The organism is Capnocytophaga sputigena, from assembly GCF_900446695.1.
Classification (GTDB): domain Bacteria; phylum Bacteroidota; class Bacteroidia; order Flavobacteriales; family Flavobacteriaceae; genus Capnocytophaga; species Capnocytophaga sputigena.
In genome coordinates this window covers 692,058-807,400 of record NZ_UAVP01000003.1, presented here as the reverse complement: position 1 = coordinate 807,400, position 115,343 = coordinate 692,058, and the positions used below count along the sequence as shown (strand labels likewise).

Sequence of the window (115,343 nt, the reverse complement as noted above, 5' to 3'; positions counted from 1 at the left end):
GGGCAAGGCGTTGTTTGAGTTTGGTTTTGTGAGTTACTTTCATTGTTTTGATGGAGTAACTTTGGGGGTTGGTACGCCAATCGGCATTTTTGCCATCGGTGTAGAGGGTAGCGGTATAGGTTTTTCCTTTGGGTAGAAAACTGAAATTGACGAGAGCTTCACGGGCGTTTTCATCGGTGATAGCACCTACAAACCACTCGTTTTTACCTTTGGCTTTGCGGGCAATAGTGATGTAATCGCCGGGTTCGGCTTCTAAAATATAAGTATTATCCCAGTCGGCTGCTATATCTTTGATAAATTGGAAAGCATCGAGATGTTTTTCGTAGTTCTCAGGCAAGTCGGCTGCCATTTGCAACGGACTATACATTGTTACGTAGAGCGCCAACTGCTTCACGAGGGTAGTGCTGAGTTTGGCTTTGTTGTTGCCATATTGGCTCAAATCGCCTTCAAAAATACCAGGGGTATAATCCATAGCACCACCCATCAAGCGAGTGAAGGGGAGGATAGTAGTATGTTCGGGGTGATTGCCGTTGAACGATTCAAATTCGGTACCGCGTGCACTCTCTTGGGCTACCCAGTTAGGGTAAGTACGGCTCATACCGGTAGGTCGCACTGCCTCGTGTGAATTGACCATTATGTGGTACTTAGCAGCGGTTTCGGCTACATAGTTATAGTGGTTTACCATCCACTGTCCGTCGTGGTATTCGCTGCGCGGAATGATAGGTCCTACATAACCTGTTTTTACTGCATCATAACCATTGTCGTTCATAAAGCGGAAAGCCTCGTGCAAGTGGCATTCGTAATCCACTACAGAGGAGGTCGTTTCGTGGTGCATAATCAGTTTTACACCTTTGCTAGCAGCGTATTGATGTAATGCTTGTACATCAAAATCGGGGTAGGCTTTGGTAAAGCTGTATATGCGCTCTTTGTCGTAAGCATAGTTATCTTCCCAGCCTTCGTTCCAGCCTTCCACAAGAACGGCATCAAAACCGTGTTGAGCGGCAAAATTGATGTATTTCTTCACGTGCTCGGTATTAGCACCGTGGTGTCCGTTAGGTTTTAGTTTTGTATAATCGGTAACGCCAATGGTAATATCGCGGTCATCGGAGTAAGCCCACGTACTGCCGCCTCCTATGAAATACTCCCACCAAACGCCTATGTATTTAGTAGGGTGAATCCAAGAGGTGTCGGTGATTTTACAGGGTTCGTTGAGGTTCAGAATAAGGTTAGAAGCCAAAATATCACGAGCGTCATCGCTTACTACTATTGTGCGCCACGGTGTTACGCTACCCGTTTGAACATAGCCTTTTACCCCATTCTTATCGGGGACTAAATGAGCTGATAACTGATTTTTGGCAGCATTAACATTGAGCATCATTGAAGGATAATTCACCAAAGCCGCCTCGTGCAGATTGATGTATAATCCATCATTTGATTTGAGCATCAAAGGCGTTTGTACGGCTACATTGGGAGTAGGAGCTTTGGCAGCCAAAGGCTCTTCGCGCACTTTATCTATAAGTTTTGGAATTTCTGAAATGGCAGAAGTGGTTATAGGGAACTCGTTGGTGTCATAATCAGCGGGAATCCAGAAGGCTTTGTGGTTATCTGAAAGTTGGAAAGTAGTAAGTTCTTCTTGAATTCTAAAGTGACGGAAATTGTCTTGCACAGGGAACTCATAGCGAAAGCCTAACCCGTCATCAAATAGCCGAAAGCGTAAGTACAATTGTCGACCGTTGTTTTTCTGAGTGAGACGGATGAACATTTCTTTGTGATGGTCGCGTATTTCTTTGTTTTCTCCCAAAACGGGTTGCCATACAGTATTAGCTTCAGCAAATTGAACCTCTGTGATTTCGAAATTGCTATTGAAATCCTCCTTTTGGTTGATTACAAACCCCAAAGCACTCTCGCTGATGACTGTTTTGCCTTTGAAAGTTAAGGCATAAGTAGGACTCCCTTTTTCAGTGAGCTGAAATGAGAGTTTGAGGTTTCCGTTAGGAGATAAAAGGGTTTGCGCAGAAAGAAGAGGTGCACAAAACAACATACATACAATAGTGATAATAAACTTTTTCATTGGTTAAATATTTTGTTATTATTATTTCCTACTTGAAAGAAATTCTTGTAAGATAATAGTAGCACTAATTTCATCTATCAGTGCTTTGTTTTGGCGTTGTTTCTTTTTCAGTCCACTATCAATCATCGTTTGGAAAGCGAGTTTAGAGGTAAAGCGCTCGTCTTGTCGATGGATAGGGATTGAGGGAAATTCTTTTTGCAATTGTGTTATAAACTGCTGAATGTGAGTTTCTACGCTAGAGTCCTCGTTGTTGAGCCGTTTAGGTTGCCCAATCACGAAGCCTTCTACAGCTTCCTCGGTAGTGTATTGTTTTAGGAAAGCGAGTAGGGTAGGGGTTTCTACTGTGCAAAGCCCCGAAGCGATGATTTGCAGGGGGTCGGTTACAGCAATACCAGTGCGTTTGGTTCCGTAGTCTATAGCTAAAATGCGCATAATTAATCTTTTAAAAATTCTTGAAAATTTTTCCAAGTATCAGCTGAAAGTACTGGTTTATACTCTCTTTTTTCTTTTTGGATATTCTGTAACAGATATTCTTTTCTGTCTTCAGGGAAAGGGTGAGTGCTTACCCATTTGAAAGCTGAAGGCAGGTCTTTATCTTTATCATCGTGAATTACCCCTATAAACTCAGCAAAAGGTTTAGGGTCTATTTGAGCATTTTGTATGTAAGTAAGCCCTACAAGGTCGGCTTCTTTTTCTAAATTTCTACTAAAAGCAGTAGATGAGACCATTCTGCCTATTTCGGAAACCATTGAAAAATCACCTCCTGAAATGATGGTAAATAGGGTGCCTAATCCTATTTCTCTCACTAGAGATTGCATTACGTGATCTTTTTGGATGTGAGCTAGTTCGTGTCCTATTACCCCAGCAAGTGCTTCGGGGGTAGAAGTTTTTTTGGCAAGCCCAGTGTAAATCATCAGTTGGTGGTTAGGCAAAGCAAAGGCGTTCACCTCTTCACTTTCTAATAAATAGACTTTCAGTTCTTTGCGGTTGATGTTATTAGCTTCACATATTTTGGTTACTATAGTATCTATAGTAGCTACAGCAAGATCATCATTTACCACTGAGTATCTACTGGTAAAATCGTCATACATTAGTTCGCCTAGTTCTACTTCTATTTTATTTACATATTCATTGCGCAATAGTGGATTGATATTGAAAAATCCTATCCAATTCACTTGTTGTAACAAAAACCAACTGCCCAAGAATACACTTAGCAAAATACAACCTCTTATAATTACTTTTTCCATTATTTTTTTACGATTAAATCTACAATATCTCCATAAAACCACCAAAAGAGGTGTTTGCCTTTGCGCACTTCTACAGCAGAATAGAAAGTGCCTATAATCTCCATCACATTGAAAGAGAAAGCTATGATAATCCAAGCAATATAGGCATTAGAAATTATATTGCTGCCTAACAATATAGATATTGTCCACCAAAAAGAGGTAGTGTTTACAAAGAATAAGAAGAGCTGTGACACCAAAGATTGGTAGCAGTGCCAACGCACAAAATAAGAGCCTTTGCGATGGGCTATTAAGAAGAAAAGAGTAGCTAGCAAGTTGATGATAGGTAGAGGCATTCCTGCCATAATAGCTACTATTGACATTATATAGCTATTAGCAGCGCGTTCTTTGTCACCTTCGCTAATACGCTCGTTTAAGGGTTTAATTACTATCATAAGCCTTTATAAATGTTCCAAATCCAATTCAGTAGGATAAAAATGAAGAAAGGGATATACACTTGTGGACGTTTGAAAACGCGTTCGAATGTGATGAAAGAGCGATATAAGGTAGGCTTCTTTAGAAACAAATCGCAAAGTAACCACAAGGGTATACTCACTAATGCTATAGCAGCTAATACTCCAAGCGGATTGGTGAGTAAAGCCTCAAACCAGTGCCCTTCAAAAAAAGAGACTACCGACCGCGTTGTACCACACGACGGACAAGGGTAACCCGTAACATTCTTTATTACACAAACAGCAACCCCTATGTCGTGCCTATGAGAAAGAAAGTGGCTAAGTAGCCAACCCCAACTGGCAAGACATAGGAGTGTGATAAATGTATAGAACTTTTTAGTCGTCAATTAGTAACTAAGTGCTGAAGCTAATAATTCGGCATTTTTATCTCTTGTAGCATCCATAATTAGGAACCAATCTACAATGCTCCAAATTCCAAATCCACCACAAGTAATCAATTTACCAACACCCATTCCTACATCACCGATGTAGAAACGGTCGATACCTAATCCACCTCCTAAGAGAGAGATAATAAGAGAAGTAGTAGGGTCTTTAAACTGTATCGTTTGTAGCATCACCCATTTAGATTCGTCCAAAGAAAGAAGCTTTTCACGAATTTGAGGAACGATTTCAGGTCTAAAAAATTTACCGTTGGTCACGATAAACATATCCACTTTTTGTGCATCCATAGTATGTGAAATTATTAGATTAAAATTACGGTGCAATATTACACTATTTTTTTGATATTGCCTAATATTTTAATAAAAAAAATATACTCATCTAATCTCTTCCTCTAAAAATTATGTTCTAATTTTCACGAATCGAATGGCAATAATAGTTTCTAAGGCTATAAAATAGAAAGTAGGTAATATGATGAAAAGCAGTTCGTATAGAGGTTGAGGAATTATACGTTTCTCTAAAGGCAAACAGAAAATGATAATAGCAATAAGGCGTAGTAAAAAACCTGCCACAAAGGCAAAGGCAGTGTAAAAGGGGCGTTTTAGGTGAACAGCAAGAATAATCACAAATGTTAATGCTGAAACCCCACAATGGAAGAGAAGCAATTTATCCAATGAGTAAAACAAATTAACACCTTGTGTTCCTACATAATAGTTGTAACAACCGTACAAAATGCCAGTTCCTATTGCCCATCCAACCAAATACCAAAAACTACAAATGGCTATGCGCATAGCCATTTGTAGTTTTGTTTTTGAGGAGTTACTCTGTTTATTTATTGACTTTTTCGAGGGGTTGAGGTTTGTTGTCATTTACAAAAGATTTAGCCCCTTTCATAGTACAAGTTACGTTGAACACAGCGCCTGGTTCGATAGCGAGTTTATCGACGTGTACTTCACCTTCCACCACAGCGGTTGATTTTAAGCTAAGTACACTACTCACTTTTAGAGTGCCTGTTACTTTACCTTCTATATCGGCGTTTTCGCAAATCACAGTGCCTTTAATTACACCAGTTCTGCCTATTACTAATTTGCCAGAAGTTTCGAAAGTACCTTCTACTTCTCCATCAATTCTAAAATCAGATTTAGAGTGGATTTCTCCTTTAAATTTTGTTTCCGCTACGATGCGGTTGCTGCTTCCTAATGTGTTGTCTGCTGCCATAATGTTTCTATTATCTCTTTCTTTGTTGTTAAATATAGCCATTGTATTTCGTTTTACAAATACAGAGACAAAAGTATAATATTTTTTTTAAAACTACAAATTTTTAATATCGTTTTATTTTATTATATTCTGTAAAATGCTATTTTATAGAGTATTATAAGGTAAAAAACTTTGGTAAAGTTTATCCTAAAACCTAACACCTAATATCTAAAACCTATTTCACTCCGTGCATCAGTTTTTTCACAAACGGATTGATAAAGATGATAATCACCCCTGCAATAGCAGGTAGAATGGTGAAAATGAGAAAGAAAGTAGATAGGCTATATTGTTCGGTGATATTTTTTATTTGTCCTCCTGCCACAGCTGCCGATTTATGACCAATAGCTACAGCAAGGTACCATACCCCAAACATAAAAGCAATCATTCTACTCGGTACTAGTTTCGATACGTATGAAAGTCCCACAGGCGATAAACACAGCTCACCCATAGTGTGGAACATATAGGCAAATATAAGCCATAACATACTTACTTTTACATCGTTAGTAATTCCGTGTGAGCCTAAAGTGAGCAACCCAAAACCTATAGAGAGCATCAATAAACCGATACCGTATTTCACAGCAGCAGGTGGGTTGTATTTGCTTGACCACCAGCGAGAAAACAAACTTGCTAAAGAGATGATAAAGAAGGCATTCAATATAGAAAACCACGATACAGTTGCTTCTACCCAATTGTCGCGCTCTTCTTTTACTTGGGCTACTATCAACCCATTGTCCATATTGAGTTCAGCCCCGCGTTGTTTAGCCCATTGTTCTTTTTCGGCATCTACATAGCCAAACGAAGTGTTTTTATTATTTTTGCTCAATAGTTTGATTTCTTGTCCTACTTTCAAGTGTATATCAGTAAGACCTATGATAGTGGTTTGTTCTACAATTTTCAAATTGGGGTGAGCTTCACGATTTTCTTCAGTGATAGGGAGGTAAGTTTTCTTGCCTTCTTTATCTACACGCTCATAAGCCTTGTAAGCGACACTATAAGCAGTTGTTTTGAAATCGCGGTTAAGCATCCACAAAGCAATGCCCCATACCAAGCTAAAGCACACTAATAGTACTATTACTGCGGGGAATATTTTTTTGTAAGTTTTTTTGATTAAGAGGAACAATACACCACTGATGAGCAATAGCGGAATCAAAGTGAGCAACGCATTGAAAATGTTGTAGAGCATAGCCGAATCACCTTGTAATTCACGCTGTATATGGTCGCGAGCAAAAATCACTAATGATGAGGCGCCTTGTTCAAAAGACGACCAAAAAATCATTACAAAGAAAGCAAAAATCACAACAGTGAGCATACGGTCACGCACTATAGTACTATAGCGCATAACCCTACTGCCTATTACATATAGGAAAGTTGCTAAACCTATAATCACCATTACATATTGCCCTTTAAGCTGCCCCATAGAAGCCCACGCAAAGAGGTCGATACTCCATACTTTTGAAAGCGGGTCATTAAGTGCATAACCTATGCCTATAACTGCTGAAATAGCAATCAATAATTTATCAACAATGGTGAAAGGGTTGGGTTTTTCTTCATCTGTTTTTTCTCTGCTATCTGTCGCTTCTTGATTAGCTTCTTCTGTTTTCTGTTTTCTTTTCCCAATATCTCCAAACAAAGGTTGAGAAAGCCAAAACTGTATGGTTCCCAAGAGCATAAACACCCCTGCCAAGCCAAAGCCCCAGCTCCAGCCTATGCGCTCAGCTAAATAACCGCAGAGCATCATTCCAAAGAAAGAACCAGAGTTCACTCCCATATAGAAAATGGTATAAGCAGCATCTTTCTTTTCGGGTAAATACTTGTACATTTCGGATACGAACGACACCATATTAGGTTTGAAAAATCCGGTACCTATCACCAAAAGTCCAAGCCCAAAATAGAGAGAGAATTCAGTTTCAAAAGCCATCGATACGTGCCCTAAGGTAATAATCACAGCCCCTATGATCACCGCCCAGCGGTAACCGGTAATTTTATCGGCAATCACCCCTCCGAGTATGGGGGTGAGATAGACGAGCATAGCGTAAGTACCAAAGAGAGCGGTGGCATTTTCGGTACTCCACGCCCAACCAGGGTTGTAACCTATGAGCGTCATCGTAAGAAAATTGATGAGTAGTACCCGCATTCCGTAGAATGAAAAGCGTTCCCACATTTCTGTAAAGAAGAGCACGAACAGCCCCGCTGGGTGTCCTAATACTTGAGTGTCGAAAATTGTCTTTTTTGTCATAAAATTTGTTGCCTATTAACTGAAGATATCCCACTTGATGCCTAACCTGATAATAAAATCTCTATACGGCTGGCGTGGTGCTGAATAGTAGTTATAAGGATTTCCCATTTTTAGCCAATTGCTCACGGGCACCTGCCATTGTTCTAAAGAGAAGAAGATGCGCATTGTGCGTACTTTAGCATTGAAGAAAAAGTCGAACATTGGGAACCCACCTGTTTTTTCAGCTGTTTGTACCGCAAATTCTCCTAATAACGGATTGTATTGGTTAGCGTAGTATTTCGTAAAATAATTGAATCCAATACCCGTTTGTAAGTACATCGCCTTGTTGAACAAATGTGAAGCAAAGTAAAAACTGTTGCGAGTTACAAAAGTAGGCACATTCAATATGTTACTATCTTGCACCACTTGCTGGTAGAGCATTGTATTATCCAATCCCCATTTGCCAAATTTGAACTCTTTTTGTACTCTTAGCTGCAAATATTGTATGTTGCCACTATACTGCTCGGGGCGTACTTGCCCTAAGGTTTCTACTTGAAAATAAGTGTAATCGTTGAGATTGGTGAGACTTAGTGAAGCATTCCCCCATTGAGTTTTCAAATTGCCATAGAGCGTTTGGGTATTCTGTTTTTTAAACGATGAATAGTTATCCCAATTAAACTGTTTATAGTCGCTTTGGTAGAGTAAATAGTTGAAATTAGGCATAGCCGAATGCAATTCAGCTCCTGCGGTAATGCTATTCTTGTCGTTAAAAGCATAAGCGAGTTTACCGCTGAGTTTGGTGCCTGTCATTTTGCCTATAAACGTTTGTTCTCCTTCAGCTTCTATGCTAAAACCGCCTACTTTTTTGTGCCATTGAATACCTAAACTAAGGTCGGTATCCTTGATTTGGTGACGTTGTAAAACACCAGATACAAAATAAGCATTTTGGAAGTAATAGTTATAGAAATAAGCATTCCCAAAGAGGAAAGTTCTGCCCAAATACGGCAATTCAAGTTCAGCCCCTGCGCGGTTGGTCATTCGTTGCAAGCGTGCTTTGTCGTGTAAGTTTTTGGGTACGTATGCTTCTCCAAAATAATTACTACTTTGAGTTTCGTCATAAGTATAGAACTCAGTTTCGTAATTAAACAAATGGCGGAAGCGTATTTGCTTGTAGGAAGCTAAGGAATCTCGATTGCGCAAAAAAGCATAGTCGTGTTGCAAAAAATAGCGTTTGCTCTCGCGAGTATTCTCGGCATAGAGCAATTGCACATCTATAGTTGCACGGTTTTTAAACTGCTGTTCGCCGCCTTCAAATTGCTCGGGCGTTACAATGCCTCCATTCTCCTGACTGGTGATATCGTGAGAGGCAAAGTGCGCAAAGGCAGTGTATTTTTTATTAGGTGATACGTACGAAAAACCAGCTCTAAAATTGCCGTTGCTCACTAATATACGTTGGTATTTACCTAAGGAACGCAAGCCTTTGTAAGCGATGAAGAAATTGAAATTTGGCTGTAAGTTTATGGAAAATAGGGTGTTTAGAAACTGCCCTTGCTCCATACCGCTTTTGTAAGTAAACTCGGTAAGGGGGGTAGGCAAATGGTAGTAAGTAATTTCCTCGGGGGTGAGGTAGAGTTGTTTTTTAGCTTCAGCCCCCATTGAAGGCACATAGTCCTGACGACGGAAATCGTAAGCCATTGTGTTATAGGGCTGTCCCATATTAGAGAAAGGCATTTTGCCAAACATATCCTTGCCCCACTCATTGTTCAGGTAATACTTTTGCATAGAAAGGGTAGTATCCACTGAAGTTGTATCGCGGGTATAGGTAATAATTTTGTAGTCGAGAGCGGTGAAAGTGATGCTGTCTTTTTTCTTTTTAGGGCGCAGTGATTTGAAGGTTACGCCCCCCTCTTTGCCATTAGGAACTCCCTCCTCTTCTTGAGCAAAAGAGAGTAAAGGAAATAGTGCCCCAATGAAGAAATATATTAAGTGTTTCAAGGTCATTCTTTTCTATTTGGGGGCAAAGATACAAAAAACAATTAATAATTGATAATTAACGATTAACAATTGATGATTTTTCACTTTTCATTTTTCACTTTCCACTAATCCCATCGCCTCCTCAAATAAGGGTTTGTAAAAATCGGGTAGAGGTTCGTGGTATTTGTTTTCGTATACGTGCTGTAATACCTCATAAGGCTGTAAGTCGTTGAGGGTAAGTTCACTTTGTAGAACTGTTTGTTTAGCTTTGTTTTGTTGTTGGTAGCGCACATCAATACGCGCTAAACGCACGTGCTTGTTAGCAATAGTTTTTAGAATGCTGTTCTTCAGTTCGGGAGCGGGCTCTTTGAGCAGTACTTTCACTTCTAAATAAGGCGCTATACTCTTACTTGTTACTTCGGGTAAAGCAGCGAGAAGATGTAACACCTCCTCAGGAGGAAGTGCCCGCTCAGGCACACTGAGCAAAGGGGTGTGGATAGGTAAAGGAATAGATTTGATGCCCTGTACTTGTCCGTTTTCTATGGAGAAACTTACTACTTGATGAATATAGTGTTTTTCGGAAAATGAAAGGGGTATAGGACTCCCTGCATAACGTATATGGGCATTGCCTAAGAATTGAGCTTTGTGGATATGCCCTAAAGCGACGTATTTCAGTGCTTTTGGGAAACTTGAAGGCTGTACGCTCTCCATTCCCCCAATGATAGGACGCTCGGCAGTGTCATCTTCACTGAGTTCAGCCCCTAAGGCGTGCAAATGCCCCATAGCAATCAGTGGTTTACCGTTAGCAATAGCCAAAGCTCTTTCGGTAATTTCTTGGTAGAAAGAGGCAATTCCCTTGCTGTAATCCGAAAAATCATCAGTTTTAGGTGTGTCGCCTAAACGCAGAAAAGGTACAGCGAGACAATAGGCAGCAATCTCGCCTTTGCTGTAAAGAGGAAGGATAAGGGCATCGTAGTCAATTTCGCGAATTTCGTTTCGCCTAATATGACCTATTAATTGTACTTGAGTATTTTCTAAGAGAGGTAAGGGCATTTCAAGCCGCACGGGAGAATCGTGGTTACCTGCAATAGTGATGATTTGTAAGTAGGGGAAACGTTCAGTAGCTTGGTGTAAAAAGTGATAGAATTGTTTAGTAGCAGCTACCGAGGGATTAGCAATATCGAATACATCACCACTGATAAGAAGCACCTCAGTGTTTTCAGTTTCCAGAATTTGCAAGAGAGTGTCCAAGAAGTGTTGATGCTCTTCATAGCGATCGTATTGGTAAAATGTTTGTCCTAAATGCCAATCGGCAGTATGTAGAAAATTCATTGTTTTCTCTTAGAATCTATATTTTTTGGCAAAGATACTACATAATTAGCTAATTAGCAAATTGGCTAATTTGCCAATTCAAAAAAAAGTATTACATTTGTCGCCTGAAAACAGTGACTGATGAGCTATCAGTAATTGTTAGTTGAACATTACCAGCAATATGGAAAAAAATTATAAAATGGTAGCCAAAACTTTCTTCGGTTTTGAAGATATATTGGCTGACGAACTTCGCAATTTAGGCGCTATGCACGTAACTAAAGGTGTGCGCAGCGTGCAATTTGAAGGCGATAAAGGCTTTATGTACAAAGCAAACCTCTGTTTGCGCACCGCCCTAAAAATCCTCAAACCTATCCACTCTTTCTACATCCGTAACGAAAAAGAGTATTACCAAAAACTCTACGACTTCAATTGGCAGGAAATCTTGGATCTCAACCAAACTTTTGCTGTAACAGCAACCCTGCAAACCGAGATATTCAACCATACACAATATGTCGCTCTCAAAGCTAAAGACGCTATAGCCGATGCTTTTCGCAACGCTACAGGGCGTCGCCCCAGTGTGGATGTGCTCCACCCCGATGTGGCTATTCACATTCATATTCAGCGCAATGAGGTGATTGTATCACTCGATAGCTCAGGGGCTTCTCTCCATCAACGCGGTTATCGTACAGCTACCAATATGGCACCTATCAACGAGGTATTAGCGGCGGGCATACTGCTGATGAGCGGTTGGAAAGGACAAAGTGATTTTCTCGACCCTATGTGTGGCAGTGGTACTTTTCTTATAGAGGCTGCAATGATTGCTTGTAATATTCCAGCCAATGTACACCGCAAAGAGTTCGCTTTTGAACGTTGGAAAGATTTCGATGAGAACCTCTTCAATCTTATTTTTGGTAGTTGTATCAAGAAAATACGTGAGTTTCACTATCAAATTGTAGGCTATGACAAGGCGCCTTCGGCAGTAGCCAAAGCAAAAGATAACCTTGCAAATGCCGACCTTGGTGACTATATACAAGTATTCCAAAAAGACTTTTTTACAACTGAAAAAGAAGATAAACAAAAACCCTTGCATATAGTGTTCAATCCGCCTTACAACGAGCGTTTGCAAGCTGATACTGAAGAGTTGTACTCGTCTATAGGCAACACTCTCAAACGCAATTACCCCAATACCGAGGCGTGGTTTATCACCGCCAATTTAGAGGGAATGAAATATGTAGGCTTGCGACCCACCCGCAAAATTAAACTTTTCAATGGTAAATTAGAAAGCCGATTGTTACAGTACAAAATGTATGAAGGAAGCAAGAAAACAATGAACAAAGAATAATTGATAAATAACAAAAAAGCTGTCTCAAAAGACAGCTTTTTGTTATATCACTATTTTCTAATTCCTAACTCCTAAAGAATATAATCTGTATTGATGAAGTTAGACGCACCAGTACGCAATAAATTCTCTACTATCTTGTCGTTGTAGTCGTTGTTTTGGAACGATACAAAAGTACGGATAGAGAATGAGCGCAAGGCATCGTGTACGCTTAATGTACCCACAGCCGAATCTTTTCTACCAGTGAATGGAAATACATCTGGACCTCGCTGACATAAACTGTTCAAATTCACGCGGCAGAGCATATTCACCAGCATATCAATTAGTGGGGAAAGCTCGTGAGGGTCTTCTCCAAACAAACTGATTTGCTGTCCGTATTTAGAATCCGAAATCTCATCAATAATTTCGTTGATGTTTGAAAAAGGTTTTACAGGTACCAAGGGTCCAAACTGCTCCTCATTGTAAACTCTCATCTCCTTAGAAACAGGGTAGAGTACCGCTGGGAAGATAAAGTTATCTGTGCGTTCACCGCCTTTTTTGTTTTGGATGGTAGCCCCTTTAGCAAGCGCATCATCTATAAGTTCTTGCAAGAAAGCAGGTTTTTCTACCTCGGGTAGGGGAGTGAGGGCTACTTTCTCATCCCACGGATTACCAAATTTGAGAGCATCTACTTTTTCGGCAAAACGCTTCAAAAACTCATCTTTTATTTTGGCGTGTACATAGAGAATTTTCAGAGCTGTACAACGCTGTCCGTTAAACGATAAGGCTCCTTTCACACATTCGTCTACTGCCAAATCTAAGTTAGCATCAGGAAGGATAACTCCTGGGTTTTTAGCTTCCAAACCAAAAACAAGGCGCAAACGATTTTTCTTAGGGTGCTGGTCTTGTAGTGCAATAGCCGTTTTGCTGTTGCCTATGAGCGCCAAAACATCCACTTTGCCACTTTGCATAATAGGTGGTGCAACGGTGCGACCGCGCCCATAGAGAATGTTAATCACCCCGCGAGGGAAAGAATTTTGGAAGGCTTCCAATAGAGGCGTAAAGAGTAATACCCCGTGTTTAGCGGGTTTGAAAATAACGGTATTACCCATAATAAGTGCGGGAATGATAAGCGCAAAAGTCTCATTTAGAGGGTAGTTGTAAGGACCTAAACAAAGTACAACTCCTAAAGGACCACGACGAATAAGAGCGTACACCCCATCGCGTCGTACGAATTTAGACGATTCATTGTCAAGTTCCTTATAAGCATTGATAGTGTCATAGATATACTCTACCGTACGGTCAAATTCTTTGCGAGAGTCGTCTAGATTTTTACCAATTTCCCACATCATCAGTTTTACCACCTCATCGCGTTGTTTTTCCATTTGTTTTACAAATTTTAGCATAGCGCTGATGCGGTCTTTCACTTTCATTGTAGGCCATAAACCTTTGCCCTTGTTATAAGCCTCAGTAGCCGAATGTAGGGCTTCTAAAGCATCGTTTTCACCCAGTGAAGGCACACTGCCTAAGAGGGTGTGTTCATACTTTTCAGTAGAAGAAATAGTGGAGTAGATATTTGTAAATTCACCTTTCCACTCACGGAGTTCGCCATCGATGAGGTAAGTCTCTTGGCGAAATGGTTTTACTTGAAATTGTTCAGGTATGATCATAATTTTCTATTTTTCTGTTATCTATTATTTGTTATCTGTTCTAAACTCTTCCTTTAAGGGCGTTGAACACCCACGCAATAGCAAAGAACCCAATGCCTACAGCTCCAAAGCCAAAGCCTGCAACTTCATTGTATTTAAAGGCTCCTAAGGCAATAAGCCCTAAACCTACTATAATCATTATAAGGGTTGCCCACCCCAAAACTGTATTCTTATTCATAGTATAATATTCTATATAATGTTGGTTACAAAAGGCAAAGGTACAGATTAATTAGTAAATCAACAAAAAAATATTCAAACAACATACGGCGTTTGTATTTAAAACAATAACCTATATATCTTGAGAATAAAGGTTGTAATAGTAAGAAATATTAGATATTTTTTGAGGGAAACTTGTTTTTATGCCTTGCCCCCTCTCCTTGGGAGAGGGGAACGGGGTGAGGATTTTAAATGCGAATGCCGTGAGAAGTAAATCTCCAAATTTGCTAATTGACAAATTATTCTTACCTTTGCGGCAAAATAATAGTTTTCCTTATCAATAAAGGATTTAATAATGAAACGCTTAGTAATATTAGGTGGTGGTGAGAGTGGTGTAGGTACCGCAATTTTGGGTAAACAAAAAGGTTGGGAGGTATTCCTTTCCGATAGAAATTCCCTCAAACCTCACTACCGTGAAACCCTCAACAAAGAGGGTATAGAATGGGAAGAAGGCTTCCATACCGAAGAGAAAATCCTCTCTGCCGATGTGATTATGAAAAGTCCTGGTATTCCCGATAAAGCTCCTATCGTGAAAAAAGCTCGCGAGAAAGGTATTCGCATTATCTCGGAAATAGAATTTGCCAGTGAATATACACATAGTCTTATTGTAGGTATCACAGGTAGTAATGGCAAGACCACCACTACTTTGCTCACCCATCAAATATTTAAAGATGCAGGCTTGCAAGTAGGTTTGGGCGGCAATATAGGCTATAGCTTCGCCGAATTAGTAGCTACCGAAAATCCACCCTATTATGTGCTTGAAATTAGTAGCTTTCAGTTGGATGGCATTGAGCATTTTGCCCCTCATATTGCGGTGTTGCTCAATATAACCCCCGATCATTTGGATAGATACGACTATAAGTTTGAAAACTATATAGCCTCTAAATTCCGCATCGCGATGAATCAAACTGAAAACGATTACCTCATCTACGATGCCGATGACCCAGTCATTGAAGAGTGGTTGCAAAATCACATCCTAAAAGTTAAACTCATACCATTTTCCATAGAAAAAGAACTCCCTTACGGAGCTTTCTTAAAAGATAACAAAATACACATTATGTTAGAAAATCAAACTGCTGAAACTACTGAAATTGATGTAGAAGAAATCAGCTTGCGTGGTAAGCACAATATCAAAAATACAATGGCTGCAAGTGTAGCAGCCCGCTTGGTAAATATTCGCAACAACTCTTTGCGCGACAGCCTTAAAGGCTTCAAAGGAGTAGACCACCGCCTTGAAGAGGTAAAAGTAGTAGAGGGCGTTACTTATGTGAACGACTCTAAAGCAACCAATGTAAACTCAGTGTATTTTGCACTCGATACGATCAAAACTCCTATCGTGTGGATTGTAGGTGGTCAAGATAAAGGCAACGACTATAATGCCTTGCTCCCCTACGTACACGAAAAAGTAAAAGCTATCGTGTGCTTGGGCGTTGATAACGAACCTATCTTGCGCTCTTTTAGCAATAGCGGAAAAGAAATGATAGAAACTCAATCTATGGATGAAGCTGTAAGAATTGCCAAAAAGTTTGCTACCGAAGGTGATACTGTATTGCTCTCACCTGCTTGTGCAAGTTTCGATTTATTCAAAAGTTACGAAGATCGTGGCGACCAATTTAAAGCAGCGGTAGCTCGCTTGTAATCTCTATTTTAGTGATGCAAGAATGGTTATCTAAACACATCAAAGGAGACAAAGGGTTATGGGCACTCATACTTATATTTAGCCTTGCCACTCTTGTAGCCGTCTATAGCACTAGTACCAATTTGGTATATGTGGTAGGAAAAGGAACTCCTACTGGCTATCTATTTAAGCAGCTGGTTTTCGTAGTAGTAGGTTTTTTTGTTCTTTATGGAATGCATAAAATTTCTTACACTCGATTCCGTTTGGCAGCTAAACTGCTAATTCCTGTCGCTGTACTATTTCTTTTGATGGCTCTTTTTACGGGGACGACCATTGAGGGAGCCAATGCTAGCCGCTGGTTGAACTTTGGCTTCTTTTCTTTCCAGCCTTCTGCCTTTGCTTTAGTAGTGTTAATGGCTTATGTAGCTTCTTATTTAACCAAAACTTACGGCAAAAAACTCACCTTCAAAGAAACTATCTTACCCTTGTGGCTTCCAGTAGGAACAATTACAGCTTTGGTAATGATATCCAACCTCTCTACTGCCGTACTGATACTCACCTCAGTACTTATCCTCATTTTTTTAGGACGATTCCCTTTTAAACATATTCTCTCAGCTATGCTCATTGCAATAGCTTTTTTAGGACTATTCTTTTTGGTGGTAAAAGCCTTCCCCGATGCTTTTCCTAATAGGGTAGATACGTGGATGAGTCGTATTGAATCCTTTACAGCAAGTGAAGATGAAAAAGAAGGTTACCAAATTGAGCGTTCTAAAATGGCAATAGCCAAAGGTATAGGCTTAGGTCAAGGTCCTGGCAAAAGCACAATGAAAAACTTCCTTCCTCAAAGCTCTTCCGACTTTATCTTTGCTATCATCACCGAAGAATGGGGAACTGTAGGAGCCATATTCATAATGTTACTCTACATACTATTGCTCGTTCGCATTGTAGCAATTTCGCTCAAAGCACCCACCCTATATGGTCAATTATTAGCGTTAGGTTTAGGTATCCCCATACTTCTGCAAGCAGTTATCAATATGGGAGTAGCAGTAGAACTCTTCCCTGTTACGGGGCAGAACCTCCCACTTATCAGTAGTGGGGGAACCTCATTTTTAGTAACTTGTATAGCTTTAGGAGGAATTCTTTCCGTAAGTGTACAAAAGCGCAAAGACGGCAAAATGGAAAAAGACAAAACTGAAGCCGATATAGAAGAAGAACTCGCTGAAAGTGCTCTACGCCAAATGAAGAAAAACACTAATGTTGAATAAACATTCTCACTTTTTAACTTTTCACTTAACTAAAAAATGCCTAAAAAAGGAGTATTACTCGTAAATTTAGGATCTCCCGACTCCTTCTCTATTAAGGACATCAAGCGATACCTAAAACAATTTTTGATGGACAAGTACGTCATTGATTTACCTTACCTATTGCGTTACGCTTTGGTACACGGCATCATCCTCAATACACGTCCGCCCAAAACAAGCAAAGCTTATCAAAAAATATGGTGGGACGAAGGCTCTCCTCTCATTGTAATCACCAAGCGACTCACTGAAAAAATACAACAGCAAGTCTCTATCCCCGTTGTAATGGCTATGCGCTATGGTAATCCTAGTATAGCCAATGGGTTACAACAGTTGCACGACCAAGGAGTAGATGAGGTGCTTTTGATGCCTCTCTATCCCCAATATGCAATGGCAACTACTCAAACTATTGAGGTACTTGCTCACCAATTGGTAAAAAAGCAGTTTCCAAAAATGAAACTTATAGAGTTTCCAGCTTTCTTTCACCGCCCCGAGTATATTGAGGCATTAGCCGAAGTAACTCGCAAGCACTTAGAACACAATCCTTGCGACCATCTACTGTTCTCTTATCACGGAGTACCCAAACGCCATTTGTACAAAACTACCCCTACGCCTGCCCACAAAAAAATATTGGAAGGTACCACTTGTTGTGACCCTTATAGTGAGGAAGGAAAATATTGTTACCGAAGTCATTGCTTTGAAACCACTCGTTTGTTAGCTGAAAAATTGGGCTTGCAAAAAGGAACTTATTCACAATCATTCCAATCGCGTTTAGGTATTGATAAGTGGATTACCCCCTTTACATCCGATAAAATAGCCCAATTAGCCCAACAAGGAGTAAAGAAATTAGCAGTTATTACTCCAGCTTTTGTTGCCGATTGTGTAGAAACACTCGAAGAAATAGAAATGGTGGGCGGACAAACCTTCCGTGAAAACGGCGGTGAAGAATTCAAAATGATTCCCTGCCTCAACGATTCTAATTTGTGGGTACAAGCCCTTAGTAAATGGATTAATGAATACTTAACACCTAATACCTAACATCTAATGAATATTATTATTGCCATTGACGGCTATTCGTCAACCGGAAAAAGTACTACTGCCAAAGCTGTAGCCAAAGCATTAGGCTACGTTTATATTGATACTGGTGCGATGTACCGCGCCGTTACTTATTTAGCTTTAGAAAAAGGCTATGTTTCTACCTCAGGTATCGAAGTAAAATCCCTGATGAAAGATTTAAGAAAATCAGAAATAAAGTTCGTCTACAACCCCGAATTAGGATTTTCTGAAATCTATTTGAACGGTAAAAATATTGAAACTGATATCCGTGGTATAGAGATAGCCAATTGGGTGAGTGAAGTTGCCAAACAACCTGAAGTGCGCACTTATTTAGTAGACCTCCAACGCAAAATGGGGAAAGACAAAGGTATTGTAATGGACGGGCGTGATATTGGTACTACTGTATTCCCTGAGGCTGAACTTAAAATATTTATGACTGCCAGCGAACAAGTACGTGCCCAGCGCCGTTATAAAGAGTTACAAGCCAAAGGTGATAACGCATCATTTGATGAAGTCCTCGCCAACATCCAGCACCGCGACCATATCGATACCACTCGCAAAGAATCTCCCCTCAAAAAAGCCGATGATGCTATTGTTATTGATAATACCAATCTTACCATAGAGGAACAAGTACAAAAAATCTTAGCAATGGTTAAAAGTTAATATTGCGTCACACACTTTCGTAATTTCGTAATTTGTCATTCGTAATTAATTTACTACCTTTGCCCCAAAAATAAAGAAAAACTATGTGTGAAAATCAACATACTTGCGGCTGTAACAATGCCCAAACACGCCATAACTGGACAAAAGAAGAAATCGTCGCTATTTACAACAAACCCCTAATGGAGTTGCTCTACGAAGCTGCTACCGTACACCGTAAATACCACGACCCCAACTCAGTACAAGTCTCTACCCTCCTTTCTATCAAAACAGGAGGCTGCTCCGAAGACTGTGCTTATTGTCCGCAATCAGCGCGTTATGAAACCGAAGTAAAAATAGAAAACACCGATATGATGAGTGTTACTCACGTAAAAGCCCAAGCGCTCCGCGCTAAATCAGCAGGAGCTTCGCGTGTGTGTATGGGGGCAGCGTGGCGTAATGTGAAAGATGGTCCTGAGTTTGAACAAGTACTCGAAATGGTACGCACTATCAACAAACTCGATATGGAAGTGTGTTGTACCCTTGGTATGATTACCGAAAATCAAGCCAAACGCTTGGCAGAAGCGGGCTTGTATGCTTACAATCACAACCTCGATACTTCAGAAGAATACTACAAAGAAATTATCTCTACTCGTAGTTATGACGACCGCCTCAAAACGATTGACAATGTGCGCAAAACCAATATCACTGTGTGCAGTGGAGGTATCATTGGTATGGGTGAATCACTCGAAGACCGCGCGGGTATGCTTGTAGCGCTTTCTACGCTCAATCCACAACCCGAGTCAGTGCCTATCAATGCCTTAGTGCCCGTAGAAGGAACGCCTTTAGAAGATTGTGAGCCCGTAGATATCTTCGAGATGGTGCGTATGGTAGCTACCGCACGTATCGTGATGCCTCAATCGCAAGTGCGTCTTTCCGCAGGTCGTACCCAAATGAGTCAAGAAGGGCAAGCCTTGTGTTTCTTTGCGGGAGCTAACTCTATTTTCGCAGGCGATAAACTCCTCACCACTCCTAACCCCGATATCAATGAAGATATGCAAATGCTCGGTGTATTAGGAATGCGCATCCAAAAACCATTCGAAACACACCCACAACCCCATACTGTAGAAGCAGCCGACTCTCAATATCACTCCTTAGGTGAAAATCCTAAATGGACGCGCCCTAACCACAAAATAGAGCGCAATGAAGAAAAGAGAAAAATGGTTAAAATAGCACACTAATAAATTTGCTAATTTTCTAATTCTATGAACCCTGAAATTCTCAAAGAAATCATCACAACCCCAATGCCTTATGGCAAGTACAAGGGGACTATGATAGCCGATTTGCCTTCCTATTACCTCGAGTGGTTCAGCACCCAAGGATTTCCCAAAGGGAAGTTAGGAATGCTATTAGCAACTACTTTTGAGATTAAAACCAATGGGTTACAAGAGATAATAGATAATCTTAAGACGCTAACTGCTAATAATTAAAGCACATAGTACATACAACTCTATGATACCACCTATGTGAGGGAGCTTTTCAAAAACAAAGTAACAAATAAAAACAATTATATATGAAAAATTTTGGTTCATTCTTATTACTCTTAGGAGTATTAGCAATTGTGCTAGATTTCTTTAACTATGTACCTAAACTCCTTTTCTGGATTTATGAATGGGGAGATGGTGTAGCTTGGGGTATCAAAATAGCTTTAATTGTAGTAGGAGGAATTTTGTGGTTCCTTGGTCGTAATGCTGAAGCAGAAGGAACTACTGAAAATTAAATCTCTAAAACCTAAAACGAATGTTAGTTAAGAAAATTAACGGAAAGCAACCTACCTTCGGGGAAGGTTGCTTTTTTGCCGAAAATGCAACCCTCACAGGCGATGTGCAGTTAGGCGACCGTTGTACTGTGTGGTATAACGCCGTCATTCGCGGTGATGTGAACAGCATTCGCATAGGCGATGACACCAATATCCAAGACGGTGTAGTGATTCACGCTACTTATCAAACACATTCTACTACCATTGGCAATCGCGTTTCTATAGGGCATAACGCTATTGTGCACGGTTGTACGATAGAAGACGAGGTGCTTATAGGAATGGGAAGTATTGTAATGGACGGATGTGTGGTGGAAAGTGGTAGTATCATAGCTGCTGGAGCAGTAGTACCTCCTAATACCCATATAGAAAAGGGAAGCCTTTATGCAGGGGTACCCGCTAAGAAAATCAAAGAAGTAACCGAAGAACAACGTGCTCTTATTGAGCGTACTGCGGCTAATTATCCCAAATACGCCAGCTGGATAGAAAATTAATTTATGGATAGGTAAATTTGCTAATTAGCAAATTATTTGTACTTTTGCCATTATTTTAAAAAACTAAGAATATCGATGAAAAAAATTATTGTAGCTGCAATGCTTGTGTTTTTCTCAGTAAAAACATTTGCGCAAGATCGTCAACATCAAGTAAATTTAAACATCTTGAACGCTATTTGGTTAGCTTCAGTTGAAGTAGGTTATGAGCATTTTATTGCTGAAAATCAATCTATTGAAGGAGAATTGTTCTTCAACGACCGTTTTTCTGTAATTCCTAAAGGCGGTGGGAAGTATAATGCTACTAGTGTAAAACTAGGTTATAACTATTATTTTGAAGAAGATGGAGGCACAGGTCTCTATGTAAACCCTTTTGTAAAACAACGTTTTGGTAATTATAAATATCCAGATACTAAAACTAACCCAACAAGGTTAGATAGTTTTATCTTAGGAATAGGAGCAGGTTATCAATGGAATCTTGACAATACTTTCGTTATAGCCCCTTATGCTAATATCGCTCGCAACTTCGGTAAAGGTGTAAATGAAGATAAAAGGTTCTGGGCTATCGAACCTAATTTTGGCATCAAAATAGGATATAGATTCTAATCAACAATTGCTAATGAACAATTGGTAATAATAAAAAAACAGGTAATAAACTCTATTGCCTGTTTTTTTATACGTCTATCAACTGAAACCTAATCCCTGTTACCTGACCCCTGAAACCTGGAAACAATGTTTTTCTTCTTCAAAAGTGTAATACACCTTCAAATGGTAACTTTCCGCAATCGATTTTACAATAGCCAAGCCTAAACCTGTAGAAGTAGCATCTTGTTGCCCCTTGTGGAATCGTTGGAAAATCTTAGAAGGGTCTAAACGTATGGCATCTTTGGCAGTATTTTTTACTTGAAAACGATTCTCTTCTATCAATATTTCTATGTTGCCACCTTTTTCAGTATATTTTATAGCATTGCGCAATAAGTTTGAAACGAGTATTCTTGCCAAATCGGGGTTCATCTCTACTTGGAAATCGCTTATTTCTTCAGTGTTCACTTCCAATGCTTTAAAGGCTATCAAATCGCTCAAATCGTCTATAATATCTGTTGTGAGAGCTTGAAAAGATACATCTTTAGCTTGCTTGTATTGCTGATTTTCTATACGGGTGAGCATTAGTAACGACTTGTTTAGGTGGGTCATTCTCATCAATGATTGTTTCACCTCACTCAGTTGTACCAATTGCTTTTCATTCAGCGAAGGGTCATTGGCGAGTAGTTCTAATTTGTTAAGAGTGATAGCCAAGGGGGTTTGGAGTTCGTGCGAAGCATTTTCTATAAATACTTTTTGTTCCTCGAATACCTTTTCATTGCGTTGCCACATCTGTTGGATATTATCGTGTAATATGTTAAATTCTATAACCTCGGTAGCAATGGGTTGTAGTTCTGTTTTATTGCCTACTTCATACCGCCTAATAGCGGAAAGTATCCCCTTAAAAGGCTTCCATATTTTATTGATTACTAATAGGTTGATAAGATACATAGAGAGTACTAACACAACATAAAGTACTCCTAAGGCAATAGCCAAATTAAATAGTAGGTCATCTTTCTCCACAGTTGAAGTGCGAATCTCAAGTGTATAAGGGTTCATATCACGATCGTAAAACCCTGTTTTCAGCACCCTATAAGGTTCTTCTTCATCGTCAAAAGGCATATAGAAAAAGGCATTGCTAAGGATGTTGCGGTCAGAAAAATCTTCTTGTGAAGGGTATACCCTAAAATCCTCTATGCCAAACTCATTTGTTTGCAGCAGTTCGGGGTGACGGAGGATATTTTGGATAATAAGCGTTTTTTTATCCTTAAGTCCATCGTCTATATTGTCGTACACCTCGTCCAAAATATAAGCGTAGAATACAACTGCCCACACTGCTAGAATCAGTAGGAAAGCGAGTGTAAGGTAGCGCAGAGTGTAGTTTTTTAATGATATTTTCATCCTTAAACTAATTTATAACCAATGCCATAAACCGCCTGTAAGTCTATTTCAGCTTCAGCAGTTTTGAGCTTTTTTCGAAGGTTTTTAATTTGCGAATAGATAAAATCAAGGCTATCCACTTGGTCTATATAGTCACCCCACACTGCTTCAGCAAGAGTCATTTTCTCCACTAACTTATCAGGGCGAATCATAAAGTAGTATAACAAGTCGTATTCCTTGCGATTGAGACTAAGAGTTTCCTCACCCACTTTGACAGTACGTGTTTCTGGAAAAAGGCGTACGTTTTTAAGAGTAATTACCTCTTCACCTTGTTGGTTTTTCCTCCGTATAATCGATTTTACCCTTGCCAAGAGTTCTGCGAGGTGAAAAGGTTTCGCAAGATAGTCGTCAGCTCCTTTTTCAAGACCTAACACCTTGTCTTCCACCGAGTCTTTAGCCGATATAATCAATACCGAGTGATTTTTTTTCATTGCTTTGAGCTCGTCTAAGAGTTGCATACCACTGCCATTGGGCAACATAATGTCCAACAGAATGCAATCGTAGTCGTAATCAGCGAGTTTAGAAAGGCCAGAGGTATAATCTTTAGCTGTTTCAACCAAAAAATGTTCTTGTTCAAGGAACTGTCGCAGGGTGAGGCGCAATTCTTTTTCGTCTTCTATTATTAATATTTTCATACGGGGGCAAAGATAAAGATAATTACTTAATTTAGCAATTTGTCATTTAGTAATTTTGAGGTGCTATTATTTATATTTGTATATCCAACTCAATAATTATTAAAATATTTTAAAAAACATCGAAAGTTTGTTTTTCTTTCAGCTAACTTTATAAGAGTTCTGTCTCTTAAATTTAACAATAAATTAACTAAAACTCTATTTTTATGAGAATAATATCTTAAATAGAAACTTTTTATGATTTTAATTTGATAAAAAATATAAAAGTGTTTTAGAATTCATTTTTTTTACAGTTAAAAAATGCAAATTTAGAAAGTGAATAAAATAAAAATATAGCCTATTTTATTTCGTTTGATTATCAAACTACTACGATTTTTAAAAAGAAAATACATAAGAAACGAAAAAAAATATTGTTCAAAAAATTTGCATTATGTTAAGGTATTCTTAACTTTGCCCCAAAATTAATTTATTTCAATAAAGTAATGAAAGTAAAAATATCAATGCTGTTATTCGTTTTTGCATTGTTTAGCGGTGCGCTAATGGCACAAACGAAAGTAACTGGTACAGTTACTGGCGGTGATGGAATGCCACTGCCTAGTGTGAGTGTTGTCATTAAAGGTACAACACGTGGAGTTTCGACTGACTTCGATGGGAAGTACGAAATTCAAGCAAATGCAAATGAGACCCTTGAATTTATCTCATTGGGGTATGCTACTCAGCAAAAAAAAGTAACTCAGGCTAAAGGGCATCTCACCCTTAATATAGTAATGCAAGAAGAAGCATTACAACTCGGTGGGGTAGTGGTAACCGCTTTGGGTATCAAACGCCAAGAAAAAGCCTTGAGTTACAACGTACAACAAGTGAAGTCTGAAGAACTGACTAAGGTGAAAGACGTAAACGTGGTGAACAGTCTTAATGGTAAAGTAGCTGGGGTGAACATTCAGCGCAGCTCTTCTGGGGTAGGTGGTTCTACTAAAGTAGTAATGCGTGGTCTTAAATCTTTGGATGGTAACAATGGTGTACTCTATGTGATTGATGGGGTGCCTTTGTTCAACAAACAAAGTGATGGAGGCGGAAGTAACTTCGGTAAACCAGGAGGTGGTGAAGGTATCGCCGATATCAACCCTGATGACATCGAAAGTATTAACGTACTTACTGGTCCTTCTGCAGCGGCTCTCTATGGTAGTGAAGCTGCCAATGGGGTAATCCTTATCAATACTAAAAAAGGTAAAGAAGGTAAAACCGAAGTGAATGTTTCTAGTAGTGTTGAAATCCTTACTCCTATCCAATTACCAGAGTTCCAAAATACCTATGGTAGCAATGGTGATAAGAGCTGGGGTGCTAAATTAGCAACTCCTTCTAATGTAGATCCTAAAAAATTCTTCAATGTAGGACACAACATTATGAACTCTGTAACCTTCTCTACTGGTAATGCTCAAAATCAAACTTTTGTGTCTGCAGCACAAACTAATGCCGAAGGTCTCATCCCTAACAACGCTTACTATCGTTACAACGTTGGGGTACGCAACACTGCTAACTTTGCAAAAGATAAATTGCATTTAGATGTAAGTGGTAACTTTATTCGTCAAGGTAGCCGTAATATGATTGCAGGGGGTGGTTACTTCAACCCATTAGTAGGTTTGTATTTGATGCCTCGTGGTATTGATTACCGCGATGTAAAAGCTTACGAGCGTTATAACCCAAGTACTCAAATTTATGAACGCTACCAACCTTTCTCTGAAAGAGCGGATAGCTACTTCTCTGAAAACCCTTATTGGGTAGCCAATCGCGAACTTTTCTTGAATAACAAGAAACGTTATATGATGTCAGCTTCATTAAAATATGATATCCTTGATTGGATGAATGTTACTGGTCGTGTACGTTTGGATAACGATTATGGTACTTCCGAAGAAAAATTGTATGCAAGTACTACTAACTTCTTAGTAGGTTGGAAAACCGAATTAGGTTCTTACAACAAAGGTCGTTATGCAATCAACGAAACTAAAGATGAGCAAACTTATGCCGATATTATGCTTAACATCAACAAGAATCTTGGTCAGAAATTCTCTTTGACTGCCAACGTAGGTTCTAGTTATAACGATCGTTTGAGCAATAACCTTTCAGCTGGTGGTTATCTTAAAGAAATTGCTAACTTGTTCTCAATAGCTAACTTCGACGGACAAGTAGGAGCTTCTGGTCAAGGATACTCTCGTGCTAAAAACGTAGCAGTTTTCGCTAGTGCCGAGTTAGGCTATAGAGGTATGTTATACCTCTCAGCTACAGGTCGTAACGACTGGTCTTCACAACTCGTAAACTCTGCTGAACCTTCATTCTTCTATCCTTCAGTAGGTCTTTCTGGTGTGATTTCCGAAATGGTGAAATTACCTTCTTTCATCAACTATTTGAAAGTACGTGGTTCTTATACTGAGGTAGGTTCTCCTATCAGTAAAACAGGTATTACACCTGGTACTATTACTCACCAACTTACCTCTACTGGTTTGGTAACTAACAAGGTATATCCTTACCCTGACTTCAAAGCGGAACGTACTGCTTCTTGGGAAGCTGGTTTGAATACTAAATTGTTTGATAATAGCTTGTCAGTAGATTTGACTTTGTACAAATCAAATACTTACAACCAATTCTTTGAACAACAATTGTCATCTTCTTCTATCTATACTTCTTTCTATTTGCAAGCTGGTGACGTAGAAAACCGCGGTATTGAGTTGGCAGTAAACTATAACAAAGAGTTTTTAAACAAACAATTAGCTTGGAACACTACCCTCACTTACTCTCGTAACGTAAACGAAATTAAAAAATTAGTACGTGGATATCGCAATCCATTCACTGGAGATTTATTTGATATTACCGAAGTAAGAAAAGGTGGTACTGTGTTACGTGAAGGTGGAAGCCTTTCTGATATCATAGTAAAAGGAGTGCTTTCACGTGATGTAAATGGTAACTTGATAGAAAATGCTTCTGGTTTCCAATACGATGAAACTCAAGAAATCAAATTAGGACGCTCTACCCCAGATTTCCAAATGGGATGGCGCAATACCCTTTCTTATAAAAATATCGACTTGAGCTTCCTTATCAATGGTAGCTTTGGAGGTATTGTACTTTCAGGTACTCAACCTTACTTAGATGCTTATGGTGTATCTAAAGCTTCAGCTGATGCTCGTGATGCAGGTGGTGTATTAGTAAATGGAAAACTCTACAACCCTGAAAAATACTATAACACTATTAAAAACCTTGATGGTTACTACTCTTACGATGCTACTAACGTACGTTTGCAAGAAGTTTCTCTTACTTACTCTTTAGATGGTTCTCACTTCTGGGATAAAGTAAAACGCGTAACTATTGGGGTAATTGGTACCAATCTTTGGATGATTTACAACAAAGCTCCTTTCGACCCCCAACTTACTTTTGGGGTAGGTACTTATGCAGCTAAAGAACTCTTTATGACTCCAAGTGCTGCTAGTTATGGAGCAAGTTTAAAAATTCAATTCTAATTCTAAACAAATACAGTAATGAAAATATTTAATAAACATATAGCAATTGTAGCTCTATCAGCTTTCAGTTTTACCGCTTGTATCAAAGATTTTCAAGAGGTGAATACCAATAAGCTACAACCTACTGATGCCGATATCAATCGTGGTGGGTACTCTTCAGGAGGCTACTTCAACGAATTGGTACAACGCCCTATCCCTACAGGAGTAGGCGTAGGACCTGCTAACGACTATCAAGTAGTACAAAATATGAGTACTGATAACTGGGTAGGTTATTTTTCACCAGGACGTAATAGCTGGGACAATGGTTTTAACCAAACTAGTTACTACATTTCTAACGGACGTGCTAATGGTACTTTCTCTACTTTGATTACAAGAGTAATGAACCCTTACTTCCAAATCAAAGGACAAATGCACAATGTAGAAACTGTGAATGGTAAATTAGTATATCAACCTAAAGATCTTACTAGTAATGCCATTTACCAATTGGCTCAAATCGTGAAAATAATGGGAATGCACCGCGCTACCGACCTTTTTGGTCCTATCCCTTATAGCGATATGGAACCTGGTAAAGTAAAAGCTAAATACGACAGCCAAGAACAAGTTTACAGATCTTTCTTAAAAGAATTGGAAGAAGCTGTTGCTGTACTCAACCAGTATGGTGCTAACAACAAAGTATTGCAAGATTTTGACCCTGTTTACTCAGGTGATACTTCTAAATGGATACGTTTGGCTAACTCTTTGATGTTGCGTTTAGCAATGCGTGTGCGTTACGTTGATGCCGCCCTATCTCAAGAATATGTAGGCAAAGCTATTGCTGGTGGTCTTATTGAAAATGATGACCAAGCAGGTAAGTTAGTAACCTCTAGCAAATACATATTCCACCATTCTTTGGTAACAATGTTAGGCTATGGTGAGCTTAAAATGGGGGCTACTATCTATTCTTACCTAAAAGGATATAACGACCCTCGTATGGAAAAATATTTTACCAAAAGTACTCCTAATGGTCAACCTTTAGATTTTTATGCAGTGCGCTCTGGTCTTAATAATACAACCCAAGCAGCCGATTACAAAGATTATTCAGTTCCTACTGTAGTGCAAACAACTCCTACTTACTGGTTGCGTGCCTCAGAAGTACAATTCCTTTTAGCTGAAGCTGCTTTGATGAATTGGTATACTGGTGATACTGCCGAAAACTTGTACAAAAAAGGTATCGAAATGTCATTTACTGAGAACGGTTTAACAACTGCACAAGCTCAAGCATATTACAACGCTTCAGGTACTCCTACTAAATATGTAGACCCAAGAGATTCTAACTACAATGTTGATGCAAAAAGTACTATCAATAAAAAATGGAGTGCTGTTACAAGTGTTGAAGATCACTTAGAGCAAATCATTACTCAAAAGTATTTAGCTAACTATCCTAACGGATTTGAATCTTGGAGCGAATGGAAACGTACTGGTTATCCTCGTATGTTTACAGCTGCTTACAACTTGAGCAACGTAGGAGCTCAAAATATTGATGTTACTGGTAAAGATTTTGGCGTACGTCGTTTCCCTTTCCCTCAAAGCGAATTTGAGTTGAATGCCGAAAACGTAACAGCAGCTAAAAGTCTTTTAGGAGGTCCCGATAACGCCGCTACTAATGTATGGTGGGACAAAAAATCTAAATAATTTTAAAGGTAAAATACTATGAAAAAATTTGTATACACATTATTAGCTCTTACTATTGGCTTTACAAGCTGTAGTAAGTGGACAGAAACAGAGTCAAAAGCAGAAGACTTTGAAAAAGCTGCGCTAGAGGACTTAAAGAACAAAAGAGATGCTGCCAAATGGCTTGCCGAGGCTGAACGTACTGAAGAGAACAAAAAAGCTTTGGAAGCCTATTGGGCTCAACTCCGTGAGTACAAACAAAAAGCGTGGCTCAATACGGGGGCAGCTGGAGGTCAAGTACCTATGGTATATTTTTGGTATGATGGCCCTACTTGGCAACCTATAAAAGGCATTGCACGTGGTTGGTTACAATCAGTTCCTGACTCAGTAGTAGCAATTTCTATCTGGGGAGGTACCAATATGCGTCCTGAAACCCTAACTCCTAACCATAAAAAAGATATCGAGATTTTCCACAAAAAAGGAAGTGCTATCTTGATGTGTTGGCAAACTCCAGGGGTAGGTTTAGGATTACCTGCTACTAAAGATGGAGTAAGTGGTTATAAAAATTTCCATAACAAATATCCTTATCCCCAATCTTATAGCGAATGGCCTGCAATTTATGCACGTGAGTTAGCGCGCTATATCATTGCAATGGATTTTGATGGCTATGATGTAGACTGGGAAACTTGTGGGGATCACGGAGCTGTAACTGAAGAAGGAACTCCTTTGATGATTGCTGATAATAACTACGAAAATATTGCTAATTTTGTTAAAGAAATGGCTAAATATTTTGGACCAGTAGGTGCTGAACATGCTGTAAAAACGCAAGCTGAACGCGAAGCTAATTTAAAAGCTTTGTTCGATGCTTCTACAGCTGGTTTCCACGCTAAAGAAAAAGAGTATATTGATGAGTTCAAACCTTATCTACCAGCTAATTATCTTACCAAACGTTACTATTTCTGTGCCGATGTGCCTTGTGATGTCCCTTCTATCTTTGGCTCAAATTCTCAAACACCTATCGCTAGTGGTAATGCTTTTGCTATTTATTTTGATAAACACTTCATGCAAGATTATTCTGTAGATGGTGTAAATCTTTCTGGTTCTATGCCACCAATGTTAGGAGGCCCTTACTACAACTCTACCTCTGCGAACTATCAAGCTGGTAATTTCCGTGTGATGATCAATAAAGGTAAAGCTGTAAAAGAAGGTAAAGTATGGGGATTAGGTGCTTATCACGGACAAAGTGACTTTGCTGTAACCAATGAAAGTGATGCTCACTTCAAAAAATATCTCCAAGATAACAATATCAAGCGTAAGTATTTACACTATGCTTGGACTCGTGAAGCCATTCGTGTGGCAAACCCACGCCCTGATTACTCAGGATATAAAGAAATGGAACCTACAATTATTCTCCCTTAATATTTTATTGCAATGAAAAATACAATCATAAAATTAGCGAGTGTAGCTCTATTCTTAGGGCTCACCGCTTGTCAAGAAAAATTAGACAGCGACAATAATAATAGTCTTGGAAGTATTCCAGCTGTGTATATGCACAATAGCAATGCTAGTGTGAGTTTCGCTAAATCTACTGAAGCAGGTAGTACTAACTTTGAAGTGCGTATGTCTAACCTAAGAGATCGCAATGAAACCATTACTATTGCTGCAAGTGATTTCTTTGCCGAATACAACGAAAAGAATGGCACTAACTACAAAATGTTGCCCGCTTCAGAATACGAGTTGTATGAAGAAGGTAATACTGCCAATAAATCTACTAATGGCACTTTAAATATCACTTTAAAACCAGGGCAAGCCTCTGTGCAAGTAGGAGTGAGAGTACGTCCTTTAAATGAAGATACCTATCCAATGGGAATTAAATATGCTATCCCTTTGCGTATTGTTTCAGCTTCATTGCCAATCCTTTCTAATAAGGATGTAGTAGTAGCTCTTAGTCGTCCGTTTAAAACTTCAGTAGCTTTAATAAAACAAGGCTATGCTTTAGGAGTAAAAGTAGCTGATAATGTTCAAGAAAGTGACGAATTTACTGTACAAGGAATGTTCTTATATGAAAAATTCCAAGCTTATAATGGTATTAACGTAAATATGTCTCTCTTCCAAGGTGAAATGTTGCCTTATACTCGTATAGATGCTGGTAAAATACAAGTGAAAAACGGTGGAGGTGATAGCCCCGACGACTGGGCAGAAACTGCTGATATTGCTAAAGATAAATGGTGTCAAATTACTTTTACTTATAAGGATTCTTTCCTTAAATTGTATATCAATGGTAAATTGATAAAAACTTATCAACGCCCTAGCTTAAAAGTTTCTCCAGGTATGCGCATCAATATCGAAAATACTCAAACTTCTTACTCTGCTAATCGCTATTTCCGTGAATTTAGAGTATGGAACAGAGTACTTACCGATGCTGAAATAGTAGATGGTTTATATCTCCCTGTTGACCCAACTAGCAAAGGTTTAGTAGTCTACTTGCCTATCAATAAAAAAGATGGCTTTAAAGATATGAGTAACTATGACAATACTGTAATCTATCGCAAAGGAACCTCTAGTTCCAATTCAGGAATACAAGATGGTCCTTCTTATGTGAAAGATATTGATGAAGCAACCTTTACCCCTACTGTACAATGGAAAGATAATGTGAAATTTCCTGCTGTAGGTTTAGAAACAGAAGAATAGTAATAACAATGAGGTTGTCCAAAAAGTATTAAAAGTTGCTTTTGCTTCATAAATTTTTTGGACATCCTCTAAAAAAAGCAAGTACAATGAAAAAAATAATATTTAATAGTTTAACAGTTGCTTTCTCCTTGGCTATCTTAGTGTCTTGTAAAAAAGATGAGATTTCTATTGAGAAAAATGAAAGTACGACTTGGGAAATCGACAAGAAAATAGTAGATGATGATATCCGTACTCGTATAGGATATGATCCAAGATTTGACTACGTTACTCCTACTGCTTCAGAAGTGGTAGCCCCTATGCTTACTTTAGAAGGCTTTACACTTACCGACAAAAACACCCGTACATTAGAAGTGAAACTAACAAAAGCTTCTGATAAAGATGTAACCGTTTCGTTGATGTATGATGCCTCATTGTTTAATAAAATAGCAGGTAACTACTCAGGATATGAGCTGGGAGATGCTTCGTTAGCAGAGATAGCAACTACTCAAAAAACAATAGCTGCTGGTACAACCACCACTACTTTTGAAATAAAGGTAACAAACCAGTCTAGTTTTAACAAAAAAGTAATTTTACCATTTGTTATAAATGTAAGCAATAATGAATTAGTAAAAACACTAAATGGGAAAGATTACTTCGTAGTTAGAATTTATCCTAAAGGTGTTACTTTTGAAGTTGCTAATAGTGAAATTCTTAAGGAAGCTATTGTGAAAGATGATGGTAAAACATATATGACTGACAAAGAGGTTGGGGTAATAGTTACTCCTTCAGATGTAATTTCCTCTGCTATTTCATTAGGATTAGTCAGAGATAATGGTCTTGTAACTGACACTACTAATCAAACCTTAGCACCAAGTAATATAGTAGCGACTATCAATAAAGTTGATTTTAGAAACATAGCTAAAGGGACTATTTCATTTACTTTACAGAATATAGAAGCCTTAACAACTAAGGGAAGATATGTACTACCTTTGAAATTAATGGCTTATGATGCTTCAGGAACTGCACATCAAGTGCTTGACACACCTATTTTAGTAACTATTGATGTAAGTAGTGATGGTATTCCTCTTGATAATGATATCAATAGAATACGCAATTATGATGGTGCCTATATAAGCTCTACTAAGTATAATTTCCATACAAATTATCAATCAAGTCATATTCGAAAAATGCATGATGGTGATCTAGGAGGTAATCCTTGGTGGATAGATACTCATATACAAGATGAAGATAATAGACCTTATGTACAAGTGATATTTACAGAGAAAACAGTTATCAAAGGTATTAAAATATATCAAAGAACACCAAATAAGAGAATTGAAGAAATGCAGATTTTTGCATCTCCTAGTGACACAGAACCTTATGTACTACAAGGAATTTATACAGAATCATCTAGCAGCCCAAGTGTATTAATTCTTCAGTTTGATAAACCTATTAAAACAGATGAACTATATATAGGGTACTTTAAAAATTCTAAAAACCAATATATAGACATTCACGAAATGCAATTCTTCTAATAGAAAAACATTTTACAAATGTAAAATATAAAAAAGAAGGTATTATCTTCTTTATCGTAGGACTATTATGCCCCTATGGTAAAGAAGATATTACTTTTTAGAATAAAATCAAACTATTTTCAAAATTCCCTCTTACCTATTACTTCCCCTCTCCCTGTTATAAAGTGTTAAATTTTTGTATACAAAAAGTTAAAATATAAAATATAAACAACTTCTTGTAGCTTTGTGTAATAAGGTTTTTATATAGGCTATTTGTTTATAAATGATACAGTTGTATAATTGTTATTGCACTCTCTAAATATACTTATCTGCTTGTAAACACAATATTTGTTTTAACATTTACCAAAATTAGATTTTGCAGTTTCATTGGAAATGTGTACTTTTGTGCATTAAAGTACCATTGTGTACTATCGTTTCAAAATAGCATTTATAGCATTATGAAAAAGTTTTTTCTAACAATTTTCTTACTACTTATGGCAATGGGTGGGCTCAGCGCTCAAGCATTGAACTTAAACAACTTCACCACAAATGTTACCAATGGGCAATGTAGCTCAGATGGTAAGATAGCCGTTTCACTATTAAATAATATGGCTCCTTCAGGAAGAAAGGTGCAGGTGAAGCTTGATGTGCCTGGAGATCCCGTAGGTCGTACCCAGCCCCTTGAAGTTGGGGTAACAGGTAAAAACTCTTACACTTTCGATTTCCTAAAAGCGGGTACCTATACCGTTACTGTCATAGATGTGAACACCAATAAAAACGCATCTAAGGTAGTAATTGTAGCTTCCGATTACGTATCTCCTGAATTTGTAACAGGAAGTTTGATTGCCGAATCTCCTAGTTGTACAGGGATAGATTATGATGGTAAAATATCTTTTAAAATACCAGCAGGTTCTAAAGGACCTTTTGTGGTAAAACTCTCTAAAGGAGGCACCCTTATATATAATCAAACCCATACCAAAGCTAATATAAATCAAATATTAGCTATTGCTATACAAGGTACTGCTACACAGCAAATTAAATCAGGAAAATATATCCTTACCGTTGAAGACCAAGCTGGTGGTGTAGCCAATTGTGGAGAAACTGTAAGAAGAGAAATAGAAGTCCTTTCTTCTAATAAAGGTAATCCTGCTTGTATGGAGTTTGAACTCAATGGCGAAACAAGTACTTTGTATTTGGATCCTAAAACCTGTAAATTCAATATGTCTTTTGCTCTTAAACGTAAAGACAATGTGGATATATGGGGCTTAGAATCTCAAATCAAAGCAAACCATAATGCTGCTATATTAAAGGTGTATAATGCAGCAGGAGTGCTAAAAAACACCTATAATATCTCTAGCACCTATCAAAATGCTTCAAGAATTAATATATCTTACTCCTACTCCTTTATTACCAATAATATAGTAGCTCTTGAAACTAATGATGTTGTAGAGCTTACTATCAATGTAGGAAAAACTCCTATTGTTAAAAAATTCAAACTTGATGAAAACCTTGTAAATGTAATTAAAAACAGAACTACTATCAACGATGTAGCTCCTGGTGATGGTCATTTTACCTATTTAGATAGAAGTGGTTCGAGAGTTATCGAAGCAATAGATCGCTCCGATTTAGCTGTAGACCCTGCTGTTCCTTGTCCTCCAAGTGGAACAAAACGCTATATGTTGGTAAGAACTTATTTCAGAAAATTAAGGCTTCCTAACCCCGATAACCCTACTGATAAAACTTATATAGGATATTACAACTGGCAAAGTTTCCCTGATTCTGATTGGTTACCTAACCCAACAGCTCCAGGGGCTAAGGGTTATTACTATGAAGTCTATAAATTTACTGGTTCGGGTAATCCAAGCCTTAACAGTACTTATCAAGGAGGTCAAATAAGCGATCCTAGCAAATGGCAATTGCTCACCCCAGGTGTTGATTTTAATTGGATAAACAATAGTGGTACTATCTATGCCGATTTAACTGCTAAAGGCGATGGTTGGTATAAAGTTAAATATAAAACAGTAGGTTCGGGCATACAACAATGTTTTGAGCCTGAACGTGTTGCTGAAATAAAAACAACTCCTACTAAAATAGCAGAACGTTTTGATGGTATGGAAATCAATAGAGGTGCTTATAAAGGTACTGTTTCTATCCGAAAATGGTTAGCTGCTTATCACTATAACTACCCTATCACTGTAAAAATAGATTATATGGATGATGGTAAATCAGGTACCACCCGTACTTTTGATTTCCAAACAAGTCTACCTTTTGAGGCTACTAAAACAGTTACATATACTTTCCCAATGATCAAAACGGTAGATAATCCTGATACTTCTAACGGAACCAAACGTTTTGAATTTGGTGATATCCCTCCTGGTAACTATAATATTACCGTTACTGATAACTGTGGTAATACAGCTTCTAAACAATACAACCTCGATACTCCAATGCAATATAGCAAAGAGAGTGTAAAAGTAACTCAAGGTTGTCAAGGAACAGCTCAGTTGTCTTATGAAGTAGACTCTAATCCTATTGCTACAGTTTCGAAACTTCTTTTTACCTTACGAAAAAAAGATCCTGTTACAGGGCAATACCAATGGTTAGGAACTGCCTATCAAACCCGAAATCGTAACCACACTTTCAATAACTTGGTAAGTGGAGAATATGAATTATCGGTATCAGGATTTTATCATGCGCGTATTAAAGAAACCTATGACTATGGAAAACCTAATCAAAGAGATTACCTAGCCGACCCTACTTCTTTACTAAATGGATATAGCGAAGTGCCATCACCAGATGCTGTGCGCCCTTCTGATCCCGCAGGTAATGGAACTATAGGTTATCACGTAAGCCGCTCATACTATACTATCAAACCTAATGGAGAACTACAACGCGATGTAGTAGGTACTTCTTGCGATGCTTCTTCTGGTTCAGGTATCATAGCGGTACATATCAAAAATCCAGACTATATCCGCTACCCTCTTACCTTTATACTCGAAAAAGGTGGTACTGTAGTTAGTCAAACTACTTTCCAAGAAGACTCTAAAGCTACTGGGGTAACTTTTAAAAACCTTACTGATGGTCAATATGTAGTTAGAACTATTCACGCTTGTCAAAGTAATATGTTTGATACAGCAGTCGTGAATACTAATAGTTACACACACCCTGGAATTAGAGCCGTAGCACGTACTACAAACCCTTGTAATGGTGATATCGTGGATCTTACTTTCGGAGGTTCTACTCAGCTCTTTGACATTGAGTGGTTCCGCATAGAAGCCGATGGCACCGAAACCTCATTAGGCTTTACCCAAACCATCAGCGATACGGTAAACCGCGATACTAAATATGTAGTGCGATATAAATTGCAAGACGCTAACTTGTGTGTAAACCGCACAGGAGAGTCTTCAGTTACAGTACAATTTACTAAGGATACTATACCTCCTGTAATCACTGGTTGCCCTACTTCTACTATTGTAGTAGATGCCCTTTCTGCTCAGTGCTATGGGGTGCCTACTTGGGGCGTGGTAACTGCTACCGATAATTGCCGTATTGGCACTTGGAGTCAGTCACACCAAAGTGGTGAGCGTTTCCCAGTAGGAACTCACACAGTTACTTATGTGTTTAAAGATACATCAGGTAATACCGCTACTTGTACTTTTAATGTAATAGTGAGATCACGTGCCGTGAAAATGGCTGTGAAAACTGATTATGTAGATGATGCAAGTCCAGCGAACGTTATCAACCGTGATTTAGGTCTTACCGAATCTTTGAACTATCGCATACGTTATAAAAATGAAGGTACTGCCAATGTAACTTCTGCTACATTGCAAGTTACATTGCCTAATCACCCTAATGTTACAGTAGGTACTCCTATACTCTCAAAATCTGGACCTACTATCTTTAAAGCTACGGTAATAGCCACTACCTCTAATACAATTACATTCAATATCCCAGCTGCCTCTGTTACCCCTGGTGGTGATGAGAGAACTATACTCATTCCTCTTACCCTCAATGGCGATTGCGCCGAAGTGGGTAAACCTTGTATGAACTTGCTCACATCTACCTATTCATTCACTTATGTAAGTGGTTTAACAGGCTGTACAATTCCTGAGCAAACTAGCACAGGTTCTAAAACAATTGCTATCTCTACGCAAAACTGTATCCGTAACGAGTTAGTTTGTAGCGATGGTGCAGGAGGTATCAATACCTTCCGTATACAAGCAACACCTGGATTTGTTGAGTACAAATGGTATATGAACAATGTGTTACAACCTAACCCGCTCAACCTCTCCTATAAAGATGCTACCCAAACAGCTACCTATAAAGTAGAGAAAATAGCAGTGTGTGGTGGTGTAACCTATACAACTACCGAGGTAATACAATTGCAATCTCCTCAAGATATGTCCGACCCTATCAAACCTCAATCTAATGGTGGTGATTTGTGTTTGGACAACAATATCTGGGTAAGCCACTTTATCTTGTGTAACCAGCCGTCACGCAATATAGTGGTGAACTTTAGAGACAGCAATTTTGTATGGCAAAAACTTAAATCTGGTTTTAACCCAAGTAGCTTGAACTGTCCTAATGTCGATGATTCAGCTTGGGAAGATATACATTCCAATAGAACCTTTGTAGCCAATGCTGCAGGTCATTTCCGTTTGCGTGTAACCAACCCTAATGGTTGTAGTGCTAACTTCTATTTTGATGTATTCACTAATTCACTCAGCGGACAAATATTAGATTCAGGTCCAGTAACTAACTTTGTACAAGGTTTCATCAAAGTACAAATGGCTACTGCTGGAATTACATATAAATATGTGTTGAAAGATGAGTACGGCAACGTGGTAAACCAAAACGGCCAGCCATTTGTCAATACCACTCAGTCTGAATACGCAGTTCCAATTGCAGCACCTGGTGATTATACAGTAGAAGTAACTTCTCCTGCTTTGCCAGATTCTTGTAAATTGATATTGAAACAAAAAATCGAAAAGAAAATCACCGTTACTGCCAAAGCAACACCTAAGGCTTGGAAAGGTTGTAACCTCCGTACTATACGTTTCGAAGCATCAGGAGGTAAAACACCTTATAAGTTTGCTATTTGGAGTATAGACGGTGTAGTTCAAAATGGTTATACCGATTATAATAGTGTACCTGCTTCTGCTTTCGTAGCTACTATCCCTGTAGGTTCAAGTTTCGTAGAAGCCGATGTACATATCGATCAACCTGGTAAATATGTGTTCATCGCTCGTGACGATGTAGGAGCACACGCTCTTACCCCTGAAGTAGATATTTATCCTGAAAACTTCTTGGGTTATACCATCAAAACACGTGATATCCTTTGTGGTTTTGCCGATAATACAGGTCAGATTTCAGTAACCTATAATACAGTACAGAACGTAAGAACATCTCTTTATAAATACGATGGCTTCGGCGGAAAAACATTTATAACCGAAAATGGTACAGGTTTCTTCTCCGATCTTACTGCAGGTAGATACGAAATCGAAATTAAAATAATAATGGGTTCTGTAGCAAGTGCTGTTTGTACATATAGAAATCCTAATGTCGTAATCAAAAGTATAGAAAGCACTTTGCGCGCTTATGCAGGGGTGTTAGAAGATATCTCTTGTGATACTGCTACACCTTCACAATACAAAGTGCGTATCAACAACGTGAGTGGTGGTACTGGTAAAGGCTATGAATATAGTGCCAACAATGTAACCTATAGCACTAACCCTGTGTTAATGGTAGGTTCTACAGCTAGTGTGGTATATGTACGCGATAGCAATAAATGTACACTCGAAATTCCTATCTCTATCCGTCCGATAGTACCTCCTACAGTTACCGCTACTACAGTGAGCTACGATTGCGAAGGTAAAGGTACATTTACAGTAACTGCCAACCCTTCAGGTAACTACCAATATAGAATTATAAAAGACGATGGTACGCTTAGCGAAACTCGTACCTCTAATGTCTTTACACTCAACCCAGGAATATATAGCATCGAAGCAATCTATACACCTGCTTCAGCTACAGGTACAACACCTAATATCTTGTTCAAAGAAGACTTTGGTAAAGGTGCTGATACTTGTGATTCCGAGTCGATATTTATCACTTGTGCCGCTGGTGCTACTACCTTGGGTGACAACCAATATATGATCACTCGCCAAGTGCCTACCGGTGGAACCAACTGGGTAACAACCCCTCCTTCCGATGCTTCTGGCGTTACCGATGGTCGCTATTTAGCTATCAATGGGGTAAGCCCTGATAACAACGAGGGGGTTGTATATCGCCGTACTATTAATGATATAGTACCAGGCAGTGACTTAAAAGTATCTGTGAAGTTGTTCAACTTGTTGCCGCCTTCTTTTGTAGGTGGTGCTAACCCTAACTTGATGATACGCCTCTATAACCCTGCAAATCCATCTCAAGGAATACAAAAATCCTTAGGTGAATTGCAACGTACAGCTTCTTGGGTACAAAAAGAAGTAACTTTTGATGGCGCTGACATCAACTTTAGTAGTATCCGATTTGAAATTAGAAATACCACAGCTGCATCTATTATAGGTAGCGATTTAGCGGTAGACGATATCGTAATTTCACAACCTACAAAACTATGTACAATTCGTACCGAAGGTATTTCAGTGAAAGTAGAAGGTAATAGAGCCTTCAAAGTTCGTGGCGTTGCCACCGATGAAAAATGTGGAAAAGATGATGGTTCAATCCGTTTAACAGTCGATAACCCTGCTGGTACTTCAGTACAATACCACGTGGCTGGGGCTACTGTTTGGACACCATTAACTCTTACCCCAATCACAGCTACTCAAGGTGTAGCTACCATCACAGGATTGAGCGCTGTAAACAATGGCACTCTCTATGTACGTCGTACTTCCGATCCTTCTTGTGAAACAAGTATCAACTATACGATTAAGAAACCTGTGCCGCTCACCGTTACAGCTACTGTTACAGCTCCTGTAACTTGCTTGAATACTTATGCTTCTGTACGCTTTACAGGTACAGGAGGTGCGAGACCTTACAACAAATTTAGCTTCTCACCTCTCACTGGTAGCACACCTGCGGCTAATAAAATAGCAAATAATAATGAAGTCGACTTTGATCTTACCAAAGGTACTTACATTATCCAAGTGGAGGATGCTAACGGCTGTACCGCTACAGCTACACTCGAAGTCCCTGATGCAAAACCTCTACAAGTGGAAGTGCTTGATTTAGAACCTTGCTTCCCTGGCGCTAACGGCGGACGCTTACAACTGAAAGCAACTAGCGGTAATGGCGAATATAAGTTTAGTAAAGATGGCGGCGCAACTTTCGAAAATGCGGCACCTAATAGCAATTCTTATATATTCGAGAACCTCTCTGCAGGTACTTACAACTTTGTAATTAAAGATGGTGCTGATTGTCAAACAAGCACTACTTATACAATCGATAACCCATTGCGCATACAAGTAGCTCCTGTCAATCCATTAACTTGTGTGGCAAATAGCGAAGCTGAGTTCAAAATTACTTATACTGGCGGTAAAGCAGGTACACGTGAGTTCTTGTGGAGCCATACACCTACTACCGGATTTACTACTGCAGTAGGTACTGGTATGACCTTGAGCCAGTCTAGTAATGTGTTTACGTTCAAAACTAAAGTAGAAGGTGACTATTACTTTAAAGTGCGTTACCAAATGCCAAATGGTGATTATTGCGAGGTAGTTTCTACCAAACAAGAAGTGAAAGTAGTATTGCCTTCATTTGCCGTAACTCCTACTGTAGAAGATGTGAGCTGTGCAGGTGCTAATACTGGTAAAATACGCATCAACCCTACAAGTATAACAGGTGGTGTACCTCCTTATACCTTGTTAGTAGACGATGGTCTTACTACTCAACCTCATCCAGTAGCCGATATCACTGGCTTACACCCTGGTACTTATACCATTACAATACAAGATAATATCTCTTGTAAATCAGTGCCAGTAGGCTTTACAGTTTCTGAAGTAACTGCAATGGTAGCAAGTGTTACTCATACACCTATAACTTGTGCTTCTACAGGTACTCAATTAGCAACTGCCGAAGCGGTAGTTACCTTAGGCGGTACAGCTCCGTACAAGTTTACTTTAGTGAAAAACGGTGCTGATGTACAATCAAGTACTAATATACAACGAAACACAATTGTACCTTACAACAATTTGGATATCGGTAATTACCAAATAGTAATAGAAGATGCCAAAGGATGTAAATATACTCACAACTTCGTAGTTAATTCTAAAGCCAATGGTTTAGATGTACGTGGAACAAGCGTTATAGGTTGTGCAGGAAATACCGGTGAAGTAGCTGTTTCTGTATACGATAACACCGGTGGAGTAATTAGAGAAGGTCAATACATAAGTGTATATCACCAAGGTATGCAAATCCCTTATGGAGCAGCCGGAGGACAAGTAACAATGCCTGATGGTCACATTTGGTATCGCGGTGGAGCAGTAGTCTCTACCACCCTTTCTGATGGTACTGTAGTACAAGCCTCTACTTATACTTATACGGCTTCTGCACCAGGGGTAGTACCAGGGGTTACTTATACCTTTATAGTGTACGATTCTAATACAAATTGTACCTTTACTAAAGAAGCTAATATCCACGTTCCTACTCAATCTACATTGAGTGTAACCGTTAACGGAGTAGCTTCTACTACTTGCGCCGATGCAAATGATGGTAAAGTATTTGTAAACTTGAAACACTGGCACGCAAGTACTACCAATATAACTTATAATATATATACTTATCCACCTACGCACCCAGGTCTTACTAGTCCTGCGGCAGGAGTAACAACAGGCTCTATACCTGTAACTGGATTTACCCCTGCAGTTGGTAGAGATGTAACTATAGAAGGTGTGCCTGCAGGTCGTTACTTTGTACTCTTTACCGATGCTAGTGGTTGTTCAATGGGTAGCAAAGAGTTTACTATAGGTAAATCTACCTCATTGCTCACTGTTACTGCTACAGTAACCAAATTAGCAAACTGCAAACAGCCTGCTACAATAGGTTTGGGTAGAATAGCGGTAGAAGCTGCAGGAGGAACTGCTCCTTATCAGTACTACTACCACGATTTGGCTACTCCAGCTCCTACAGGTACTGCCTTAGACAATGCACTTGCAAACTCTGTTGATGGTGCTGCTAAGAATGTAGGATCAGGTAACTGGCAAATATTTGTAAGAGATGCCAATGGTTGTACACGAAATACAACATTGGTAGTAGGAATGGATCCTCAACCATCTATTGCTAAAGTGAATGTACACGATTCTTGTAACGACAATGCCGATTATCCTATAAGTGTAGTATTCAATACCATAGGAGTAGGTCAAAATCAATATAAGATTGATGGTATTACTAACTGGCAAAATATCACAGTAGCTACCGAAACTACATTGCCTATACGTTTAGCACCTAACACCTCATCTTACACTATTTCGTTCCGTGATGCTAATGGTTGCGAAACTAGTACTACTTTCAAAGTAAATGAGATGATTAAGTACAAGGCTTCTCATACACCTATGTACTGTGGAGGTTCTGCTACCACTACTATCAATATAACTAATATTACAGGTGGTTCAGGAACTTACAAATTAGGATTGTATAGAATTGTAGATAAAGGTACACCTGATGAGCGTGCTGTAACTGTTGTATCTCCTAAGGATATAACTGGTAACTCTGACGCAATCACCACAGGTTATGGTATTGGAAATTATCGCATCCACGTATATGATAAAGTTACTTTTGGCACTTCAGCTGAATGTGCTAAAGTAATGGACTTCAACGTGGTATCTCCGCAAATACCACAATTCGAAGTACTTTCAGTTTCAACACCTACTTGTGCTGGTGGAACAGCAACGATACGTTTGAAAGCAACTCCTGTAGATGTAGCTCCTTACACTTTCAATATAGTTGAAAAAACTTCGGGTACTACTCCAGCAGGTGTAACAATCACGCCTAATGTGAACTATGTTACTATTACTGGAGTACCTTCAAGAGGTGTTACTTTAGGAGGATTCGACTACTATATCTCGGCTCAGTCTGCTTATAGTTGTACAACTACTATCACCGTGAACGTTACTTCACCTGATAGAATAGATATTGTAGCCGATAGCTTTACTAAAGAAAATTACGAATGTGTAATAAACAGCAGTGGATTCCCTACAGGTGAAACTACTTTCCCTAAACTCCATTTAGATATGTCAGGAGTTATAGGAGGAACTAATAGCTATACTCGTGTAGAGTTTAAAGAATCTCCTTCAGGCAATGTAGTGAACCAACAACCAATAGTAGCTGGTGTAGCTAAGTATACTTACGAGTTGCCTAACTACCTCACCACTACTACCAGCTATTATGCTGAAGTATATGATACTAATGGATGTTCAGCTACAACCACTGTACAAACAATTTCGGCTACACTTATAATGAGTAGCTTGACAGCAGTTCAAACACAACCAAAAACTTGTGCTGTGGACGAATCGTTCAGTGTAACAGTAAGTACAACTACTGTCTACAACAATGAACCAATAGAGTACAGTATCTCTAAAGTAGGTTGGCCAGGAACTATTGCAGCACCAGTAATGCGTAATTCACTTACTTGGACTGCTACAATCAGTGAACCAGGTAACTACATCATCAGAGCTAGAAATACTGATACCAATTGTGAAGTAACGGCTAACTATAGCGTGTTAGAACCTAACACTCTATTGCTCGAAGCTAAAGATCCTAAACGCATCACTTGTAAAGGTGGTACAGGTGAAATCACCTTAGAGCTTACCGATACTCGTCTTTCCGATGGTGATCAAGTAGCAAATGGTTTCAACTATGTGATAACACCATTACCTATAGGAACACCTATCACAGGAACATCACCATCAGGTACTTTTGTTCACACAGGATTACCTGCAGGTCACTATAAAGTGGAAGCTACTTCACCGCTCACAAGTTGTAGTGCTATAGCTACCTTCGAACTTGTAGAAGCTGGCGATCCTATTACCGTATTCGCTAAAGAAACACGTAGTGTAACTTGCGATAACAACCGTGGTGAGATACTTGTTACCGTATCAGGTGGTTGGGCTCCTTATACAGTGAATATACAAGGTGGTGCTATCACTCGTCAAAAAACCATTGCGTTAGATGGCGATAGCGTATTGTTCGACAAATTGAGTGCTACTGGTACTCCAGGTGGATCACTTACTTACAACATCACCATCACCGATGCTTGGGGTTGTAACGTAGCTTCTGGTACTACTAGTGTAACCTTGTTAGACCCCGATCCTATTGCAGCAACTATCAGTGTTACACAACACCTCACTTGCTACAACAGTACCGATGGTATCATCACTGTATCGGGTACAATAACAGGTGGTTCAGGAAGTTATTACTTCACCTTGATAAATAATGGTACAGGTGAGATATACGGACCTCAAAGTGATAATCCTAAGTTCGACAACCTCCCTGATGGTGTCTATACTTATGAAATTATGGATACTTGGGGCTGTAACCTTAGAACAACAACTTTAGAGATTATCAAACCTAAACCAGTAACAATTTCTGTAGTTACAAGCACTACCGAATTGCAAGTGTGCTATGGAGGTCACGATGCCTCATTCGAGTTCACTGTACAAGGTGGACGTCCTCCATACGATGTGAAGATATATCCTAAGAATTCTGGCACACCTCACCACGTACAAACAGGTGTAGTTTCTAACACCGTACGTACTACAGGTCTTTACGCAGGTGAGTGGAGAGTAGAAATACAAGATGGTAGTGCTAATGGAGGTTGTACAATGTCACCTACTTACATATTCAACGTCGATACAGCTCCTGATTTAAATGTAGATCTCGAGGTAATCAATAGCTGTAAAGACAACAAACCTTATACTGAGTTAGAAGTACGCTTTAAAGATGAAGTAGACGTAAATAAGATTACGTATAGACTCAACGGAATAGGCGCTTATAAGAGCTTAGGAAAAGGTGTGGGTAACCAAACGAATGTATTCCGCATTGCACCACCAGATTTGAATACTAATATTCAAACTCAAACTATAGAACTTGTGTATGCTAACAAACATTCTATTACCCAAACCACAAGAACTTGTGTAAGTACACCTACTACTTTTGAAGTAAATAAAGTAGAAAAACTTAAACTTACAAGAACTCCTACTACAGTAGTGAATACCTTGCAAGTAGAAGGTAAAGACGGTGTTAAACCATATCGTTATGTATTCAACGGTGAAGATTACGATACTAAAAATGTATACGAACTCAAAATCACCGATCCTGATTACATAGACCCAATAAGCGGAAAAACTAAGAAGAAAGTAGATGTACAAGTAATCGATGCTTCTGGATGTACAGCCTCTGCAACATTCTATGAAGAATACTTCGATGTAATGATACCTAACTTCTTTACACCTAACGGTGATGGAGTGTACGACACTTGGGCTCCTATGCACGTTGAGAAGTATCCGTTCATCCGTTCTACAATCTTCGACCGCTTTGGTCGTCGCCTCAAAGTCTTGAGAGCTGGAGAGGCTTGGGATGGTAAGTATGAAGGTAGAGATATGCCTACTGGAGACTACTGGTACATCGTAGAACTCACCGATGAGTTTGATACCCGTATATTCAATGGTAACTTCACCCTCTATCGTTAATGATAAATTGAACAAATCATAACAAAACAAAAAAAGCTGCCCGAAAAAGGCAGCTTTTTTGTTTATCTCTTATCTCTTACCTCTTACCTATAAAAAAAGGCTACCTAATCTCTAGGCAGCCTTTTTGAATTTAATAATAAAAAAGAAAACTTAAAAATAAAAATTATGAAAAAAACTTTTTGTTTTATGCTTTAACTTTTTATACACAATTGTATTTTGGTTTATATGGCTATGAAAAAGTCACTCTTTCTTTCATTTCTTTATCTTGACGGCACAAAGATACATCAAAAATATGAACTACCAAACTTTTTCTTAAAAAATATTTAAAAATATTTAAAAGGATTATTAAAAATAATGATTTTTAACTGCTAAAAACGCATTAAAATCTTAATTATATTGATTTTTATACAATAAAATACCTTTTCAATTGCAAAGTATCTAAATATAATGTTAAAATATTGCTGAAAATTAAATAGTGTTAAAATTTGACTTTCATAGTTTTTCCCTTTTTATTTGTTGGCACTTTCTATACAAATCTAATAAAAAGATTTTAAACACTTTTATTATTCAAAATACTTTTGTATCTTTGCACCCTAAATTTAAATCACTATGAGTATATCAACAAACAAAACCATTGGCGAAATTGTTGCCGATGACTTCCGCACAGCGGCTATATTTAAAAAACACGGTATCGACTTTTGCTGCAAAGGCGGTCGCTCTATAGACGAGGCTTGCGACAAAAAAAACGTAGATAAACAAGCTCTCATCAACGAATTAGAAGCTCTCCCTAAAGGCAATAGCAACGAAGTAGATGTACGTGATTGGCCTCTCGACCTTTTGGCTAACTATATTGTACGTATTCACCACCAATATGTGCGCGACAAATCTCCTATGCTCTTGCAATTTTTAGATAAATTATGTCGTGTACACGGCGATCGTCATCCCGAGCTTTTTGAAATCAATCGTATTTTCAATGAGAGTGCGCAAGACCTCGCATCCCACTTTGTAAAAGAAGAAAATGTACTTTTCCCTTTTATCGAAAATCTTGTGAAAAAACAACAATCAGGTGAGGCTCTTGGCGAAATACCTTTTGGTACAGTAGAAAATCCAGTAGCTATGATGATGCACGAACACAGTGTAGAAGGTGAGCGTTTTGAAGAGATTGTAAAACTTACTAACAACTATACACCTCCTGCCGATGCTTGCAACACTTACAAAGTAACTTACCAAATGCTCCAAGAGTTTGAAGCCGATTTAAATCGCCATATCCACCTCGAAAACAATATCCTTTTCCCTAAAGCCATCGCTTTAGAAAAACAACTAAGAGGCTAATAACAAAAAAAGCTGTTCAGCAACCGCTGAACAGCTTTTTTCTTATCTCTTACCTCTTATCTAAATCTAATATTTACCCCTACTAACTGATAGCCGTCCCAAGTATTGGAAGTGCTAAATTCCCAATGATATTTTTTAGGGTTGAGAGCATTTACTTCTTCTGTTTTTACTTTAGTAATACGTCTGTTAGCAATCGTTTTACCAGTGATATACCCCACGAATAGGGCGATAGGGTAATCGGAAGCCCAGTGTACTTTACTTTGCATCATCTCGTAACACATCAAACCTAAAGCAGTGTAACCTACGGGCTTTATCCATTTGTAATCGGGATAGTTTTCGGCAATCACCGTAAGTGCGGACATTGCTGTAGTGAGGTGTCCTGAAGGCATTGCATCGTAGTGAGGCGTATCCTCTTGATAGGCTTTAAAGCTGGGAGCAAACGTCCAATGGCTGTGCCAACGCCCATCGTTAGCCGTAATAAACGGACTCTCGCGCCCTGTGAGTCGTTTGATAGGTTGCACAAATGCCCCTGATACGATAATACTTTCTAATATCTGCATAGCAGTACTTTTGGCGCGATAATCACCTGTGATGAGTCCATAGGTAGCCATCCCCCCACTGATGATGATAAAAGTAGTACCATTCCCTATGAAGTATAAAGCAGAATTTACATCGGCAGGGACGATTTTTAAAAAACCTAATTTCTTATAAGTATGCGCTTCATTTAGTCCTAAATTCTCACCCAAACTTCTACTTTCTCTAATCAGCCAAGGGTCGGCAGGAATAAGTGCCGCAGTAGCACCAATAGCCGCCAATCCGTAAGGGTAATTTGGTTTAGACACCATCTCCACCGCCGATTTTCCTATATTACGCGGTATCTTGTTGAAGATATCTACAAAGCGCGGTTTTTTGTACTCATAAGTGAGGTGCTTATTGATTTTGTAGCTTCTGTTAAATGAACAATAATTAGTATTAACCATTTCCAGACCTCCTTTTTCCAAATTATCAAATAAACTATCCAATACACTTTCAGGAATAGAATCAGTTTCCTGCGAAAGGGCAGGGGAGAGGGGGAAAATAATAAGGAAGAGTAATAAAAGGTATTTCATTGTATCAAATCATTCAAAAAACTATCAGTGTTTTCGTTGTTGTAGAAGGCTTTGATTTCTTCAGCGTTTTCTTTGAGCAACTGACGGATGAAAGCATCGTAGGTAGTTTTGCGGTCTTCTAAAAAACCGTTGAAATAACGTTCGCTTACTTCCAAACCATTGGCTTTTTCAATCTTTAAGAGTCGTTCGTACAAAGGGGCTATATGCTCGCTGATGAGTGCTTTAGGCAATGCTTTGCGGTGTGATACAAAGGCAGTAATCTCATCGTGTTCATCACGTACGATTTGAAAATTGGTGATTACCCAATAATAACGTCCACTTTTAGAAAGATTCTTGATGATAGCGTGGAAGTTGTTACGCCCTTTAAGGTTGTCCCACAGTATTTTGAATACTACTTTGGGCATATCGGGGTGGCGGATAAGGCTATGAGGCTGGTCATACAACTCAGCCTCGGTATAGCCTGATACTTCCTGAAATGCCTTATTGGTTTCCATTATATGCCCGTGCTTGTTAGTGCGACTCATCAGGGTAGTGGTTTTATCCCACAACACTTCTTCGTCTATAGGCACAGGACGGTTAATTGTTGGATTTTCAGTCATTTTCTTACCTCTTATCTCTTACTTCTTATCTAATTTGTGCAGCCAATTGCGCATATCCACTTCTTTAGCAATGGTAGCGCGCAATTCGGGGATGGCAATGCGCACTTGCTCCATAGTGTCGCGGTGGCGCAAAGTAACGGTGTTGTCTTCCAAAGTTTGGTGATCAACAGTCACACAGAAAGGTGTACCTACGGCATCTTGGCGGCGATAACGGCGACCTACGGCATCTTTTTCGTCGTAAGCTACATTGAAATCGTATTTTAACTCGTTCACTATTTGCTCGGCAACTTCTGGAAGTCCGTCTTTTTTGAGCAATGGCAATACGGCTACTTTGGTAGGCGCCAACACAAAAGGCAAACGCAAAACGGTGCGGGTATCTCCTCCTTCTAAGGCTTCTTCTTGCAATGAGTTAGAGAATACCGCAAGGAACATACGGTCAAGCCCGATAGAGGTTTCGAGTACATAAGGAGTATAGCTCACTTTTTCTTCAGGGTCAAAGTATTGCATTTTTTTACCTGAATATTTCTCGTGGTTACCAAGGTCAAAATTAGTACGAGAGTGGATACCTTCTAATTCTTTGAAACCAAATGGAAAACGGAACTCAATGTCGCAAGCTGCATCGGCATAGTGAGCGAGCTTTTCGTGTGGGTGGTAACGATAGTTTTCTTCACCCATACCGAGCGATAAGTGCCATTTGAGGCGGGTTTCTTTCCAATACTCATACCATTGTTGTTGGGTACCTGGTTTGATGAAGAATTGCATTTCCATTTGTTCGAACTCGCGCATACGGAAGATAAATTGGCGCGCCACAATCTCGTTGCGGAAGGCTTTACCTGTTTGGGCAATCCCGAAAGGAATTTTCATACGCCCAGATTTTTGTACGTTGAGGAAGTTTACAAAAATACCCTGAGCGGTTTCTGGGCGCAAGTATAAATCCATAGAGGCATCGGCAGAGGCGCCTATTTTGGTGCCGAACATTAGGTTGAACTGTTTTACATCTGTCCAGTTGCGTGAACCTGTTTCCGGGTCGGCAATTTCGAGTTCTTCGATAAGGGCTTTTACATCGGCGAGGTCTTCTTTCTCAAGCGATTTGCCCAAGCGGTGTAATATTTCTTCACCGCGTTGTTTGTATTCTAACACACGAGGATTGGTAGTTACAAACTGCTCGCGGTCAAAAGCATCGCCAAAACGTTTTTGAGCTTTAGCAATTTCTTTTTCAATTTTATCGTCGAGTTTGGCTACGTAATCTTCTACGAGCACATCGGCGCGGTAGCGTTTTTTAGAGTCTTTGTTATCAATCAGTGGGTCGTTGAAAGCATCCACGTGTCCAGAAGCCTTCCACGTAGTAGGGTGCATAAAAATAGCAGCATCGATACCCACAATGTTCTCATTCATCTGCACCATTGCGCGCCACCAATATTCGCGGATATTCTTTTTGAGTTCAACGCCATTCTGACCGTAATCGTACACGGCACCAAGTCCGTCGTAGATTTCACTGGATGGAAAAATAAAGCCATATTCTTTGGCGTGAGCAATAACTTTTTTGAATTGATCGTCTGTATTTGCCATATATTCAATTGATTTTCAGTTATAAAAATAGATTGAGTTTCGTTTGAGATTGAAAATAATTGGACAAAGGTACTATTATTTTTTGGAAAAAGGAGTATCTTTGCCGAAAAAGTTGTTGTAATTGTGTTTTTTAGCTAACGAATCACGAACCTCTAACCCCTAAAACTAAAACTATGATACTATCAGATTTATTGTCGGTTTTTACTCCTCATTACTGCAGGGCTTGTGGCAAAATGCTGAAAGAGGAAGAACGCTTTTTGTGCCGAGATTGCAGCAGAGATTTAGAGGAAACTCATTTTCATTTGCGAGCAGATAATCAGGTAATGCAACTGCTCTCGCTACAAAATGATATTACAGCCGCAATGACATTATTTTACTTTCAAAAAGGTAGTGTGGCACAACATTTGATACATCATCTCAAGTACAGAGGTGAAGAACAAATAGGCGAGTGGCTTGGCAATTGGCTGGGTAATAGGCTCTCTCAATCGCCTCTCTATCAGTTAGTAGAAGTGGTAATTCCCGTGCCCTTGCACCGTGATAAACTAAAGAAAAGAGGTTACAACCAAGTGGCTTTATTAGCTAAAACAGTTGCTAAGGTATTAGGAGTGAGCTATGTAGATGATGTGTTGCTAAAGGTTACTGCTAATACTACTCAAACCAGAAAAATATCGTGGCGGCGTTTGGAGGAAAGCGAACATATATTTGTGTTGCAGCAGCCTGAAAAACTGAAAAACAAACATATACTACTCATAGACGACCTTATCACTACAGGGGCTACACTCTCCCATTGTTGCGAACAGTTATCCACTATCGAAGGAGTGAAAATCGCTGTAGCAGGAATAGGTTTTACCATACGCTCTTAACATTGAAAAAAAATTAATAACTAAATAAATATATTGTATGAAGAACACTTTTAAAATGATGCTTGTAGCATTCGCTATGTTCGCGTTCAGTGCTAACGCAGGGGCTATGACCCTTAATCTCAATAAAGTAGCTAAATCTCTTATCGTAGACCAAGATGGTAACGGTGGTGTGAAAGTGAAAAAATCTTGCGATAAAGACGGCGAGAAAAAAGAATGTAGCAAAGACGGTAAGAAAAAATCTTGCTGCAAAAAAGACGGTAACGAAGCCGACAAAAAAGAGTGTAGCAAAGATGGTAAAAAGAAATCTTGCTGCAAAAAAGACGGCGAGCACAAAGCCGAAAATGCAGAAGCTAAATAGTTTCTCATTATATAAATTTTAAAATTACTGGAAAACCTTAGCAGTTGCGCTGAGGTTTTTTGTTATTGATTCCAATGAAAACATTTATATACAGCATTTTAATCTTTATTGGGGCGCTTTCAATAGCCGCCTGTGCTACCGATATTTTACCCAAACCTAAAGGCGGACTTCGTTTGGATTATCCGCAAGCAGCTTATAGCTCTGTAACCGATTTGCCTTACTGCCCGTTTACTTTTGAGGCAAACACCCTTTCGTCTATAGAACATAAAGCCAACTCTTGTGATGTGAATATCAATTATCCAGCGATGAAGGCAACTATCTACCTCACTTATAAAAATGTAGATGGCAATATACGCAAACTCCTCACCGATGCACAGAACTTCACTTATAAGCACACTGTAAAAGCCGATAATATTGCAGCCACCACTTTTGTGAACGATACGACCAAAGTATATGGTATGTTCTATCAAGTGTATGGCAATGCGGCTTCACAATCACAGTTTTACGCTACCGATAGTTTGAAACACTTTATCTCGGGGTCTATTTATTTTAATGTAGAACCTAATTACGACTCGGTACAACCAGCGAGTGATTATTTGCAGAGAGATATGCGCCGCATAATGGAAACCCTTCGTTGGAAATAAAAATAGGGGAGAACTGTTGGCAATTTAGAAATATTGCTTTACTTTTGCCCCACAAAACACTAAATGAATTATGAGTTTACAAACTAAAGTAATGGAAGCGCTCAAAGAAGCGATGAAAGCCAAAGATACGGTAGCTTTAGAATCGCTAAGAGCCATCAAATCGGCTATATTGTTAGCCAGAACCGAAGCAGGAGCCTCTGAAGAATTATCGGAAGCCGACGAGCTCAAACTATTGCAAAAATTAGTAAAACAGCGCAAAGATAGCGCCGCGCTCTACACCCAGCAAGGTCGCAATGATTTAGCTGAACCTGAATTGGCACAAATGGCAGTGATAGAGAAATTCTTGCCAGCCCAGCTCAGTGAAGCCGAAGTAGAAGAAGCGTTGAAAGGCATTATTGCCCAAGTAGGTGCTACAAGCCCTAAGGATATGGGCAAGGTAATGGGCGCAGCTACTAAGCAATTAGCAGGCAAAGCCGACGGCAAATTGATTTCGGATATTGTGAAGAAATTATTGTCATAGTAGTATATATTTTAATAAGAAGGGCCGCATAGTTCAATGGATAGAATGTCAGATTCCGGTTCTGAAGATAGAGGTTCGAGTCCCCTTGTGGTCACAAATTATTTTACAAACGGCATTACCATTAAATAAAAATTGAGGTATTGCCCCAATAATATAAAGATAGCTGTTCCAAAAAGGAGCAGCTTTTTTTGTTTGGCTTTGGAGGAAAGCAAAATGAGAAAAGGTAGCACAAAACTGAGAATGAACATTACAACAATTGCCTCTCCATAGCCTTTGCTAAGAAGGGTTTGGTAATAAATAGTTTCTTCAGGGATATTAGCGTACCATATCAGCATATATTGTGAGAACCACAAATACGCCCAAAAAATAGAGAATCCAAACAGGTATTTGCCTAAATCGTGATAGTGCTCTGGCTTGCTAAAGAGGGTAACAAGCGCAATGCCTGAGAGCAGAAAACTGCTGAGCAATTGCCACGCAAAGAGGGTGCTGTGCCATTCGGGAGTGAGACTCAAAAACCAATCCCACGCCATTGGAGTTTCAGTAAGAAAGAAAATGACTAAGAATAGTACGTGAGGCGTTAAACTCTTAAACTTTTTTAAAGTATAGCGATACCCCACCCATACTGCCATATAACCTACAGCACGCAACAGAAAATAAGGATCGCGATGCACTATATACAACACTCCTAACAAAACTAATAACACTAACCACAAAGGTGTTGTGATACGCTTCATTATAGGGTACAAACTCATAGCCCACTCAGCGTGCGTGACTTTGTTGATGGCATAGAATACCAATACCCCTACTAATGTAAGCGCAATAAACAATAGAATTGAATATGTTAAAAACAATATGCTCATACTTCTTACCTCTTATCTCTTAGCTGTTCTACGTACATTGTTACTTGCCAGCGCTCTTTCTCACTGAGTTGGGTAGCAAAAGCGGGCATTGCATTGCGTCCGTAGTAAATTACGTGATAGATACTCCCCTCCGTAAAATCCCGATTTTTATAATTAGGCACTCCAAAAAACTTTTCCCTTTGCACTAAAATTCCTTTACCATCGCCTTTCTCACCGTGGCAGAGCGCGCAATAGATGCCGTAGAGTGCTTTACCATCAGTTAGGTTTTGAGTTTGTTGTAGGGTATCAGTAGCTAAAGGGTTGTGCAATTGAACTTTGGCTTGCTCATAACCTTCAATAGTATTGGGGTAGCTATAGGGCAACTCACCTCTTTTCACAGTGTGTTCAGGAGGAGAGAGCGGAGCAACTTCATAAGTTTTATAAGCAGGACTCTCATACATATCGGGCATAAACTCAATGTTGCGCTGTTGCTTGTTCCTACAACCAACTGCTAATAACATCAGTAATACATACATCAGGGACTTTGACAAAGTCTTAAACTTTGTCAAAGTGTAGCGACAAAATATATATATTATATGAATATCAACATATCCCATTATTTGTTAATTATTATTTCTTAATTGTTAATTGTTATCTCTTACCTGAATTACGAATTTATCATCACTACTTTTCTTTATAGGATTTTCAGCTTTTTTGAATGGATATAACCTACTTCTGATAAAGAAACTAATCACCAATAGATGCGCTGCAAAATATACAACCAACTCGAATATTACCGGTACAAAAGCAGGAAGGTTTTGCCAGAAAGTGGCATTAGGCTTTCCGCCAATATCCATTGGCCAGTCTTTTATCATTGTGATATAGGTGAGCCAACAACCGAAAAACAAGCCTATAAGTCCATATAGAAAAGTAGCTTTGCCTAAGCGAGTGCGCTTGAGCCCCAAGGCTTCGGCTAAACCGTGTACATAAAAAGGCGTATATACTTCTTGAATTTCCCTACCATCTGATTTTAATTCTTTTATTTTATCTAAAAGTTCTTCAGGAGAGTTAAGAGTTAAGAGATAAGAGTTAAGAGACTCCTGCCCACTAACATCTGTCCCCTGACATCTGTCCCCTGACACCTGACACCTGCCTCCTTTCACCTCAGCTTGTGCAATCATCGGGAAGCTCCTTGCATATAATAAAAACAACAAAAAGAAGAACCCTAAAGTGCCTACAAATATCCCTATATCCACCCACGTAGGACTGAACATCGTCCACGACGACGGCAGATAACCGCGATGCAGTGAGGTAACGATAATTACAAAACGCTCGAACCACATCCCCACACATACTGCCAAAGCAACGCATACTGAAAAGGTAATACTACGGCGTAACTTTTTGAGCCATAGCAATTGAGGGAGGACAATATTGCAAATAATCATCGTCCAGAATGCCCACGCATAGGCACCTGTAGCGCGATTGTGGAATACGTATTGTTCAAACTCCGAGTGAGAACGCATAGCCATAAAAAACTCGGTGAGGTAAGCAACCGCTACAATACTACCAGCCACTAACATTACAGTGTTCATCAGCTCGATGTGTTTGAGGGTGATATAGGCTTCTAAATTACATACTTTGCGCAAAATAATCAGTAGCAAACTCACCATTGCAAACCCCGAAAAGATAGCGCCTGCTACAAAGTAGGGCGGGAAGATAGTAGTGTGCCAACCAGAGACCACCGAAGTAGCAAAATCAAAAGAGACGATAGTATGCACCGAAATGACTAATGGAGTGGCAATACCAGCTAATAAAAGCATTGTTTCTTCCATACGTTGCCAATCTTTGGCGCGCCCGCTCCAACCGAAACTTAGCAAGCTGTAAATCTTCTTCTGAAAAGGCTTGAGAGCACGATCGCGCAACATCGCAAAATCAGGGAGTAAGCCCACCCACCAAAACACTAAGGATACTGAAAAGTAGGTAGCAATAGCAAACACATCCCATAGCAAAGGCGAGTTGAAATTGTCCCACAACGAGCCGTATTGGTTGGGAATAGGCAAGTTGAAATGTAGCAACCACGGTCTGCATAAATGCAGGATAGGGAAGATACTCGCTTGCAACACAGCGAAAATAGTCATTGCTTCAGCCGAGCGATTGATAGCCACCCGCCACTGTTGGCGAAAGAGCAACAATACTGCCGAGATGAGTGTTCCCGCGTGCCCGATACCTATCCACCACACAAAGTTGGTGATGTCCCACGCCCAGCCTACGCTTTTGTTGAGCCCCCACGCGCCTATGCCGTCGCGCAAGGTTACCCATATTGCCCACACCCCCCAGAGGGTCGCAAGGAGGGTAATGCCAAAGGCAATCCACCACGCGCGAGAAGCACGACCTTCGATGGGGCGCGCTATATCTTCACTGATGGTATGATAGGATTTATCGTTGAGTATCTGCATAAATAAGATTTTTTACAGCGTCCTTGCCGTCAGGGGTTACAAACACACAAGTGAATTGCCATTTCACCAATCGCACTTCGGGGGTAGAGAAAGCTCCTACAGGTAGCTTGAGTAACACTTTATTCCATCCCTTGTTGAGGGTAACTTGCAAAGGAGGACGCACTTGGAAATTTTCGTTAGTAAGAGGTATTTCGTTAGAGAGTTCTCTGTGAGTTGATTCCCATATAGGAGGAGAGAGTTCTGTATCGTTTAACCAAATTTTACTCTCCTTATAATCCCATTTACCTTGCGGCGGAGGTAGATCTTTTTCCGACCGACTGTAATCTTGAAAACTTATCCATAAACCAACTGGTTGTTCTTCAGGTGAATATACATAAGTATACGCATAAGCAGTGTGGTTAGGTTGAGGTTTTTTATAAAAAGCAGGTACAAGATCGCCCCAAGTATGTCGCAAATAAATACCAGCCCCTATAGCTTTATGGGTGTGATAAGTTTTTCCTTCATAAGAGTAGCTTTCTTTTAAAGCTTTCTCAGGCGGAAAGGATTGAGCAAGATTGCCATTGTTAGGAAATGCATCGGTAATGCGCCAGACTACGTTGGTTTGGGGTACGTAGGCAAAGGGTTCATCACCAAAATAATGGGCTTTATGCCAGCACATACGCCTCTCAAAATCAGCAAACTGCCGGAATATAGGGTCGTTGGTATCTGTGGGGAGCATAGTGCCTTTGCCATCGAAATATTCACTGCCTCCTCCTTTCCAAGAGCGCTCGGCTAAGGCGAGCATTGCAGGATAGAAATTGTTTTGTATGAGAATATCTCTCTCTCCTTTGATATAGCGGTCGTTCCATAACCCTATAATAGCTCCCGCGTGGTCGTCGTCACCTTGGGCTACATTTAAAATTCTGCTGTTGTAGAGGGCAACCAAATCGGCAAAAGCATCGAAATGATTGATATAGTGAAATTTGCTATCAATAGCAGGAATGCCTTTTTGTGCTTTACCTCGATAGCTCCACAGTTGGGTCATATCTATTTCACCTGCTTTATATTGCCACCCAGGATTCCACGAAATCACCTTTTTGCCTTTATTACGCAAGTAAGACACCATTTCGGGTACAAACTGCGGATTGCTAAAAACTACTTCATCAGTGCCTATGTGAATATAAGGAACATCAAAATTTTCGACTACCTCATCCAATAGTTCTTTGAGAATTGCCATTCCTTTTTCCGATTGCATAGCTACCCCAAAAGCCTTTTCAAAAGCACGACTGTGTCCAGGCATATCAATTTCAGGGATGAGCAATACGTTGTGTTTTTTGCAGAAAGTGACTAACTCTTTGGCTTCTTGTAGGGTATAATATTGGGCAGGCATACGCTCATAGCTAGAAGGAGCATTGAGTTCAGGATAGCGCAAACTCTGCAAACGCCACCCTTGGTTTTCGGTGAGATGCCAATGAAATACATTGATTTTGTACTGCGAAAGTAGTGCTATTTCTCTTTTCAACTCCTCCAAACTCATAAAGGTACGTCCTACATCTTGCATAAAACCGCGCACTCTAAAAGCAGGATAATCGATGATTTTGCATCCTTCGTAATAGGCTTTATTGCCTTTGGTAACCAAAAGTTGCTTTAATGTTTGTTTCGCCCAATACACACCTTTCCCACTGATAGCCCTGATGAGAATGCAATTTTTAGTAACTTCTAACATATACCCTTCTTCTTTATTGACGGGAATTTCGGGCAAATCGGCTACCATTTCTACAATAATAATCGGACGTGTTTCTGCCGAGGCTACCTTGTAGCGTTGTCCATTAGCGATAACTTGTTGCGGTGCAGGCAATAAGTGGTCTATCCCTGCGTAGAGCACACAAGGAGAAACACACCAAAGGTATATGAAAAATATATAAAACTTCATAACTCCTAATTCCTAACTTTCACTTGATACACCACATTAGGGTCGGTGTTGAGCTCTGCTAAAAGCTGATACATACGCTCACTGGCACTGAGTTGGGCGATTTTGCTTCCTTCTTCGTTAGCATCGCCAAATACCATAGCCCCTGTATTACAAGCAGCTGCACAAGCTACTACATTGTTGAACTCTCCTGGGGCAACGGCACGACCTTCTCTTTTGGCTTTCAGTATTACCGCTTGGGTGTTCTGGATACAGAGGGAACACTTTTCCATTACTCCTCGCGAACGTACCGTTACATCGGGGTTGAGCACCATACGCCCTATTTCGTTGTTCATATTGTAGTTGAACTGCTTGTTTTCACTATACTGAAACCAGTTGAACCTACGCACTTTATAGGGGCAGTTATTAGCACAGTAGCGCGTGCCTACACAGCGGTTGTAAGCCATTTGGTTTTGTCCTTGCTGTCCGTGAGCGGTAGCGATTACAGGGCAAACAGTCTCACAAGGGGCATTATTACAATGCTGACACATCACGGGCTGAAAACCTACGCACCTTTGTTCGTTTTCTCTTGATTCATAACGGTCGATGCGCAACCAGTGCATATCGCGAGAGCGGCGCACTTCTTCTTTGCCTACTACGGGCACATTGTTTTCGGCGTGGCAGGCGATCACACAAGCTGCACAACCAGTACACGCATTTAAGTCGATAGAGAGTTTAAAATGATGTGGGGTAGTAGGGTCTTTCTTTGTTTTAGGGTGTTTGGGATTCCACACTTCAGCGGATTCGCTTAAAAAAGTCTCTAAAGAAATCTCTTTGAGGATATTTTTCCGTCCTACCAATTCATTTTGCAGTTGCAAGCAGGCAAATTGGTGAGTGCCTTCTGCTTTTTCTATCTGTACGCCTTGGGTTTTACAATGGTCTTTATAAAGCACAAAGGCATTGACCCCCACTTGCATTTCGGTTTGTATGCCTGCCTTGCGTCCATAACCTAAGGCAAGCCCTACACTGCCTTGTGCTTGCGCAGGGGTGATGAGTACGGGAGCGATGATACTTTTGCCGTTAGCACTGATTTTCGCCTGATACCCGTCCAAAGCACCATCAGCAGTATGCCAATTCTCAATACTTAGACGTTGGGCATCGCTGGGGTGCATCGTGAGGAAGTTATCCCACGTAGTGCGGTGGATAGGGTCGGGAAGCTCTTGTAGCCAAGGATTGTTAGCTTGCTGTCCGTCTCCCAAAGCGGTGCTGGTATAGAGGCTGAGTTCAAAAGGTGTTTCTACTAATTCTCTGGGAAGTACTGTGCCTATTAGCCTTAAAGTTTCCTCACGTGTGAGGGTCATAGGCGGTTTCCTCAGTGAAGGGATTTTTTCTTCTTTCGGCAACTCAAAAGATTTTATATCTTCTTTTACAAAAGTGCCATCGTGCAGGGCTTGTTTCCAAGAAAATCCTTTTAAGATATGGGTTTCCCAATGAGCTTTGATAAAATCGTAATAGCTCTCCTTGTGTCCTATCCATTGCAAAAAACAGTCTTGCCATTGTTTGGTGTTGAAAAGCGGACGTATACAAGGTTGCATCAGTCCGTAGTGCCCGTATTTAAATTCTACATCGCCCCACGACTCTAAATAATGCGGTTGAGGCGCCCAAAGGGTTGTTTGCTGGGCAGTTTCATCAGCGCGCATCGCAAAGGATACCGAAAAAGGTACTTTCTTCAAGCCTGAGACAAACACTTCGGCGTTAGGCAAACTGTATAAAGGGTTGAGATTGTTGATAAAGAGAACGCCTACCTTACCTTCGTTCATATCGGTGAGTAGCTGTTGTAGAGCTTTAACATTACCTTTACGGGTAAGCACGGGAGTTTGAGGCGAGAAAGCTTCACTTTGGAGATGTTCATTGATAGCAAAAGCGATTAATTGAGCTTCAACGCTATCAATACCTGTTACTACTAAGGCTTTGCTACCCGCTTTTTTGAGTTCGGAAGCTATTTTCTTTATTTTGTCCTCAATAGTAACTTTATTCTCCTCTTTTTCTATAATAGAGTTTGGGAAATGAAATTGTTCATTCTCCTCAAAACCTTTTAGGTATTGGAAACAGTAAGCCAATGCTTTTTTCACTTGGTCAGGAGTGAGGGCAATGCGCTCATCGGCATTAGCGCCTGTAAGGCTGAGGTTGGCTTCCAACTGAATATGGCGCGACATTCCGTTTGCTTTGCTAGGAATACGCCCTTGCGCATAGCCAGCTTCATAGCCCCCTCCATTCCAATCGCCTAAGAAATCGGCATCAAAGGAAACAATGAGCTTTGCCTTGCTGAAATCGTAATCGGGCATTGCACGCAATCCATAGCGCCATTCAAAAGCGGTGAGAATAGCATCTTCTGATATGGTATCGTATTCAACGAGCTTAAAGGTGGGGTATTTTTCTTTTAATAGTTCTACTAAGGCATAACTTGACGGACTTGCGAGTGTTTGACTGAGCATCACAATTTGCTTGCCTTCAGCTTTTGCTTTCTCTAAAGCTGTAATGGCTTTAGTATCCAGCTGTTGCCACAATTCCCCTCCTTGAGAGAGGGCAGGGGATGGGTTTCTATGCTCGTCATACAAACTCAATACCGATGCCAATATCCTTGCATTCACTGCCCCTCCTGCTTTGGCTTCGGGGTTGCGCAATACAGCAATGGGTCGCCCTTCGCGAGTTTTCACCAGTACGCTGGCAAAGTCAAAACCATCGGCTATGCAAGTAGCGTAATAATTGGCTTCACCTGCTACAATACTTTCGGGCTGTATTACATACGGAATTGTTTTATGTACCGCCCCTTCGCAACCTGCCAAGGCTGCCACCGCTGTAGAAAAACCTAAGAATTTTAGGAAATCTCGCCGTGATGTTGATATATTATGTATATTCTCATTCGTCATTCGTAACTCGTCATTCGTCATTATTAGTAGTGGCATTTTGCACATTCTAAGCCTCCCATTTCGGCAACGGTTAGTTTGGCTACATTTAGCTTTTTAGCCAAAGCCTTGTGCACTTCTTCATAGTGCTGATAATAAGGGTTATTAGCATTCACAGGCATTTGGCGGTGGCACTCTATACACCACCCCATCGTAAGAGGCGCGTGCTGGTGTACCACCTCCATTTGTTGTACTTCGCCGTGACATTTCTGACATTCCAACCCACCCACTGTTACGTGCTGACTGTGATTGAAATAAGTAAAGTCGGGGAGTTTGTGAATGCGCACCCACTGCACAGGTTTAGCAGTGGCCGTATAACGAAATTTCTGTTCGTCCCAGCCTACTGCTTCGTATAATTTCTTGATTTCTTTGGTGTAAAAATCTTTAGTATAACCATTGGCAGTGTCCTCTTCACCCTCATACTCCGAGATAGTAAGGTGGCAGCCCATACACACATTGAGTGAGGGCACGCCTGCTACTGCCGAAGTCCGCGCTCCCGAATGGCAATATTTACAATCGATTTGGTTATCACCTGCGTGAATTTTGTGAGAGAAGTGAATAGGTTGTATAGGTTCATAGCCCTCGTCTACCCCTATCTGCATCAGAAAGGCGTAAAGAGCGTAGGTAATGCCTAAAAAGGTAATGATAAGGGTTGATATAATGATAATTTTTTTCAATTAACAATTTATAATTAACAAATGTTGTTGTGTTACAAACTTTCGTCCGTCATTCGTAACTCGTCATTCGTAACTCGTAACTCGTCATTAATTCTCTTCACTTGTTCTTTGGCACTTTCCAAATCAACGTTTTCAATCACCGCATTTGAAAAAGCAATGCGCTGTTCATCAGTCCACTGTTGTGCCATACGAGCCCGCACTTGGGCTTCAGTGCAATGGTCGCGTGCCATTACACGGGCAATGCGCACCTCCTCAGGGGCTGTAACTGTGATGATATAATCACAATCTTTGTAGCTTCCACTTTCAAAGAGAATAGCAGCTTCTTTCAGTACATAAGGCGACGTTTGTTTCTTAGCCCATTGTTTAAAATATTTTGCAAGGGCAGGATGTACAATGTTGTTGAGTATCGCCAATTTCTCAGAATTGTTAAACACAATCTGGGCGATATAAGCGCGGTTATATTCTCCATTGTGGTAAGCCTCCTCACCAAAAGCAGCGATAATGCGTTCCTTTACCTGCGCATCGGTAGCGATGAGCGCTTTAGCTTGTTCATCTGAATTGAATACTGCAATACCTAAGGCAGCAAATGCTTTGGCTATCGTGCTCTTGCCACTGCCAATACCTCCTGTAAGTCCTACTACCATCATTCTTTGCGTATGAGAAAATCAACGGTAGCTTCGTTCATTAGCGCCACCTTTATACGCCGTTTGTTAGTGCTAATTTGCAATGGGATATGCCCTGCGTTAGCCTCGCACATATCGGCGGTTACTTCTATATCGTTAGGAGTGAGTGTTTTAAGTAGGTTTAATTCCCCCGTACAGAGCACACTCACCTCATCAGGGAAAATTTTCACCTGACTGTTTTTCGGTACCCTCATCACTTTCACCGGTACGCGCAACTCTTGCTCACTCACCTTATCTACAAAGGCTTGCATCGCTATTTTATGAGTGTTGAAATGTACCAAAGGCGTGCTTTTGAGCGTGTAAGTCTCACTAAAATTATCCTTTATAGGGCGTTTGCTATGATAGTGAAAAACAACTTGAGAGAGCGTGTCTATCACTTTTTGGCTACCCGATGCCACTACCGAATCGGGGGAGAGTTTTAGATCTGTGAGTTGGTATTCTTTAGGGTATTCCACGTTTAGATGTACCACTACGGGGATTTTTTTAGTGTGTTTAGGCGCTAAATACAGTTGCAGCGTATCGGAGACTACCGAGCGTATTTTGAAGTTTGCGAGATAAGTATTGCTCAGCTTGTCTTTACTGTTTTTGGAGAGTGTATAGAAGTGTTCACTCACCTCTTGCAGGTCAGTAAAATCAACGGTGAGGGTAGGGTTTTGTCGGTAGGATTTCAAAAGAGAAAAGCCATTGCCTTCAACTACAATTCTCACGAAATTAGGGGCAGAAGGCAGAAATACCTCGTTGGCAGGGGGATTGATAACTGTCACAGGGATAGATACTTCCCTAAGTAAATTTTTAGAAAGTTTTACTAACGACCAGATAAAAACCGATAGGATGAGGCATATTATAAAAGTGAGGTTGCGGCGGTTCATAGCAACAATAAATTACGAGTAACCAAATAATGAGGGCAAAGATATGAAATGATTGGCAAATGAGCAAATTTAGCAATTTGCAGATTGCCAAATTATTTTTTACTTTTGTGCTTTCATTTTTCACTTGTTTGCTATGAAAACACTCCGAAATATCCTTATTGCCTTGGGCGTTACTTTCACGGCTTATGTTCTTATAGAAGGCAACAACCCTACTTTCTCACTCCCTGATTGGGATTTAGATTCTTTTTTTACTGCTGATGATAGTGATAATAGTGCTCTTTACAATCAAGAAATGGAAGATGAAGATGTATATATAAGCAAAGAAAATGAAGATCTCGCAATTATCAACTTTTATAATTTTTGCAATACTTTAACTGCAGCTTGCTATAATGAGGCAGCTGCTCCTGATAAGTTGCGAGAAATTAACAATGCTTTAGAGGCAGTGAAAAATGGCAAAACACCCCCTGAACTTTCTAATAAAAATTCTCTTCTGAAAAATCTCAAAAAAGACAATCTTTCACAAGGAGTGCCTAATATATTAGGTTTTGAAAAGCACGATGTAGAGAACGCATATAAAGCACTAAAAGCCAATGTAATTACTATAATGGAAGCGCGCGAGAGTATTATAGCTGACTTCAATAAACCTCTGCAGGGTAGCTTTGTTGAACAAAAAATAGGCAACTTCGAAAGGCGTGCTAACCACCTTCTTACGATGCAATCACAGCTAAATGCACTCCTGCAAAATCACATCACCGCTGCTAGTGACCATTTGATGGAAGACAATAGACAAGCTACTACTTTCTACAACTATCAAGAAATGCTTAAAACTTTTGAAAACCTACTCAATCTGTTGGAAAGAGCCGAAGCTGGTGAAACCGTAGATGTACAAGAAGCTAAAAAACTCTACAACAGTTTTATAGAACAACATACAGCCCTAAAAAGTAAACCTCTGGGGCGTGAACATTTCATCAATACTGATGTCTTTTTGGTATTAGAACTTGAAAAACCAATTTTTCCCTCTTTGAGTAAACTCATTTATCAACTCACTAACTCTCAAAAAATAGACTCAACTATATTTTGGGAAGTGCGACACCAAGCACAACCTCTCCTAAATCCTTATGCCCTATTCAATACCCGTAACGCCTCGTACTACGAATATGATTTGTAACACATTCATTTGTAACTATTCACTTTTAAATTTTAACTATTGAAAAAAGCAATCATTATAGGTTTAGGGCTTATTGGGGGCTCCTTTGCCTTGGAATTGAAAAAACGCTTGGGGTATACCATTGCAGGTATCGACCTCAACCCCGCTCATATACAAAAAGCCTTAGATTTAGGTATTATCGATGAAAGCACCGATTACAACCACCTCACCGATGCCGACCTCGTGCTCATAGCTGTACCCGTGAATCACATTCACAAAGTATTGCTACAAGTGCTCGACAAAATAGGTGAACAAACCCTTGTAATGGATGCAGGTTCCGTGAAATCGCATATTTGTGAAGCAGTAGCCACTCACCCTCATCGTCAAAATTTTGTTGCGGCACACCCTATGGCAGGTACAGAGCATTCAGGACCTGAGGCAGCGCTCTACGACCTTTTCGACGGCAAGGTAATGGCACTCTGTGAAGTAGAAAAAAGCGATTGGCGATTGTTAGACCGTGCTTTGAGCATCGTAAAAGCCTTGAATATGCGCGTGAAAATGATGCAACCTGCCGATCACGACCTCCATACCGCCTACGTGTCGCACCTTTCGCACGTGAGCTCCTTTATGCTGGGGAAGACCGTTTTAGAAATTGAAAAGGACGAAGCTCATATATTTGATTTGGCGAGTACCGGTTTTGCCTCTACCGTGCGTTTGGCAAAGAGCGATGCCCAAATGTGGTGTCCTATATTTTTAGAAAACAAAGACAACATACTCAAAGCCCTGAATGAGTACATCAAAAACTTAGAAGCCTTTAAAATTCTCATAGAAACTGAACAAGCCGAGGCACTTACCCAAAGCATACACGAAGCCAATTACATTAGAAAAATATTGAAATAAACTGATATCCAATGAAAACACTGATTCCTAAAACAACTGTATGGTATATTTTTATTGCTCTTATAGCACCTAAATTACTGTTGATTTTGTATTATGCTTTATACTATAAAAGCTTATTTTTTTTAGAGGTATGGGAAGAAAATAGTATTTTTTTATTGAAAAGCTTTGTGATAAGCTATAGTGTAGGGCAATTTGTACCCTTTGAAAAACTTCCCAAAGGTGGAACTATTGCTATAGCATTATTGTGTTTACTCATATTGCCAATTATAAACATTTATAATTTTTGGCGTATTTATGATGAGTTTAATATTCAAAATCATTTAGATTACTTAGGTCTGAATATAATTATAGGAATATTATTAGGAGTGATGCTACACAGAATTGCTAAAAAAGAAAAGGCAATCCCTCCGATGAATCAAATTAACCCAAGAATAAGGGCAATTCTTTACATAGCTTCCTCTTTTTGGATAGGAGCTATTATATTAATGATTATAATGGGAGTTTATTATTCAGGGTCATTGGATTCATTTTCTGTGGTTGTTTCAATAGCAGGTATATATACCGTTTTGGGAGTAATTTTAGCACTATTCATTCCTTTTACGCATTACACTAAAAATACAAATTTTAAAATAGGCTGGCTTATTACAATCATTGTTTGGGTACTTCCGCCTTTAGTTCTAATTTATATAATTAGCCCTCCCTATATTAATGAAACAATAATATTAGTTACTTATACTTGTATCTCCTTTTTCCCAGCTCTGATAAGCGGTTTTTACTTAGCCAAGAAGCTCCAAAAATTAGGAAAAACACCCTAAAAACCTCTTACCTCTTACCTGTTACTTCTTACCTAAAACAAAATATTCCCAGACTATCGATTTCACTTGGTAATAATTGGTAATGAGCTTTGAAGGTCTTTTCTTTTTAAAGAAGAAAAATCGTTTATAAAAATGAAAATGCGCTCTTATTACTTCCCACGTAAAACGCGGCTTGCCTTGTAAAAGAAAACGCACTCCTGCAATGCCATCTAATACCATACGTAAGAAGATTGTGGTATAAAGTCCTTTAGCGGGTAGGTTTTTCAGCAACATAAACAAACTATTGCGGAAGTTGAGGTAGGTTTTTTTAGGGTTGGCAGCGGTGAGAGTTGCCCCTCCTACGTGATAGACAGTACTTTCGGAGCAATACACCACTTGTTTGCCGAGGTGGTGCACTCGCCAGCACAAATCTATTTCCTCTTGGTGGGCAAAGAAATCTTCGTCAAAACCTCCTAACTGGTGGAATACCTCTGCACGTATAAAAAAGCACGCCCCCGATGCCCAAAAAATGGGTACGGGGAAAGACTCGTTATACTGACCTTTGTCCTCTTCTATGGTCTCAAATACCCTCCCTCTGCAATACGGGAAACCATATCGGTCTATAAAACCACCTGCCGCGCCGGCATATTCAAAATGCGTACAGCGTTTTTCATCTTTAATTTTAGGCTGTACCACTGCAATGTGTTCCTCTTCAAAAGTGTGCAGGATAGGGGAGAGCCAACCTTCAGTTACTAACACATCCGAGTTCAGCAGGCAATACACATCAGCGTTAATATGTTGTAAAGCGCGATTGTATCCTCCCGCATAACCGCTGTTGGTGGGGTTTTCTACAATATGCATTTCAGGAAAGTGGGTGCGCACGAAATCAAGAGAATCATCGGTAGAGGCATTGTCTACGATGTAGAGTTGCGCTTCGGGCGAGTAGCGCACTACCGAGGGGAGGAATTGTTCTAACAGCTTTTTGCCGTTCCAATTGAGTATTACGATGGCAAGAGTCATTGTGAGAGGTCGTTGTAATGAGGGAGTTCTTTTAAAAAATGATACTGACTGTGCTGGTAGTCCATTTGGCAATAGTAATGAGTAATGCCATTGGTAACCATTAGATATTGAGCGTTTAAGCTAAGGTTATAGCGCGCAATTTGGTCGAAAGTATGTTGGGTAATAGGCACATTCGGAGCTTTGCATTCCACCGCTAAGAGCACCGTTCCTATTTTAGCATATACTACCACATCGTAACGCTTGGTGAGCCCATTGATAGAGAGCTTTTTCTCCACATTGATAAGCGATTTAGGGTAACCTTTCTCCTCAATGAGAAAATGCACCACGTGTTGGCGTACCCATTCTTCAGGCTGTAACACCACGTATTTCCGACGAATCACATCAAATATCCACAGTTTTTCATCGGCTACTTTAGTGCGAAAGGGGTAGTTTTTGAAATTTAATAGTTCCATACTGCAAAAGTAGAATATTTTTTGTATTTTTGCACTATGAATGAAGTAAAAACTATTGTAGGCAACATAAAAAAAGGCATTATCGCTCCTATCTATTTTCTGATGGGCGAAGAACCTTATTTCATAGATATAGTATCCGATTACATTGAAGATCACGTGCTGCAAGAAGACCAAAAGGGTTTCGACCAAATTGTGCTCTACGGTCAAGATGTAACAGTGCCTGCGATTATCGATTATGCGCGCCGTTTCCCAATGATGAGCGACCGCCAAGTGATTATCGTTAAAGAAGCCCAAAACCTCAGAGCTACTATCGACCAATTAGTGCCTTATGTAGAGAACCCTACCCCTACAACGGTTTTGGTATTCTGTTATAAATACGAGAAGTTAGACGCACGCAAGAAACTGCTGAAAACCTTACAAAAGAACAAAGATTGCGTATTACTTGAAAGCAAAAAACTTTATGAAAACCAAGTAGTCGCTTGGTTACCCGATGTATTGAAGAAAAAACACCTCAGCATTCAGCCTAAAGCCATACAAATGTTAGTAGATTTCTTAGGTACCGACCTGAGTAGGATACAAAATGAGGTGAATAAATTAGCCCTTATCGTTCCTGAAAATACTGAAGTAACCCCCGAAATTATAGAGAAAAATATAGGTATTAGCAAGGAGTTTAACAACTTTGAACTCAAGAGTGCTATTGCTGCAAACGATGCCTATAAGATAGCGCGTATCCTCAAACACTTCGCTGATAATCCTAAGGATAATCCCTTGGTAATGACGCTTACCGTGCTTTATGGTTATTTTCAACAACTTTTGGCTTTCCACGGTCTTACCGACCAAACTGATAAGAACGTAATGGCAACCTTAAAAGTGCCTGTTTTTGCTATCAAAGACCTGCGTTCAGGGGCACAACACTACCCAATGAAGCGCGTGAGTGCTATCATTGCTACGCTGCGCCAAATCGACCTAAAAAGCAAAGGCTTAGGAGCCACCAATAACCTCTCCGAAGCCGACCTTCGCAAAGAACTGATTATAATGTTACAAGCGTAATTTGAAAATCTTTTTGTAGCTTAAAAAATAATATCATACCTTTGTAAAAAAATAGAAATGTTATGCAAACAAATGTCATACCTTTAGAAGAAAATACAGATTTTCAACCTTGTCAATTAGTTGAAAATGAAGAAGATTTCTATTATGAGCTAACAGCCGAAGACCTACGTAAATTAGCTATAGCTGAAAAACAATCACAATTAGGAATGTTTACTGATAGTTCAGAAGTACATAGAAAAGCCCAACAGATGATCAACCAATGGAAATAAAATGGATTTACGACGCTGAAGAAGATTATTATAACACCCTTACTTATTGGTATAAACATAATGGGAGTTATACCTATTCTGAAAAAATAATGAAAGCAGTAGAAGTTTTACAAAAAGAAATAGCAAAAAATCCTTACTTCTTAGCAAAATATAGTGAGCATTTAGGAATGTATCGAAGAAACTTTTTAGATAATAGGTTTGTAATTTACTATAAAGTTATAGAAGATAAAAATAGAATAGAAATACACTATTTTAGAAGTACTAAACAAAGACCTTTATAGAACAAAAAAGCTGTCTAATAAAGAAATGTTAGACAGCTTTTTTGTTACCTGTTATCTGTTACCTAAACAGAAACTCCATACTCTCTTAGAGCATCGTTTAGTGAAGTTTTCTTATCGGTTGAGGCTTTGCGCTGCCCGATGATAAGAGCACAAGGCACTTGGTAATCACCCGCAGGGAAGTGCTTGGTATAACTACCAGGGATCACTACTGAGCGCTCAGGTACATAGCCTTTCAATTCTTTAGGTTCACTGCCCGTTACATCAATGATTTTAGTAGAGGCTGTAAGCACTACATTAGCACCAAGCACCGCTTCTTTGCCTACGTGCACACCTTCTACCAAGATACAACGCGACCCGATAAAAGCTCCGTCTTCTACTATCACAGGAGCTGCTTGCAAGGGTTCTAATACCCCCCCTACACCTACACCACCACTCAGGTGCACGTGTTTGCCTATCTGAGCGCAACTACCCACAGTAGCCCACGTATCTACCATTGTACCTTCATCTACATACGCCCCTATATTCACATAGCTGGGCATTAGTATCGCTCCTTTGGCAATAAAAGCACCACGACGTGCTACAGCAGGAGGTACTACGCGCACTCCTTTCTCATCGTAGTTGTGTTTGAGCGGAATCTTATCGTGAAACTCAAAGATACCCACCTCTACGGGTTTCATATTTTGGATAGGGAAGTAAAGCACAACAGCTTTTTTCACCCATTCGTTTACTTTCCAGCCATCGGCAGTAGGCTCTGCCACTCGCAACTGACCTAAATCCAAGAGGTGAATGACCTCACGGATAGTCTGTTGTACAATTTCCTCACGAAGCAGAGAGCGATTCTCCCACGCCTCATCTATCATTTGTTTTAAGTGTTCCATTTATCTAATTATCAATTGTTAATTGCTTTTATCGCTTTTTCAAGTGTTTCAATTTTCGCTAACGCATCAGCTTCTTTTTTGCGCTCGTTCTCTACTACTTGAGCAGGCGCTGAGTTTACAAACTTCTCATTAGAAAGTTTCTTGCGCACTGATGCTAAAAAGCCTTGTGTATAGGTGAGTTCCTCTTGTAGTTTTTTGAGTTCCTCTTCTACATTCACCGCACCTTCCATTGGGATAAAGTACTCATTAGCTTTTACGCGGAAAGACATTGCGCCTTCTATGGCTGTACTTACTTCGGTAATAGCTTCAAGCCCACCCATTTTAGAAATCACCACATCAAAACGGTTGCTCGCTTGTTCTTTGTTTAATACTGAAAGGCTTAGTGGTGTTTTGAAAGGTATATTCTTTTCTTTGCGCACCGTGCGGATACCTGCGATCACTTCGGCAGCAAATTCGAATTCTGCCAATAGTTTTTCGTCGTACGGCTGTACGGTGGGGTAGGTAGCCACGATAAGGGCTTGTTCAGGGGTACGAGGTACTAAACTTTGCCATATTTCCTCAGTAAGGAATGGCATAAAGGGGTGGAGGAGTTTTAGTAAATTCTCAAAAGCGGCTACCACGCCCTCGTAAGTCGCTTTGTCCATTGGTTTGCCGTATTCGGGTTTTACCATTTCCAAAAGCCACGCACAGAAGTCGTCCCAAGTGAGTTTATAGATTGCCATTAGAGCATCGGAGATGCGGTATTTCTCAAAATGGTCTTCTACTTCGGTGAGTACCGCGTTGAACTTCGCTTCAAACCATTGCAAAGCGAGTTGAGCGGCTGCAGGTTGCTCTACTGTATCTACCTGCCATCCTTTTACCAATTGAAAAGCATTCCACAATTTGTTGCCAAATCCTTTTCCTTGCTGACAAAGGGCTTCGTCAAATAGCAAGTCATTACCTGCTGCCGATGAGAGCAAGAGTCCCACGCGCACGCCATCAGCACCGTAATCGGCGATGAGTTTGAGGGCATCGGGTGAGTTACCTAAGGATTTAGACATCTTGCGGCGCTGCTTATCGCGCACCAATCCAGTGAGATATACATTGCTAAACGGACGCTCACCTTTGTATTCATAACCTGCTACTATCATTCGGGTTACCCAGAAGAAAAGGATATCAGGTCCCGTTACCAAATCGTTGGTAGGGTAATAATATTCAATTTCAGGATTATTAGGCTCTAAAATACCGTTGAACACGCTCATTGGCCATAACCAAGACGAGAACCAAGTATCGAGGGCGTCTTCATCTTGTCGCAAATCGGCTTCAGTAAGATGAGCATTGCCACTCTTTTCTTTAGCCAAAGCGAGGGCTTCTGCCTTAGTTTCGGCTACTACAAATTGGTCTTTGTCCTCGCCGTAGTAGTAAGCAGGAATTTGTTGTCCCCACCACAATTGGCGTGAGATATTCCAATCGCGTACGTTCTCTACCCAATGGCGATAAGTATTCTCGAACTTTTTAGGATATAGTTTGATGCTTTCGTCTTCCAATACCGCCTTGATAGCTGGCTGGATAAGGGTGTCCATTTTGAGGAACCACTGGTCGGAAAGGCGAGGTTCTATCACGGCTTTGGTACGCTCGGATGTCCCCACTTTGTTAGTATAAGTCTCTTTTTTAGCAAGTAAGTCTTTTTCTTCTAATTCGGCTACTATCTCCTTGCGCACTACAAAGCGGTCTTTGCCAGCATAGTGCAAACCGTAGTGATTAAGGGTTGCATCATCATTGAAAATATCAATGACTTCTAACTGATGTTTGTCGCCCAACACCTTGTCGTTAGGGTCGTGGGCAGGGGTTACTTTCAGGCAACCTGTACCAAATTCCATATCTACATACTCATCTTCGATAATCGGAATCACGCGGTTGCAGATAGGCACAATTGCTTTTTTGCCTTTGAGGTGTTGCCAACGCTGATCGTTAGGGTTGATACAGATAGCTGTATCGCCAAAAATCGTTTCAGGTCGCGTTGTAGCAATCACAAGGTACTCATTTGTCCCTTCAATTTGATATTTTAAATGATATAAAAATCCTTGACGCTCTTCGTAAATTACCTCCTCGTCAGAAAGGGTAGTTTTAGCCTCTGGATCCCAGTTTACCATACGGTGACCGCGGTATATTTGTCCTTTGTTGTACAAATCTACAAACACTTTGATAACCGAAGCCGAAAGCTCCTCGTCCATAGTGAATTTAGTGCGCTCCCAATCGCAAGAGCAACCCAATTTTTTGAGCTGTTCGAGAATCACCCCACCGTATTGGTGCGTCCATTCCCACGCGTGTACGAGGAACTCCTCACGAGTGAGGTCGGATTTTTTAATGCCTTGTTCTTTGAGTTTTGCCACCACTTTGGCTTCTGTTGCAATAGAAGCGTGGTCAGTACCTGGTACCCAGCAAGCGTTGAAGCCTTTGAGGCGTGCACGGCGGATAAGTACATCCTGAATGGTATTGTTGAGCATGTGTCCCATATGGAGCACCCCTGTAACGTTAGGGGGCGGAATCACAATGGTATAGGGGGTACGCTCATCGGGGGTTGAGTGAAAATAGTTGTGGGCAAGCCAATAGGCATACCATTTTTCTTCTAATTCTGTAGGATTGTATTTTTTAGGTTCTGTCATACTTAATGAGTCAATTTTAAGGCGCAAAGGTAGTAATTAATTGACAATTAACAATTATCAATTCTCAATTATTTCAGTTTGCCAATTTCTATAGGGATTTTTGCTGAGCATAGCATTGTAGTAACGTGTCTCATTGGTTACTTCCTCGCCTAACCATTCGGGACGCTCAAAAGGGGTGTTTTCAGAGGGTAATTCTATCTCGGCAATCACTAATCCTTCATTGTCGCCGTAGAACTCATCTACCTCAAAACACAACTCGCCACAAGGCACGAGGTAACGCGTTTTGTCAATTACTCCTTTTTCACAAAGAGCTAATAATTGCTCAGCATCGGCTACTGTAATGGCTTTCTCCCACTCAAAACGCGTGGTGCCGCTCTCGTTGCTACTGCCCTTTATAGTGAGAAATGCTTCGTTGCCTTTTATGCGCACTCTCACTGTGCGCTCTGGCACAAAGCTCAAATAGCCTTGTGTAATGCGTATAGCCTTAGTAGAGAGTGCTTTATAAGTGTTGCTTTTTACCTTGAATTTGCGTTCTATTTCTTGTAACATTACTTTTCTTTTTTGTAGTTGTCGTAAGTGAATGGCACTTTCCACGTCATATAAAGAGCTGGGATAGTGCAAATCATTACTAACAAGAAGAAATGTTGATATCCTAAGTAGGTGCTTAAGAAACCGCTAATCATACCTGGAATCATTACCCCTAAGTTCATCAAACTATTGGCAAAAGCGTAGTGTGCCATTTGGTATTTACCAGGGGCTATTTGTTGCATCATAAAGAGGGTAAGACCTACAAAACCAAATCCGTAACCGAAGTATTCGCCTACAATTCCCATAGCGATAGTAGGTAAGTGGGTAGGTTGAAAATAAGCAAAAAGCAAATAGACTACAAACGGAATATTGAAAGCACACGCCAAAGTGAACAAAGCCTTTTTAAGCCCCACTTTCGATACAAAATATCCTGCTACAATAGAGCCTAAAATGAAGGCTACAGTACCTGCTGTACCATACACTAATCCGTATTGTTCGTTGCTGAGTCCTAAACCTCCTATTGATAGCTCATCTTTGAGGAATAATGGAGCTATTTTCATTGCCAAACCTTCGGCAAAACGATATAAGAAAATGAAGAAAAGATAGAAGAGAATATGTTTTTTTTGGAAGAAATCGGCAAAAATACGCCATAACTCCTCCGATTTTTCACTAAAACTACCTTCTTTTTGTGGTTTTATGTCTTTTGGAAGCGCGTAGAAGTGATATAAACCTACTAAACCGAGTATAGCTGCACAAATGCTCAGAATCAACTGCCAAGAGGCTACAATGCTCATTCCTTGAGAGTTTACTAACCAGCCCGCTAAGAAGATGAGTCCGCCATTAGCGAGTACTTTGGCTAAGTTGTAAAAAGCTCCTTGCCAGCCTGAATAAAAGCTTTGGGTAGCAGGATCTAATTGTTCCATATACATCCCATCGCCTGCAATATCGTGAGTAGAACCACTTAGTGCGATAAGTCCCATCAGCGCCAAACACATATTGAAAAAGTTAGGCAAAGGCAATGAGAAAACAATACAACCAAAAACTACTGCCGATACGATTTCAGTAATTACAATATATTGTTTTTTAGTGCCGTAGAGTTCCATTATCACACTGATGATAGGCTTAAGCGACCACGGAAGAATTAATAAGGAAGTCCAAAAAGCAATCGTTTCATTGGGTACACCTAAATCTTTGAAAATGATAGGAGATACTAAAGATAACATCACAAAGGGTAACCCCATAGCAAAATAGGTGGTAGGCACCCAAGTAATAGGATTTTTCTTTTTCATAACAGTTGTTGTTTAATATTGTTTTTATGTGTTTGTTAAAAAAATCCGACAAATGTACGACTATTTTAGAAATTAACAAACTTTTAAGTCTTTAGCACAAAATAAGTTTTGCTCATTTGCTATTTATTTATACCTTTGCAAAAGTTTTTCATATAACTCAAAAAAATCATAATTAACAAAGAATGAAAAAATCATTTATTTTAGCTACTTCAGCAGCTTTGCTATTAGCGAGTTGCGGCACTACTAAAGGCGCGTTAGACAAAGCTCCTACTTCCGCTTTTGCTGAAAAAAAATACAGCGACGACGCTCTTAAAGGTTGGCCTCACCAAGGGTTTAAACAAAATTTCCCTGGTATCAATTTAGACGAGGCTTATGCCCTCCTAAAAAATCTTACTCCTAAAAAAATCATCGTAGGGGTGGTAGATTCTGGTGTAGATATCAATCACGAAGATCTTAAAAACGTGATCTGGACAAACACTGCCGAAATTCCTAACAACGGCAAAGATGACGATAAAAACGGCTATGTAGACGATATTCACGGATGGAACTTCCTCGGTAATATCACTCAAGAAAATACCGAAATGACCCGTATCTACAAAACTAAAGATACTAAAAATCCTGATTATGCCCGTGCTAAAGAAGAGTACGAAAAAGAAGCCTCTGAAGCAAAACGCAATAAGGCTTTCTATCAACAACTTATCGAAACTGCTGATTTCGCCGATAAAGCTGTACGCAAAATCGTAGGTAAAGATACTTATACCCTCGAAGATATCGAAAAAGCTACCAAAGGAAAATCTTACGACGCAATGACTACTGATATGGTAGGCTTTATGAAAGAACTTTTAGCTCGCGCTAACGACAATGAAGAAATTAAAAAAGAATTGAAAGAGGGCGTAGACTATTTCGATACCAAACTCAAATACCACTTGGGCTTAGACTTCAGTCCGCGTAAAACTATCTTGAAAGACGACGAAAACGACTTTTCTAAAAAATATTACGGCAACAACAACGTAATAGGTCCTGATAGTAAAGAAGCCCTTCACGGTACTCACGTAGCAGGAATCATCGCTGCTGAACGCAACAATGGTATTGGTATGGATGGAGTTGCTAATAGCGTGTGGATTATGGCTGTACGTGCCGTTCCCGATGGCGATGAATACGACAAAGATATCGCTCTTGCTTTGCGCTATGCAGTAGACAACGGTGCTAAAGTAATCAACACCAGCTTTGGTAAAGGTTTTTCTCCTCACAAAGAGTGGGTGTACGACGCTATCAAATACGCAGCTTCTAAAGATGTATTGATTGTGAACGCTGCAGGTAACGATTCTCAAGATATCGATGTGAAAGACACTTACCCTAACGACGAGGTAAACAAAAAAGAAATCTCTGATAATTTCCTTACTGTAGGAGCTCTCAACTATCAGTTCAATAAGAATTTAGTAGCCGAATTTTCAAACTACGGTAAACGCAATGTGGATGTATTTGCTCCAGGGGTAAAAATCTACGCTACTGTTCCTGAAAGCAAATACCAATTCTTACAAGGTACTTCAATGGCTTCACCCGAAGTAGCAGGAGTAGCAGCCTTGTTGCGTTCTTACTTCCCTAGCCTTACAGCAGCTCAAGTGAAGAAAATCATTATGGATTCAGGGGTGAAAGTGAATATGAGTGTATATGTAGGTGAAGATAAAGGCGATGGTAAAAAACGTCCAGAAAAGAACTTTAGTGAACTTTCTACAACTGGAACTATCGTAAATGCTAAAAACGCTGTAATAATGGCAGCAAAAATGGCAAACGTTAAATTGAAATAATCAGATAATAGTTCATAAAAAAAGCTGCCCTAAGGCAGCTTTTTTTTATTCGTCGTCATCATCATCGTCGTCTTCGTCTTCATAACGCTCAATGAACTCATCGCTTACTCTATTGAAATCTTCAGCGGTTTTTACTATGAAAGCGTTGTTTTTCTTGAGTTGGGCTTGCTCTTCTGGAGTACCTCTCAAGCCTTTTAAACGCATTTGGATAAGGGTTTTATAACCATCTTTCATCAGAGCATCGTAATTATCGAAGAATTTGATAGCGGCTTCGAGCAAAGAGGTATCGCCCTTGTAAGCGCCGAGGTTACGAACTTCTTCTTTAAAGGTTACAAGGTCTTCAATCCATTGCAAACGTACTTCTTCAGCGCGGTTGAAATCGTTGTCGTCCATAGCGTCGTTCATTTCAGCCATTTCGTCTGTACAACCATTGGTGATACACACAATTTCGTTGTTGTACTCTACGGCATTATCGTACTCACCTTTAGCGTAATACACACCTTCATCGGGTTGCCAACCTCTTTTTTCATTGGCGCTATTCATAGCGTCCATTTGTTGCATTTGTTGTTGCATTTGCTGTTGCATCTGCTCCATTTGCTTTTGCATATCTTCAGCCGATCCTCCCATCATATTCTGAAGATTCTTTAGGAAATCCATCATAATTTAGTTATTTTAAATGTTTTTAATAGACTGCAAATATAATATAATTCTCATAAACGACTGTATTGTCATTTAAACATTAACAAATCTTTAACATCTAATTTTTATTTTTTTCTTCTATCACCTATTTCCTAATTTCTATTGTTTAATACCTATTTCCTTAATAAATAGCTATTTGCAAAAAATAGAAAAAAATATTTTCGCTTTCCTGCACGTAAATAGAAATAAAAATATTACCTTTGTACCTCAAAAAACTTTTTGATAAAAACCAATGACAGTAGAAGTAAAAAAAGAAGGTAAATTTACATACATCGAAAAAGGTGAGGGCACTCCTATCATTATCTTACACGGATTGATGGGGGGGCTTAGTAACTTTGAAGAAGTAGTTTCTTTTTTTTCCCGCAAATATAAAGTGGTAGTCCCCGAACTGCCTCTCTTCTCTATGCCTTTGCTCACAACTTCAGTGAAAACATTGGCTAAATATATACAGAAATTCATCAAACACAAGAAGTTTGAAAAAGTAATCCTACTCGGCAATTCACTTGGCGGACACGTGGGCTTGCTCTATGCTAAAATGCACCCTAAAAACGTACTCGGATTAGTGCTTACAGGAAGTTCTGGATTGTACGAGAGTGCGATGAGCGATGGCTATCCACGCCGTGGTGATTACGATTTTATCAAAAAGAAATGCGAAGAAGTGTTCTACGACCCTGCCGTAGCTACTAAAGAAATTGTAGATGAGGTATTTGCTAATATCTCCGACCGTTCTAAACTTATCAAAACTTTGGCACTTGCCAAAAGTGCTATCCGCAACAATATGGCTAAGGATTTGCCTAAAATGGACACCCCTACTTGCCTTATCTGGGGTAAAAATGACAATGTAACCCCTCCTAAAGTAGCTGAAGAATTCCACGAACTATTGCCTAATTCCGAACTGCATTGGATAGACAAATGTGGGCACGCCCCAATGATGGAGCACCCTCAACAGTTCAATGATATTTTAAATAAGTGGCTTGAAAATAAGGAGGTAAGATGATAAAAAAAGCTGAATTTGTGATGAGTAACTCTCAGGTGAGTAAGTGCCCTAAGGAAAACTTACCTGAGTATGCTTTTATAGGGCGTTCCAATGTAGGGAAATCGTCGCTCATCAATATGCTTACCAATCACAAGAATTTGGCTAAAACTTCAGGTCGCCCTGGGAAAACCCAACTCATCAATCACTTCAAAATAGACAATAGTTGGTTTTTAGTAGACCTCCCTGGTTACGGGTATGCAAGAGTATCCAAAGAAACTAAAAAGGTATTTCAGCAATTTATTACTAAATATTTTGAGGAACGACAACAATTGGTATGTGCATTTGTATTAGTAGATGTGCGCCACGAGCCCCAGAAGATAGATGTAGAGTTTATGCAATGGTTAGGCGAACACGGCATTCCGTTTGCTATTGTCTTCACCAAAGCCGATAAACTCAAACCTTTGGTAATTGAGCGCAATATAGCAGCTTATCAACAAGTGCTCCTCGAAACTTGGGAAGAATTTCCACCTTACTTCGTCACTTCAGCCGAAAACAAAACCGGCAAAGAAGAACTAACCCATTACATCGAACAAATCAATGAAGAGATAAAAAATAAGAGATAAAAAGTACAATTTCTTACTTCTTATCTCTTATCTAATTAAAATACTTCTGATATTACTTTCACGATATTATCCGATTTTCCCATAGAATAGTAATGCAATACGGGTGCTCCTGCAGCTTTCAGCTCTTTGCTTTGCTGTATAGCCCATTCTATGCCCACTTGTTTTACATCGGCGTTGTTTTTGCAGGCTTCTACTGCTTTGATGAGCTCTTCGGGGAAGTCTATTTTAAAGGCTTGTGAAAGCAGGTTGAGGTGCTTTTTAATAGCAATAGGTTTAATCCCTGGTATGATAGGCACATTGATACCCGCTTCTTTGGCTTTCTCTACAAACTCAAAATACTTCTGATTGTCAAAAAACATTTGTGTTACTACATAGTCGGCACCGGCATCTACCTTTTCTTTCAGGCGTGCCAAGTCTGAAGTGAGCGAGGGGGCTTCAATGTGTTTTTCAGGATACCCCGCCACTCCTATACAGAAATTAGCCTTATGGTCGGCAGCAATACCGTTGAGGTAAATTCCTTTGTTCAAATTACTGATTTGAGTAACGAGTTCGGTAGCGTAAGTATGTCCGCCCTCAGTAGGCTGAAAGTAGCGTTGTTCTTTCATTGCATCGCCGCGCAGTGCCATTATGTTGTCAATACCTAAGTAGAGGCAATCTACCAATAGGTACTCAGTTTCTTCTTTTGAAAAACCACCGCAAAGTACGTGAGGCACTGTATCTACCTTATATTTATGCTGAATAGCCGCGCAAATACCCACGGTACCAGGGCGCATACGGGTTACTTTCTTTTCCAATAGCCCATTGGGGTGTTCAATGTAATAATACTCCTCACGTGAGGTAGTTACATCTATAAACGGAGGATTGAACTCCATTAGAGGGTCTATGTTTTGGTATAATTCTTCAATATTATTTCCCTTTTTAGGAGGTACTACTTCAAAGGAGAAGAGTGTTTTTCCTTTGGCATTCTTAATATGGTCTGTTATTTTCATATTTTCCTTTAAATTCTTCTTTTGCTATCAGTGTATATCGTTTTATAAAGTCTGTTTTGTGAGCGGTATAAGCATCTCGGTCGTGCTCAAAAGGTTTCCAAAGCGATAATTTAAGCGTTTCATAGTCTTTGGCAATTGAAGGGTGTGCTTGTAGTTCATCGCGAAAATAGAGTTCGTCATTATCTCCTTCATAACGCAAGTGCAAGTGAAATACACGTTCTGCAAACCCATTAACAGTATAGCCTTTATTAAAAGAAATCCTATCATTTGTTTCATTCATACATAGATAACCTGATTGTAATATGACTTCTTTTAGCTTCTGAAATGAACTGTCTTTCTTCACTTCCAATAACATATCTACAATAGGTTTGGCTTGTATCCCTTCCACAGCGGTACTGCCTATATGGCTTAGCCGTATTATTTCGTTAGAGGGTAATTGTTTTAAAAGGAAATTGCGTTCTTCCTCATACCATTCTTTCCACAATGGGTTGTGTTGCGTAAGATTGATAGGGAACAGTTGCCACAATTCCTGCAACGACATTTGTAACAAAGGATTTTCTTCTTGATTCATAGTCCTAACACTTGTCTCCTAACACCTAAAACCTAATACCTAAAACCTACTTTTTTCTGCTAATCTTAAAATGTCACCAAATACCCCGCGTGCGGTTACCGAAGCACCTGCTCCTGCACCCTGTATCACGATAGGGTTATCGCCATAAGATTCGGTGTAAATCTCAAAAATGGAATCGGCACCTTTTACCTGACCGAGGGCGCTGTTGCGCGGAACCGATACGAGCGATACGTCTAATTGTACCGTTTCGGTAGAGGCTAAATCGCCGTGAAGGTCGCCTACATAACGCAGTACGTGGTCAGGGGCTTGGGCTTCTTTGATTTGCTGATAAGGCGCGTTGAACTCGTCTAAGCGTTGCAAAAAGTCTGCTACCGAGCCTTCTCTTAAATGTTCGGGGATAAGATTTTGTATCTTTACATCGGTGAACTCATTGCCTAAATCAAGCTCGCGGGCTAAGATGAGCAGCTTGCGCCCTACATCGTTACCACAGAGGTCTTCACGAGGGTCGGGTTCAGTATAACCGCTGTTGATAGCGTGCTGGAGCACCTCGCTAAACGGCTTATTTTCTGCTGAAAAAGTATTGAACAGATAGCTGAGCGTTCCTGAGAAAATCCCTTTGATACGGGTGATGTTCTCGCCCGAATGGTGCAAGAGGCGAATAGTGTCTATCAATGGTAAGCCTGCCCCTACATTGGTTTCGTAGAGATAAGTTTTTTGGTGTTGTTTGAGGGTTTTGCGCAGTTTTTGGTAGAAGCCAAACGAAATAGTATTCGCTATTTTATTAGCCGAAACCAAGTCGTAACCGCTCTTGATAAGCGGAATATAGTTGTCTACAAAGGTTTTGCTTGCGGTTACATCTACCGCGATAAGGTTCTCTAAGTGATTTTTATCTACAAAGGCTTGCAAAGTATCAAAGCTATAAGGAACGGCTTCTTTATCGAAGGCAGAACGCCAATTGTTGCCTATCCCTTTTGCATTGGTGAGCAGTTGTTGTGAATTGGCGATAGCAACGATACGCAAACTGATGTTCTTGCGGTGAAGTATATTGTCGTGTGCGGCAATCACTTGGTCGATGAGAGTAGCTCCTACGGTACCTTTACCAAAGATTACCAAGTTGATACGGCGTGAAACCCCAAAGATTTCACCATGAATTACGTTCAGTGCCTTGTGGAGTTTTTCGGTTTTAAGTACCAAACTCACGTTTCTACCCGTTACGGCATTGTTGATGAGCAAAGGAACGATTTGGTTGCGTATCAGTGCGTTATAAGGGTGGTGGAAGGTAGCAAGCGGTTGCCCTACGATAGAAATTACGGCTACATCTTCTACAATGCTCACACTGCTCACATCATTGGTGTAGAAATCGTGTGAGAATTCCTCGTCTATAGCTGCTTTGGCAAGTTTAGCATCTTTAGAAGCTACTACCAAGCCTACCCCGCGCTCGGATGACCCTTGCGAGATGATACTCACACTAATACCTTTTTGTGCGAGGGCTTTAAAAATGCGCGCATCTACGCCCACTTTGCCCAAGAGTCCGCGACCTTCCATCACGATAAGGGCATTGTCTTTAATTACCGAAATCGATTTGATGCCCTCTTGCACGCTTTCTTGGTGAATGAGTGTGCCGGCGTCTTCACTATTGAAAGTGTTTTTGATACGCAACGGAATGCCTTTTTCAATGAGTGGGATAATAGTTTTGGCGTGGAGTATAGAAGCTCCAAAGTTAGCCAATTCATTGGCTTCTTCGTAAGAAAGATGGCGTATAATTTTGGCTTCGGGTACTAACTCAGGATTGGCAGTGAAGATACCATCGACGTGGGTGTAGTTTTGCAGTTCGGAAGCGTTGAGGTAGTTAGCCAAAAGTGCTGCCGAATAGTTACTGCCATTGCGCCCCAAGGTAGTAGTGTCGCCTTTTTCAGTGGAAGCGATAAAGCCTGTAACCACTGCCACACAATTAGGTGAAATGGTTGCAAAGCGGTCACGGGTTAGTTTTTCGGATACTGAGTTGATGATTTGTGCATTGCCTACCACAGCATCAGTTTTGAAGATTTCACGGCTATCTACAAAAGTACTTTCCAAGCCCTTGCGCTTGAGTAGTGCTGTTACGAGTTTAGCCGACATCAGTTCACCTTGTGCTAATACCAAATCTTTGGTCTTAGGGCTATAATCTTTTAAGAGAGAGACCCCTTCAAGGAGTTTTTCGAGCAACTGAAATTCGGGCTCAAACGACACACTATCGTTATACTGCTGTTCGTCTTTCAATTGTTGAAAGTCGGCAGTATAATCCTCGCCCTTACTCGCTTTTTCTAGCAAAGCCTCTAATTCATCGGTAGTGTTACCTCGCGCAGAGACTACTACCGATAGAGGTTCTTTATGTGAAGTAATGATAATATCAATCACCTTTTCAATGCCGTCATTGACAAGTGATTTTCCACCAAATTTTAATATCTTCATAATAATCGACAATTAACAAATCATAATTAATTTTCAACTTTGCCAAAGTCTGAAACTTTGGCAAAGTGTAGTGACAAATTCTTACCTCTTATCTCTTACCTCTTACCTAACAAACACTTTCTTTAAAAATTGTTCTAATTGTTTGTGTTCTATTAGGAAAGCATCGTGACCGTGTACGGAGTGGATTTCGTAATAGTCTACAGGTTTGCCCATTTCGCGCAGTTCGGTTACAGTATCACGGTTTTCTTGAGGAACGAAATACAAATCGGAATCGGTGCTTACGATGGTAATGTGTGCGGTGATAGGTGCTACAGCCTCGGCAAAACTACCCCGTTCTTTTGAAATATCTATAGTTTTTACCAATTGGTTCATCAGTTTGTAGGCGGAGAGTGAGAAGCGTTTGTGCAGCTTGTCGCCGTGGTGTAAGAGCCACGTTTCTACATTGTACAACTGCAACGGAATGTTAGTAGTGCGCTCAAATTTCAGTTTCAACGATTGAGGAGTGCGGTAACACAACATCGCGTGTAGGCGTGCATCGTGCAAGGGGTGTGTAGAGTTTTTGAGTATCTGCTCTTGCAAAAGGCAGTTGCCTATAATCCAGTCGGTTGCTTTCCAATCGGCAGCTACGATTACGAGTTCTTTGAAAAGGGTAGGGGCGAGGACAGCCATTTCCCAAGCAATACCGCCTCCTAACGAGCACCCTACGAGGGCAAATACTTCATTGAGACCTAAATGCTCGGTGAGCCCTTTGTTGAAAATGCGCGCTACATCTATACCTGCCCAATGCTCATAGTTAGGAATCATATCTTCTTCGCGTGCTCCAAAACCATTGCCTGGGATATTAAAAGCTACTACTGTATATTTGAGGGTATCTATCAACTTCCCTTCACCAATAGCTTCTTTCCACCAGCCGTTTTCACCCGTTACTTGTGAATTGCCTGTGAAGGCGTGATTAACTACTACCACGGGCGCTTCTCCCAGCGGTAAGCCAAAACATTGGTAATATAACCTAAGTGAGGGAATGCGCACCCCATAAGAGGTAACGAAATCAGTAAGGGTGTAATGTAGGATATCAGGCATAGAATATTATAGTAAATATTTTTGCGAATATTATCTTAAATAGAAAATATTTCTATTTCAAAGATAATGCGCTTTGTGTATATAATTTGAGCGGGGCAAAAGTAAGAAGTTTTTCCTTATAAAGCAAGTTTTTGACAATGAATTGTTTAAATTTGCTAATTTGCTAATAATCTCTTACCTTTGCCGAATCATTTAGAATTGAGATAATGAAAATTATTAAACAGAATAAACTTTGGTATTATGTTCGTAACTATGCACTTATTTTCTTTGGTAAAAAGGGAGGGTATGAACGAAAAATAGCAGCTTTGAAAGCTAAATTTTCAGCTGAAGAGTTAAAAAGATTAGAAGAGCGTGTAGATTATTACTGTAAACTCAATACACCTACTCCTATTTCTGGAAATACTTGTATAGCCGACCTAAAGAAACCAAAAACTCCTAAGGTTTATTACTTCGAAACTTATGAGTATGCGCGCTTCTTTAACGCACAACAGCCTATCGATTTTGTTTTTGGTGATGTAATTCACATACCTAATACGCCTTCTATCGTAAAAAGTCGCCCTATTAGTGAGGATAATCAAAATTCTGTATTGCTAAAATTAGATAAAACACGTCATTTTATTCGAGTTTTAGATGACAAGCCTTTCCTTGATAAAAAAGATTTGATGATAGGAAGAGGAGGTATATATCAACAGCATCGCTTTGATTTCTACGACAAATGGTTTGGTCACCCTCTTTGCGATTTAGGGAGTGTAGAGAAAAACGGACTTAGCAAACCTGAATGGCTCACTGAAAAAATGAACCTAAAAGCACATTTAGACTATAAGTTTATCCTCAGTTTGCAGGGGAATGATGTAGCTTCAAACCTCAAATGGATAATGAGTTCTAACTCTATAGCTGTGATGCCTAAACCTACTATAGAAACTTGGTTTATGGAGAGTAAACTTGAAGGTGGCAAGCACTATATAGAAATTGCCCCAGACTATCACGACCTTGAGGCAAAACTCACTTACTACATTGCCCACCCCGAGAAATGTTTGGAAATATTAGACAATGCTCATCAATACGTAGCACAATTTTGGAATAAAGAAGCTGAAGATTTGTGTAGCTTAATGGTACTGCAAAAATATTTTTCTCTTGTAGCATTGTCTAAATAAATTTTTGTACATTTGTAGTGAATTTTAAACTTTGTACCAATGAAAAAAATATTATTGATGTTGCTCTCTGTAATAGCTTTTGCAGCGTGCTCAAAAAAAGATGATAATCAGGATTTCAAACATCCTAAGGAATTACAAGGTACTTGGATGTATGAAAAGTCGATTTTACCTGATGGTAAATTGTTTTCAGAGATAACTTCTATTGAAGAAATGGAATGTTCCAAAAAGACTAAATATACCTTTTATGGTGAGTTTTTAACCTCAGAAGAACATATTTTTAAAGCAGGTAATTGTCAGCAAAATACAGCTAGCGTAAAGTATTTCGTAGAAAATAATAAATTATGCTTAGATAATGGCAATGGTGTTGTACTTAAAGCTTATGATATTGTTAGTCTCACCTCCACACAGTTTGTTTTTAAATACAATAGTGAATTTAAAACATTTTTGTACTCTCAAATACCTTATGACCCAGCTCTTAGAGAAAAAGGTTATACTATTGATGATATTTTGAATGTAACAATTACTTATCGAAAACTATAAATAAAAAGCTGCCTAATTAGGCAGCTTTTTTATTGTCGTTTATCGCTAATTCCTATCGCTTTTCCTATAAGGGTTGTAGAGGTGCAATTTGTTATTTCTACAAGTACAAAATCACCCACTTTATAATTTTCTTTGGGGAATACAACTACCGTGTTTTGGGTATTGCGTCCCATCCATTCATCAGCTGATTTTTTAGAAGTCCCCTCAATGAGTACTTCAACAACCTTACCTACTTGAGCTTGAGTGCGGTATAAACTGTGTTTTTGTTGCAAGTCGATGATTTCGGCAAGACGGCGTTTTTTTACTTCTTCTGGCACATCATCTTCTATTTTGCGAGCGGCTAACGTACCAGGGCGCTCAGAATAAGCAAACATAAACCCAAAATCGTACTTCACATATTCCATTAGCGAAAGTGTATCGCGGTGATCTTCTTCAGTTTCGGTAGGGAAACCAGCAATCATATCCTGCGAAATGGCACATTCAGGAATGCGTTCGCGTATGCTATCGATGAGTGTAAAGTACTCTTCACGAGTGTGGAGGCGGTTCATTGCTTTGAGAATGCGATTGCTTCCGCTCTGTACTGGCAGGTGAATATATTTGCAGATATTAGGATGTTTCGCCATTGTGTCAATCACATCAAGGGTCATATCTTGCGGATTAGAAGTAGAAAAACGGATACGCATTTCAGGCTGAGCTGTTGCCACCATATCAAGGAGTTTGGCGAAGTTGATAGCAGTAGCTTGTTGCATCTCACTTGCTTTGCTAAAATCTTTTTTGAGTCCGCCGCCATACCATAGATAGCTATCAACATTTTGCCCTAAGAGAGTCACCTCTTTAAAGCCACGTGCTTGGAGATCGGCTATTTCGTTGAGGATAGAGTAGGGGTCGCGGCTGCGCTCACGTCCGCGAGTGAAAGGTACAATACAAAAAGTGCACATATTGTCGCAACCACGTGTGATAGATACGAAAGCAGTTACCCCATTGCTATTGAGGCGGATAGGCGCAATATCGGCATAAGTTTCATCTTTAGAGAGAATTACATTCACCGCCTCGCGACCTTCATCTACTTCTTCAAGGAGGTTAGGCAAATCTTTATAAGCATCAGGACCTACTACCATATCCACGATTTTTTCCTCTTCAAGGAAAGCGTGTTTCACCCTTTCAGCCATACAACCCAATACGCCCACTTTCATCGTCGGTTTCTTGCGTTTGTACACATTGAACTGTTCCAAGCGCTTGCGAATGGTCTGTTCTGCCTTTTCGCGCACCGAACAGGTGTTGATGAGCACCAAATCGGCATCATCAACAGTATCAGTAGTATTATAACCTACTTTGGAGAGGATAGAAGCCACAATCTCACTGTCGGAGAAATTCATTTGGCATCCATAACTCTCGATGTATAGCTTTTTAGAATTATTGTTATCAGCTTGTAGTACAAGGCTTTGCCCTTGTATGCTTTCGTCTATTTCTTTACCCATAGAGGTTTTCTTACTTGATTGAGGGCGCAAAGATACAAAACAATTGATAATTAACAATTGATAAGTAGCAAAAGAGGACTAATAGCTATTTTGCTATTTCTAAAATATTTATTACCTTTGCGCTCTAATAACTCTTAACTTTTAATTCTTAACTAAAACAATGGCTCGTGTTTTAACAGGTATTCAAAGTACCGGTACCCCTCATTTGGGGAATATTCTTGGGGCTATACTCCCCGCAGTGCAAATGGCGTCAGATCCTGCTAATGAATCATTTCTGTTCATTGCCGATATGCACTCTCTCACTCAAATAAAAGACGGCGCACTTCTTCGCGCCAATACTTATAGCGTCGCTGCCACTTGGTTAGCTTTTGGTTTGGATACAAACAAAGTTACTTTCTACCGCCAGAGCGACGTACCTCAAACTGCTGAACTTTCGTGGTATTTAGCGTGCTTTTTCCCTTACCAACGCCTCACTCTTGCCCATTCATTTAAAGACAAAATGGACTATTTGCAAGATGTGAACGCGGGACTCTTTACTTACCCTATGCTGATGGCTGCCGATATTCTTCTCTACGATGCTGAGGTGGTACCTGTAGGTAAAGACCAATTGCAACACCTCGAGATTACTCGCGATGTGGCTTCTCGTTTCAATCATCAAATGGGTGAAACTTTTGTATTGCCACAAGCTAAAATAGAGGAAAAAATAATGATTATCCCCGGTACCGATGGTGAGAAAATGAGTAAATCACGCAACAACTTCATCAATATTTTCTTGCCCGAAAAGCAGCTTCGCAAGCAAATAATGGCAATCCAAACTGATAGTACGCCTTTAGAAGCTCCTAAAGACCCCGATACTTGCAACGTGATGCGCCTCTACCGCCTATTGGCTTCTCCTGAGCAAATACAAACGATGGAAGCTGCTTACCGTGCTGGTGGTTACGGTTTTGGTAATGCCAAACAAGCCCTCTACGAACTGATATTAGAAAAATTTGCGACCCCACGCGAGCGCTACAATTACTATATGGAGCATTTAGATGAACTCGATGCAATCCTTAAAGAAGGTGCTGCCAAAGCACACCGTGTAGCCGATGAAACCTTGCGCAGGGTGCGTGCTAAAATAGGATATTAAAATGACAAAATTAAAAGCTGGCGTCCTCGGTGCAGGACATTTAGGAAAGATACATTTGCGATTGCTCAACCAATCGGATAGATATGAACTCATAGGTTTTTACGACCCCGATGAAGCTAATGCTCAAAAAGTGAGCGAAGAATTTGGCTACAAGCGTTTTGATAGTATAGAAGCTCTTATCGCCGAATGTGATATGGTGGATGTAGTAACTCCTACCCTCAACCACTTTGTGTGTGCCGAAAAGATTATCAAAGCGGGCAAACACCTCTTTATCGAAAAACCTATCGCTACTACAGTAGAAGAGGCTGAAGCAATTATTGCCCTTGCCAAAGAACATCACGTAAAAGGACAAGTAGGTCACGTAGAGCGTTTTAACCCTGCCTTTATAGCAGTACGCGACCAGATTCACAACCCTATGTTCATCGAGGCACACCGCTTGGCAGAGTTCAACCCTCGTGGTACCGATGTGCCTGTAGTGCTCGACTTGATGATTCACGATATCGATGTGATTTTGAGCGTTGTAAAATCAAAAGTGAAACACATTTCGGCAAGTAGTGCAATGGTCATCAGTCATTCACCCGATATTACCAATGCCCGTTTGGAGTTTGAAAATGGTTGTGTAGCCAATATCACTGCCAGTCGTATTTCTATGAAAAATATGCGCAAAAGCAGATTTTTCCAAAAAGATGCTTATATTTCGGTAGATTTTTTGGAGAAAAAAGTAGAAGTGGTGAAAATGAAAGATGCACCCGAAGTAGCTGGTGATTTTGATATGATATTGCAAAATGCGGAAGGAGAACGTCGCCAAATTTATTTTGAATACCCTGAAATACATAATAACAACGCTATTTTAGACGAACTTGAGAGCTTTGCCGATGCTATAGAAAACGATACAACTCCTATGGTTACCCTCGAACAAGGCACTGAAGCCCTTAGAATAGCCAAACAAATTGTAAGTCTATGAAACAACTCATTACGCTCTTAATTTGTGTAGTAGTGAGCCCACTATCAATGGCACAATCTGCTACCGATTTTAAAATTCGCTATGAAACTTTTATCAAAGGGGATATCAAAATCATAGGGAATAACATTCTCAACCGCAATGAGAAGCGCAATTCACCTAACGAACCATACAACGATCGCAGTCCTAAAGCAAAACTCAACGATGAGTTTGATATGCAATACATTGATATCGATAGCGACCCCAGCACGTTTTCCTCTAGTAGTGCCAATTTTGCGTACGAAGGTGCGGGAGGAGGCAAGGTAGCTTATGCAGGTTTGTATTGGTCGGCTACTTATCCGTATGCTAAAGGACAGCTAAAAGGTAGTAAAAACACTATCACCGATGCTAATAGAGAAGATGCCAGCAGCGTGTTGTTCAAAACTCCTAATAGTGGCAGTTATATGCCAATAGATGGTGAATTGATATTTGATGGTCGCACTGATTCCGACTTGAAAAACTCAGCTCCTTATGTGTATTACGCCAATGTAACCAGTATATTATCATCGGCAAATACTGTAGAAGGGGAATATACTGTTGCCAATGTAAAGGCAGCCTTAGGACAAGTAGAAGGAGGTTCGGCTGCAGGTTGGGCACTCGTGATAGTTTATGAGAATACCAATAGCAATATCAAAAAAATAATTACTTACGACGGTTTTTCGGCAATTACTAATGATGCTGCTAAAACTTTCACCTTTAGTGGATTTAAAACTCCTGAAGCAGGTGATTTCAAAACTCGTATTATGGGAGTAACCCTTGAAGGCGACTTTAATATGACGGGGGACAATGTGGCTATAGGTGTACCTGCAAGTGGTAAAACAACTTCTTTGGAAACCAAATTGCGCCCTAATCAAAACTTCTTTAGCAGTGCCATTACTTATAATGATGAGATGATGAAAACGCGCAAACCTAACAGTGAAAACACTTTAGGGTTTGATATCTTCCGTATGGATATAAAGAACGACAACCAATATCTCATTCCTAACAACGCTACTTCATTAGATTTGAGTTATACCCGTAGTCGCGACCGTTATTATCTGTTTCTCACTGCTTTGGAAATAGAAAATAACCCTAAAGAGATTACCCAATTACACCGCAGTACTCGTGTAACCAAACTTACCGCTAAAGATACTGAAAAAGGATATTACGTGATTGTAGGGGTATTCCTCAATATCAACAACGTGAATAATAGGGTGGAAGAAATGAAAAAATGGGGCTATGATGCTCAAGTGTATTACAACCGTGACCAAGTGCTGAACTTCATCTATGTGGCTCGTTACGACAAGTATGAAGATGCAGTGAAAAAGGTAGATGAAATACGCGAAAATACCGAAATCCCCGACCCTTGGATTTTGGATGTTGCCAATTACGATTAATTTTAGATGTTAGACAAAAATACACAAGTAGCCTTACAGAAGGGGGAGATTCTCCCCCTGATGGAGGCTTTTTACAGCTTACAAGGTGAAGGTTTCTACAAAGGAACTGCCGCTTACTTCATTCGCTTGGGCGGTTGTGATGTAGGTTGTCATTGGTGTGATGTAAAGGAAAGTTGGGCTGCCGAAGCACACCCTTTAGTGCCTGTAGATACTATTGTAACCGATGCCTTAGCACACTCCAAAACTATGATCATCACGGGAGGAGAACCCTTGATGTGGAACTTAGATCTCCTCACCCAAAAACTGAGAGCCGCAGGGGCGCGCACTCATATAGAAACTTCAGGGGCTCACCCCTTATCGGGTACTTTTGATTGGATATGCCTCTCTCCTAAAAAAATAAAACGCCCCGTGGGGGACGTTCTTCAAAAAGCTAATGAGCTGAAAATGGTGATTTACAACAACAACGACTTCCTTTTTGCTGAGGAAATGGCTGCACAAGTATCACCAGATTGCCTGCTCTATCTACAACCCGAGTGGAGCAAACGCAATAAGGTAATCCCCAAAATTGTAGATTATGTAATGGCTCACCCTCAGTGGAAAGCCTCTTTGCAAATGCATAAATACCTTGATATTAGGTGATAGGTGTTAGGTGACAGGTCTCAGGGGAGATTGCTACTAATTTACTAATTTAGCAAGGTAATCAAAGTGTTCACCTTCGGCGATAAGTTCGCATTCTAACCCTACTGAAATAGCTACATTCTGCAAAGTATTGTAATCTACATACATCCACGGGAAAGGTTTTTCTTTCTGTCCCTTGTACTTCACCACGTAATCCACTTCTCCGTAATAATCAAAATAGAGCGGTACATCATAACTGCCATCAGGGTTTTCATCGAACATATAGATAATATCAGAAGAGTCGGTGAGGATTTGTCCGTGTGGCGCTAAAAGCGTTTTGAGGTGAGCATAGAAAGCGCCCATTTTTTTAAGCCGTCCGCATATACCTGCGCCATTCATTAGCAAAAGAATGGTGTCATACTGCCCTGTCGTTTCTAATACATTCTGCACTTGGGCGTTGCGCAAGCCTCGCAATTGGCAAGCCTCAATAGCCTTAGGTGATAGGTCAATAGAATGTACTTCAAGTTTGCGTTCGTTCTGCAAATAGAGACCGTGAGAGCCTGCCCCACAGCCTACTTCTAATACTTTTCCTTTTGCCATTTGTAGAGCTTTTTGCTCTAATGCAGGCATCTGTTCAAAGGAGCGAAATAAATAAGGCAAGGGCAATACATCTTCCTCGGAAATAGTAGTTTCCGTTTTGATATCTTCAGTATATTGCCCTTGCTGATAATCTAAAATAGCTTGCCCGAATAAGTCTTTCATTAGTTATCCCATTCTAATAAGCGGCGTTCACCTTCAATTGTTTTTATATCGGTGATATCTTGTGACATTTCAATCACGCCTTTGTAGTTCTTATCTTTGTCGCGCACTGCAAAATAACGCACATAAATAAGGCGACCGCGATAATTGAACCAGAAATTAGCTTCGTTTTGTGTGCCTGCACGGAAGTTCTCTACAATTTTGAGTACTGTGCCTACACTCTTAGGAGGGTGACAGAATTTTACTTCGCGCCCTATGATACCCGCACTGCGAGGGAATACACGTTCTTCGCCGCGGTTGTAGAAAATTACGCGGTCGTGTTCATCTACAAAAGTAATATCAATAGGGAGGGTTTTGAGCAAGAGGTTCACCTGTTCAATGGTCATATAGCCCTCATCATAATGGGCAGCATCATCATCGAATTTAACATCGGTGCGACGTTCGGTATCCATTGAAGGGTGTACGTACACAGGCTCATTGGGGTTGTTGTTAGGGTAAGGGGCAGGTTCTTCTTTTAGCATCCAGCCTATTTCTTCCTCACCTTTGCGCATTTCAATCCAATCTTCTTCAGTGAGCAACTGCAAAGCATTAGGGAAGAGGATATTAGCTTCTACATTCAACAAGCGACCCAAGTTATCTTCGATATAGCGTACGTTAGTTTGTGCTGCATCAAAATCTTTTTCTTCTAAGTTTTTGCGCACCAAGCGGAAGATATCGCGAATAGTATCGTGGAAAGACCACATATTTTGTGAAGGGTTTGTCCAGCCGCGTTTTTCCAAGAAAGGGAAAAGCTGGTTTTCCTTACGAGCAAAGTGTTTTTCTACGGTTGCCAAATGGTTGAACACGTTGTAGAATTTCTGATAATCAGTATGAGGGTCTATGCCAAGGAGCTCGTCCATTAATGAGTAAATAAGGTCAGCTTCAAGCATATAGGTATGCACGGGATGTCCTGCAGGTAAAGTTTGTTCCATAAAAAATTATTTTAGGAGGCAAAGGTATGAAATAATTTGCTAATTTACTAATTTGTTGATTAGCAAATCAAAAAAAGATGTATATTTGTACTTTAAAAAATAACGTTATGAAAGAGTTCATTCATATAGGGCAGCGTTTGGTTTTATTAATTTTAGTATGGATATTGTCATTCATACCTATCTCTATATTCAATAGTAAAAGTTCTTGTGCGACAGGTGATATATTTGTATTTGCCTTTTGGATAGGATTATTTTGTGGACTTTATGGTATATTTTTGGTGATAGAGGCTTATTTTCTGTCGCAGAAGCGAGAGCGAGCTTGTGCTATAGCAAATATAGTAATGGCTATTCCACTATTGTTGTTACTGTTAGGAGCGTTAGCTTTGCTATAGCTAATAAATTGATAAGAAAGATTAAATATAAAACCTTCTGAAGCTAATGAAACTATATAGAATTATTTTTATAAAATTACAGCAAATGATGAACGTGCTTTATTATTATATTTATCTTTTTAATGTGAAGTTTTTGCCTTATACTTTCTCAGATTCAAATACTGTTTGGATGTTAGGATCTTTATTTGCTTTAATAGTCAATTCTTCACTTAATATAGGATTGGCATATTTTTTCGGTTATACTTTAGGTCGTTTTCAAGTACTAAGTATAACAATACTTCTGGTGATTTTCTTTCACTTTAAATACAATAGAAGTGGTAAGGGAATACGAATTGTTAAAAAAGAAAAACCTAAGTTTTTGGGTAGCAATACAGCTTCTATAATACTAACAATTCTGTTTTTTTTGATAAGTATATCATTCTATTTATTTAGTGTAGATGTAGTAACAGAAATATTAGAAAAGAAAAAAGCTACTACCTTACCTATGTAATCAAAAAAGATGTATATTTGTCCCTTAAAATCATTATAACTATGGAAGAAGTGCTACCTCATATTGCTAAACGCGTTCTATTACTCATATTATTGTGGATACTTCCCTTTTTTATAGCCGATTTGTTTATTGATAAAAACTATTTCTGTGCCACAGGTGATATGTTTGCTATTTTCTTTTGGCAGGGAATATTCAATATTCTCTTTGGTTTGTATTTATCAGTGGAGGCTTATGGGTTATATAAAAAGAAAAAACGAGGCTGTATGATTGCCAACATTGTAATGACCTTGCCTACGCTTTTCTTTATAAGTTTCTTTATAGCGATATTCGTCTTTAGAATATAAAAGATAAAACCTCCCAATTTCTCAGGAGGCTTTTTTTGAATATTTGCTTTTTGGATATTTGTTAAGTTAGTTACTACTTATGAGTGTTGTAGAGCTCAGCAACTTTCGCCCAGTTGATTACACTAAAAAACGCTTCGATATAATCAGGACGACGGTTTTGATAATTTAAGTAGTAAGCGTGTTCCCATACGTCTAATCCTAAGATAGGGAAACCGCCACAACCTGTGTTAGGCATCAACGGATTATCTTGATTTGCAGTAGAGCAAATTTCTACTTTGCCGCCTTTGTGTACACAAAGCCACGCCCAGCCCGAGCCAAAACGAGTAGCAGCAGCTTTGCTAAAAGCCTCTTTAAAACCTTCAAAACTACCAAAAGCCTCATCTATGGCTTTAGCGAGTTCTCCAGTAGGTTTTCCACCCCCATTAGGACTCATTATTTCCCAAAAAAGATTGTGATTGTAGAATCCACCAGCGTTGTTGCGAAGTGCAGCATTGTTCATATTGAGGTTGGTAAGAATTTCCTCAATACTTTTGCCTTCTACCCCAGCAGGAGCCAAAGCGGCATTCAAGTTGGTTGTATAGGCATTATGGTGTTTTGTATGGTGAATTTCCATTGTACGCGCATCGATATAAGGCTCAAGTGCGTTGTAAGCATAAGGTAATGCAGGTAGTGTAAACATAATATATTCTTTTTAAATTTGTTGCAAAATTACTATAAAAACAAATGTGTGAGAGTATTTTAGCTATAGATTTTTCTTATAAAGCTATAGTTTTATTTGTAAAAGAGAGCAGTTTTACTTATTTTTGTGAACTAAATAATATAAGTTGTTAATTATGAAACGTTGTATTCTATTTTTCTTTTGTAGTTTCTTGTGGGCTACCTATGCACAAGAATTGCCCTTGTTAGACCGTCTTTCAGCTATCAAAAACGGCAATAGAGATTTTTATGCGATTGATGGTTATATCATTACCAATGAGGATTTGAAACTTCCTTTTGATGAAAAAGGCTTTAAGAAAGCCTACCGAAAATTGAAAATTAATGCGCAAGACGCGCAGTCTAACCCTCGCATACACACTGATAACTATTTGGTTAATAGAGATAAAGAGGAGTATGTAGAGTCTCTTTATTTTGTGAAAAGTCCAGCGAATACTATTTCCCTTGTTTGGTTTTCAAAACTGAGAGACAGAGAGGTTGAGGTAGAAGAATCCTTAGTAAACCTCATTGTTGAAAATAAAATCCCTCAGGAATTATTTGCCCCTACCGATGCCAGAAGTATTGATTTTGCAGGACGAAAAATCCCGATGTTAGACGACTGTTATTTCACGGGTATCAACATAGTGCAATGTCCGTACAACGGCGAAATGAATTGGGGAGTATATCGCACTTTGGAAGACGCTCAACAAGCTGTAGCCGAACAGTTTGCAGTCAACAAACAACGCAAAATGTTCAAACCTATAGAAGAGGAAGAAGTTGAGGTACTTTTTGAAGAGATACCCACTAAAGCCAAGAGAGTAGTGTTTGACATCAAGGGAGTTGCGTCAGCTTTAGCAGGGATGTCGGGCGGAAAAACCCTTACGGTGTACTATGTAGCCCAAGTGGTGCGCAATCGCCCTATTGCTTGTGTGATGAGCTTTTGGAATAATGATAATATCAATGCTACAACAGGCTTGCCTCCGCTCTTGAGTCGTGTAATGCAATTGAAATAAAGATTAATTTGCTAATTTGTAAATTATTTGTACTTTTGCGCCATTAAATAATTCTAAAAATAACAAACAATGAAAAAAACAATTCTTTTATTAGTTGCTATCTTTGCAATGGTAGCTTGCGGCAAAAGCGATGACAGCAAAGATGGAGGTGGAAACGGAAGCGGAAATTCTTCAGGTTGGGCTCTTAAAATTTTAAAATCTGAAGGAGTTACTGTAGGAGCTGTTGTAATTCAATATTCAACAGGTGAGACATATATGGATTCAAGTCAAAAACCACTCACTAAAGATTATCTAATAGATATCAAAGGAGGTGAGCCTATGCAAGTAGCAGTAGGAGCAACAGGAGTAAATGATAACTCTACACTTACCATACAACTGTTACAAAACGGACAAGTTAAGAAAACATCTTCCTCAAAAGGAACTATTTTAAATGCTTCTCTTTAAGAAAAATAATAAAAAAGACTTAACGATGGGTTAAGTCTTTTTTATTTTATAATCAAACAAATAAATCCCCATTATGAAACAAATTGTATCACTCATCGCTCTATGTCTCGCCCCTCATCTTTGGGCTCAAACCCCTTTTGAAAACATTATCCAGAAATCAAGAAATACGTTTGACTCCTTAAAACTTGCCGAAGATAACCAGATGTATTATAAATTGGAGTTGCTTAGATACTTGTTCGACAAAGAGAAAATTACCTCAGAACAGTATGACCAAATGGCAAAGGAAATTCGCGAGGCTAACAAGCAACACATTCTCCTATATTACTATAACCAAGCCTTGCAATTAAACTCTGAACTACAGCAAAAAAACTCTCAAATCGCTATAGATACCGTTCCTAAAACAACTACTCTTGATAGCCTCATCACCGATGAGTTGAAAATGGCTTACGAAGAAGAAAGAAGAGAGCTTTATAAGAATAGAATGCGATATGGTGACAACGACCAAACGCTACAACCTCGACCTTATATGGCAATAGGTTTGCAAACGGCAATAGGCGATAACAATCAACTTAAACCTCATCTCCATACCGATTTAGGCTTGGGACTTATAGCACGTATCAGCGAAAAACGACGACTCTTTATTAGTGCAGGCTTGGTGTGGCAAAACAACCGATTTGAAATCAAAGGCGATAACTATTTTGTAACAGAAAATGAAACCTCGCGCTTAGTGCCTTATGGAAAACCCTTGAAAAGCTCAAAATTGCGTCTGCATTACCTTATCATCCCTATCGAATTGCAAAAGAAAATTAGAAGAGAAAGCCATATAGGAATAGGTTGTTATTTTGGCGGACTTATAGATGCTACTCAAAAAATTAAATATGAAGAAAATGATGAGGATTACAAACTCGTTCTTCGCAACAATCTAAAACCCAATAGAGCCACTTATGGAGTTTCTGCTCAAATAGGCTATGGAGGTTTGGCGATCTATGCCAAATATAGTTTAGCACCCCTCTTGCAGCATACCCCTACCGAGATACACCCTCTTTCAATAGGAGTGAGTTTCTATCTCAATTGATAAATTGCCAAATTTTCTAATCAAATTCCAACCTTTTTATTTTTTCTTCGTTTATAAGGGCAAAAGAGATTAATTATTTACCATTACCGAAGTGCAAATCGACAAACACCTTATAGAAAAAGCCCAACGCAACGATCGCTTAGCGCAAAAGCAGTTGTACGACCAGTACGCTCCTGCTTTGTTGAGCGTGTGCAGGCTGTACATCAACGATTTGCAATTTGCCGAAGATGCCCTACTAAAAGCCTTCTTCAAAATTTTCACCCATATCAACAAGTATCAAGAACAAGAACATTTCTATGCTTGGATGAGGCGAATCACAGTGAATGAGTGTATAGATTTCCTCAAAAGCAAAGCACAAAAGCTATCCTTTGCCGACTGGAGTGACACTTATGACACAGTAGATGATGCCTACTTAGAGAACGAAAATTTTAGCGATACCGAAATACAATCCTTTGTAGACCAATTGCCTACCGCTTGCCGTACCGTTTTCAACCTCTATGTGTTTGAGGACTATTCGCACAAGCAAATCGCCGAAGAACTTTCTATCAGCGAAGGTACTTCTAAATCACAATTGGCGTATGCCAAAAAACTTTTGCAACAACACGTAACAACTTATAAAAAAAGAGCTTAAAAAATGTGGAAAGACAATATACAACGCTTATTTAGGTACAGAAAAATCAACCCTTCACCTGCTTTGTGGGAACAATTAGAAGCCCAATTAGCCGAGAGTGAAACCTTGCCAACTGGGCAAAAAAGGCGGAAACTGTGGTATTACACTGCGGCAGCTGCGGTACTGTTATGCCTTGCAATAGGATACTTGTGGCAACAACACACTGAAACCAATAATGAGCTTCAAGTCTCAAAAAAACTCATTGTTGTAAAGTCATCAGTGCCTACAACCAGTCCGCACCCTATAGTGCCTACAACTCTTAAAGACAGCCAGTGCAATTCACACCCCTCAATTCTCAAAAATAGCCAATATGACCCATATCTTACTTCCTCAAAAGAGGAGATTACCCTTATCGATATCAATGCGGTAGATACTCTTTTCACCCAGTATACCGCCGATGCTATACAAAGCCGAATCACCAAGCAGATGGAAGCCCAAATGGCTGCCGATTTGCAGCACCTATCCCCCGAATATTTAGCACTTGTAGCTACTACTCAAGCAGAACTCAACCAGTATGTTACTGAAAAATATCAGCAAGATAAAACCTTCAATACTATCGAAAAAGAACAGCTGAAGGACAAAGTAAAATTCTTAGCTGAAAGGCTACTCAAAGAAATAGGAACACGTGTCGTATCAAATAATAAAAGTTAAAAAACAAGTATCAGAAAATGAAAACATTACATCTATTATGGATGACTTGCTTGTTGGCGACAAGCGTCATCACCGCACAAAATAATTCTGAAGAGGCTATTAAAAAATCCAAAGCCACAATAGATTCTATAGTTTCTTCAGAAAAACAAACGCTCAAGAAAAAACTTTCAGCCGTTAATGAATTGCTCAAAGATAAGAAAATCACCGAAGAATTGGGGTTGCAGATAAAAGAAGATCTCACAGCAACTACCGAGAAGAATATCAAAGAAAAAACAGCAGCTGAAGCTGAGCATTTGGCAAAACTTATACGCGAGCAAGTAGATTCAAAGGCTACTGTAAATACTCTTGATACCCTTAATGTGAATAAAGCCAAGGACTATTTGCGTGCAATGCAAGAGTTGGAGAAGGTTTTGCGCAGTAAAGAAAACAAAAAACCAAATACGAATCGCGCTTCTGATGAATTGAATATCTATACATCTGTAGGTATTTGCAACCTCAGAAACGATAGTAATTTTGGTGATAGTCGTTTTCAAACCTTAGGCTCAAGAACATTTGAAATGGGATTTACTACGGGCTTTCGCTTGCTCAAAACCAACAATCTATTTCATATCAACTACGGAATTGCTTGGATGCACAACGGACTCAAATTCAAGGAAAGCGAGTATTTTGTAAGAGAAAACGATGTGACAAAATCGGTACCTTATACCGCTAACAAACTCAGTAAATCTAAATTGCGTACCAATTACCTCATTGTACCTATAGATTTTGAATTTGATTTTACACCTCCTGAAACTGAAAAAGGGGTTACCGTTTACCCCACTCACGAAAGTTTTAGAGTAGGATTTGGCGGTTATGTGGGGGTGGCTATAGGTGATAGCCAAAAAATAAAGTACAACAATGGAGGTGATACCTATAAAACAGTTATGCGTAACGACTTGAACGTCAGCCCGTTTATATATGGACTCTCAGCACACTTGGGATACAAGAGTTTTTCTATTTACGCGCGCTACAGCCTCGCACCACTCTTCCGCAACAACCTAGTAAACGAATATCCTTTCTCTATAGGAATCCGCTTTGCAGATTAAAAAAATAGGGGCGAATTGTTTCGCCCCTATTTTTTTATAATCAATCAGAATTAACTTGTAATTTTTGCGCCACAAACTTTGTCAAAATCCTTAGACTTTGACAAAATCTATAAATTGTCAAATTAGCAAATTTTTATTACCTTTGTGGGCAATAAAAAACATTGTAATGACAACAGAAAATACACAATTAGTAATCCTTGATATTCAAGGTAAATTATCACAAATAGTTTATCAAAGTGAAGAAGTTTTGCGCAATAGCAGTATCCTTATCGAAGGTTGCAAACACTTGGAACTTCCTATAGTTTGGGTAGAACAAATGCCCGATAAGTTAGGGGTGACTCACCCCACAATTGCCGAGCTATTAAGCTTTAAAACTCCGGTGAAAAAAAGTAGCTTTTCAGCTTGGGATAATACTGATTTTCAGCAACAACTCTATGACAATCAACGAAAAAGAGTACTGCTTATAGGCATTGAAACTCACATTTGTATCTATCAAACAGCGGTTGATTTGCTTGCCAATGGTTATGAAGTATCAGTAATTGCCGATGCTGTTTCTTCGCGTACTGAGAGCAACAAACAAATAGGGCTCACAATGCTCCGCGATGCAGGCACTACCCTTTTGAGTACCGAAGCAGCCCTCTTTGCCCTTTTGCGTACTGCCGAGCACCCTAAATTCAAAGAAATAGCACGATTAGTAAAATAAAATCACATTATCAACAACAAAAAATTTTGGCGAAGTCTAAGGACTTCGCCAAAATTTTTATCATTCACATATCACAGTGCCAGTATCTCCTAACACCTGATACCTACTGCCTATTACCTGACACTTGTCTATTGTAAATGTACAATGAAACAGCTGCAAATACCCCCAAAGCACAAATCACATACCAGAGTTTTGCAGGATTATAAGCCCCCCAAAGCAGTTCTGTAATTTGCGACTGACTGAGTCCTAATTTCTGACTTGCCAACTCAAAATATTGAGTTTTAGTGAGGTCTTTAGGCATTTCAATAGCGCGTTTGGCTAATTCTATTTTCAATAAACTGTATTTATCTGACCATTCAGTATATAAATATCCTGAAAAGAAACCTGTGAGGTAATTTCCTGCGGCTACGGGCAAAAATACCGTACCTTGATAGAGTGCTTCTTTGCCTTTAGGTGTAATTTGTGCTACAAAAGCCGATAGGGTAGGGCTGGAAGCCATTTCTCCTACCGAGAAAATCACGGTACCTATAATAGTAAACCACGGATTGTTGAACATAAAAGTAAGCGTTACCCCCAAAGTAGCGATAACTGTTCCTCTAATCATAGCGCTCACGTGGCTCATTTTGGTTACAAAATACGATACAAGCACTTGAAAGAAGATAATCATAAACGAATCTATGTTGATAAACCACTCAGCTTTCACTTGTCCTTCAGAGGTGAGGATAGTGCCTAAAAAAGATGATTTTTCATTAATCCACGCACTCAAAGCTGATGAGTCTACCCAATCTTCAATAAAGTTAGGCAAGGTGTAGAAAAGCTGGTTGAACATCGTCCAAAAGCCTACCATCAAAAGCAATAGCACGGTAAGTCGGCGGTCTTTCAAAGCCTCAACAATGTGCATCAGTGATTCTTTGATTTCGGTGAGCAAAGGTTTTCTAATTTTTTGAGCGAGTTTGGGTTCTTTATAGAGGAATAAAGCTACTAACACATTGATAGTCATTACTACAGCTCCTTGTATAAAGATAATGCGCCAACCGTATTCGGTGCGGAGGTAAGACGACATTGCAGGACCTAAAAAGCCCCCTATGTTTACCATCATATAGAAAATTCCAAATCCCATAGTGCTGGTGGTCTCATCGGTATTACGTGCCACAATACCATTGACTACTGGTTTAAAAAAACCTGCCCCAATAGCCGATAATAGAAATATAGAATATACTGCTGCATAATCGGTAACTTCTCCCATCAAAAAGTAGCCCACTGCGGTAATAGCACACGAAATTACTAACGAAAGTTTGTAGCCAATACGGTCGGCAATTACCCCAAAAATAGGAGGCAAAAGATAAAGAATAGCCGAAACGTTTGCCATTATACTCGCTTTCTGTAAGTGGTCAAAACCAAGTCCGCCCTTATCAGTAGAGGCAACTAAATAAAGCCCCAAAAGCGTAAAAATACCGTAATAAGCCCAGCGTTCCATCAACTGAAGGAAGCTTGCTACCCAAAAAGTAGGAGAAAATTTATTTAACATAGTTCGTAAGTTATAAGTCGTCCGACGTTAGATTTTGAGCGCAAAGGTAGCTAATATCTCATCTTCAGAAAAATAAATACGCATTTTCTACAAAGGATAAACATTTTGTTACAAATATAACAGAGAGTCTGTTAAGTTTTTCACTCCTATTTAGAATTATTTCACATATTTATTTAGAATTGTTTTACACAATCAGAAAAAAGTATTACCTTTGCCCCCAATTTTAATGAGTGTGAAAAGTGAAAAGTGAAAGAATACATTGTCCTCTCTATTGTTTCCCCAATATTTTCATTGGGATATTCCTCTTATTCTCTCTTTTTTCTCCAACACTTTACGCTCAAACAGTTACTACCACCACCACGACAACAACAACTACTACTACCCAACCCATTCAGTTAGAGGAAGTAGTGGTAACTGCTAAAGAACTTCCTGCACCTACTTCTACTTCGCTTATCGACCGTAAGGCAATGCGACACCTTCAGCCTTCTAGCTTTGCCGATTTGGTGAGTTTGCTCCCTGGTCAACGGGTTACTACTCCCTCATTGAACTATGCTAATACCCTCACTCTCAGACAGACGGGCACTCCTATGTCTGGTTATAGTATTTCCTCTTTAGGCGTAGGCTTTAATATCGATGGTGTTCCTTTAGATGTGAATAGCAATATGCAATCTACGGTAGGATCGGGAATGATTATCACTCCACAGTCAGGCTATGCCGATGATAAACGCAACACTACCCGCTCAGGGGTGGATATGCGCACCATTGCTACCGATGATATTGAAACAGTGGAGGTTATACGCGGAATTCCATCGGTGAAATTTGGTGATATTAGCAGTGGGGTAGTAACAATTCACCGCAAAAAAGGCTATACTCCCCTTAGGGCACGTGCCAAAGCCGATGGTTTTAGCAAACTTTTTTATGTAGGTAAAGGCTTCAGTTTTTTTGAAAATAGCCTCAAACTTAACCTTAGTTTGGATTATTTGAACGCTCAACCTGACCCGCGTAACAGTTTTGAAAACTACAAGCGTTACACAGCTTCAGCACGTGCTGAAAAACTTTTTAATACAACAAATCCGCTTACGTGGAATTTTAGCATCGACTATACGGGGACTATTGATAAAGAAAAACGTGACCCCGATGCGGGCTTCGATCGCTATGACGCTTATCAATCTACTTACAACAATATCCGCATTGCCAATGGGCTGAAATATGAACTTCCTCAAGCATTCTTCAAAACATTGCTACTCAAAACTAGTTATTCACAGAGTTTTGACCGTATTGAGCAAGACAAATGGGTGCAAATTGCCAATGCGCGCCCTGTCTTCACAAATACAGAAGCTGGTGAATTTTACGGGGCATTTTCCGATCCTCACTATGTGTCACACTTAATTGTTGATGGCAAACCACTAAACCTCTATGCCGACCTCTCAACGGCTTCTCACAAGCTCTTTTCGGGCTATCGCAACGAATTACTAATCGGACTTACTTACAACTATAACAAAAACAACGGTTTGGGGCAGGTATACGATTTGGCACACCCACCATCACCCGAAATGGACACCCGTCCGCGTACTTTCAAGAGCATTCCTGCAATGCAAGATATGGCTTTTTATGCTGAAGAACAGTTAGAAAAAACTTTTTGGCATACCGAATTTCTCGTGCGTGCGGGCTTGCGAGCCAATACCCTTTTGGGACTCGATTCGCGCTATGCATTGCATAACAAAGTGTGTTTCGACCCTCGTGTGAATATGAAAGTTACTTTCCCAAAAATTGAGTTCACTAACCAAAAAGTTCTCAGTATCAGTCTTACAGCAGGCTGGGGGAAACACAGCAAACTCCCCACTCAAGAAATGCTCTACCCTCAAGATAAATACGAAGATTTTGTACAGCTAAATTACTATCACAACCAAAAGGCATACCGCCAATTGCACTACAAAACTTACATTTTTCCGCAAGTGAACTATGGCATTATGCCTGCGGTGAACAACAAAGCCGAAGTGCGCCTTGGGTTAGAATACAACCACCATTCATTGTTCATCACTTATTTTGATGAGCGTATGCAATCGGGCTTCCGAAAAATGAGCGATTATCATAAGGTATTCTTTAAAAAATACGATGCTACAGGACTCAATCACAACACAATTACTGCTCCTCCTTTGGTAGAAAAACTGCCCTATACAGTGCAAAATGCCCTGATACTCTCAAATATGGAGAGCAATGGCTCAGCTATTGATAAACAAGGGGTTGAGTTTCAATACAGCAGTAAGCGCCTTCAGTTGCTCAACACTCGTTTTACACTCAGTGGAGCGTGGTTTCACAGCCTATATTACAACTCATTGCCCGTATATCGCTTTGCCGATAAAGATGTGATCAACAACCGCAAACATTACAATCTGGGAGTATACCCCGAAGTGGAGAAGTACGACCGCGAACAGCTGGAAACCAGTCTCATTGCCGATACTTACCTCCCCGAACTAAAACTCACAACCTCTGTGCGTTGCGACCTCACTTGGTATACTATTAACACCAATCCACCACTTAGTCGTGTGCCTACTCACTACATCAGTGAGGATGGAGTGCGTCACCCATATACAGCGGCAGAAGCTAATGACCCTGTATTGCAATGGCTCATACGCCCTACAACTATAAGTCTCAGCGATAGAACCCCACTATCTATGAACATACATCTAAAAATATCTAAAGATTTCTATAAGTACTTCACACTCTCAATGTACGTAAACAATTTGTTCAACTTTTATGAAGATTACCGCGTCAATAATCAATATATCAACCGCCGCGGACTCATCAATCCCTATTTCGGAATGGAAATGAACGTTTCACTCAAATAACAAATAACAAATAACTGCCCATACGAATCGCACCAAATTAACAAATTAATATGAAACACTTAAAACAATTTTTAGCTGTAGCACTTGGTTTAGTGCTCTTAAACGCTTGTAAAAAAGACGACAACAATGGCATCCCTACAGAACCTCTTTCTGTAACTTTTCATTTGCAAGCCCCCGACAAGGTAGCTATCACTCAATACGCTACCCTCACCCTCACTCTCACCGAGCTCAACAAAAATGAGAAGGTAGAAAAGGTATATCACAATGTATCAAGTAGTGATTTTAAGTTAGAATTATCAGCAGGTAGTTATGAAGTACGTGCTGCAGGTAGTGTAAATTACACTCAAAGTGGTACCACTGCCACGGGTGAAGTAGCAGGATTTGTAAGTAAGATTGATATTCTTACAGCTACTACCTACACAGTACCTCTTAGTCTAAAAATCACTCCCTCAGGAGAAGGAGATTTTATCATTGAAGAAATTTTCTTTACAGGTACAGCAACTCCAGAAGGCAAACAGTATTTTGGTGACCAATACATCAAATTGTATAACCCTACTAATAAAGTCCTCTATGCCGATGGATTGGTTTTAGCAGATTCTGAGTTCCTAACCGTAACCAAAAGAGATTATACTCCCAATGTAATGGCAGAAGCCTTTACTGCAGGAAGTATGGTGCAAATTCCAGGTACAGGCACTCAATACCCTGTACAACCAGGGAAGTCTATTGTAATTGCTGAACAAGGAATTAATCATAAAGAAAATAATCCTAATTCTATAGACCTTTCAAAAGCTGATTTTGAAAATTTCTACCCTCCAAAAGTGAAAGATGTTGATGGAGTAGGAGTAACCAACAATATCAACCTACACGGTATTTTTATATTCAACAACAGAGGCAATAGAAGTTATGTGATAGCACGCTTCCCTGAAGGTACTACCACTGCTACACTTCAGTATGACTATGAATACAAAGTAGCAACAAAATTAATGCAGAGACAGGCTTTGAAAATCCCTAATGAGTGGATAGTAGATGCTGTAAATTTAAGTACTAAAAAAGGTTTCGAGTGGATAGTTACAGCTCCCTCTTTAGATGCTGGTTATACTTATGTAGCTAATGATGAAGGAGATGCTTCTCGTTACGGCAAATCTGTACGCCGTAAAGTCCTCTCTCAAAATAACGGAAAACCTATTTTTAAGGACACCAATAACTCTACCGACGATTTTGAGATACTCACTACACCCACACTTAAAAAGTGAAAAAGTGAAAAGTCGATTTTGTGTCGCAACACTTTGGCAAAGTTTCACACTTTGCCAAAGTTCATTGTAATTGATTATCTTGATAATCAATCATTTTTATAGTATGTTATGTAGGAAAGCCAACGATAGCTGGGTATGTGTTTACAATATAAAAACTTTTTGCAAACGCCCTTACAATATAAAAACTTTTCGGATAACCTCTTTATAATTAACAAATTAATAAATTGCCCGTGCGGATCGCACCAAATTAATTAATATGAAACATTTAAAACAATTTTTAGCTATAGCACTTGCTTTAGTGTTCCTAAACGCTTGTAAGAAAGACGACAACAACGGTATCGCTACCGAACCTTTGAACATAACCCTTCATTTGCAAGCCCCTGATAAAGTAACCATTACTCACTATGGTACCCTCACCCTTACCCTTACCGAGCTCAACAAAAATGAGAAGGTAGAAAAGGTATATCACAACACTACTACCAACGATTTCCAACTGAGTATTCCTGCGGGTAGCTATGAGGTACGTGCCACGGGTACTGTGAGTTACACCCAAAGTAGCACTACCTATGCAGGTGAAGTAACTACCTTAATACCCAAACTCAACATACTCACAGCCACTACTTACAGTCTGCCTATCACTTTAAAAACAATTGTAAGTGATGAGGATAAAGATTTACTTATTGAAGAGATTTTTATCACGGGCACAACTACTCCACAAGGCAAACAATATTTAGATGATAGTTATTTCAAGATTTACAACCCTACTTCTAGAGTTCTCTATGCTGATGGTTTGCTTTTGGTGCAATCGGCGTTCCAAACCAATGATAAACAAACCTATACGCCAAATATAATGAACCAAGCTTTTACAGCCAATGCGGTATACCAAATTCCAGGGAATGGCAAGCAATACCCCGTAGCAGCAGGCGAGAGCATCATCATTGCCCTTACGGCTATTAATCACAAAGAACTTAATAGTAATTCAATAGATTTGAAGAAAGCTAATTTTGAAATCAAAGATGAAGCAGACGATGAAGACCCCGATAATGCTGCAGTGCCTAATATGTTCGTAAAGTTTGAAGATGCAGTAATCAATCATCAAGCAATCAACGCTTTTGCACTAGCCAGAATGCCCAAGGGGGTTACTGAATTAGAGAAGTATTCTTATACATACAAAGATGAATCAGGATTTGACTCAGAAGGTGATGCTGTAAAAATCCCCAATACGTGGATCATCGATGCGGCGAATCTCGCACAAAAAGAAGATTTTCAATGGCTTGTAACCGATGTTTCTTTAGATAGTGGTTGGACTTACGCCTCCGAAAGTCAAGGAGATGCTTCTCGTTATCGCAAAGGAGTACGCCGCAAAGTAACAAGTCAGCAAAATGGTCGTCGTGTGTTAAAAGATACGAATAACTCTACCGAAGATTTCGATGCACGTGTAACGCCTTCACTTTTTAATTTTTAAGAAGTAAAAACTCATAACACAAGAAGTATTTGTATCGCAACACTTTGGCAAAGTTTCACACTTTGCCAAAGTTGATTCTAATTGATTGTTCTGATAATCAATTACTTTTAGAGTATGTTATGTAGGAAAGCCAGCGATAACTGGGTATGTGCTGCAAATGCCCTTACGAATAAAACTTTTTGCAAACGCCCTTACAATATAAGAACTTTTCGGATAACCTCTTTATAATTAACAAATTAATAAATTGCCCGTGCGGCTCGCACCAAACTGCCCGTGCGGCTCGCACCGGCTCGCACTGGCTCACACTAAGTTGATAAATCGATTCATAAACATATTATTTTTTGTTTTCCTCTGCCAAATAAGCTGGGGGCAAAACACTGATACCCTCTTGCTAAAGCTGAAAGAACAACAAAGCAGCTCTCGTTTTTATGAGGCTTATTTTCAGAATCCAGCTACGATGCCCAAGTGGGGAAAACATCGCTTTTCTACCGTACAAGCAACTTATGAAAGAAGTGATAAGGAGGCTTATGCTCAACAGTATCCTGAAGGGCATACCGCTTTTTCGGCAACAGCAACCTCTTTCTTTCCTTATGATAGCACTCGCACGCTTTGGGGCAATGCGTCCTATAAAAATCAAGAACTGCGGAAAGTGCGTTGGAATGAGTCGGTAGATAGTGATTTGCTCTATCCATACTTCACTGCCGATGCTGTAGGGGGCGACTTGCATAGCGAGCAATACGCCTTTATGGGTGGTTTTGCCAAGCAATGGCAACGACTGCATTGGGGTATCAGTTTAGATTACAAAGCAGAATTGGCAAGCCGTAACAAAGACCCACGCCCTAAAAACATCACTTCAAATCTGCAATTGCGCTCAGGATTTATATGGAGGGTAGGGGAGTGGCAAGCGGGAATATATGCCTCTTTCCAGAAATATACCCAGTCTAACGAACTGAAATTTTTCAATGAATTGGGGAGCCCTTCAGTCTATCATCTCAATGGTTTAGGCTATTACAACCACCTGCTAAAAGGCAACAAGCTCAGGGCTTTTTATGAAGGTTATGGATATGGTGGCGGACTGAATATCAGTAGAAAAAACAACCTTTTCCTCTCTGCTAATTACCAGCAATTGGCAATCGAAAAATATATGACAGAAGATAATGGTGTGATAGCTGTAACACTTACCAATCGTACACTTTATACTGAGCTGACAAAGCTGTTTCGCAAAAATACTTACTATTATGGTTTCAAAGGACATTACTCTCTGCAAACCAAAAGTGGGGTAGAGCCTATTCTTTCGGGGCGCAATAGCAATTGGACGGAAGTAGTTGCTAAAAATGAGAATTATACTCTAAAAAAAGAGCACTACCAATTGGCAATGTTTTTCTCTAACAATAGTGATTTGCAATATCACATAGCACCTTATGTAGGTTATGAAACTCATCGTGAGGACTATACCCTTGTGAGGAGTTTTCAGCGTTTTGATTATATGAATATAGGGATAAAAATGAGTGTTGTAGCACCCTTAGGGGAGAAAAGTATAGGCGTTGCAGGTTTGCATTACCAATATCGCAATATGTTAAAAGGCAATTATCTGCTCCGCAACGATAGTGAAGTATCCCTCAGCGAAATGCTTTTGCACAATGCTCGTTTCCTCGCCTCCGATGAACAAGTTTTCCAAGCACATTTGCAGTACCATCACCCACTATCGTCCTCACTCAGTTATTTTGTAGGACTCAACACCCAAATAGGAGTTTTTACCCTCCAAAAAACGAATACTTTTCATCAATTAAACATCGGTTTAACATTTTAATTACTTATCCCCTGACCCCTGATACCTATTCCCTATACTTGGGAAATTCTAATTTTAGCTGTATGTACATCGGTTGTTTTACAATCTCTTTTTCAGGTTCGTTGTTGAGGTGAGAGACCGAAATACCTAATAACCGTACCGATTCACTCAACCGTTCTTGGTAGAGCAATTCTTTGATGTGCAAAAGAATTTCCTCTTTGCTACTAATAAAATCTTTAAGGGTTTTGCTGCGTGTTTGAATAGTGAAGTCGCTGTATTTTATTTTCAAGGTGATAGTTTTACCTGCAACTTGCTGTTTTTCAAGACGACGGACGACATCCTCGGCTATACGTTCAAGTTCGCGTTCCATATAGACCTCACTGGTGAGATTTTCGGCAAAAGTTTCTTCAGCACCTACCGATTTGCGAATTCTAAAAGGCTGAACTTCACTGCGGTGAATACCTCGTGAGAGCTCATAGTAATAATGTCCGCTATTGCCAAAATTCCGTTCTAAGAACGCTAATGATTTCTCTCGCAAATCTTTCCCTTTAAAAATCCCTAACTGATACATCTTTTCGGCAGTTACTTTGCCTATGCCATAGAATTTGCGCACGTCTAGTTTGTCTAAGAAATCTTGTACTTCAGCCTGAGTGATAGTCGTTTGTCCGTTAGGCTTGTGGTAGTCGCTAGCTATTTTGGCAATAAACTTATTTACCGAAATGCCTGCTGAAGCCGTAAGTCCTATTTCATTGAAGATGCGCTGTCTAATCTCTTGCGCAATGAGGGTAGCCGACGGGTTGCCTTTTTTGTTTACTGTAACATCTAAGTAAGCCTCATCAAGGGAGAGAGGTTCCACCAAATCAGTATATTCGTCGAAGATAGCCCGTATTTGCATTGATATTTGCTTATAGCGCTCAAAGCGAGGTTTTACAAAGATGAGATGCGGACATAATCTGCGTGCTTGCGCCCCACTGATAGCACTGCGCACACCAAATTTGCGCGCCTCGTAGCTGGCTGTTGCCACCACACCGCGCACTTCGCCTCCGCCTACCGCAATCGCTTTTCCTCTCAATTCTGGAAAATCCAATTGCTCTACCGAGGCGTAGAAAGCATCCATATCAATATGTATAATCTTCCTATTAATTGTTACTTGTTAATTGTTACTTAGCTTCAAACATTTTCCCTGGCAAAGGGTTTATCACCCCTTTCAATTCCATTTGGAAAAGTAAGTTAGAAAGCTGGTAGATAGGTATTTGGCAGCCAAGAGCGAGTTCGTCTAAGGCTTGTTTGCCATTCTCTTTGAGGTAGTTTGCCACCAATTCTTCATCGGGACTGAGGTCTATAAAAAGTTCTTGTTGTACAGCTTTAGGGGCGGGAGTATCCCAATTCAGTAGGTAAATAAGGTCTTTAGCTGAGGTGAGCATACTAGCTTTGCGGTTGCGTATCAGTTCATTGCAGCCTATGCTATAAGTATCTGTGGTACGACCTGGTACGGCAAATACCTCGCGATTGTACGAGAAAGCAATATCGGCAGTAACCAAACTTCCTCCTTTTTTACCCGATTCAATCACTACAGTAGCTTCCGTAAGCCCTGCAATAATGCGATTGCGACTGAGGAAATTCTTCCTATCAAACGGACTTTGGCTACTGAAATCAGTGATAAAACCGCCGTTCTCTTCCATTGCCTCACAGTATTTCGCGTGAGTAGCAGGGTAGATAAGGTTAAGACCGTGAGCCAGGCAAGCCACTGTTTGCAAGCGGTGTTTCATTGCAGCTTTGTGAGCCGTGATATCCACCCCATAAGCATAACCACTTACAATCACCACATCAAGCGGGGCGAGTTCTTCTATCAGTTGTTCGCAAAATGCCGTGCCGTAAGTCGTGATATTGCGGGTACCTACAATGCTCAGCAGTCGTTTGTTTTGCAGGTTTATGTGTCCTTTTTGGTAGAAGAGTATAGGGCTATCCACACACTGTTTCAGTAGTTTAGGGTAGTGAGCATCGGTATAACTAACAATGCTGATGCCGTTTTTTTCAGTAAAGAGCAACTCAGTTTCAGCTTCTTGTAAGTACTGAGAGTTGAGGATATTTTGGGTAATTTTAGAACCTATACCCATTACTTTTTCTAAGCTACTTCGGCGTTGTGCAAATATATTTTTAGCACTCCCAAAGTGTGCAATAAGTTTTTTGGCAGTAATATCGCCTATAAGCGGAATCTTCTTTAAGGCAATGAGGTATAACAAATCTTCGTTCATAGTTTGGTTTTGTTTCACGTTGCAAAAATAGCGATAATTAGTAAATTAGCAAATTTGCTAATTAGCAAATTATTACTACCTTTGCCTCATTATTCGTAATTCGTAATTCGTAACTCGTAATTCGTATTTAAAATTATGTTTCAATTTCTCACTGAACTCGCTAAAAACAACAATAAAGAGTGGTTTGATGCTCATAAAGCAGCTTATGAAAGCGCTAAATTGCAAGCAACAGAGCTTTTCAATCGTATTTATGCTGAAATTGCAGCGCACGACACCGTTGCCCCACTCAAAATATACCGTATCTATCGCGATTTGCGATTTTCTAAGGATAAAACACCTTACAAAACCCACTTCGGTTGCTATATACAGCGCAAACAACCTCACTATCGCGGGGGATATTACGTGCATATCAGTCCGCAAGAAACTTTTATAGGAGGAGGATTCTTCGACCCCAATAAAGATGATTTGTTGCGTATGCGTCAAGAAATCTCCCTTAATCCCGATGATTTCCAAAAAGTACTAACCGATAAAGGTATTGTAAAAGAGTTCGGCGGAAAACTATGGGGCGACGAACTCAAAACAGCTCCCAAAGGCTTTGAAAAAGACGACCCTATGCTTGATTATCTGCGCAAAAAGCAGTTCCTGCTCAAACGCGACTATACTCAAAAAGAAGCTACCGCCGAAGGTTTCGATAAAAAAGTAGTACAAGGACTCTTAGCAATGCGCCCCTTTTTCGACTTTATGACCGAAGCCCTCACCACCAATCTCAACGGTGAATCTTTATTCCCTAACCCCTAACAATGACCCTAACATTCAACAAAAAATACTTTATCTGGGCATTAGCCCTCTTTGGAGTAGAGTTTCTTATCGCTACGCTATTCAAAAATATTGGCTTTATACGCGGTTATCTCGGCGATGTATTAGTAGTGATATTGCTCTATTATATAGTCCTTTCATTTGTCAAAGTGAAACACAAAGACAAACTCATCTGGGGTATATTTGCCTTTGCCGTTGTGGTAGAAGTACTGCAATATTTTGGAGTAGCCTCTCATTTAGGCTTTGCTAAAGGAAGTATAGGCTATATTATTCTGGGCAATCACTTCTCGTGGACTGATATAATATGTTACGCTATTGGTTGCCTCATATTACAATTAACAGCTAATAAATAACAATTAACAATTACCTCACTAGTAACTAACGACTAATAATACAATTACTTTTGAGGCTTGTCCCCCTTCGGGATTGTCGGCAATTGCCGAGTAAGTGAGTGGGGGCTTTATCCCTCGCTGAGCTTGTAACTCTAACCCCTAACAACTAATGATAGACATAGGCATAAATCTCACTAATAAGCAATTCGCAGGTGAGTACGACAAAATTATAGACCGCGCCATAGAGGCAGAAGTAGATACAATACTTCTTACAGGAACAAGTGTGCGTAGCAGTAATGAGGCTTTAGCATTAGCCAAAAAATACCCCAAAAGGCTTTACGCTACCGCTGGCATTCACCCTCACGACGCCAAAACGATGAGCGCCGAGAGCATCAAAAACTTACAAGCGTTGCTCAACCAAAAGTATGTAGTAGCTGTAGGCGAATGTGGCTTAGATTTCGACCGCGATTTCTCACCACGCTCCATACAAGAAGCGTGCTTTCATGCACAACTTGCTTTAGCTGAAGAAGTGCATAAACCCTTATTCCTGCACGAGCGCGCAGCCTTCGAGCGTTTTACTGCCATACTCGCCGACCACAACCGATTGCCCGAAGGGGTAGTACACTGCTTTACTGGTAGTTTAAAAGAAGCAAAAACCTACTTAGATGCTGGTTATTACATAGGTTTTACAGGGGCTGTGAGCGATAGCAAACGCTTTGCTCATTTAGAAGAAGTTGTCCGTTACGTGCCCTTAGATCGTATGCTCATAGAAACCGATGCCCCTTTTATGTTGCCCAAGAACGTACCACAAAGTCAGTTGTCTCAGTATCAATCGCGTCGCAACGAACCTGCCTTTTTGCCTTATGTGGCTCAAACCATAGCTCAGTTCAAAGGAATACCATTTGAAACAGTGGCTTCAGCAACTACTTTCAATGCGCAAACCTTGTTCAAACTATAAAACACATACTATAGAAATCACCTCTATTTTTGGGTGTTTCTAGAAATTAAATCACTAACAATACTTTAACCACTATCTTATACCGATGAAAATAGCTATTACAGGAATGAGTATTCTCGCTGCCGAGGCTCTTACTCTTCATAACAACATACCCCAAGGGAAACTTTCTGAACGCGACCAAGCCTTAATAGAAGAACTTAAAAACTCCAATCTGGCTTATGAACCCTTAGACAATACAGTCCTTTATGCGCTACACACTGCTCGTGAAGCAGTAACACAAGCAAATTGGCGCGATTTGCGTTTTGGTATCAATATAGGCTCTTCTCGCGGGGCTACTGCCTTGTTTGAAAAGCATTATTCTCATTTTCTTGCTGAAGGCACTTGCCAAACCTTAGCTTCTCCTACCACTACTTTGGGTAATATCAGCACGTGGGTAGCTCAAGATTTAGGCAATCAAGGCTTTGAACTCTCACACTCCATTACTTGCTCTACTGCTCTGCATGGTATTGCCAATGCCATTGCGTGGCTAGAAAGCGGTATGGAACAACGCTTTTTAGTAGGCGGTAGTGAAGCACCACTTACTCCTTTTACCATTGCCCAAGTAAAAGCCCTCAAAATCTATAGCAGTCTGCCCTTGCCTTATCTTTGTCGTGCAATGGATATGACCAAAAAACAAAGCACAATGGTGCTGGGGGAGGGGGCAGGTTGTTTCTGTTTAGAAAAAGGAGAACACCCCAATGCCTTAGCCCATATCGTGGGGATAGGTTTTGCCACCGAAAAGCTCACGCATAGTGTATCCCTCTCTAAAAATGGCGATTGTCTGCAAACTTCTATGCAGCGTGCTTTGGCAAGTGCCGGAAATCCCAAAATAGATGCCATAATTACCCATTGTACGGGTACTATCAAAGGCGATCAAGCTGAACTCAATGCTATAGAAGCGGTTTTTGGCGACGAAAAACCACTGCTCACCAATAATAAATGGCAACACGGACATACTTACGGGGCTAGTGGGGCGCTCAACCTCGCTATGGCTGTCAGAATGTTGCAAAACAATCATTTTGAGCCAGTACCCTACCTGACAACCCCTGAATGTATCCCTGATAAATTACAACATATCTTAATCAATGCGGTTGGTTTTGGCGGAAATGGTATAAGTGTGGTCGTGAGCTGTTAGTAATTTGTATCCCTGCACTTTGGCAAAGTTAATTACTCTGATTATCAATAGCTTTTATAGTATGTTATGTAGGGGCGTTTTGCAAACGCCCACACAACAAACACCCGTACAACTAAAAACTGAAAAATACTGTGTAATAGCCAAATTTTCCCCTACACCCCATCTTTTAACCTCTATTATATAATTAATTATAAATGAGTGTTTTAAAAATTTTAAACGTAAAAAAACTACAATATTTATCAGAAAAAGATTGTATTTCAAAAAAAATGTTATACTTTTGCCGGCAGTAATTATTATTAAATTATAAAAAAAGAAAATTATGTCAGACATTGCATCAAGAGTTAAAGCCATTATCGTTGATAAATTAGGCGTAGACGAAAATGAAGTTACTGCAGAAGCAAGCTTCACTAACGACTTAGGAGCTGATTCATTAGACACTGTTGAATTGATTATGGAATTCGAAAAAGAATTTGATATTCAAATCCCAGACGACCAAGCTGAAAACATTGCAACTGTTGGTCAAGCAGTAAAATATATTGAAGACGCTAAACAATAATTGGCTCATAGGCAGTAGGCTATCACCATATCACAGTTGATAGCTTACTGCCTAATTGTTTTTTAAAACCTAAATGCTAAAAACTTAAAAAACTATATGGAGAAAAGACGTGTTGTAGTTACAGGTATAGGGGCTCTTACCCCTATTGGAAATACCGCCCC

100 protein-coding genes and 1 tRNA gene (2 of these 101 cut by a window edge) are annotated in these 115,343 nt (G+C 39.8%); 57 read left to right on the top strand and 44 right to left on the bottom strand.

The genetic code is table 11. The features are described 5' to 3' along the window. From DR017_RS03650 to DR017_RS03600, 11 genes are all read right to left on the bottom strand, one after another. Positions 1 to 2,071, bottom strand: the 5' portion of a protein-coding gene (locus DR017_RS03650; RefSeq protein WP_002680149.1) for a glycoside hydrolase family 97 protein. It extends 38 nt beyond the left edge of the window; only the first 2,071 of its 2,109 coding nucleotides appear in the window; it begins with the start codon at positions 2,069 to 2,071; the stop codon falls past the left edge of the window. Between the two features lie 21 nt (positions 2,072 to 2,092). Continuing rightward, a complete protein-coding gene (gene ruvX, locus DR017_RS03645; RefSeq protein ID WP_002680151.1) occupies positions 2,093 to 2,503 on the bottom strand; it encodes a Holliday junction resolvase RuvX in 411 nt (136 codons plus the stop codon). Positions 2,504 to 2,505: 2 nt separating this feature from the next. Then, positions 2,506 to 3,318 carry a M48 family metallopeptidase gene (locus tag DR017_RS03640; protein WP_002680217.1) on the bottom strand — a complete coding sequence of 271 codons (813 nt, stop codon included), beginning with the start codon at positions 3,316 to 3,318 and terminating at the stop codon, positions 2,506 to 2,508. After that, positions 3,318 to 3,749, bottom strand: a complete 432-nt coding sequence (locus tag DR017_RS03635) for a hypothetical protein (protein WP_002680123.1) — start codon at positions 3,747 to 3,749, stop codon at positions 3,318 to 3,320. Before DR017_RS03635 ends, DR017_RS03640 begins: the two co-directional genes overlap by 1 nt. Then, positions 3,746 to 4,153 carry a DUF2752 domain-containing protein gene (locus DR017_RS03630; protein ID WP_081450874.1) on the bottom strand — a complete coding sequence of 136 codons (408 nt, stop codon included), beginning with the start codon at positions 4,151 to 4,153 and terminating at the stop codon, positions 3,746 to 3,748. Before DR017_RS03630 ends, DR017_RS03635 begins: the two co-directional genes overlap by 4 nt. Beyond that, on the bottom strand, positions 4,154 to 4,495 hold the full coding sequence (locus DR017_RS03625) for a TM2 domain-containing protein (protein WP_040361396.1): 342 nt from the start codon (positions 4,493 to 4,495) through the stop codon (positions 4,154 to 4,156). 111 nt (positions 4,496 to 4,606) lie between these two features. Next, positions 4,607 to 4,996: a hypothetical protein gene (locus DR017_RS03620; protein WP_100066543.1), complete on the bottom strand. Its 390-nt coding sequence runs from the start codon at positions 4,994 to 4,996 to the stop codon at positions 4,607 to 4,609. Positions 4,997 to 5,033: 37 nt separating this feature from the next. Beyond that, positions 5,034 to 5,465, bottom strand: a complete 432-nt coding sequence (locus DR017_RS03615) for a bactofilin family protein (RefSeq protein WP_002680142.1) — start codon at positions 5,463 to 5,465, stop codon at positions 5,034 to 5,036. A 172-nt stretch (positions 5,466 to 5,637) separates the two neighbouring features. After that, positions 5,638 to 7,698 carry a peptide MFS transporter gene (locus tag DR017_RS03610; RefSeq protein ID WP_002680188.1) on the bottom strand — a complete coding sequence of 687 codons (2,061 nt, stop codon included), beginning with the start codon at positions 7,696 to 7,698 and terminating at the stop codon, positions 5,638 to 5,640. Between the two features lie 15 nt (positions 7,699 to 7,713). Next, positions 7,714 to 9,678 carry a putative porin gene (locus tag DR017_RS03605; protein WP_002680213.1) on the bottom strand — a complete coding sequence of 655 codons (1,965 nt, stop codon included), beginning with the start codon at positions 9,676 to 9,678 and terminating at the stop codon, positions 7,714 to 7,716. A gap of 81 nt (positions 9,679 to 9,759) precedes the next feature. Further along, on the bottom strand, positions 9,760 to 10,983 hold the full coding sequence (locus tag DR017_RS03600) for an exonuclease SbcCD subunit D (RefSeq protein ID WP_002680172.1): 1,224 nt from the start codon (positions 10,981 to 10,983) through the stop codon (positions 9,760 to 9,762). Between the two features lie 160 nt (positions 10,984 to 11,143). On the opposite strand from DR017_RS03600, the gene DR017_RS03595 reads away from it, so the two are divergent. Next, positions 11,144 to 12,304, top strand: a complete 1,161-nt coding sequence (locus tag DR017_RS03595; RefSeq protein WP_040361393.1) for a THUMP domain-containing class I SAM-dependent RNA methyltransferase — start codon at positions 11,144 to 11,146, stop codon at positions 12,302 to 12,304. 71 nt (positions 12,305 to 12,375) lie between these two features. On the opposite strand, the gene DR017_RS03590 is transcribed toward DR017_RS03595, so the two are convergent. Together DR017_RS03590 and DR017_RS14085 are read right to left on the bottom strand one after the other, a co-directional pair. Next, positions 12,376 to 13,950, bottom strand: a complete 1,575-nt coding sequence (locus DR017_RS03590; RefSeq protein WP_002680201.1) for an NADP-dependent glyceraldehyde-3-phosphate dehydrogenase — start codon at positions 13,948 to 13,950, stop codon at positions 12,376 to 12,378. A 40-nt stretch (positions 13,951 to 13,990) separates the two neighbouring features. Further along, positions 13,991 to 14,167, bottom strand: a complete 177-nt coding sequence (locus DR017_RS14085) for a CAL67264 family membrane protein (protein ID WP_002680130.1) — start codon at positions 14,165 to 14,167, stop codon at positions 13,991 to 13,993. Positions 14,168 to 14,500: 333 nt separating this feature from the next. Here DR017_RS14085 and murD point away from each other — a divergent pair, with 333 nt between their 5' ends. The 9 genes from murD (at position 14,501) to DR017_RS03545 (ending at position 21,729) form a co-directional block, all read left to right on the top strand. Then, positions 14,501 to 15,844 (top strand): UDP-N-acetylmuramoyl-L-alanine--D-glutamate ligase, encoded by a 1,344-nt coding sequence (gene murD / locus DR017_RS03585; protein ID WP_002680226.1) that lies wholly within the window; start codon positions 14,501 to 14,503, stop codon positions 15,842 to 15,844. 14 nt (positions 15,845 to 15,858) lie between these two features. Then, the gene (locus DR017_RS03580; RefSeq protein WP_002680134.1) at positions 15,859 to 17,088 is read left to right on the top strand and encodes an FtsW/RodA/SpoVE family cell cycle protein; all 1,230 of its coding nucleotides are present in this window, start codon (positions 15,859 to 15,861) and stop codon (positions 17,086 to 17,088) included. 36 nt (positions 17,089 to 17,124) lie between these two features. Continuing rightward, on the top strand, positions 17,125 to 18,159 hold the full coding sequence (hemH, locus tag DR017_RS03575; RefSeq protein WP_002680106.1) for a ferrochelatase: 1,035 nt from the start codon (positions 17,125 to 17,127) through the stop codon (positions 18,157 to 18,159). 6 nt (positions 18,160 to 18,165) lie between these two features. Then, positions 18,166 to 18,840, top strand: coding sequence for a (d)CMP kinase (gene cmk, locus DR017_RS03570; protein WP_002680181.1), 675 nt, complete (start codon positions 18,166 to 18,168; stop codon positions 18,838 to 18,840). 83 nt (positions 18,841 to 18,923) lie between these two features. Then, positions 18,924 to 20,057 carry a biotin synthase BioB gene (bioB, locus tag DR017_RS03565; protein WP_002680153.1) on the top strand — a complete coding sequence of 378 codons (1,134 nt, stop codon included), beginning with the start codon at positions 18,924 to 18,926 and terminating at the stop codon, positions 20,055 to 20,057. Positions 20,058 to 20,081: 24 nt separating this feature from the next. Next, positions 20,082 to 20,306: a DUF3820 family protein gene (locus tag DR017_RS03560; protein WP_002680108.1), complete on the top strand. Its 225-nt coding sequence runs from the start codon at positions 20,082 to 20,084 to the stop codon at positions 20,304 to 20,306. 83 nt (positions 20,307 to 20,389) lie between these two features. Then, positions 20,390 to 20,596 (top strand): hypothetical protein, encoded by a 207-nt coding sequence (locus DR017_RS03555; protein WP_002680228.1) that lies wholly within the window; start codon positions 20,390 to 20,392, stop codon positions 20,594 to 20,596. 20 nt (positions 20,597 to 20,616) lie between these two features. After that, positions 20,617 to 21,126, top strand: a complete 510-nt coding sequence (locus DR017_RS03550; RefSeq protein ID WP_002680075.1) for a gamma carbonic anhydrase family protein — start codon at positions 20,617 to 20,619, stop codon at positions 21,124 to 21,126. 75 nt (positions 21,127 to 21,201) lie between these two features. Beyond that, complete coding sequence (locus DR017_RS03545) at positions 21,202 to 21,729, top strand: autotransporter outer membrane beta-barrel domain-containing protein (protein WP_040361390.1); 528 nt, start codon at positions 21,202 to 21,204, stop codon at positions 21,727 to 21,729. 99 nt (positions 21,730 to 21,828) lie between these two features. Here DR017_RS03545 and DR017_RS03540 read toward each other — a convergent pair whose 3' ends face one another. Both DR017_RS03540 and DR017_RS03535 read right to left on the bottom strand, forming a co-directional pair. Then, positions 21,829 to 23,106 carry a sensor histidine kinase gene (locus DR017_RS03540; protein ID WP_002680224.1) on the bottom strand — a complete coding sequence of 426 codons (1,278 nt, stop codon included), beginning with the start codon at positions 23,104 to 23,106 and terminating at the stop codon, positions 21,829 to 21,831. A 2-nt stretch (positions 23,107 to 23,108) separates the two neighbouring features. Next, on the bottom strand, positions 23,109 to 23,780 hold the full coding sequence (locus tag DR017_RS03535; RefSeq protein WP_002680097.1) for a response regulator transcription factor: 672 nt from the start codon (positions 23,778 to 23,780) through the stop codon (positions 23,109 to 23,111). A 479-nt stretch (positions 23,781 to 24,259) separates the two neighbouring features. On the opposite strand from DR017_RS03535, the gene DR017_RS03530 reads away from it, so the two are divergent. The 7 genes from DR017_RS03530 to ric all read left to right on the top strand — a co-directional run bounded on the left by DR017_RS03530 (position 24,260) and on the right by ric (position 47,132). Beyond that, on the top strand, positions 24,260 to 27,286 hold the full coding sequence (locus DR017_RS03530; protein ID WP_040361388.1) for a SusC/RagA family TonB-linked outer membrane protein: 3,027 nt from the start codon (positions 24,260 to 24,262) through the stop codon (positions 27,284 to 27,286). A gap of 18 nt (positions 27,287 to 27,304) precedes the next feature. Then, positions 27,305 to 28,957 (top strand): SusD/RagB family nutrient-binding outer membrane lipoprotein, encoded by a 1,653-nt coding sequence (locus DR017_RS03525; protein ID WP_002680222.1) that lies wholly within the window; start codon positions 27,305 to 27,307, stop codon positions 28,955 to 28,957. A gap of 18 nt (positions 28,958 to 28,975) precedes the next feature. Continuing rightward, positions 28,976 to 30,355: a glycoside hydrolase family 18 protein gene (locus DR017_RS03520; RefSeq protein WP_002680064.1), complete on the top strand. Its 1,380-nt coding sequence runs from the start codon at positions 28,976 to 28,978 to the stop codon at positions 30,353 to 30,355. Between the two features lie 12 nt (positions 30,356 to 30,367). After that, complete coding sequence (locus tag DR017_RS03515) at positions 30,368 to 31,627, top strand: BT_3987 domain-containing protein (RefSeq protein ID WP_002680192.1); 1,260 nt, start codon at positions 30,368 to 30,370, stop codon at positions 31,625 to 31,627. Between the two features lie 86 nt (positions 31,628 to 31,713). Beyond that, on the top strand, positions 31,714 to 33,141 hold the full coding sequence (locus DR017_RS03510) for a DUF1735 domain-containing protein (RefSeq protein WP_002680219.1): 1,428 nt from the start codon (positions 31,714 to 31,716) through the stop codon (positions 33,139 to 33,141). Positions 33,142 to 33,578: 437 nt separating this feature from the next. After that, entirely contained in the window at positions 33,579 to 45,800 is a 12,222-nt protein-coding gene (locus tag DR017_RS03505; RefSeq protein ID WP_040361385.1) for a T9SS type B sorting domain-containing protein, read from the top strand. 609 nt (positions 45,801 to 46,409) lie between these two features. Next, entirely contained in the window at positions 46,410 to 47,132 is a 723-nt protein-coding gene (gene ric / locus DR017_RS03500; protein WP_002680102.1) for an iron-sulfur cluster repair di-iron protein, read from the top strand. Positions 47,133 to 47,188: 56 nt separating this feature from the next. Here ric and DR017_RS03495 read toward each other — a convergent pair whose 3' ends face one another. Genes DR017_RS03495 through DR017_RS03485 form a run of 3 tightly spaced genes read right to left on the bottom strand, consistent with a single transcriptional unit; the run spans position 47,189 to position 50,409 of the window. Next, positions 47,189 to 48,241: a phosphatase PAP2 family protein gene (locus DR017_RS03495; protein ID WP_002680168.1), complete on the bottom strand. Its 1,053-nt coding sequence runs from the start codon at positions 48,239 to 48,241 to the stop codon at positions 47,189 to 47,191. After that, the gene (locus DR017_RS03490) at positions 48,238 to 48,840 is read right to left on the bottom strand and encodes a PAS domain-containing protein (RefSeq protein ID WP_002680146.1); all 603 of its coding nucleotides are present in this window, start codon (positions 48,838 to 48,840) and stop codon (positions 48,238 to 48,240) included. Before DR017_RS03490 ends, DR017_RS03495 begins: the two co-directional genes overlap by 4 nt. An 18-nt stretch (positions 48,841 to 48,858) precedes the next feature. Continuing rightward, complete coding sequence (locus DR017_RS03485; protein WP_002680202.1) at positions 48,859 to 50,409, bottom strand: glycine--tRNA ligase; 1,551 nt, start codon at positions 50,407 to 50,409, stop codon at positions 48,859 to 48,861. Positions 50,410 to 50,582: 173 nt separating this feature from the next. Between DR017_RS03485 and DR017_RS03480 the strand changes: the two genes are divergently transcribed. The 5 genes from DR017_RS03480 to DR017_RS03460 all read left to right on the top strand — a co-directional run bounded on the left by DR017_RS03480 (position 50,583) and on the right by DR017_RS03460 (position 52,888). Further along, a complete protein-coding gene (locus DR017_RS03480) occupies positions 50,583 to 51,272 on the top strand; it encodes a ComF family protein (RefSeq protein ID WP_040361379.1) in 690 nt (229 codons plus the stop codon). 37 nt (positions 51,273 to 51,309) lie between these two features. Further along, complete coding sequence (locus DR017_RS03475; protein ID WP_002680135.1) at positions 51,310 to 51,630, top strand: hypothetical protein; 321 nt, start codon at positions 51,310 to 51,312, stop codon at positions 51,628 to 51,630. 74 nt (positions 51,631 to 51,704) lie between these two features. After that, a complete protein-coding gene (gldD, locus tag DR017_RS03470; RefSeq protein ID WP_002680189.1) occupies positions 51,705 to 52,274 on the top strand; it encodes a gliding motility lipoprotein GldD in 570 nt (189 codons plus the stop codon). A 70-nt stretch (positions 52,275 to 52,344) separates the two neighbouring features. Then, positions 52,345 to 52,794 carry a GatB/YqeY domain-containing protein gene (locus DR017_RS03465; RefSeq protein ID WP_002680144.1) on the top strand — a complete coding sequence of 150 codons (450 nt, stop codon included), beginning with the start codon at positions 52,345 to 52,347 and terminating at the stop codon, positions 52,792 to 52,794. Between the two features lie 22 nt (positions 52,795 to 52,816). Then, positions 52,817 to 52,888 (top strand) — tRNA-Arg (locus DR017_RS03460). Positions 52,889 to 52,892: 4 nt separating this feature from the next. On the opposite strand, the gene DR017_RS03455 is transcribed toward DR017_RS03460, so the two are convergent. The 8 genes from DR017_RS03455 to DR017_RS03420 form a co-directional block, all read right to left on the bottom strand. Continuing rightward, a complete protein-coding gene (locus DR017_RS03455; RefSeq protein WP_040361377.1) occupies positions 52,893 to 53,654 on the bottom strand; it encodes a hypothetical protein in 762 nt (253 codons plus the stop codon). A 5-nt stretch (positions 53,655 to 53,659) separates the two neighbouring features. Beyond that, positions 53,660 to 54,169, bottom strand: coding sequence for a c-type cytochrome (locus DR017_RS03450; RefSeq protein ID WP_002680160.1), 510 nt, complete (start codon positions 54,167 to 54,169; stop codon positions 53,660 to 53,662). 108 nt (positions 54,170 to 54,277) lie between these two features. After that, complete coding sequence (locus DR017_RS03445) at positions 54,278 to 56,089, bottom strand: quinol:electron acceptor oxidoreductase subunit ActD (RefSeq protein ID WP_002680191.1); 1,812 nt, start codon at positions 56,087 to 56,089, stop codon at positions 54,278 to 54,280. Further along, positions 56,070 to 58,001 carry a family 20 glycosylhydrolase gene (locus tag DR017_RS03440; protein WP_002680093.1) on the bottom strand — a complete coding sequence of 644 codons (1,932 nt, stop codon included), beginning with the start codon at positions 57,999 to 58,001 and terminating at the stop codon, positions 56,070 to 56,072. Before DR017_RS03440 ends, DR017_RS03445 begins: the two co-directional genes overlap by 20 nt. Before the next feature lie 5 nt (positions 58,002 to 58,006). Next, entirely contained in the window at positions 58,007 to 60,907 is a 2,901-nt protein-coding gene (locus DR017_RS03435) for a 4Fe-4S dicluster domain-containing protein (RefSeq protein WP_040361410.1), read from the bottom strand. Between the two features lie 23 nt (positions 60,908 to 60,930). Next, positions 60,931 to 61,620: a cytochrome c3 family protein gene (locus tag DR017_RS03430; RefSeq protein WP_002680212.1), complete on the bottom strand. Its 690-nt coding sequence runs from the start codon at positions 61,618 to 61,620 to the stop codon at positions 60,931 to 60,933. Between the two features lie 32 nt (positions 61,621 to 61,652). Continuing rightward, entirely contained in the window at positions 61,653 to 62,267 is a 615-nt protein-coding gene (gene coaE / locus DR017_RS03425; protein ID WP_040361374.1) for a dephospho-CoA kinase, read from the bottom strand. Beyond that, positions 62,264 to 63,172 (bottom strand): YbbR-like domain-containing protein, encoded by a 909-nt coding sequence (locus DR017_RS03420; protein ID WP_002680112.1) that lies wholly within the window; start codon positions 63,170 to 63,172, stop codon positions 62,264 to 62,266. The genes coaE and DR017_RS03420 overlap by 4 nt, the downstream gene beginning before the upstream one ends. A 133-nt stretch (positions 63,173 to 63,305) precedes the next feature. On the opposite strand from DR017_RS03420, the gene DR017_RS03415 reads away from it, so the two are divergent. The 3 genes from DR017_RS03415 to DR017_RS03405 are packed head-to-tail and all read left to right on the top strand — an operon-like array spanning position 63,306 to position 66,034. Further along, on the top strand, positions 63,306 to 64,340 hold the full coding sequence (locus DR017_RS03415; RefSeq protein ID WP_002680183.1) for a hypothetical protein: 1,035 nt from the start codon (positions 63,306 to 63,308) through the stop codon (positions 64,338 to 64,340). 39 nt (positions 64,341 to 64,379) lie between these two features. Then, a complete protein-coding gene (locus tag DR017_RS03410) occupies positions 64,380 to 65,219 on the top strand; it encodes a prephenate dehydrogenase (protein WP_002680166.1) in 840 nt (279 codons plus the stop codon). A gap of 11 nt (positions 65,220 to 65,230) precedes the next feature. Further along, positions 65,231 to 66,034, top strand: a complete 804-nt coding sequence (locus DR017_RS03405; RefSeq protein ID WP_002680061.1) for a hypothetical protein — start codon at positions 65,231 to 65,233, stop codon at positions 66,032 to 66,034. Positions 66,035 to 66,055: 21 nt separating this feature from the next. Here the strand turns inward: DR017_RS03405 and DR017_RS03400 are convergent, their stop codons facing one another. Then, on the bottom strand, positions 66,056 to 67,033 hold the full coding sequence (locus DR017_RS03400; RefSeq protein ID WP_002680095.1) for a glycosyltransferase family 2 protein: 978 nt from the start codon (positions 67,031 to 67,033) through the stop codon (positions 66,056 to 66,058). After that, the gene (locus tag DR017_RS03395; RefSeq protein WP_002680186.1) at positions 67,030 to 67,485 is read right to left on the bottom strand and encodes a type I restriction enzyme HsdR N-terminal domain-containing protein; all 456 of its coding nucleotides are present in this window, start codon (positions 67,483 to 67,485) and stop codon (positions 67,030 to 67,032) included. The genes DR017_RS03400 and DR017_RS03395 overlap by 4 nt, the downstream gene beginning before the upstream one ends. A gap of 36 nt (positions 67,486 to 67,521) precedes the next feature. Here DR017_RS03395 and holA point away from each other — a divergent pair, with 36 nt between their 5' ends. The 3 genes from holA (at position 67,522) to DR017_RS03380 (ending at position 69,085) form a co-directional block, all read left to right on the top strand. Continuing rightward, positions 67,522 to 68,535 (top strand): DNA polymerase III subunit delta, encoded by a 1,014-nt coding sequence (holA, locus tag DR017_RS03390; protein WP_002680140.1) that lies wholly within the window; start codon positions 67,522 to 67,524, stop codon positions 68,533 to 68,535. A gap of 62 nt (positions 68,536 to 68,597) precedes the next feature. Further along, positions 68,598 to 68,804, top strand: coding sequence for a hypothetical protein (locus tag DR017_RS03385; protein ID WP_002680080.1), 207 nt, complete (start codon positions 68,598 to 68,600; stop codon positions 68,802 to 68,804). Beyond that, a complete protein-coding gene (locus DR017_RS03380) occupies positions 68,795 to 69,085 on the top strand; it encodes a hypothetical protein (RefSeq protein ID WP_002680068.1) in 291 nt (96 codons plus the stop codon). The genes DR017_RS03385 and DR017_RS03380 overlap by 10 nt, the downstream gene beginning before the upstream one ends. A gap of 62 nt (positions 69,086 to 69,147) precedes the next feature. Here DR017_RS03380 and DR017_RS03375 read toward each other — a convergent pair whose 3' ends face one another. From DR017_RS03375 to DR017_RS03360, 4 genes are read right to left on the bottom strand one after another with little or no spacing between them, the layout of a single operon-like run. Beyond that, complete coding sequence (locus tag DR017_RS03375) at positions 69,148 to 69,963, bottom strand: 2,3,4,5-tetrahydropyridine-2,6-dicarboxylate N-succinyltransferase (RefSeq protein ID WP_002680055.1); 816 nt, start codon at positions 69,961 to 69,963, stop codon at positions 69,148 to 69,150. Between the two features lie 11 nt (positions 69,964 to 69,974). Next, positions 69,975 to 72,608 (bottom strand): valine--tRNA ligase, encoded by a 2,634-nt coding sequence (locus DR017_RS03370; RefSeq protein ID WP_002680098.1) that lies wholly within the window; start codon positions 72,606 to 72,608, stop codon positions 69,975 to 69,977. 57 nt (positions 72,609 to 72,665) lie between these two features. Beyond that, complete coding sequence (locus DR017_RS03365) at positions 72,666 to 73,157, bottom strand: CYTH domain-containing protein (protein WP_002680198.1); 492 nt, start codon at positions 73,155 to 73,157, stop codon at positions 72,666 to 72,668. Next, positions 73,157 to 74,425, bottom strand: a complete 1,269-nt coding sequence (locus tag DR017_RS03360) for an MFS transporter (RefSeq protein WP_002680145.1) — start codon at positions 74,423 to 74,425, stop codon at positions 73,157 to 73,159. The genes DR017_RS03365 and DR017_RS03360 overlap by 1 nt, the downstream gene beginning before the upstream one ends. A 182-nt stretch (positions 74,426 to 74,607) precedes the next feature. Between DR017_RS03360 and DR017_RS03355 the strand changes: the two genes are divergently transcribed. After that, entirely contained in the window at positions 74,608 to 76,233 is a 1,626-nt protein-coding gene (locus tag DR017_RS03355; protein WP_002680163.1) for a S8 family peptidase, read from the top strand. Between the two features lie 45 nt (positions 76,234 to 76,278). Here DR017_RS03355 and DR017_RS03350 read toward each other — a convergent pair whose 3' ends face one another. Next, on the bottom strand, positions 76,279 to 76,893 hold the full coding sequence (locus DR017_RS03350; protein WP_081450873.1) for an LIC11966 family surface protein: 615 nt from the start codon (positions 76,891 to 76,893) through the stop codon (positions 76,279 to 76,281). Positions 76,894 to 77,164: 271 nt separating this feature from the next. Here DR017_RS03350 and DR017_RS03345 point away from each other — a divergent pair, with 271 nt between their 5' ends. Beyond that, entirely contained in the window at positions 77,165 to 77,929 is a 765-nt protein-coding gene (locus DR017_RS03345; protein ID WP_002680105.1) for an alpha/beta fold hydrolase, read from the top strand. Further along, the gene (yihA, locus tag DR017_RS03340) at positions 77,926 to 78,531 is read left to right on the top strand and encodes a ribosome biogenesis GTP-binding protein YihA/YsxC (RefSeq protein ID WP_002680158.1); all 606 of its coding nucleotides are present in this window, start codon (positions 77,926 to 77,928) and stop codon (positions 78,529 to 78,531) included. The genes DR017_RS03345 and yihA overlap by 4 nt, the downstream gene beginning before the upstream one ends. Positions 78,532 to 78,566: 35 nt before the next feature. On the opposite strand, the gene metF is transcribed toward yihA, so the two are convergent. The 4 genes from metF to DR017_RS03320 all read right to left on the bottom strand — a co-directional run bounded on the left by metF (position 78,567) and on the right by DR017_RS03320 (position 83,622). Beyond that, positions 78,567 to 79,520 carry a methylenetetrahydrofolate reductase [NAD(P)H] gene (gene metF / locus DR017_RS03335; RefSeq protein ID WP_002680133.1) on the bottom strand — a complete coding sequence of 318 codons (954 nt, stop codon included), beginning with the start codon at positions 79,518 to 79,520 and terminating at the stop codon, positions 78,567 to 78,569. Then, positions 79,498 to 80,091, bottom strand: a complete 594-nt coding sequence (locus DR017_RS03330; protein ID WP_002680195.1) for a GrpB family protein — start codon at positions 80,089 to 80,091, stop codon at positions 79,498 to 79,500. Before DR017_RS03330 ends, metF begins: the two co-directional genes overlap by 23 nt. Before the next feature lie 39 nt (positions 80,092 to 80,130). Then, positions 80,131 to 82,542, bottom strand: a complete 2,412-nt coding sequence (gene thrA / locus DR017_RS03325) for a bifunctional aspartate kinase/homoserine dehydrogenase I (RefSeq protein WP_002680207.1) — start codon at positions 82,540 to 82,542, stop codon at positions 80,131 to 80,133. 102 nt (positions 82,543 to 82,644) lie between these two features. Further along, positions 82,645 to 83,622, bottom strand: a complete 978-nt coding sequence (locus DR017_RS03320; RefSeq protein ID WP_002680063.1) for an alpha/beta fold hydrolase — start codon at positions 83,620 to 83,622, stop codon at positions 82,645 to 82,647. A gap of 206 nt (positions 83,623 to 83,828) precedes the next feature. On the opposite strand from DR017_RS03320, the gene DR017_RS03315 reads away from it, so the two are divergent. Then, complete coding sequence (locus DR017_RS03315; RefSeq protein WP_002680211.1) at positions 83,829 to 84,776, top strand: glycosyl transferase family 90; 948 nt, start codon at positions 83,829 to 83,831, stop codon at positions 84,774 to 84,776. A 39-nt stretch (positions 84,777 to 84,815) separates the two neighbouring features. Further along, positions 84,816 to 85,316 (top strand): lipocalin family protein, encoded by a 501-nt coding sequence (locus DR017_RS03310; protein WP_002680141.1) that lies wholly within the window; start codon positions 84,816 to 84,818, stop codon positions 85,314 to 85,316. 29 nt (positions 85,317 to 85,345) lie between these two features. Here the strand turns inward: DR017_RS03310 and miaB are convergent, their stop codons facing one another. Then, the gene (gene miaB, locus DR017_RS03305) at positions 85,346 to 86,794 is read right to left on the bottom strand and encodes a tRNA (N6-isopentenyl adenosine(37)-C2)-methylthiotransferase MiaB (protein ID WP_002680209.1); all 1,449 of its coding nucleotides are present in this window, start codon (positions 86,792 to 86,794) and stop codon (positions 85,346 to 85,348) included. A 160-nt stretch (positions 86,795 to 86,954) separates the two neighbouring features. Here miaB and trpS point away from each other — a divergent pair, with 160 nt between their 5' ends. Genes trpS through DR017_RS03285 form a run of 4 tightly spaced genes read left to right on the top strand, consistent with a single transcriptional unit; the run spans position 86,955 to position 90,938 of the window. Further along, positions 86,955 to 87,923 carry a tryptophan--tRNA ligase gene (trpS, locus tag DR017_RS03300; protein ID WP_002680157.1) on the top strand — a complete coding sequence of 323 codons (969 nt, stop codon included), beginning with the start codon at positions 86,955 to 86,957 and terminating at the stop codon, positions 87,921 to 87,923. 1 nt (position 87,924) lies between these two features. After that, positions 87,925 to 88,887 carry a Gfo/Idh/MocA family protein gene (locus DR017_RS03295; protein ID WP_002680125.1) on the top strand — a complete coding sequence of 321 codons (963 nt, stop codon included), beginning with the start codon at positions 87,925 to 87,927 and terminating at the stop codon, positions 88,885 to 88,887. Beyond that, positions 88,884 to 90,299 carry an SPOR domain-containing protein gene (locus DR017_RS03290; protein WP_002680114.1) on the top strand — a complete coding sequence of 472 codons (1,416 nt, stop codon included), beginning with the start codon at positions 88,884 to 88,886 and terminating at the stop codon, positions 90,297 to 90,299. The genes DR017_RS03295 and DR017_RS03290 overlap by 4 nt, the downstream gene beginning before the upstream one ends. A gap of 6 nt (positions 90,300 to 90,305) precedes the next feature. Beyond that, positions 90,306 to 90,938 carry a 7-carboxy-7-deazaguanine synthase QueE gene (locus DR017_RS03285; RefSeq protein ID WP_002680132.1) on the top strand — a complete coding sequence of 211 codons (633 nt, stop codon included), beginning with the start codon at positions 90,306 to 90,308 and terminating at the stop codon, positions 90,936 to 90,938. 36 nt (positions 90,939 to 90,974) lie between these two features. Here the strand turns inward: DR017_RS03285 and DR017_RS03280 are convergent, their stop codons facing one another. Continuing rightward, on the bottom strand, positions 90,975 to 91,679 hold the full coding sequence (locus tag DR017_RS03280) for a class I SAM-dependent methyltransferase (protein ID WP_002680136.1): 705 nt from the start codon (positions 91,677 to 91,679) through the stop codon (positions 90,975 to 90,977). Beyond that, positions 91,679 to 92,647 carry a DUF438 domain-containing protein gene (locus tag DR017_RS03275; RefSeq protein WP_002680116.1) on the bottom strand — a complete coding sequence of 323 codons (969 nt, stop codon included), beginning with the start codon at positions 92,645 to 92,647 and terminating at the stop codon, positions 91,679 to 91,681. The genes DR017_RS03280 and DR017_RS03275 overlap by 1 nt, the downstream gene beginning before the upstream one ends. A 107-nt stretch (positions 92,648 to 92,754) precedes the next feature. On the opposite strand from DR017_RS03275, the gene DR017_RS03270 reads away from it, so the two are divergent. The 3 genes from DR017_RS03270 (at position 92,755) to DR017_RS03260 (ending at position 93,873) form a co-directional block, all read left to right on the top strand. After that, positions 92,755 to 93,039: a hypothetical protein gene (locus DR017_RS03270; RefSeq protein WP_002680121.1), complete on the top strand. Its 285-nt coding sequence runs from the start codon at positions 92,755 to 92,757 to the stop codon at positions 93,037 to 93,039. An 85-nt stretch (positions 93,040 to 93,124) separates the two neighbouring features. Then, a complete protein-coding gene (locus DR017_RS14245) occupies positions 93,125 to 93,529 on the top strand; it encodes a hypothetical protein (RefSeq protein WP_050772801.1) in 405 nt (134 codons plus the stop codon). Between the two features lie 41 nt (positions 93,530 to 93,570). Then, positions 93,571 to 93,873 carry a hypothetical protein gene (locus DR017_RS03260; protein ID WP_002680131.1) on the top strand — a complete coding sequence of 101 codons (303 nt, stop codon included), beginning with the start codon at positions 93,571 to 93,573 and terminating at the stop codon, positions 93,871 to 93,873. Between the two features lie 73 nt (positions 93,874 to 93,946). Here DR017_RS03260 and DR017_RS03255 read toward each other — a convergent pair whose 3' ends face one another. Then, positions 93,947 to 94,552: a superoxide dismutase gene (locus tag DR017_RS03255; RefSeq protein WP_002680185.1), complete on the bottom strand. Its 606-nt coding sequence runs from the start codon at positions 94,550 to 94,552 to the stop codon at positions 93,947 to 93,949. A gap of 154 nt (positions 94,553 to 94,706) precedes the next feature. On the opposite strand from DR017_RS03255, the gene DR017_RS03250 reads away from it, so the two are divergent. The 7 genes from DR017_RS03250 to DR017_RS03220 all read left to right on the top strand — a co-directional run bounded on the left by DR017_RS03250 (position 94,707) and on the right by DR017_RS03220 (position 100,207). Continuing rightward, positions 94,707 to 95,579 (top strand): hypothetical protein, encoded by an 873-nt coding sequence (locus DR017_RS03250; protein WP_002680199.1) that lies wholly within the window; start codon positions 94,707 to 94,709, stop codon positions 95,577 to 95,579. A gap of 69 nt (positions 95,580 to 95,648) precedes the next feature. Further along, positions 95,649 to 96,023: a hypothetical protein gene (locus DR017_RS03245; RefSeq protein ID WP_002680088.1), complete on the top strand. Its 375-nt coding sequence runs from the start codon at positions 95,649 to 95,651 to the stop codon at positions 96,021 to 96,023. A 73-nt stretch (positions 96,024 to 96,096) separates the two neighbouring features. Further along, complete coding sequence (locus tag DR017_RS03240; protein ID WP_002680078.1) at positions 96,097 to 97,098, top strand: outer membrane beta-barrel protein; 1,002 nt, start codon at positions 96,097 to 96,099, stop codon at positions 97,096 to 97,098. A gap of 91 nt (positions 97,099 to 97,189) precedes the next feature. Continuing rightward, positions 97,190 to 97,729 carry an RNA polymerase sigma factor gene (locus DR017_RS03235; RefSeq protein WP_002680215.1) on the top strand — a complete coding sequence of 180 codons (540 nt, stop codon included), beginning with the start codon at positions 97,190 to 97,192 and terminating at the stop codon, positions 97,727 to 97,729. Positions 97,730 to 97,732: 3 nt separating this feature from the next. After that, on the top strand, positions 97,733 to 98,419 hold the full coding sequence (locus tag DR017_RS03230; RefSeq protein ID WP_002680082.1) for a hypothetical protein: 687 nt from the start codon (positions 97,733 to 97,735) through the stop codon (positions 98,417 to 98,419). A 17-nt stretch (positions 98,420 to 98,436) separates the two neighbouring features. Next, entirely contained in the window at positions 98,437 to 99,504 is a 1,068-nt protein-coding gene (locus tag DR017_RS03225) for a membrane protein (RefSeq protein ID WP_040361368.1), read from the top strand. 166 nt (positions 99,505 to 99,670) lie between these two features. Further along, positions 99,671 to 100,207 carry an isochorismatase family protein gene (locus DR017_RS03220; protein WP_040361365.1) on the top strand — a complete coding sequence of 179 codons (537 nt, stop codon included), beginning with the start codon at positions 99,671 to 99,673 and terminating at the stop codon, positions 100,205 to 100,207. Between the two features lie 103 nt (positions 100,208 to 100,310). On the opposite strand, the gene DR017_RS03215 is transcribed toward DR017_RS03220, so the two are convergent. Continuing rightward, a complete protein-coding gene (locus tag DR017_RS03215; protein ID WP_040361502.1) occupies positions 100,311 to 101,735 on the bottom strand; it encodes an MFS transporter in 1,425 nt (474 codons plus the stop codon). A gap of 284 nt (positions 101,736 to 102,019) precedes the next feature. Between DR017_RS03215 and DR017_RS03210 the strand changes: the two genes are divergently transcribed. From DR017_RS03210 to DR017_RS03195, 4 genes are all read left to right on the top strand, one after another. After that, the gene (locus DR017_RS03210; RefSeq protein ID WP_370443770.1) at positions 102,020 to 104,584 is read left to right on the top strand and encodes a TonB-dependent receptor plug domain-containing protein; all 2,565 of its coding nucleotides are present in this window, start codon (positions 102,020 to 102,022) and stop codon (positions 104,582 to 104,584) included. A 50-nt stretch (positions 104,585 to 104,634) separates the two neighbouring features. Continuing rightward, a complete protein-coding gene (locus tag DR017_RS03205; RefSeq protein ID WP_002680605.1) occupies positions 104,635 to 105,837 on the top strand; it encodes a DUF4876 domain-containing protein in 1,203 nt (400 codons plus the stop codon). Between the two features lie 256 nt (positions 105,838 to 106,093). Then, positions 106,094 to 107,302 carry a DUF4876 domain-containing protein gene (locus DR017_RS03200; protein WP_002680610.1) on the top strand — a complete coding sequence of 403 codons (1,209 nt, stop codon included), beginning with the start codon at positions 106,094 to 106,096 and terminating at the stop codon, positions 107,300 to 107,302. A gap of 388 nt (positions 107,303 to 107,690) precedes the next feature. After that, positions 107,691 to 109,112 carry a DUF6850 family outer membrane beta-barrel protein gene (locus DR017_RS03195; RefSeq protein ID WP_002680645.1) on the top strand — a complete coding sequence of 474 codons (1,422 nt, stop codon included), beginning with the start codon at positions 107,691 to 107,693 and terminating at the stop codon, positions 109,110 to 109,112. Between the two features lie 25 nt (positions 109,113 to 109,137). Here DR017_RS03195 and dinB read toward each other — a convergent pair whose 3' ends face one another. Together dinB and dprA are read right to left on the bottom strand one after the other, a co-directional pair. Beyond that, positions 109,138 to 110,235: a DNA polymerase IV gene (gene dinB, locus DR017_RS03190; protein ID WP_081450877.1), complete on the bottom strand. Its 1,098-nt coding sequence runs from the start codon at positions 110,233 to 110,235 to the stop codon at positions 109,138 to 109,140. Positions 110,236 to 110,251: 16 nt separating this feature from the next. Beyond that, the gene (gene dprA, locus DR017_RS03185) at positions 110,252 to 111,346 is read right to left on the bottom strand and encodes a DNA-processing protein DprA (protein WP_002680607.1); all 1,095 of its coding nucleotides are present in this window, start codon (positions 111,344 to 111,346) and stop codon (positions 110,252 to 110,254) included. A 132-nt stretch (positions 111,347 to 111,478) separates the two neighbouring features. Here dprA and DR017_RS03180 point away from each other — a divergent pair, with 132 nt between their 5' ends. The 6 genes from DR017_RS03180 to fabF form a co-directional block, all read left to right on the top strand. After that, positions 111,479 to 112,144 (top strand): DUF2461 domain-containing protein, encoded by a 666-nt coding sequence (locus DR017_RS03180; protein ID WP_040361505.1) that lies wholly within the window; start codon positions 111,479 to 111,481, stop codon positions 112,142 to 112,144. Positions 112,145 to 112,146: 2 nt separating this feature from the next. Next, positions 112,147 to 112,515, top strand: coding sequence for a ribosomal maturation YjgA family protein (locus tag DR017_RS03175; RefSeq protein WP_002680555.1), 369 nt, complete (start codon positions 112,147 to 112,149; stop codon positions 112,513 to 112,515). A gap of 148 nt (positions 112,516 to 112,663) precedes the next feature. Then, positions 112,664 to 113,452: a TatD family hydrolase gene (locus DR017_RS03170; RefSeq protein ID WP_002680647.1), complete on the top strand. Its 789-nt coding sequence runs from the start codon at positions 112,664 to 112,666 to the stop codon at positions 113,450 to 113,452. Positions 113,453 to 113,537: 85 nt separating this feature from the next. Next, positions 113,538 to 114,626, top strand: a complete 1,089-nt coding sequence (locus DR017_RS03165; RefSeq protein ID WP_002680590.1) for a beta-ketoacyl synthase N-terminal-like domain-containing protein — start codon at positions 113,538 to 113,540, stop codon at positions 114,624 to 114,626. Between the two features lie 319 nt (positions 114,627 to 114,945). After that, a complete protein-coding gene (locus DR017_RS03160; RefSeq protein ID WP_002680600.1) occupies positions 114,946 to 115,182 on the top strand; it encodes an acyl carrier protein in 237 nt (78 codons plus the stop codon). Between the two features lie 96 nt (positions 115,183 to 115,278). Next, on the top strand, positions 115,279 to 115,343 hold the beginning of the coding sequence (gene fabF, locus DR017_RS03155; protein ID WP_002680603.1) for a beta-ketoacyl-ACP synthase II. 1,183 nt of this gene lie beyond the right edge of the window; 65 of the gene's 1,248 nt are visible here — the first part of the coding sequence; the start codon lies at positions 115,279 to 115,281; its stop codon lies off the right edge, out of view.

Coding starts and splice junctions, on each gene's coding strand:
- DR017_RS03450 (WP_002680160.1), bottom strand. CDS start 54,169: ATGTATGTATTACTGATGTTATTAGCAGTTGGTTGTAGGAACAAGCAA.
- DR017_RS03530 (WP_040361388.1), top strand. CDS start 24,260: ATGAAAGTAAAAATATCAATGCTGTTATTCGTTTTTGCATTGTTTAGC.
- DR017_RS03230 (WP_002680082.1), top strand. CDS start 97,733: ATGTGGAAAGACAATATACAACGCTTATTTAGGTACAGAAAAATCAAC.
- DR017_RS03205 (WP_002680605.1), top strand. CDS start 104,635: ATGAAACACTTAAAACAATTTTTAGCTGTAGCACTTGGTTTAGTGCTC.
- DR017_RS03635 (WP_002680123.1), bottom strand. CDS start 3,749: ATGATAGTAATTAAACCCTTAAACGAGCGTATTAGCGAAGGTGACAAA.
- ruvX (WP_002680151.1), bottom strand. CDS start 2,503: ATGCGCATTTTAGCTATAGACTACGGAACCAAACGCACTGGTATTGCT.
- DR017_RS03345 (WP_002680105.1), top strand. CDS start 77,165: ATGACAGTAGAAGTAAAAAAAGAAGGTAAATTTACATACATCGAAAAA.
- DR017_RS03395 (WP_002680186.1), bottom strand. CDS start 67,485: ATGGAACTATTAAATTTCAAAAACTACCCCTTTCGCACTAAAGTAGCC.
- DR017_RS03380 (WP_002680068.1), top strand. CDS start 68,795: ATGGAAATAAAATGGATTTACGACGCTGAAGAAGATTATTATAACACC.
- bioB (WP_002680153.1), top strand. CDS start 18,924: ATGTGTGAAAATCAACATACTTGCGGCTGTAACAATGCCCAAACACGC.
- DR017_RS03170 (WP_002680647.1), top strand. CDS start 112,664: ATGATAGACATAGGCATAAATCTCACTAATAAGCAATTCGCAGGTGAG.
- DR017_RS03490 (WP_002680146.1), bottom strand. CDS start 48,840: ATGACTGAAAATCCAACAATTAACCGTCCTGTGCCTATAGACGAAGAA.
- DR017_RS03420 (WP_002680112.1), bottom strand. CDS start 63,172: ATGAACCGCCGCAACCTCACTTTTATAATATGCCTCATCCTATCGGTT.
- DR017_RS03550 (WP_002680075.1), top strand. CDS start 20,617: ATGTTAGTTAAGAAAATTAACGGAAAGCAACCTACCTTCGGGGAAGGT.
- DR017_RS14245 (WP_050772801.1), top strand. CDS start 93,125: ATGATGAACGTGCTTTATTATTATATTTATCTTTTTAATGTGAAGTTT.
- DR017_RS03455 (WP_040361377.1), bottom strand. CDS start 53,654: ATGAGCATATTGTTTTTAACATATTCAATTCTATTGTTTATTGCGCTT.
- DR017_RS03525 (WP_002680222.1), top strand. CDS start 27,305: ATGAAAATATTTAATAAACATATAGCAATTGTAGCTCTATCAGCTTTC.
- hemH (WP_002680106.1), top strand. CDS start 17,125: ATGCCTAAAAAAGGAGTATTACTCGTAAATTTAGGATCTCCCGACTCC.
- DR017_RS03595 (WP_040361393.1), top strand. CDS start 11,144: ATGGAAAAAAATTATAAAATGGTAGCCAAAACTTTCTTCGGTTTTGAA.
- DR017_RS03160 (WP_002680600.1), top strand. CDS start 114,946: ATGTCAGACATTGCATCAAGAGTTAAAGCCATTATCGTTGATAAATTA.
- DR017_RS03385 (WP_002680080.1), top strand. CDS start 68,598: ATGCAAACAAATGTCATACCTTTAGAAGAAAATACAGATTTTCAACCT.
- DR017_RS03475 (WP_002680135.1), top strand. CDS start 51,310: ATGAAGAACACTTTTAAAATGATGCTTGTAGCATTCGCTATGTTCGCG.
- DR017_RS03485 (WP_002680202.1), bottom strand. CDS start 50,409: ATGGCAAATACAGACGATCAATTCAAAAAAGTTATTGCTCACGCCAAA.
- DR017_RS03480 (WP_040361379.1), top strand. CDS start 50,583: ATGATACTATCAGATTTATTGTCGGTTTTTACTCCTCATTACTGCAGG.
- coaE (WP_040361374.1), bottom strand. CDS start 62,267: ATGATGGTAGTAGGACTTACAGGAGGTATTGGCAGTGGCAAGAGCACG.
- metF (WP_002680133.1), bottom strand. CDS start 79,520: ATGAAAATAACAGACCATATTAAGAATGCCAAAGGAAAAACACTCTTC.
- murD (WP_002680226.1), top strand. CDS start 14,501: ATGAAACGCTTAGTAATATTAGGTGGTGGTGAGAGTGGTGTAGGTACC.
- DR017_RS03200 (WP_002680610.1), top strand. CDS start 106,094: ATGAAACATTTAAAACAATTTTTAGCTATAGCACTTGCTTTAGTGTTC.
- DR017_RS03285 (WP_002680132.1), top strand. CDS start 90,306: ATGTTAGACAAAAATACACAAGTAGCCTTACAGAAGGGGGAGATTCTC.
- ric (WP_002680102.1), top strand. CDS start 46,410: ATGAGTATATCAACAAACAAAACCATTGGCGAAATTGTTGCCGATGAC.
- DR017_RS03165 (WP_002680590.1), top strand. CDS start 113,538: ATGAAAATAGCTATTACAGGAATGAGTATTCTCGCTGCCGAGGCTCTT.
- DR017_RS03495 (WP_002680168.1), bottom strand. CDS start 48,241: ATGAAATACCTTTTATTACTCTTCCTTATTATTTTCCCCCTCTCCCCT.
- DR017_RS03310 (WP_002680141.1), top strand. CDS start 84,816: ATGAAAAAAATATTATTGATGTTGCTCTCTGTAATAGCTTTTGCAGCG.
- DR017_RS03625 (WP_040361396.1), bottom strand. CDS start 4,495: ATGGATGCACAAAAAGTGGATATGTTTATCGTGACCAACGGTAAATTT.
- DR017_RS03505 (WP_040361385.1), top strand. CDS start 33,579: ATGAAAAAGTTTTTTCTAACAATTTTCTTACTACTTATGGCAATGGGT.
- dprA (WP_002680607.1), bottom strand. CDS start 111,346: ATGAACGAAGATTTGTTATACCTCATTGCCTTAAAGAAGATTCCGCTT.
- DR017_RS03270 (WP_002680121.1), top strand. CDS start 92,755: ATGAAAGAGTTCATTCATATAGGGCAGCGTTTGGTTTTATTAATTTTA.
- DR017_RS03220 (WP_040361365.1), top strand. CDS start 99,671: ATGACAACAGAAAATACACAATTAGTAATCCTTGATATTCAAGGTAAA.
- miaB (WP_002680209.1), bottom strand. CDS start 86,794: ATGGGTAAAGAAATAGACGAAAGCATACAAGGGCAAAGCCTTGTACTA.
- DR017_RS03225 (WP_040361368.1), top strand. CDS start 98,437: ATGAAAACATTACATCTATTATGGATGACTTGCTTGTTGGCGACAAGC.
- DR017_RS14085 (WP_002680130.1), bottom strand. CDS start 14,167: ATGAATAAGAATACAGTTTTGGGGTGGGCAACCCTTATAATGATTATA.
- DR017_RS03620 (WP_100066543.1), bottom strand. CDS start 4,996: ATGCGCATAGCCATTTGTAGTTTTTGGTATTTGGTTGGATGGGCAATA.
- DR017_RS03275 (WP_002680116.1), bottom strand. CDS start 92,647: ATGGAACAAACTTTACCTGCAGGACATCCCGTGCATACCTATATGCTT.
- DR017_RS03415 (WP_002680183.1), top strand. CDS start 63,306: ATGAAAACACTCCGAAATATCCTTATTGCCTTGGGCGTTACTTTCACG.
- yihA (WP_002680158.1), top strand. CDS start 77,926: ATGATAAAAAAAGCTGAATTTGTGATGAGTAACTCTCAGGTGAGTAAG.
- DR017_RS03370 (WP_002680098.1), bottom strand. CDS start 72,608: ATGACAGAACCTAAAAAATACAATCCTACAGAATTAGAAGAAAAATGG.
- DR017_RS03540 (WP_002680224.1), bottom strand. CDS start 23,106: ATGAAAATATCATTAAAAAACTACACTCTGCGCTACCTTACACTCGCT.
- DR017_RS03320 (WP_002680063.1), bottom strand. CDS start 83,622: ATGCCTGATATCCTACATTACACCCTTACTGATTTCGTTACCTCTTAT.
- DR017_RS03330 (WP_002680195.1), bottom strand. CDS start 80,091: ATGAATCAAGAAGAAAATCCTTTGTTACAAATGTCGTTGCAGGAATTG.
- DR017_RS03640 (WP_002680217.1), bottom strand. CDS start 3,318: ATGGAAAAAGTAATTATAAGAGGTTGTATTTTGCTAAGTGTATTCTTG.
- DR017_RS03290 (WP_002680114.1), top strand. CDS start 88,884: ATGAAACAACTCATTACGCTCTTAATTTGTGTAGTAGTGAGCCCACTA.
- DR017_RS03545 (WP_040361390.1), top strand. CDS start 21,202: ATGAAAAAAATTATTGTAGCTGCAATGCTTGTGTTTTTCTCAGTAAAA.
- holA (WP_002680140.1), top strand. CDS start 67,522: ATGAATGAAGTAAAAACTATTGTAGGCAACATAAAAAAAGGCATTATC.
- DR017_RS03555 (WP_002680228.1), top strand. CDS start 20,390: ATGAAAAATTTTGGTTCATTCTTATTACTCTTAGGAGTATTAGCAATT.
- DR017_RS03355 (WP_002680163.1), top strand. CDS start 74,608: ATGAAAAAATCATTTATTTTAGCTACTTCAGCAGCTTTGCTATTAGCG.
- DR017_RS03510 (WP_002680219.1), top strand. CDS start 31,714: ATGAAAAAAATAATATTTAATAGTTTAACAGTTGCTTTCTCCTTGGCT.
- DR017_RS03600 (WP_002680172.1), bottom strand. CDS start 10,983: ATGAATTTTCTACATACTGCCGATTGGCATTTAGGACAAACATTTTAC.
- DR017_RS03365 (WP_002680198.1), bottom strand. CDS start 73,157: ATGTTACAAGAAATAGAACGCAAATTCAAGGTAAAAAGCAACACTTAT.
- trpS (WP_002680157.1), top strand. CDS start 86,955: ATGGCTCGTGTTTTAACAGGTATTCAAAGTACCGGTACCCCTCATTTG.
- DR017_RS03465 (WP_002680144.1), top strand. CDS start 52,345: ATGAGTTTACAAACTAAAGTAATGGAAGCGCTCAAAGAAGCGATGAAA.
- DR017_RS03255 (WP_002680185.1), bottom strand. CDS start 94,552: ATGTTTACACTACCTGCATTACCTTATGCTTACAACGCACTTGAGCCT.
- DR017_RS03400 (WP_002680095.1), bottom strand. CDS start 67,033: ATGACTCTTGCCATCGTAATACTCAATTGGAACGGCAAAAAGCTGTTA.
- DR017_RS03560 (WP_002680108.1), top strand. CDS start 20,082: ATGAACCCTGAAATTCTCAAAGAAATCATCACAACCCCAATGCCTTAT.
- DR017_RS03535 (WP_002680097.1), bottom strand. CDS start 23,780: ATGAAAATATTAATAATAGAAGACGAAAAAGAATTGCGCCTCACCCTG.
- DR017_RS03295 (WP_002680125.1), top strand. CDS start 87,925: ATGACAAAATTAAAAGCTGGCGTCCTCGGTGCAGGACATTTAGGAAAG.
- DR017_RS03280 (WP_002680136.1), bottom strand. CDS start 91,679: ATGAAAGACTTATTCGGGCAAGCTATTTTAGATTATCAGCAAGGGCAA.
- DR017_RS03250 (WP_002680199.1), top strand. CDS start 94,707: ATGAAACGTTGTATTCTATTTTTCTTTTGTAGTTTCTTGTGGGCTACC.
- DR017_RS03375 (WP_002680055.1), bottom strand. CDS start 69,963: ATGGAACACTTAAAACAAATGATAGATGAGGCGTGGGAGAATCGCTCT.
- DR017_RS03315 (WP_002680211.1), top strand. CDS start 83,829: ATGAAAATTATTAAACAGAATAAACTTTGGTATTATGTTCGTAACTAT.
- DR017_RS03445 (WP_002680191.1), bottom strand. CDS start 56,089: ATGCAGATACTCAACGATAAATCCTATCATACCATCAGTGAAGATATA.
- DR017_RS03440 (WP_002680093.1), bottom strand. CDS start 58,001: ATGAAGTTTTATATATTTTTCATATACCTTTGGTGTGTTTCTCCTTGT.
- DR017_RS03215 (WP_040361502.1), bottom strand. CDS start 101,735: ATGTTAAATAAATTTTCTCCTACTTTTTGGGTAGCAAGCTTCCTTCAG.
- DR017_RS03240 (WP_002680078.1), top strand. CDS start 96,097: ATGAAACAAATTGTATCACTCATCGCTCTATGTCTCGCCCCTCATCTT.
- DR017_RS03520 (WP_002680064.1), top strand. CDS start 28,976: ATGAAAAAATTTGTATACACATTATTAGCTCTTACTATTGGCTTTACA.
- DR017_RS03350 (WP_081450873.1), bottom strand. CDS start 76,893: ATGATGGATTTCCTAAAGAATCTTCAGAATATGATGGGAGGATCGGCT.
- DR017_RS03405 (WP_002680061.1), top strand. CDS start 65,231: ATGAAAACACTGATTCCTAAAACAACTGTATGGTATATTTTTATTGCT.
- thrA (WP_002680207.1), bottom strand. CDS start 82,542: ATGAAGATATTAAAATTTGGTGGAAAATCACTTGTCAATGACGGCATT.
- DR017_RS03615 (WP_002680142.1), bottom strand. CDS start 5,465: ATGGCTATATTTAACAACAAAGAAAGAGATAATAGAAACATTATGGCA.
- DR017_RS03590 (WP_002680201.1), bottom strand. CDS start 13,950: ATGATCATACCTGAACAATTTCAAGTAAAACCATTTCGCCAAGAGACT.
- DR017_RS03245 (WP_002680088.1), top strand. CDS start 95,649: ATGAAAAAAACAATTCTTTTATTAGTTGCTATCTTTGCAATGGTAGCT.
- gldD (WP_002680189.1), top strand. CDS start 51,705: ATGAAAACATTTATATACAGCATTTTAATCTTTATTGGGGCGCTTTCA.
- cmk (WP_002680181.1), top strand. CDS start 18,166: ATGAATATTATTATTGCCATTGACGGCTATTCGTCAACCGGAAAAAGT.
- DR017_RS03610 (WP_002680188.1), bottom strand. CDS start 7,698: ATGACAAAAAAGACAATTTTCGACACTCAAGTATTAGGACACCCAGCG.
- DR017_RS03260 (WP_002680131.1), top strand. CDS start 93,571: ATGGAAGAAGTGCTACCTCATATTGCTAAACGCGTTCTATTACTCATA.
- DR017_RS03605 (WP_002680213.1), bottom strand. CDS start 9,678: ATGACCTTGAAACACTTAATATATTTCTTCATTGGGGCACTATTTCCT.
- DR017_RS03580 (WP_002680134.1), top strand. CDS start 15,859: ATGCAAGAATGGTTATCTAAACACATCAAAGGAGACAAAGGGTTATGG.
- DR017_RS03515 (WP_002680192.1), top strand. CDS start 30,368: ATGAAAAATACAATCATAAAATTAGCGAGTGTAGCTCTATTCTTAGGG.
- DR017_RS03435 (WP_040361410.1), bottom strand. CDS start 60,907: ATGACGAATGAGAATATACATAATATATCAACATCACGGCGAGATTTC.
- DR017_RS03360 (WP_002680145.1), bottom strand. CDS start 74,425: ATGAAAAAGAAAAATCCTATTACTTGGGTGCCTACCACCTATTTTGCT.
- DR017_RS03175 (WP_002680555.1), top strand. CDS start 112,147: ATGACCCTAACATTCAACAAAAAATACTTTATCTGGGCATTAGCCCTC.